This is a genomic window from Streptomyces sp. NPDC025806, assembly GCF_055558275.1.
This window is the reverse complement of sequence record NZ_JBVHMU010000009.1, coordinates 113,714-226,610: the sequence shown is the minus strand read 5'-3', so window position 1 is coordinate 226,610 and position 112,897 is coordinate 113,714. Positions and strand designations below refer to the sequence as shown.

Below are 112,897 nucleotides of genomic sequence, written 5' to 3'. Positions count from 1 at the left end.
CAGGTCGATGGCCCAGGACTCCAACTCGCCTGTGGATACCGGTGGTTTGCCCGCGTGGTCGAGGACGAAGGTGAGCTCGGGGTGCCGGGCGGCGGCCCGGACGCAGGCGGGCAGTTGGTGCGGGAGCACGACGAGGTCGTACACGAGGCCGGCCGCGGTGAGCGCCTTCAGCCCCCCGGCCACATCGTCCCGGAGCAGCCATTCCGGATCCGGTTCACCCTGGACCTGGTGGCGAATGCCGGCGAGGTGGCGTCCGCCGGGGAGCTCGCGCAGGCGGTCCAGCGTGTCGGCCACGTCCGGGCGGGTCAGGTCCGTCCAGCCGACGACGGCGGCGACGAGCGGATCGCTCTCGGCGAGCGCGAGGAACTCGGGGGTCTCCTCGGCGACGGTCACGGTCTGCACGAGGACCGTGGCCCCGACACCGGCCGCGCGCGCCTCCGGCACCAGGTCCGCCATGGTGAAGTCCCGGCGGATCGGGGCGAGTTCGGGACCGGTGATCCAGTCCTGGTCGCGGACGCCGAGATCCCAGACGTGGTGGTGGGCGTCGATGATCCCGAGGTCCTCCCCCGCGCTCACGGCAGCTCCCAGACGACGGGGAGTCCGGCGTCGGCTCCGTCGGCGGAGTAGTCGTGGACGACGTCGAGGAGTTCGGCCATGCGGGCCTGCCAGGTGATGTTCACGGGGAGCCGGTCCAGCTCGGCGAGCAGCCGCGTGTAGTCCTCGCACTCCAGGACGTGGAACAGGTCGGTGCCGCTGCGCCAGATCGTCCACCGGGTGGCACCGGCCGCGCGGATGGCGGTGGTGAGTTCGGCGGGGACCTCGCGGTGGGCCTGCTCGTACTCCTCCACGCGGTCGGCGCGGACCTTGGTGTGCAGGGCGACTCTCACGCGGGCTGCTCCTGTTCTGGGCTCGCTGCGGGGACGGGGATGTCCGCGCCGATCAGTCTCGCCTCCCGGGCGTCCTGCCAGAAGGCGTCCGGCACCGGAGTCGCGAACTTCCGCGCAGTGTCCGTGACTTCAGCTGCTGAACGCGTGCCGACGAGGACGCCGGCGACGGCCGGGTGGCCGAACGGGAAGGCGAGGGCGGCGGCGCGCAGGGTGGTGCCGTGCCGCTCGGCGAGCTCCTTGAGGCGCAGGGCGCGGTCCAGGGTGTCGGGCGGGGCGAGCGCGTAGTCGAAGGTGGCGCCGGGCTTCGGGTCGGCGAGCAGGCCCGAGTTGAAGACGCCGCCGACGACGACGGAGACGCCGCGTTCGGCGGCGGCGGGCAGGAGGCCGGTGAGGGCGCGCTGGTCGAGGAGGCTGTAGCGGCCGGCGCACAGGACGACGTCGAGGTCGGTGTCGCGGACGAAGCGGGCGAGCATCTCCGCCTGGTTCATTCCGGCGCCGATGGCCCCGACGACCCCTTCGGCGCGCAGCCGCTCCAGCTCCGGGTACGCCTCGGTGAAGGCCTGTTCGGCGTGGTCGTCGGGATCGTGCAGGTACACGACGTCGACGCGGTCGAGGCCGAGCCGTTCGAGGCTGTCCTCCAGGGAGCGGCGGACCCCGGCGGCGCTGAAGTCCCAGACGCGGCGGTGGGTGGCGGGGACGGCGAAGCCGTGGTCGAGGTCGTCACCGCCGCCTTCGTACGGGGTGAGGAGGCGGCCGACCTTGGTGGACAGGGTGTACGAGGCGCGGGGCCGGGTCCGCAGGGCGGCGCCGAGGCGGCGTTCGGACAGGCCGATGCCGTAGTGCGGGGCGGTGTCGTAGGCGCGGACGCCCGCGTCCCAGGCGGCGTCGACGGCGGCGCGGGCGGTGTCGTCGCCGACCGGGGTGTAGAGGTTGCCGATGCCGGCGGCGCCGAAGCCGAGGGCGGTGACGGGGACGCGGGAGCGGCCGAGGGTGCGGGTGCGCATCGCGGTCTCCGTCACTGCCCGGCGGGGCGCAGCCGCAGGCCCTGCATGCCGCCGTCGACGGCGAGGGAGGTGCCGGTGGTGGCGCCGGAGAGCGGGCTGGCGAGGTAGGCGACGGCGCCGGCGACCTCGTCGGCGGAGACGAGCCGGCCGGTGGGCTGGCGGGCTTCGAGGGCGGCGCGTTCGGCGGCCGGGTCGTCGGCCTTGTCGAGGAGCCGGCCGATCCAGGGGGTGTCGGCGGTGCCGGGGTTGACGCAGTTGACGCGGATGCCCTCGCGGACGTGGTCGGCGGCCATGGCGAGGGTGAGGGACTGGACGGCGCCCTTGGACGCGGAGTAGAGGGCGCGCTGCGGGAGTCCGGCGGTGGCGGCGATCGAGCAGGTGTTGACGATCGCGGCGTGGCGGGAGGCGCGCAGGGCGGGGAGGACGGCGCGGGTGACGCGGACCATGCCGACGACGTTGACGTCGAGGACGCGGTGCCATTCGGCGTCGTCGTTGTCGGCGACGGTGCCCTGGGCGCCGATGCCCGCGTTGTTGACGAGGACGTCGAGTCCGCCGAGGGCGTCGACGGCGGCGGTCACGGCGGCCCGTACGGAGGCGTCGTCGGTGACGTCGGCGGTGTGGGCGCGCAACGGCTTGTCGACGGTGGAGGTGTCGAGGTCGAGTACGGCGACGTCGGCGCCGCGCGCGGCGAGGAGTTCGGCGGTGGCGCGGCCGAGTCCGGAGGCGCCACCGGTGACGAGGGCCTTGAGTCCGGCGAAGTCCTGGACGCTGTTGTCGCTCATGCTGCGGCTCCGTTCGGCTGGTGGGTGGCGGGCTGTCCGGCGCGGTCCTTCACCCAGAACTCCCCGTCGGGGTAGGTGAATGCGGCGATGGACGCGGGGCGCATGGCGGCGGAGAAACCGGGTGCGGTGGGGGCGGCGTAGTGGCCGTGGCGCATGACGACCGGGTCGAGGAAGTGGTCGTGGAGGTGGTCGACGTACTCGATGACGCGGTCCTCGGTCGTTCCCGACAGGGCGACGTAGTCGAACATCGAGAGGTGCTGGACGAGTTCGCACAGGCCTACGCCGCCGGCGTGCGGGCAGACGGGGACGCCGAACTTGGCGGCGAGCAGCAGGATCGCGAGGTTCTCGTTGACCCCGCCGACGCGGGCGGCGTCGATCTGGAGAATGTCGATCGCGCCGGCCTGGAGGAGCTGCTTGAACACGATGCGGTTCTGCACGTGTTCGCCGGTGGCGACCTTGACGGGGCCGACGGCGCGGCGGATCGCGGCGTGCCCGAGGACGTCGTCGGGGCTGGTGGGCTCCTCGACCCAGTACGGGTCGAACTCGGCGAGGGCTCGGGTCCATTCGACGGCCTCGTCGACGTTCCAGCGCTGGTTGGCGTCGACGGCCATGCGGATGTCGGGGCCGATGACGGCACGGGCGGTGCGGCAGCGGCGGATGTCGTCGGCGAGGTCGGCGCCGACCTTCAGTTTGATCTGGGTGAAGCCGTCGGCGACGGCCTGCCGGGCGAGCCGGGTGAGCTTCTCGTCGGAGTAGCCGAGCCAGCCGGGCGAGGTGGTGTAGCCGGGGTAGCCGCGTTCGAGGAGCGTCGCGGTGCGCGCGGCGGAGCCTTCCCGTCCGGCCCGCAGCAGGTCGAGGGCCTCCTGCGGGGTGAGGGCGTCGGCGATGTAGCGGAAGTCGACCTGGGAGACGAGCCATTCGGGTTCGGCGTCGGCGAGCAGCCGCCACAGGGGTTTGGCGGCGCGCTTGGCGGCGAGGTCCCAGACGGCGTTGACGACGGCGCCGACCGCCATGTGCATCACGCCCTTCTCGGGGCCGAGCCAGCGCAGTTGGCTGTCACCGATCAGGTCGCGGTTGAGGGTGCCGGGGTCGGCGCACAGCTCGTCGAGCGGGCGGCCGATCACGTGGTGGCGCAGGGCGCGGATCGCGGCGACCTGGACGTCGTTGCCGCGGCCGATGGTGAAGGTGAAGCCGTGTCCCTCGTGGCCGTCGGCGGCGTCGGTGCGGAGCACGACGTAGGCGGCGGAGTAGTCGGGGTCGGGGTTCATCGCGTCGGATCCGTCCAGTTCCCGTGAGGTGGGGAACCGGATGTCGTACGTGTCGACCGCGGTGACGCGCGGGGTGGTCGGGGTCACGGGCTGCCTTTCGGGCGGGGGCGGTGATCAGTCCTGGGCGCGGCCGGTGGTGACCCGGGCGATCATGAGGGCGAGCAGGATGATTCCGCCGTAGATGGCCTGGATCCAGAAGGACGGGACCTGGGCGAGGGTGAGCAGGTTCTGGACGACGCCGAGCAGGAGGACGCCGGTGAGCGCGCCGAACATGGTGCCCTTGCCGCCGTCGAGGCTGATGCCGCCGATGACGGCCGCGGCGAACACCGTGAAGATCATGTTGTTGCCCTGGTTGGCGCTGATGGCGCCGACGTAGCCGGTCTGCATGATGCCGCCGACGGAGGCGAGGACGCCGGCCACGACGAACACGCCGAGCATGACGCGTTCGACGCGGATGCCGGCGGCGCGGGCGGCGTCGGCGTTGCCGCCGATGGCGTACAGGGCGCGGCCCACGCGGTGGTACTTGAGGATCAGGCCGGCCACGCCGAAGGCGATCGCGGCGAGCCACACGGACATGGGGATGCGCAGGAACGTGGTCGTGGCGAGGGAGAAGAACGCGTCCGGCATGCCGAACAGCGTCTTGCCCTTGGTGGCGCCGACCAGCAGGCCGCGCAGGATGATCAGCATCGCGAGCGTCACGATGAACGCGTTGAGCTTCAGCTTGACGACGAGGATGCCGTTGAACGCGCCGATGACCGCGCCCACGACGAGGATCGAGAGCAGGGCGAGCGCGGCGGGGAACTCCGTTCCGAAGCCGGACTGGGCCACGGGGAGCACGAGGAGTGCGCCCACCGCCGGGGCGATGCCGACGACCGATTCGAGGGAGAGGTCGAACTTGCCGGTGATCAGGACGAGGGACTCGGCGAGGACAACCATCGCGAGGGCGGCGGAGGCGCCCAGGATCGAGATCAGGTTGCGTTCGGTGAGGAAGGAGTCGTTGAGGATCGCGCCCAGGACGAGGAGGAGGAGCAGGGCGGGTACGAGGGCGAGTTCGCGTGCGCGGCGGAGCGCGATGTTCTTGGGGCTGGTTCGAGGGTGGGCCTGGGACTTGGTGGGGGTTTGCTGGGTCGAGGCCGACGGGGCCTGTGTGTCAGCCATGGTGGGCTCCTGGGCGCGGATTCGCCGTAGGGGTGTGGGTTTGGTTGGCGGGTGCGGGTGCGTTGGGGCTGGTCGCGCAGTTCCCCGCGCCCCTGAGAGGCGCACTTCGTGCGCCGTCAGGGGCGTTGGTCGCGCGCCGCGACGGAGTCGCTGATCGATACAGCCCCGCGCCCCTGAAGGGCACACTTCGTGCGCCCTCAGGGATCGGGCTACTCATCGTCGACGCCCTCGATCGAGGCGATCAGGGACTGGTCGGTCCAGCCGGCTCGGTGTTCTGCTGTGACCTTGCCGTGGAAGAGGACCAGGACGCGGTCGCAGCGGCGGAGGTCGTCGAGCTCGTCGGAGACGACCAGGACGGCGGTGCCGTCGTCGCGGGCGTGGTCGACGCGGCGCAGCAGTGACTCCTTGGACTTCACGTCGACGCCGGCCGTGGGGTTGATGAGGACGAGCAGGTGCGGGTCGGAGGCGAGGGCGCGGGCCATGACGACCTTCTGGGCGTTGCCGCCGGAGAGGTCGGAGACGGGCTGTTCGGGGCCCTCGGCGTGGATGTCGAGGCGTTCGATGAGGTCACGGGCGACGGAGCGCTTTCGGTCCGTGCCCACGAACCCGTACCGGCCGAGCCGCCCGAGGACGGACATCGTGGCGTTGTCGCCGATGGACATCCCGGTGACGAGGCCCTGGTCGTGGCGGTCGCGGGGTACGCAGCCGACGCCGGCGGCGAGGGCCGCGGAGACGTCGCCGAAGGGCAGCGGCGCGCCGTCGATCCGGGCGGTGCCGGAGGCCGGGGTGTGCAGGCCGGCCAGCGACTCGGCGAGGGCGATCTTGCCGCTGCCGCTGGATCCGGCGAGTCCGACGACCTCGCCGCGCCGCACGGTGAGGTCGACGTCCCGGTACGTGTCCGAGGTCAGGCCGCGCACGTCGAGGACGACCGTCGCGTCCACGCCGTCCTGCTCGACGACCGCCTCCGCCGCGGCGGCCGCCTGCTCGGCGATCGCCTCCCCCGCCATCGCCTCGACCAGTGCGGGGCGCGGCAGTTCGGCGACGGGCGCGGTGGTGATCCAGCGGGCGTCGCGCAGCACGGTGACGGTCTGGCAGACCTCGTAGACCTCCTGGAGGTGGTGCGAGATGAAGAGGAAGGTGACGCCGGAGTCCTGCAGGGCCCGCATGCGGGCGAAGAGACGCTCGATCTCGCGGTTGTCGAGCTGGGCGGTCGGCTCGTCGAGGACGATGAAGCGGGCGCCGCCGCTGAGGGCCCGGGCGATCTCGACCATCTGGCGGTCCTCGACCTTGAGGTCGGCGGTGCGGGCGCCGGGGTCGACATGGATGTCCCAGGTGTCGAGCAGCCGGGCGGCCTCGGTGTGCAGCTTCTTCCAGCTGAAGAAGCCGCGGCGGGCCTCGGGCTGCCGGTTGATGAACAGGTTCTCGGCGACGGTGAGTTCGGGGACGACGGTGGGCTTCTGGTAGACGCAGGCCACCTTGGCGCGCCAGGCCTCGCGGTCGCCGAGGGGCGGCGCGGGTTCCCCGTCGAACAACAGGGTTCCCGCGTCCGGCTCCTGAAGGCCCGTCAGGACGGTGACGAGGGTGGACTTGCCCGCGCCGTTGCGGCCGACGAGCGCGTGGGACTCGCCCGCGCGCACGGTGAGGCGGCCGTCGGCGAGGGCGACCGTGGGCCCGTACCGCTTGGCGATGCCCCGCGCCTCGACCAGCGGGGTGCTCACGTCGGCGCTCACTTGACCGTGTTTCCCCACAGCTTCGGGTCGTCGACGTTGTCCTTCGTGACGAGCGGCGCGGGCAGCTGGTCCTCGAGGATGCCGCTCGGCAGCTTGACGATCTCCGAGTCGTGGTCGGTCGGGCCGGGCTTGAACGTCTTCCCCTGCATCGCCGCCTTGATGTAGTACATGCCGTACTTGGCGTAGGCGTCGGCGGGCTGGGAGACGGTCGCGTCGATCTGGCCCTTGCGGATCGCGTCGAACTCCTGCGGGATGCCGTCGTTCGAGACGATCGCGATGTGGCCCTTCTCGCCGGCCTTCTTGAGCATGCCCTTGGACTTGAGGGTCTGGAGGGTGGGGGCGAGGTAGACGCCGCCCGCCTGCATGTAGATGCCCTTGATGTCGGGGTTGGCGTTGAGGAGGGTGTCGAGCTTCGAGGCCGCCGCGTCCGACTCCCACTTGGCGGGGATCTCCAGGACCTTCAGCTTCGGGAATTTCTGCTTCACGCACGTGCGGAACGCCTCGGAGCGCTCGCGTCCGTTGACCGAGGCCAGGTCGCCCATGATCTGCACGACCTTGCCCGACTTGACCTGGCCGCCGAGGTACTCGCAGGCCTTCTCGCCGTACGCGACGTTGTTGGCGCGCACGACCATGGCGACCTTGCCCTTCTCGGGCGCGACGTCCACGGCGACGACGGGGACGCCCTTGCGTTCGGCCTGGTCGAGGCCGGCGGCGATGGCGGCGCTGTCGAGCGGGGCGACGACGAGGCCCTTGACGCCCTGGTTGAGTTGGTTGTTGATGTCGGTGATCTGCTGCGAGGGGTCGCTGTTGGAGTTGACGGTCTTGAGCGCGTCGACGCCTTCGGACTTCGCCATTTTCGGCACGTAGTCGTTGTACGACTGCCAGAACGGCGAGGTCAGCAGGGGCAGGATGACGCCGACCTTGCCCTTGCCGTCGCCCCCGCCGCCACCCCCGGCGCCGGCCGCGTCGTCCTTGGTGCTGCCGCAGGCGCTCAGAGCGAGGGCGGCGGCACCGAGGAGGGCCGCCGCGCGCAGGGTCCGCCGCCGTGCGGCCGCCCCGCCCTTCGAACCGTACGTGCGCTTCGTGGTGCCAGTCATCGGACCGCTCCTCGGCTCCGGAAGTCATGGGGTGCGACCTCGCCCTGCCCGTCCCGACGGTGGCCGCGCCGGAATATTTATCAGACCACTTGGTCCGACCAACACCCTGCGGAGCCAAGTTTTCTCGGGTTTTACGCCTCCGAGACCTCGGATAGGTCCGACCATCCCCGTAGTGGTCGGACCACCTTGCTGGTTAGACTGCGCCGCATCCAGCAGCGGGAGGACGTCATCGTGGAGCAGACCGCGCCCCGGAGGGGCACCGTCACGGAGCGCGCGATCGAGCAGCTCAAGGCGATGATCGGCAGCGGCAGCCTGGAGCCGGGGCAACGGCTGCCCACGGAACGGGATCTGGCCGCCCAGCTCGGCATCTCCCGCTCCTCGATGCGGGAGGCGATCCGGGCGCTGACCGTGCTCGGGGTCCTGGAGGCCCGGCACGGATCCGGCATCTACGTCACGCAGTTGGAGGCCGGCGACCTGCTGGAGACCTTCGGGGTCGTGGCCGATCTGTCGCGCGGGCCGCAGCTCGTGGAGCTCCTCGAAGTGCGCCGCATCCTGGAGTCGACGGCTACGGCGCTCGCGGCCGCGCGGATCAGCCGGGCCCAACTCGCCGAGGTGGAGGAGCACTTGGCGGCGATGGACGCCACGGACGACCCGGAGGAGATCCTCTCCCACGACCTCGCCTTCCACCGGGCGATCGTGGCCGCCGCGGGGAACGAGACGATGGCGGCGATCCTGGAGGGGTTGTCGTCGCGGACGTTCCGGGCGCGGGTGTGGCGGGGGTATCAGGAGGAGGGCGCGTTCGAGCGGACCCGGCGCGAGCACGCCCGTATCCACGCGGCGCTGGCCGCGCACGATCCGGAATCGGCGCGGGCCGCGGCGGCGGCGCATGTGGGCGAGGTCGAGGCGTGGCTGCGCGCGCAGCTGCCGCGGGACTGATCGCCGTAGGCCCACCGGCCGCGTGTCGACCACCGGCCGGTGGGGGCTGGTCGCGCAGTTCCCCGCGCCCCTGGAAGGCATGCGGCTTCGCCGCGCCTTCCCCCGACGACAGGCGCCCCGCACCTTGATCGGGGAAATGCGCCCGAAGGGCATGCATTTCAGGGGCGCGGGGAACTGCGCGACCAGCCCCCACCGGGCGGCACCCGGCGACGAGACCCGACCGCCCGCTACGGCGCGGCAGCGCCCAGCGCGCCGATCAGCAGATCCAGCGCCCCCTCGAACGAGCTCCCCGCCATCTGCGACAGATGCGGCCGAACCGCCGCGATGTGCGGATGCTCCCCCTCGGGCAGCTCCGCGTAGACCGCCCCCCAGGCAAGATCGTCCGCCCCCCGCCGCTCGTCCGGCAGCGCCACGTACGCCGCGTCGAGCGCCGCGTGCCCCAGCACGGTGTCGACGAACACGGAGTACCACCGCACGGCGTCCGCGGGCGCGAACCCCGCCCGCAGCAGCAGCCCGATCCCCGTGTCGACGGCCCGGAACTCGTGCGCCCGCCGGGTCACGCGGAACGCGGCGAGCGCCGCGACCCGCGGGTGCGCCCGGTATCCGCGATGGATCCGCATCCCCATCTCGTACAGCCCCGCGCGCCAGTCCATCGCGTCCGGTTCGAAGCCCTCCATCGCGCCGCCGATGATCCGGTCGGCGACGGCGAGCAGCAGATCGTCCGTGTTGTGGAAGTAGCGGTACAGGGCGCTGGGGTCGCAGCCGAGGGCCGCGCCGAGCCGGCGGACGCTGAGCGCGTCGGGGCCGTGCTGCCCGACCAGGCGCAGCGCGCAGTCCACGATCACGTCCTCCGACAGCAGCAGGCCCGTCTTCGTGGGCCTGCGCCGCTTCCGCTCCTCCGGAACCCGTCCGTCCGCCATCCGTCACGCCCTCTCCGTCACCGCCCGGTCACCTCGCGCTCCCCTTATGTCAACACCATTGACGCAATGCTGACAAGGCCTGTTTGATCGCAGCCTCCCCCACAGCTCACACCCCCCTGGCCTCTTCAGGAGTGCGTCCATGAGAAGTGAACCACCAGGTCTGCGCCGTTCCCTCGGTGTGGTCGACGGCATCGCCGTCGCCGCCTCCAGCACCGCCGCGACCACCAGTATCGGCATCGGCATGGGCTCGCTCGCGATGACGGTGGGGCTCCAGGCCCCGGCGATCCTGCTCGTCGCGTTCGTCCCGATCCTCGGCATCGCGATGGCGTACGCCCGGCTGAACCGGCACGAGCAGAACATGGGCAGCGGCTACGTCTGGGTCGGCCGCTCGCTCGGCCCCTGGCTGGGCTTCCTGACCGGCTGGGTGACCCTGCTGGGCACGCTGATCTTCATGGCGTACACGACCGCGGTGACCGGCTCGGTGTTCCTCCAGTTCGCGAACAAGGCCGGTCTGCACTCGCTGCTCGGCCTCGGTCTAGACCCGAACTCGACCGCTCTGGCGACCGTCGTCGGCCTGTTGATCCTGGTCGCCGTCACGGTCACCGCGATCACCGGCGTCCGCAAGGCGACCCGCCTGCAGACCTGGCTGCTCGTCTTCGAGTACGCGGTCCTCCTCGGCTTCTGCGGCTGGTCCCTGGTGACCGGCTCGCACGACTTCTCCTGGTCGTGGCTGAACCCGTTCGCGATCCACAGCGGCACCGGGTTCGCGCAGGGCCTGGTGCTCGCCGTGTTCTTCTTCTGGGGCTGGGACGCCGCGTTCAGCGTCACCGAGGAGACCAAGGACGTGCGCGACGCGGGCCGCGGCGGCTTCATCGCGCTGTTCACGATGCTCGCCCTGTTCCTGTACGGGTCCGTGGCCTTCCAGCGCGAGATGTCTCTCCAGGAGCTGGTCGAGCAGGGCCCGCAGGCGCTCACGTATCTCGGGGCGAAGCTGGCCGACGAGCCGCTGGCGAGCCTGCCGCTCATGGCGCTGCTGTTCTCCGCGGTGGCCTCGCTCCAGTCCAGCGTGATCCCGACGGCGCGCGGCATGCTCGCGATGGGCCGGGACCGCACGATGGGACAGGTCTGGACGAAGATCAGCCCGAAGTACGGCTCCCCCGCGCTCGGCACCGTCCTCGTCACGTCGATCGCGGCGGCCATCGCGCTGCTCGCCCTCGCGATCCCCAAGCTCAACGAGATGATCCTCGCGGCCGTGAACTCGATCGGCCTCGTGGTCGCCCTCTACTACGGCCTCACCGCGCTGGCCTGCGCCGTCCGCTTCCGCGGCCTGCTGCGCACCGACCGGGGCGAGGCGCTGCGTGCCGTGGTCGCGCCCGGTCTGAGCGGCATCGCGCTGCTGGTCATCGGGATCTACCTGGGCCGGGACTACGCGACGATGAGCGACCACTTCGAACTCTCCCCGGACAACGGCTGGTTCATGCTGTCGGTCCCCGGAGCGATCATCGTCTCGGGCCTCGTGATGGCGGCCTTCGCCAAGTACCGGCGCCGCTCGCCCTACTTCGTCACCGGGCGCGGCACCGACGCCGACGCGGTCGAACTGACCACACCTGAGGACACGCCCGAGAACACCTCCGAGAACGTCGTCCGCTGAACATCCCACCCCGTACAAGGAGTTGCCCCATGACCGGCACCGCACCCGCCGACCTCGTCTTCACCGGCGGTCCCGTCCACACCGGTTCCCCCGCCCGCTCGCGGGCCCGCAGTGTGGCCGTGCGCGGCGAGCGGATCGTCGCCGTAGGACATGACGAGGTGCGGGAGCTGATCGGCCCGCGCACCGAGGTCGTCGACCTGGGCGGGAAGCTGCTGATCCCCGGGTTCCAGGACGCGCACATCCATCCGGTCGGCGGCGGCATCGAGATGGGCCAGTGCGATCTGAGCCACGCGGAGACCCTGCCGCAGTACCAGGAGCTGATCGCGGCGTACGCCGCCGCGCACCCGGACGAGAAGTGGATCACCGGCGGCGGCTGGTCCATGGAGGCCTTCCCCGGTGGACTGCCGACGGCCGCCGAGCTGGACGCCCTGGTGCCCGACCGGCCCGCGTACCTCGTCAACCGCGACCACCACGGCGCCTGGGTCAACTCGGCCGCGCTGCGCCTGGCCGGCATCGACCGGCACACGCCCGACCCGGCCGACGGGCGGATCGAGCGGGACGCGGACGGCGAGCCGACCGGCATGCTCCAGGAGGGCGCGGCGAACCTGGTCGGCCGGCTGCTTCCGGAGGTCACCCGCGAGGAGCGGATCGCCGGGCTGCTGCGCGCGCAGGAGCTGCTGCACTCGCTCGGCGTCACGGCCTGGCAGGACGCGCTGCTCGGCTCGCACGCCAATCTGAACGACCCGACGGACGCGTATCTGGCCTGCGCGGACGACGGCCGCCTCACCGCCCGCGTGGTCGGCGCCCTGTGGTGGGACCGAGCGCGGGGCACCGAGCAGATCGAGGAGCTGATCGCCCGCCGCGCGGCGGGCACCCGGGGCCGGCTGCGCTCCACGAGCGTGAAGATCATGCAGGACGGGGTCGCGGAGAACGGCACGGCCGCACTGCTCGGCCCGTACCTGGACAGCTGCGGCTGCCAGAGCGACAACAGCGGCATCAGCTTCGTGCCGCCGGAGGACCTCAAGAAGTACGTGACCGCACTGGACGCGCACGGGTTCCAGGTCCACTTCCACGCGCTCGGCGACCGGGCCGTCCGCGAGGCGCTCGACGCGGTGGAGGCCGCCCGCGAGGCCAACGGCTGGACGGACCACCGGCCGCACCTGGCCCATCTCCAGGTGGTGCACCCGGACGACATCGGCCGTTTCCGCGCGCTCGGCGCGACCGCGAACATGCAGCCGCTGTGGGCGGCGCACGAGCCGCAGATGGACGAGCTGACCATCCCGTTCCTGGGCGCGGAGCGGGCCGGGTGGCAGTACCCGTTCGGCGAACTGCTGCGGGCGGGCGCGACGCTCGCCGCGGGCAGCGACTGGCCGGTGAGCAGCCCGGACCCGCTGGAGGGCATCCACGTGGCGGTGAACCGGCTCGTGCCGGAGGCGCCCGAGGGCACCCCGGTGTTCCTTCCGGAACAGCGCCTGTCGCTGCAGGACGCGCTCACCGCGTACACGGCGGGCAGCGCGTACGTGAACGGGCTCGATGCCGAGACCGGCACGATCACGCCCGGGTACCTGGCCGATCTGGTGGTCCTGGACCGGGACCCGTTCGCGGGCCCGGCCGAGGAGATCGCGGCGACACGGGTCGAGCAGACGTACGTCGGGGGCCGGCGCGTGTTCGGCTAGGTCCTGCCGAAGCCGGAAGCCGGGGCGCGGGCCGGCCCCCGTACGGTCACACCTGCGACTTGTGCAGTTCGAACCGTGCGATGTGCACGTCGGCCCGCGCCTGGGTGATCCGCAGTCGGAAGCGGCGGGCCGTGACCGGTGCGGTGAGCGCGAGGATGCGGGCGGCGCCGACGGTGCCCGCGCCGGTGACGGCGGTCCAGCCGCCGTCACCCTCGGCCTCGACGACGAAGCTCTCGACCTGCTGGCCGTGCCGGATGTCCTCCGCGAGCCGGATCCGGTCCACGGCCACCGGGCGGCCGAGATCGACGGTGCGGGTGCCCGCGTCGTCGACGGTGACTTTCGCGTCCCGCGCGAGATCGCCCGGCAGCTCGCGGTCGGTGCGCTCGCGGAACTCCTTCAGCCGGGTGACGTCGGCGGCCGGGAGCAGGCCGTTCGTGTCCGGCGGCACGTTGAGCAGGAGCACGGCGCCGCGGCCCACCGAGCGGAACCAGATGTCGGTGAGCTGCGCGACCGACTTGGGCTGCTGGTCCGCGTGGTAGAACCAGCCGGGCCGGATCGACACGTCGCACTCGGCCGGCCACCACTGGAGGTACGCGGCCTTGGTGCGGGCCTCCAGGAGCGCGTCGCGGCTGCCGTCGTCGGGCGCGTCGTAGCGCAGCGCGTAGTCGTACTTGCCGTTGCCGGTGTCCTTGACCGGGATGACGCTCCACTCGTTCTCGCGGGCCAGTCCGCCCTCGTTGCCGACCCAGCGGACGTCGGGCCCGGACACGGCGATCGAGGCGTCCGGGGCGAGTGCGCGGATCAGCGCGTACCAGCTGTCCCAGTCGTACTTCTCGACCTTGTCCGGCGGGATCCGGCCCTGGGAGCCGTCGAACCAGACCTCGTCGACGGGCCCGTACTCGGTGAGCACCTCGTAGAGCTGGTTGAGCATGTGCGCGCCGTAGTCGGTGGCGTCGAGCTCGTACGTGGGCAGGTCGCGTCCGGCGCGGTCGTCGCCGTCGACCAGGGCGGGGATCGTGCGGGGGGAGCGGGCGCTGCCGTTGGCGTAGACGCCGTCGAGGTACTGGTTCTCGTCGGCGGGCGAGACGTAGACGCCGACCTTGATGCCGTGGCGGCGCATGGACGCGGCGAAGTCGCGCAGGACGTCGCCCTTGCCGCCGCGCCAGCTGCTGGAGCGGACGCTGTGGCCGGTGTACCGGGACGGGTAGAGGACGAAGCCGTCGTGGTGCTTGACGGTGAGGATGGCGAGCTTGAAGCCGCCGTCGGCGAGGGCGCGGGCCCACTGGTCGGTGTCGAGTCCGGTGGGCTGGAAGATCTCCGGGTCCTCGTCGCCGATGCCCCATTCGAGACCGGTGAACGTGTTGACGCCGAAGTGCAGGAACGCGGTCTTCTCCAGGCCCTGCCAGGCGATCTGGCGGGGTGTGGGCCGGACCTGGGACGCCTTGGCGACGAGTTCGTCGAGGGTGTCGTCGGGGCTCACGGGGATCCGGTAGTGGGGTTCGGCGGCGCCGCGCGGGGTCGCCGCGGAGGCGACGGACGCGGGCACGCCGGTCGTGGCGACGGCGGCGGTGGCCGTCGCGGCGAGCAGGAGGTGCCGTCTGCTGAGTGCCATGCGGGGTGGGTCCCTTTCGTTTCGGCCTGGATCCGCTCAGCGCTGGGTGAGGGTCCAGGTCGTGGGGGTCTCCTGGTCCGGCGGGTACTGCACGAGCCCGCCGTCGGGGCCGGCGTCGAGCGTCATGCGGGTGATGGCGTTGGTGAGCGTGAGGCCGCCCGGTGCGCGGGAGAGCTGCCACCGCTGGAGGGTGTTCTTCGGGTCGCAGGTCTCCCAGGTGGCGGCGGAGCCCGGCTGCAGCGGCACGTTGAGCGTGAGCTTGCCGCTGCGGGTCTCCAGGCAGGTGCCGGACGCGGTGTCGGTGAGCGTGGCGTAGCCGTCGGCGGTGCGGCTGACGCGGACCGTGCGGGCGGGGGTGTGTCCGGCGCGGTCGGCGAGGGTGTACGTGCCGTCGGCGACGGGGACGCGGGTCAGGTCCCGGACGCCGGGCGCGGTGCCGACCGCCGCGGCGCGGGCGGTGAAGGCGGCGTAGTCGGGGTCGGGGTGGGCGGCGCCCCAGGTGACCTGGCCGATGTGGGCAAGGGCGGGGGCGGTGGCCTGCGCGACCTCGTTCTCGGTCTCGCCGCGGCCGTTGTCGGGCCAGAGGCTGATCTTGGCGCCGGTGATCCCCTTGCCGGAGGTCAGCTTCTCGCCCTCGAAGCTGCGCGGGTCCCACTGCTCGTCATAGAGCCGGCGGGTGTTGGTGTGGAAGCCGCCGCGCACGAGGTAGAGCGAGTAGGCGGCGTTCATCACCGGGTGGCCCTGGGCGATGAGCGTGCTGGGCTTGACCTTGACGTTCAGCCAGTGCTCGACGGTGGTACCGGGCGCGACGGGCACGGTGTTGGCGCCGGTCAGGCCGTCGTTCCAGATGCGCAGCGCCTTGCCCTTGCTGCGCGCGTAGGCCTCGACGCGGTTGACGAAGTCGATGAACGCGTCCTGGGGTGTGGCGCCCGGGCCGTACTTCTCGCGCGCGTACTCCAGGACGTGCGGGTACTTGGCGAAGTCGGAGCCGAGCATGTACTCGTCGGCGCCCATGTGCCACCAGCGGGCGGGGAAGACGTCCGCGTACTCGTCGACGAGGCTCTTGTAGTAGGCGAACGCCTCGGGCTTGGTGACGTCCAGGCGAGAGGGCTGGGCCTTGCCGTCGGTGTCGACGAGCTGGAGGTCGGGGCGGTTCTCGATCCACGGGTCCATGTGCCCGGGTGAGTTGATCTCGGGGACGATCGTGACGTGGTATTTCTCGCCGAGCGCGACGAGCCGGCGGATCTCGCCCTTGGTGTAGTAGCCCCAGGTGTTGGCCTCGGGGTGTTTGTCGCTCTTGACCTTGATCTCGAGGAGCAGCTGGTTGAGCTTGCGGTAGGCCATGTCGCGGACGAGGTTCTCCAGCCAGTCGGTGGAGATGTGCACGTAGCAGGCGCAGACGCCGACGCCGCGCTCAGCGTAGGCCGGCCGGTCGACGGTCCGCCCGGCCGGGATCGTGTCGCCCCGGGCCAGGAGCTGGAGGAGGGTGCGGGTGCCGTAGAAGGCGCCGGTCTCGGCGGCGCCGGTGATCTCCAGGCGCTGCCCGGCCCGCAGCTCGTAGCCCTCGGCGCCGAGCCGTTCTTGGCCGGGGGCGAGGTCGACGACGATGTCGCCGGCCCTCGCGGGGCCGTCCGTGACGGGCACGGTGCCGTGGCCGGCCGCGCGCAGGTCGCCGGCGAGGGTGCGGGCGACGCGTCGGGACGCGGCGTCGTCGGCGACGAGTCTCGTCCGGTCGCCGAAGGTGTAGGTGCCCGGCTCGGCGGTCCAGTCGGAGAGGGCCGGGAGGGTCTGCGGGGCGGCGGCCTCGGCCCGCGGTGCGGCGTGAGCGGCGGTGGCGGGCAGCGCCGCGACGAGGAGGGCCAGGGCGACGCCGACGATGCGCGGTCTGCGACGCCGGGTGGGCGGTTTCGTACGCGACTCGGTCAACATGAGATCCGAGGATTCCCGCACCCCGGATCATCGGTCCATGGACATCCCCGGTGAATACTTGGACATCCGGTCGGGGCCGCCGGGGACACATCGGATGTTCCGCGCGTCTCGGAGCGCCTGTCGCGAAGCCCCGGACACACGTCGGCCCGCGCCTCCGGTCAGGGGGGCGCGGGCGGGCGATCCACTTCTGTCGAGCCGTGGCGTCGCGTCGGACTCAGTCGACGCTCGGCAGGATGTGCGGCTCGGCGAGATCCTCCTCGTAGCCCGCGAGTCGGATCGGGGCCGAACGGGCCCAGACCTCGAGGCTGCCGAGGCGCTCCGGCCGTCGGCCGGCCCGGTCCGCTCGATCCTTCGGGCGTTGCTCTCGCGTCGTCTTCTCTGGTGTCACCGCGCACTCCTTGTGTGTCGGGGTAACCCTTACCGGCATGACCGGCCCAGCTTCACGCGGGGCACTGGACACCCGATCGGGCTTGAGTGGAAGGCCAGTTCGGGCGCGGTGGCGCCGGTGTCGCTGGTGGAATCGGCCTGTGGTGATCGGCCTTTCCCTGAACGGTCCCCTGGGTCGGGTGGGACCCACGTGCGGTGACCGTTCGGCTACAGCCTAACCATATGAGCGCGGGTCCGCTCACCGGGGCTGAAGATTTTACGTACCTGAGAGGTTTACGTGAGTTCATTCAGCCATGACCGACCGTTCGGGCGCGACTGCTTTTTCCTGTTCTTTCCGCCACAGCCCGACTTGGGCGTTTCAGGAGGTCGGGGCGGGGCGGTCGGTGTCGATGACACGCCCCGGCTCGTCCGTGGGCTGGGTCGAGGGCCGCGAGGTCGCCTCCGGGGAACCGGTGGGTCCGGCGGCCGGAGCCGGGCCTTCCGGGGCCCTGCCGTCCGGCGGGGGCGGGCCCGTCGGGCTGGCCGTCGCGGTGCCCGCCGCCTCGTTCGCGAGGGCGTCGAAGTCCACGTCACCGGTGTTCTCCAGCATGGTGATGTGGTCGAGCACGGTCTGGTTGGCGTCCGTGGCGAGCTCGCGTACGAGCGTGTTGCGGGTCGTGTGGCGGACCTGGGCGATCAGGGCGAACACCTTGCCGTGGGAGTCGCGCAGCAGATTGGCGAACTTCCGCTCATAGTCCTTGCCGCTCGCCGCGCTCAGCTGAGCCAGCCAGCCCTGTTGCTGCGCGTTCGGCTGGCTCGGCAGCTCCACGCCGAGCCGTGCCGCGACCGACCGCACCCGCTGGTCGAGATCGGTGTGCCCGACGACGAGGTGGTCCCCCGCCTCGCGCACGGCCCGCGTCGGCGCCCGCTCCATGGCCTGCTGTCCCGCGGGGATCTCCCAGAGCCCGGCGAGCCGGACCTTCACGATGAAGTCCCGGTCCGTCGCGGACAGCGGGCCCCACCGGGTGGCCACGGTGCCGGCGTCCAGGTTCGCCTGGCCCGTCCCCGACCGGTCGGCGTACGACCAGATCGGGAACGCCAGGGCGCCGACGGTGGCGAGCAGGGCGGCGATGATCAGAGCGGTGCCGTTGACGCGACGCAAGCGGGCCTCCCGGTGACCGGCGTCGGCTCGCCCGTGCGGCGAGCTACGTGGTGGTACGGGAAGATACGGCCGCCGGGTCCGCCGTGTTCACGTCCTCGCGAGGTTCGTCCCCCTCGCTCACGGTGGGTGTACGGCCGCGCCAGGCCCGGACCACGAGCACCACGCCCACCACGGCGACGGCCGCGACGAGCAGTGCCGCGTCCGGGACGTGCCCGCCGACCGCCCGGGCCCATTGCTCGACGGCGAACGAGTCGTCCACGTCCAGCAGTCCGGGCAGCGCCGTCGTCCCGTCGAAGACCAGGAACAGGGTGCCGAGGGCGAGGAAGAAGAGGCCCGAGACGAGGGAGGTCGAGTGGGTCTCGAAGCGACCGATCCGTACGGCCCGGCCGCGCAGGAACCGGCGCTTGCCGAGATCGAACCGCTCCCACAGCAGCGCGAGCAGGAACAGCGGCACGGCCATGCCGAGGGCGTAGACCGCGAGCAGGATCCCGCCGTACACCGGGTGCCCGCCGAGCGCGGCGACCGTCAGGACGCTGCCGAGGATCGGTCCCGCGCAGAAACCGGCGAGCCCGTAGACCGCGCCGAGCGCGTACACGGACAGGGCGGTGGTGGGGCGGATGCGGCCGGTGAGCTCGGTGAGCCGCCGGGAGGTGAAGCCGCGCCCCGCGATCTGGAGCACCCCGAGCGCGATGACGGTCCAGCCCCCGATCGTGACGAGCAGGTCCCGGTGGCCGTAGAAGAACCGTCCGGCGTACGAGCCGGCGGCGCCGAGCGGGACCAGGGTCGTGGCGAGGCCGAGGTAGAAGACGCCGGTGCGGGCGACGAGCCGGGTGGGGCTGTCGATCGAGTAGGCGAAGAACGCGGGGAGCAGCAGTGCGCTGCACGGGCTGAGCAGGGCGAGCAGGCCGCCGAGGAAGGCCGCGAGATAGCCGATGTCGCTCACTTGGCGTCCCGCGCCTTCTTCTCTTCCCGCGCCTTCCGGCTCTCCTGCGCCTTCGCGGTCTCGATGGCCTGCTCGAAGACCGCGTCGGACTGGGCGCCCGCGATGGGCTGACCGTTGATCAGGAAGGAGGGCGTCGAGGTGGCGCCCAGGCTGTAGGCCTCGTCCTGGTCCTTCTTGACGGCGGCGTGGGCCTGTTCGCCGGCGAGGTCGCGGCGGAACCGGTCGAGGTCCTTCACCCCGGCCTCCCGGGCGAGGGCGTCGAGGCGGCCCGCGCCGAAGCCCTTCTCCTTCGCGCCCTCGGCGTAGGCGGCGGCGTGGAACGGCCAGAAGCGGCCCTGCTGCCCGGCGGCCCAGGCGGCGCGCGCCGCGGTCTCGGACTCGGCGCCGAAGATCGGGAAGTTGCGCCACTCGATGCGCAGGGTGCCGTCCTCGACGTACTTCTTGACGAGGCCGGGCTCGGTGTCGCGGGCGAACTTGCCGCAGTAGCCGCACCGGAAGTCGGCGTACTCGATGAGGACTACCGGCGCGTCGGCGCGGCCCTGCGCCAGCGGGTCCTTCGTCTCGCGGCGGGCGAGCTTCACGAGCGCCTGCGTGGTCTCGTCGGCGGGCCCCTGCTCGACGGTCGCGGCGCTGCCGGTGCTCCCGGCGTCGCGCGACTCGGGCTTGGTGGCGGTGTACGAGACGAGGCCGAGCAGGGCGGCGGCCACGGCGACGCCGGCGCCGATCGCGAGGGGACGGGCGGTCTTCTTCTTCTCGGGCATGCCGAAAGGTCCTTGCGTGATGAGGAGGTGACGGTGCGACGGGTTCCGGGCACGCGGAGGCGGCCCGGGGCGTCGGCTACACGCGCAGGACGGACAGTTCGACGGGTGACGGCGCGTCGGCCGGGGGCGGGGCGCGGCCGGACGGGGTGCGGGGCGCGAGCGCGTCGAGCGGCGCGGCGGCGCCCCGGCCGTGCTCGTGCGCGAGCGGCGCGAGGAGTTCGTGCGCGGCGGTGCCGCGGTGCGGCAGGCCCTGCCGGTCGTCCGGGGCGTTCTGCCGCTGCGGGTCGCAGCCCGGGACCGCGGGCGTCACCTGGTGGCTCGCGCGGACCTCGGTGGCGCCGGGCGCGGCCGAGGCGAAGGACCGGGCGCAGTGCTGAGCACCGAGGACGGACAGGAGCAGCCCGATGAGCACGACGCCCCACAGCACGCGGGTGCGGGGGACGGTGCGGGGCATGCGGGCCATTGTGCCCCACGCGGAGGACGGACCGTTAACGTCCCGTTGACCGGTCCGTCAGGTGTCCATGGTCGGCTGGGGGACGACCACCGGAAGACCTTCGGGAGGAGTCACCCATGCCGTCCCCGCACCGCTTCGAACCGCGCACCGTCGAGGAGTTGATGGCGGCGCTGCGCGACCGCGGCCCCGAGCACGCGCTGCGGACGGCGGCGCTGCTGCGCCGCGCGCACCCCAGCGACAAGGAGCTCCAGCTCGCGGGGCTCGTGCAGGGCCTGGTCGGCGACCCGGGCCGGGCCGCCCCTGCCGAGGCGGTGCGCGGGCTGCTCGGTGAACGGGTGGCCCGTCTGGTGCGGCTGTGCGGAGCGGCCCGGCGCTATCTGGCGGCGGTCGAGCCCGGCGCCGCCCCGGCCGGGTCCGGGACGCGGGGCGGGCCGATGAGTCCGGGCGAGGCGGCCGCGTTCGAGGCCGATCCGCTGGCGCGGGACGCGGTGGCGCTGTGCCGGGCGACGGACGACGCGCACCGCGCGGCGGGTCCGGACGCGGGGGTCGTGGAGGACTGGCGCGAGCTGCTGGAGCGGGCCGCGCAGGGCGCCCTCCGGACGCCCGTCCACAGCCGCTGACCCGCCCCGCTCCCCCGGGGCCCGCACCGTCGCGTCACCGATTTCCCACGTATCCGGCACGGCTGACGCATCGTCAGAACGGGTGCGGTCGTGAGACCGTACGCGCATGACTTCAGGCCCTGTCGAGTCGCCCGGCTCCCTGGCGGGCCGGGCGGCGGTCGTGACCGGGGGCACGCGGGGCATCGGCCTCGCGGTCGCCCGGGAACTGGCCCGCTGCGGCGCCCGGTTGTGCGTGACGGCGCGGGACGCGGCCGGGGTCCGCGAGGCGGTCGCACAACTGCGCGCGGAGGGCGCGGAGTTGATCGGCGTGGCCGGTTCGGTCGCCGATCCGGCGCATCTGTGGGAGGTCACCGAGGCGACCATGGCCGCGTACGGGCGGCTCGACGTCGTGGTGAACAACGCGGCGACGAACCAGCCGTACGGTCCGCTGATGGACGCCGATCCGGACGCCTGGCGCACGGCGTTCACGGTGAACGTGGAGGCGCCGCTGCGGCTCGTGCAGTGTGCGTGGCGGGCCTGGATGAGCGAGCACGGCGGCGCCGTCGTCAACGTGTGCACGGAGGGCGCCGCCCATGTGGGCCCGAACGTCGGCGCGTACGGGACGAGCAAGGCGGCGCTGCTGCATCTGACGGCCCAGCTGGCGGGCGAGCTGGGGCCGGGAGTGCGGGTGAACTCGGTGTCGCCGGGGCTGGTGCGCACCGAGATGGCGCGGTTCGTGTGGGAGCGCGCGGAGGAGAGCGTCGCGGCCGGGCTGCCGAGCGGGCGGATCGGCGAGCCCGGCGACGTGGCGCGGGCGGTGCGCTGGCTGGTGTCCGACGAGGCTGCGTGGATCACCGGGGCGGATCTGCTGGTGGACGGCGGCACGCGGGTGCGTGCCGCCTGACCGGGCGGTGATCCGGGTGCGGTGCAGCGGGAGCTGCGTCACCACTTGCCGGGCTCGTAGTCCTTCAGGAAGACGCCGTACAGGTCCTCGCCGGCCTCGCCGCGCACGACCGGGTCGTAGACGCGGGCCGCGCCGTCGACCAGGTCGAGCGGGGCGTGGAAGCCTTCCTCGGCGAGCCGCAGCTTGTCGTAGTGCGGGCGCTCGTCGGTGATCCAGCCGGTGTCGACGGACGTCATGAGGATGCCGTCGGACTGGAACATCTCCTGGGCGCTGGTGCGCGTCACCATGTTCATCGCGGCCTTGGCCGCGTTCGTGTTCGGGTGGCCCGCGCCCTTGTAGCCGCGGCCGAACACGCCCTCCATCGCCGACACGTTGACGACGTACGCGCGTCCGCTGGCGGCCTTCTTGGCGGCCTCGGCCATGGCCGGGCGGAGCTTGCTGATGAGGATGAACGGCGCCGTGTAGTTGCACAGCTGGGTCTCGAGGAGCTCCACCGGGGAGATCTGCTCGATGGTCTGCACCCAGGTGTTGGAGTCGACGACGTCCGGCACGAGGCCGCCCGCGTCGATGGCGGTGCCGGCGAGGTGCCGCTCCACGCTCGCGTTGCCCGCGACGAGCGCGAGGTCGGCGACCTGCTGGGCGTCGATGCCGCTGGTGCCGAGCGGCAGCGCGGCGATGCCGTCGACGGCTCCCGAGTTGAACGCGCCGATGACGTGGTGCGGGGGCAGGACGCCCGCGGGCAGCGGGGCGCTCTCGCCGTCGACGAGGGCCGCGTAGGCGGAGGGCAGGCGGCGCACGGTCTGCGTCGCGTTGTTGATCAGGATGTCGAGCGGGCCCGCGTCGGCGACCTGGTCGGCGAGGGCCACGGCCTGCGCGGGGTCGCGCAGGTCGATGCCGACGACCTCCAGGCGGTCGATCCAGTCCGCGGAGTCCTCCATCGCCTTGAAGCGGCGGATGGCGTCCTTGGGGAAGCGGGTCGTGATCGTGGTGTGGGCGCCGTCGCGCAGCAGTCGCAGGGCGATGTACATGCCGATCTTGGCCCGGCCGCCGGTGAGCAGGGCGCGCTTGCCGGTCAGGTCGGCGCGGACGTCACGCTTGGCGCGGTTCACGCGCGCGCAGTCCGGACAGAGCTGGTGGTAGAAGTAGTCGACCTCGACGTACCGGGTCTTGCAGGTGTAGCAGGAGCGCGGGCGCTGCAGTATCCCCGCGATCCGGCCCTCCTCGGTCTGCGAGCTCGGCAGCAGGCCCTCGGTCTCGTCGTCGATGCGCTCGGCGGAGCCGGTCGCGGTCGCCTCGGTGACGGCCTTGTCGTGGGCGGTCTTGGCGGCACGCCGCTCCTGGCGGCGGCGCTGCTTCACGGTGCGGTAGATGCCCGCGGTGGCGCGCCGGACGGCGATCGCGTCGGGGTGGTCGACGTCGAGCTCGTCCAGCTCGTCCAGCACGCTCAGGCAGACGGCGAGCCGCTCGGGGTCGATGCCCGGGCCGTACGCGGTGTCCGTGGCCTCGGCCGCCGTCGGGGCCTGGTTGTCCTCTGTCACGGTCATCGCCGCTGCTGTTCCTCGTGTCGCTCGTGCCGCTGCGATGCCCAGGGGTCGCGCGGCTGCCAAAAGGCGGCACCTTACAGGTCGCTCAGCTGATCCCGCCAGCTCCGGAGGATACTGGGGCGACCGGGGTGGGCCAAATGACGGACGTCACGCCCGGGAGGCGCCACCGGGGCTCGCGGCGCGCTCGCACTCCTCGGTCAGCACCCTCAGCTCGGTGCGCAGCGCCGCCGCGAGCACGTCGAGGTCGGGCACGGCGACGCCGTCGGCCACGAGTCCGTAGTGCACCCGCCCCCGGTACGTGGAGACGGCGACGGCGAGCGACTGGCCCTGGGCGAGCGGGGCCAGCGGGAACACCTCGGTGAGCGGGCAGCCGCCGAGCTTCAGGCCGAGGCTGGGCAGCGGGACGCTGGTGACGAGCAGGTCGAACAGGAGCCGGGCGTTCTGCCCGACGAAGGAGCCGCCGAGGCGGTGGCCGAGCGGCGGGACGTGGTCGGCGAGCAGGGCGACCGCGCCGGCGCCGCGGCTCGGGCCGTGGTCCTTGCGGCGGTCCATGGTGGCCCGTACGACGCGCAGCCGCTCCAGGGGGTCGCGCTCGCCGACGGGGAGCCGGACCAGGTAGCCGGACAAGCGGTTGCCCTGGGGGGTCGCGGTGCGGGGGCGGCGGCGGGAGACGGGGACCAGGGCGCGGGGCTCGACGCCCTCGCTGCCGTCGCCGCGCTCGTCGAGCCAGCGCCGGACGGCTCCGGCGACCAGGGCGATGAGCACGTCGTTGACGGTGCCGCCGACGGTCTTGCGGATGCGGTGCACGTCGTCGAGGTCGAGCACGACGCCGGCGGTGCGCCGGGTGCCGCTGCCGGGCGAGGTGAGGGCGGGCGAGGTGCGCACGCCCAGGGTGGCGCGGGCGACGGAGGCGCCGATGGACAGGGCCTGCGCGGTGCTGCCGACGACGGAGCGGACGTGGTCGGGGTAGCGGCGCGGGTCGAGGTCGGCGAGGGTGAGCTCGCGCATTCCGGAGAAGGGCAGGCGCAGGCCGCGCCCGCGCTGCGGCTCGGGTTTCGGGGCGCGGGAGAGTGGCAGGTCCGTCGGGTCCATGACGGCGGCGGCGAGGGTGAGGGCGCGCAGGCCGTCGGCGAGGGCGTGGTGGAACTTGAACAGGACGGCGAAGCCGGAGCCGTCCGCCGCGGGCAGCACATGGGCCTCCCACGGGGGCCTGCGGCGGTCGAGGGGCCGCTCCATGAGGGCGCCGGCGGCGGCGTGGAAGTTCTCGACGGGGACGCCGAGCCGGACGTGCTCGCGCGGGTCGAAGTCGCGGACGGGCACCCGGGCGGCGCCGCCGACGGGGAACAGGACCCCGGCCAGGCGCATGCGCAGCCCGGGGACGGCGGCGGCGCGGGAGGCGAGCAGCTCGTACGCGTGCCGGGCGGCGCTCTTCCCGTCCCCGGCTCCGTCGAAGACGCCGAGGGCGCCCAGGTGCATGGGGTGCTCGGCGGTCTCGATGTTCCAGAACGCCAGGTCGAGGGGGGCGAGCAGGTCCGAACTCTGCACAGTCATGGAGTGCTCTCGCGTCGAGGACAGGGGAGTCGCAGTCAACCCCGATCGATCGATTACGGTCAAGTACGATCCGCGCACACACAGTTAACAGTTGATTAAGACGCGTCCGAATGGTGCGCGGGGTGACGCGTGGGGCAGAAGTGCTCTGCCGGATCAGGCGGCGAGCACCGCAGGCCGCCTCGCCACGAGCAGCTGGACCCCGACGGCGAGGGCGCAGGCCGCCCCTCCCCCGGCCCAGATCGCGAGATAGGCGGCCCGCGACGGAGTGTCCGTCGGGCCGATCACCAGGCCCGCGAGGACGGTGCCGAACGCGGCCCCGCCGATGCTGCCGCCGAGGGTCTTGAGGTTGTTGTAGACGGCGGTGACGCTCGCCGTGCGGTCGGCCGGACCGGCCTCGACGACGACGGTGGGCAGTCCGCCGAGCGCGAGACCGCAGCCGATCCCGGTGAGCGCGTTGGCGGCGCTGAACGGCGCGAGCGCGGTGTTCGCCCCGATCAGGCCCAGGTATCCGGCCGCCAGGAGGGTGAACGCCAGAAGGAGGAGGCGCCGGTAGCCCAAGCGGGCGGCGAGCGGGGCGCAGAGCACGGAACCGGCGAACGCGGTGAGGTGCGGGACGACGCCGTAGACGCTGATCTGCCAGGCAGCGAGTCCGAAGCCGTATCCCTCGTCGCCGGGTGAGGCGGCCATGAAGCTGACCCCGACGGCCTGCCCGCCGAGCATCACGGCGCCGAGCACGAACGCGGACGCGAAGTAGGGCGCGCTGCGCCGGCCGACCAGGGCGCGGACGTCCACGAGCGGGTGCGGGTGGGCCAGTTCGAGCCGCGTCCACACCGCCAGGAGCACGACGGCCAGGAGCAGTCCGCCGAGGGTGAGCGGGGAGCCCCAGCCCCAGGCCGCCGCGCGGGAGACCGCGCCGAGCAGGACGACGAGGGCGAGCGCGAGCAGGACGGCGCCCGCGCGGTCCATGCGCCCCTCGGCCCGGGTGCCGGACTCGGGGATCGCGGTGAAGGACACGGCGACGCAGGCCGCGGCGAGCGCGGTGAGGACGAACAGGGTGAGGCGCAGATCGCCGGTCAGCGAGAGCAGGGGCCCGGCGAGCGCGTGCCCGAGGACCGAGCCGAGGGTCAGCGCGCCGACGAGGAGGCCGACGGCCCGACGCCCGCCGCCGACGCTGAGCCGGTCCCGGACGAGGCCGATCTCCAGCGGAAGCAGCGCCGCGAGGGGACCCATCAGGGCGCGGCCCACGAGGAGCACCGCAAGGTTGGGGGCGCAGGCGACGAGCAGGGTGCCGACCGCGATCGTGGCGAGTGCGACCCGGATCAGCCGGCGGTGTCCGTACAGGTCGCCGAGCCGCCCGAAGGCCGGGACGCTGATCGCGGCGGCCAGGAACTGGACGGTGGTGAACCACTGGGCCTGGCCCGTGGTGATGCCCTGCCAGTCCTGGACGGAGGGGACGAGGGGGACGGCAGCGCCCTGGAGGAAGCCGCTGACCAGCTCGAAGGCGACGAGTAGTCCGACGACCGTACGGACTCTGCCGTCGGCCGGGGCCGTCATGCCGCGCCGCCGCGGGCGAGGCGCCGCTCGGCGAGCTCGGTGAGCAGGGCGGCCTGCCGGCCGAGCACCCGGTCGTCGAAGACGGCGTGCGGCGAGTGGTTCATGGGGGCGGTCGACGCGTCGACGCCCTCGGGGGCGGCGCCCACGAGAAGCATCGTGCCGGGGGTGCGTCGCAGGACGAACGCGAAGTCCTCGGAGCCGTTGGCCGGGTGCGGGGCTTCCAGGACCTGGGTCGGGCCGAGCAGTTCGCGGGCGGCCTCCAGGGCGAAGGCGGTCTCGCCCGGGTCGTTGACGGTGACCGGGTACTGGACCCGGTAGTCGGTCTCGGCGTCGACGCCGTGGGCCTCGGCGATGCCGCGCACCAGCCGCGGCAGGCCCTCGATGAGCTGCGCGTGGGCGGCCTCCGAGTAGCTGCGCACGGTGGCCTCGAAGGTAGCGGTCTCCGGGATGACGTTCGCCTGGGTGCCGGCGTGGAAGCTGCCGACGGTGACGACGACGGGGTCGAAGATGTCGAAGCGGCGGGTGACCCAGTTCTGCAGGGCGGTGACGATCTCGCAGGCGACCGGGACGGGGTCCTTCGCGCTGTGCGGGGTGGAGCCGTGGCCGCCCGCGCCGCGCACGGTGACCGTCAGGACGTCGGAGGCGGAGGTGACGGTGCCGGGGCGGGTGGCGACGAGGCCGCCGGGCAGCCGGTTCGCCGCGACGTGCAGGGCGAACGCGGCGTCGAGCGGCTTGCCCGCGGCGTCGAGGACGCCCTCCTCGATCATCCGCCCGGCGCCGTTGTGCCCCTCCTCGCCGGGCTGGAACATGAACACGACGTCGCCGCGGAGGTGTTCGCGGCGCTCGGCGAGCAGCGTCGCGGCGCCGACGAGCCCGGCGGTGTGCAGGTCGTGGCCGCAGGCGTGCATCGCACCGGGCACCTCGGAGGCGTAGTCGAGGCCGGTCTTCTCGCTGACGGGCAGAGCGTCCATGTCGCCGCGCAGCAGGACGGCACCGCCGGGCCGGCCGCCGCGCAGGACGGCGGTCACGGATCCGATGGCCCGGCCGGGGGTGATCTCCAGGGGCAGTCCGTCGAGCGCGGCGAGGACCTTCTCCTGGGTGCGGGGCAGCGCCAGGCCGAGCTCGGGCTCGCGGTGCAGGGCGCGGCGCAGCCGGACCAGGTCGGGCTGGAGTTCACGGGCTCGTTCGGTGATCGACATCGGGGAGGAACCTCCTGGTACGGTCCGGCAGGGTGGAGCGGGTGCGCTCAGGGTGCTGTGCCACCGCAGGAACGCCGCCCGGATCGCAGGGAAAACGCAGAGAGGTGGCAGCGCGTGCAGGAATTCGGCGGGGCGCTGGACGATCTCGACCAGGCGCTCGTGCACGCCCTCCAGATCGCGCCGCGGGCCGGGTGGGCGCGGATCGGCGCGGCGCTCGGCGTGGACCCGGTGACGGTGGCGCGCCGCTGGGGCCGGCTGACCGAGGCGGGCGCCGCGTGGGTGAGCTGTCATCCCGGGCCCGTCCTGGCGGAGAGCGGCCAGGGCTGTCTCGCGTTCGTCGAGGTGGACTGCGCGAACGGCCGGGTGCCGGAGGTGGCCCGGGCGCTCGCCGCCGAGCCGCACGTCATCGCCGTCGAGCACGTCAGCGGTGAGCGCGACCTGCTGATCACCCTGATCGCGCCCCGGCTGGCGGCGGTCACGCGCTGGGTGACGCACCGGCTCGGCGCCCTGCCCGGCGTCGTCACGGCCCGCACCCATCTGGCGAGCACCGTCTACACCGAGGGCAGCCGGTGGCGACTGCGGGCGCTCGACGCGGGGCAGATCGCCCGGCTCACCGAGTCGGCGCCGCCGCGCGGGGACACGTCGGTGTTCGAGCTGACCGACCTCGACCACGCCCTGTTCGCGGAGCTGTCGGTGGACGGCAGGATCGGCCATCGCGCGCTCGCCGAACGCTGCGGTGCGGGCCCGGACACGGTGCGCCGCCGGGTCAACCGGCTGCTGGCCTCGGGCATGGCCCAGCCGCGCTGCGAGGTGGCGCGCCCGCTGTCGGAGTGGCCGGTGTCCCTGGTCCTGTGGGGGCGCAGCGCGCCCGACGGGCTGCGGGCGGTGGCGCAGCAGGTCACGGGCGCGCGCGAGGTGCGGCTGTGCGCGGGGGTGATCGGCCGGCACAACCTGAAGGTGATCGCCTGGGTGCGCTCCCTGGACGACGCGCAGCGTTTCGAGGTGCGGCTCGCGGAGCGGGTGCCCGCCCTGACGGTCGTCGACCGGGCGGTGGCCCTGTGGCCGGTGAAGCTGAACGGGCACCTGCTCGACGAGAACGGCTACCGCACGGGCGCGGTCCCGATCGACGCCCGGGACGCGGGCCGGGTCCGAGCACCCGGCCCGGCCCGGCTCAGCGCACCGCCTGTCCCTTCCCGAGCGCGATCACTCCGGTCTTCGACACCGTGTAGAGCTCGGCGTCGCGCCCCGGATTGACGCCGATCGTGGCACCGGCCGGGACCTCGACGTTCTTGTCCAGGACGGCGCCGCGCACCACCGCTCCCCTGCCGACCCGCACGTTGTCGTGCAGGACCGAGCCCTGGACGACGGCGCCGTCGCCGATCTCCACGCCCGGTGACAGCACGGAGCGGGTGACCTGGCCGCGGATGACGCAGCCGGGGCTGACGATCGACCCGCTCGCGATGCCGCCCGCGCAGAACCGGGCGGGCGGCAGCTGCCCGGGGTGGGTGTAGATGGGCCAGCGCCGGTTGTCGAGGTTGAAGACGGGCTGGTCCGAGATGAGGTCCATGTGGGCCTCGTAGTAGGCGTCGAGGGTGCCGACGTCGCGCCAGTAGCCGTGGTCGCGCTCGGTCTCGCCGGGCACGTGGTTGCCGTCGAAGTCGTAGACCTGGGCGACGCCGCGCTCGGTGAGCAGGGGCAGGATCGAACCGCCCATGTCGTGCGCCGAGGTGCCGTCCTCGGCGTCCTGCTGGAGGGCGTCGACGAGGGTCTTGGTGGTGAACAGGTAGTTGCCCATCGAGGCGAACACCTGGCCCGTGCTGCCGGGCAGCGGCGGCGGGTCGGCCGGCTTCTCCAGGAAGGACTCGACGCGGGTGCCGTCGCGCGCGGGCGTGATCACGCCGAACTGGGAGGCCTCGGTGCGCGGCACCCGGATGCCGGCGACGGTGACGCCCGCCCCGTTCTCGATGTGCTGGGCGAGCATCTGGCGCGGGTCCATGCGGTACACGTGGTCGGCGCCGAACACGGCGATGTAGTCGGGCTGTTCGTCGTGGACGAGGTTGAGGGACTGCAGGATCGCGTCGGCGCTGCCGGAGAACCAGCGCGGGCCGAGCCGCTGCTGGGCGGGCACCGGGGTGACGTAGTTGCCGAGCAGGCTCGACATGCGCCAGGTGGTCGTCACGTGCCGGTCGAGGGAGTGGGACTTGTACTGGGTGAGCACGCAGATCCGCAGAATGTCGCCGTTCACCAGGTTCGACAGGACGAAGTCGACGAGCCGGTAGGTGCCGCCGAAGGTGACCGCGGGTTTCGCCCGGTCCGCGGTGAGCGGTAACAGCCGCTTGCCCTCTCCTCCCGCCAGTACGATCCCGAGCACCGAAGGTCCACCGCGCATGCCAACCTCCCGCCGTTCAGGCGCCGTTGAGGATCTCCTCGTACACCTCGGCCGTGCGCCGGGCGATCGCGTCCCAGCCGAACTCGGCCGCGGCCCGCTCCCGTCCGGCCTCGCCCATGCGGCGGGCCGCGTCCGGATCGCCGACCGTCTCGTCGATCGCCCGCGCGAGACCCGCCTCGAAGGCCTCCGGGTCCTGCTCCGCGTACGGGACGAGCAGGCCGCTCTCCCCGTGCGCGACGACCTCCGGGATACCGCCGACCCGGGAGGCGACGACGGGCGTGCCGCAGGCCATCGCCTCCAGGTTGACGATGCCGAGCGGTTCGTAGACGGACGGGCACACGAACACCGAGGCGTGCGTGAGGAGTTGGACGACCTCGGTGCGCGGCAGCATGGACGGGATCCAGCACACACCGTCCCGGGTCCGCTTCAGCTCCTCGACCAGCTCGCGGAACTCACGGCCGATCTCCGGCGTGTCCGGCGCGCCCGCGCACAGCACGACCTGGACGCCCTCGGCGATCCGCCGGGCGGCGCGCAGCAGGTGCGGGACGCCCTTCTGCCGGGTGATGCGGCCGACGAACAGGACGTACGGGCGCGCCGGGTCGACGCCGAAGCGGCGCAGGACGTCGGTGCCGGGGTCGGCGCGGTAGAGGGAGACGTCGATGCCGTTGTGCACGACCCGGACCTTCTTGGGCTCCAGGGCGGGATAGCAGGAGAGGATGTCGTCGCGCATGGCGCGGGAGACGGCGATGACCCCGTCCGCGGCCTCGATCGCGGTGCGCTCGGCCCAGGCGGACAGGGCGTAGCCGCCGCCGAGCTGCTCCGCCTTCCAGGGGCGCAGCGGCTCCAGGGAGTGCGCGGTCATGACGTGCGGGACACCGAGGTGCAGGGCGGCGAGATGGCCCGCGAGCGCCGTGTACCAGGTGTGGGAGTGGACGAGCTCGCGGCCTTCGAGGGCGGCGGCCATCGCGAGGTCGACGGAGAGGGTGCGCAGCGCGTCGTTGGCGCCGTCGAGGGCGGGCCAGGCGCGGTGCCGGCGGACCCCGGCCGAGGAGCCCTCGCCCCAGGTGTGCACCTCCAGATCGACGAGCGGGCGCAGCTCGCGCGCCAGGAACTCGACGTGGACGCCGGCGCCGCCGTAGACGTCCGGCGGGTACTCCCTGGTGAGCAGTCCCACTCGCACGCGCGCCCCCGTGTCGGTCGTCCACCACTCGCTCGGATCGTCGTGCCCGGATCGCCCCCTCATGGTCACCCATGGGGGGCGCGGGCGGAAGACCGCCGACAGGACGAGGCCACGCCTACACCGTGCGACACCCGTCCTGGGGATGACCCGGAGTGCGGCGTACTCCATCGGCAGTACGACCCGATGCCGTCTGTGGTCGGACGACAGATCGGCTCGGAGGAGAGATCGTGGAGGGTATGAGAACCGATCGCGCTCCACGCCGCACCACCAGGGACGCCATATGAGTGCCCTGGCGCTGTCCGTGCTGCTGTCGCTCGTCTCCGCCGTCGCGTACGCGGGCGGGGCGATCGTGCAGGAGCGCGTCGCGGAGACCTCTCCGGAAGCGGTGTACGCGCCGCTGCGCAGGCCGGCCTGGTGGGGCGCGGGCTGTCTGAACGGAATGGGAGCGCTCCTGCACGTCATCGCGCTCGCGTACGGGCCGCTGAGCGTCGTGCAGCCGCTCGGCGCGCTCACCATCGTGCTCGCCCTGCCGATGTCGGCCCTGCTCGTGGGGCGCCGGGCCGGGGCGACCGCCTGGCGCGGGGCGATCATGGCGACGGCGGGCCTCGCGGGGCTCCTCGCGCTGACCGGCACCCCGTCCGAGCAGTCCCTGGACGGTACGGAGCGTCTCGTGGTCGGTCTGATCACGGCCGGGGCCGTCCTGGTCCTGATGACGTCGGCGCGGGCCGCGCACCGGCACCCGGTGGTGCGGTCGGTGCTGCTGGCCATAGGGGCGGGCGGCGCGTTCGGCATGGCGTCGGTGTTCACGAAGTCGGTCGCCGAGAACTGGACGGGCAGCGTCCCGGAGCAGCTCACGACGCTGCTGGCGATCGCGGCGCTCGCGACGACGGGCATGCTGCTCTCGCAGGCGTCCTACCGGGGCGCGGGGCTGGCCGCACCGCTGGCGACGGCGACGGTCGTGAACCCGGTGGTGGCGTCCGCCGTCGGCCTCACCCTGTTCGGCGAGTCCTTCCGGCACGGCACGGCGGGCACCGTCCTGGCGCTGGGCTGCGGTGTCGTGGCGGCGGGCGGCCTGATCCTCCTCACGACGGAGCGGATCGGCCGGGACCGGCGCGCCGCCGAGGCGCGGGACGGCGTGTCAGCGAGCGCGTCGGCCGCCGCTGCGGCGCCGGACGCCTCCGCGACGGACGGCCCGGCCGCACCGGACAGCCCGGTCGTGCCGGACAGCCCCGCCGCGCTGGACGACATCCCGAAGCATCCGCACCGCCCCGGCCGCCCGAGCCGCCCGCGGCGGCCCCGGGACGACCGGAGGATCCAGGACGTCAGATCCTGACGCCGTGGGCCCGCAGATAGCCGAGCGGGTCGATGTCGCTGCCGAAGCCGGGCCCGGTCCGCACCTCGAAGTGCAGATGCGGGCCCGTGCTGTTGCCCGTGGACCCTGACCGGGCGATGCGCTGTCCGGCGACGACCCGCTGCCCGCTCTTCACGCTGAGCGCGGACAGGTGCCCGTACTGGCTGTAGCGGCCGTCGGCGTGCTTGATCACGACCTCGTAGCCGTACGAGCCGCCCCAGCCCGCGGACACGACCTGACCTGCGGCGACGGCCTTGACGGAGGTGCCGGTGGGCACCGCGAAGTCGACGCCCGTGTGGTAGCCCTTCGACCAGGAGGAGCCGGCCGCGTGGTACGGGGTGCCGATGGAGGCGCTGACCGGGGCGACGACACCGCTCGTGCGGTGCGTCGCGGGCTTCTCGGCCTGGGGCTTCTTCTTCGGCGCGGTTCTGTGCGGCGCAGCCTTCTCGTGCTCGGCCTTCTTCGGCTCGGTCCGCTTCGGGACGGCCTGCTTGTGCTCGGGCCGCTTCGGCGCCGCCTTGTGCGACGGGCGCTGCGTCGACTCCGCCGGGCGCGCCGCCGGCTTCTTCGCACGGTCCGGGCCGACGGGCGCCGCTTTCCCGCCGGGCAGCGCGAGGCGCTGGCCGGGCAGGATGAGGTTGGGGTCGGCGCCGATGGTCGAGCGGTTCGCCTCGTAGAGCCGGGACCAGCCGCCGGGCACCTCGCGGGTCTGCGCGATGCCGGAGAGGGTGTCGCCGCCGAGCACCGTGTACATCTCGGTGCGGCCGGCTCGGGACTGCGGCGTGACCTCGGGTTTCACGTCCTTGACGGTGCGGACCGGGGGCCGCTCGGGGGCGCGGGGCGGGGCGGCTTCGGGGGTGCGGGACAGGCCCGCCCGCTGCGAGCAGACCGGCCAGGCGCCGGGCCCCTGCCCGTCGAGGACCTTCTCGGCCACGGCGATCTGCTGGTCGCGGGTGGCGAGGTCGGCGCGCGGCGCGTAGGCGGTGCCGCCGTACGCGGCCCAGGTGGAGCCGGTGAACTGGAGGCCGCCGTAGTAGCCGTTCCCCGTGTTGATGCTCCAGTTGCCCGAGGACTCGCAGGCGGCGACCTTGTTCCAGGTCGCGGCGTCGGCGGCCTCGGCGGTGCCCGCGCCTATCAGGGGGATCGCGATGCCCGCGCCGCCCACCGTCACGGTGAGCGACGCCCGGTTGACCCGGCTCGGCTGATACCGGCGGTGCCGGCCGCGTAACGCCATGAAAGCCCCCTCTGGTACCACTCGCGGGCACACGTAGGAGCGGCAAATTAGCCGCTCCCGCACAGTCGTGACAAGAGACTCCCAAGCCACTATGGCGACTTTTGACCCCTGAGCAGACCCTGGGCAGACCCTGAGCACCGGGCCTGAGTCCGCCGGGACAGCGGGAACCTCCGCCTCCGCACGGGATGCCCGCGCCGGTCCGCGTACGTACCGTCGAAGGGGTCGGCCGCGGCGTCCGGCGAGCCGGCCACCTTCCGATCCGGCCACCTTCCCGATCCGGCCACCTTCCCGATCCAGGAGCGACAGGCATGAGCAGCAGCACAGCGCAGATCGGTGTCACGGGGCTCGCCGTCATGGGCCGCAACCTCGCGCGGAACTTCGCCCGCAACGGCTACACCGTGGCCCTGCACAACCGCACCGCCGCGCGCACCCACGATCTCGTCGCGGAGTTCGGCGAGGAGGGGATCTTCGTGCCGACCGAGACGGCCGAGGAGTTCGTGGCGGCGCTGGAGCGGCCCCGGCGCCTGGTGATCATGGTGAAGGCGGGTGCGGCGACGGACGCGGTGATCGGCGAGTTCGCCCCGCTGCTGGAACCCGGCGACATGATCGTCGACGGCGGCAACGCGCACTTCGCGGACACCCGGCGGCGTGAGAAGGAGCTGCGCGAGCAGGGCATCCACTTCGTCGGCACGGGCGTCTCCGGCGGCGAGGAGGGCGCCCTGCACGGGCCGAGCATCATGCCGGGCGGCAGCGTCGAGTCGTACGCCGCGCTCGGGCCGATGCTGGAGAGGATCTCCGCGAAGGCGAAGGACGGCGCCCCGTGCGTGACGCACGTCGGCCCGGACGGCGCGGGCCACTTCGTGAAGATGGTGCACAACGGCATCGAGTACGCGGACATGCAGCTGATCGGCGAGGCGTACCAGCTGCTGCGCGACGTGGGCGGCTACACCCCGGCGCAGATCGCGGACGTCTTCCGCACGTGGAACACGGGCCGGCTGGACTCGTATCTGATCGAGATCACGGCCGAGGTGCTGTCCCATGTGGACGCGGCGACCGGCCGGCCGTTCGTCGACATCGTGCAGGACCGGGCCGAGCAGAAGGGCACCGGCCGCTGGACCGTGCAGATCGCGCTGGACCTCGGGGTGCCGGTGTCGGGCATCGCGGAGGCGGTGTTCGCCCGCTCCCTGTCGGGCCACGCCGATCTGCGGGCCGCGTCCGGCGAACTGGCGGGCCCGCGCCCCGAGCCGATCGCGGACACGGAGCGCGCCGACTTCGCCGACCATGTCGAGCAGGCGCTGTACGCCTCGAAGATCGTGTCGTACACGCAGGGCTTCCACGAGATCGCGGCGGGCAGCGGGGAGTACGACTGGGGCATCGACCTGGGGGCGGTGGCCCGGATCTGGCGCGGCGGCTGCATCATCCGGGCGGCGTTCCTGGACCGCATCACGGCGGCCTACGAGGCCGATCCCGGCCTGGTGTCGCTGCTGTCCGACAAGGGTTTCGCCGAGGAGATCGCGGCGGCGCAGCACGACTGGCGGTCCGTCGTGAGCACCGCGGCCACCCAGGGCGTGCCGACCCCGGGCTTCGCCGCGGCGCTCGCCTACTACGACGCGCTGCGCGCGGAGCGGCTGCCGGCCGCGCTGACCCAGGGCCAGCGCGACTTCTTCGGCGCGCACACCTACCGGCGGGTCGACCGCGAGGGCTCGTTCCACACCCTCTGGGGCGGCGACCGCACCGAGGTCGAGGCCTGACCCCGCCTACGCGGGCGAGGGCTCGGGCTCCGGCGGTTTCGGGTCGGGGTCCGGGTCCGGGGGCACCGGGGACGGCGACGGCTCGGGGACCGGACGCGGCACCGGTGTCGGGAACGGGTCCGGCAGCGGGCCCGGATCCGGCCGGTCGGGGCCGGGGCCCGGACGGGGTCCCGGACCGGGACCCGGGGTGGGTCCGGGCGGGACGGGTTCGGGGAACGGGTGGGTCATGGTCGTTCCTCCAGAGATCTACGGGGGTCCTTCCACTGTCACCCCCGTCGCGTGCCCACGCCCGCCGGATCCACGCGTCGGGGTGACACCCTGTGGTGGTCCTGAAGCCGTTCGTGCCGGTCGGAGGCCGGATCGGACGACGCGTCCCTCTACTGCGCGGGTGCCGCCGCTCGTGCGGCGGCGGCGAGTCCGGGGAGCGGGCTGGACAGCACGGGCACGGTCGTACGGGTCCCGTCGGCGGCGTCGGCGGTGGACGCCTGGGCGAGCACGACGACGTCGGAGTCCGCGGGCCCGATCGCGTCGAGGGCGTCCGTGACCAGGCCGAGGTACCCCTCCCGATCGCCCGCGAGGAACAGCTCCCACGCCCCGTCCACCAGTACGGTCCGTACGTCGACGGGGCGGCCGGCGCGGGCCGCCTCCTCCTCGACGAGGGCGACGGTGGGGCCCAGGGTGCTGTGGGTGGTGGCGACGACGGTCACGCGGGGGCCGAGGGCTACGGCGCGGGCCGCCATGGGCCGGTCGAGCCGCAGCACGGGCACCCCGGCGTCCGCGGCGAGCCCCTCGGCGACGCCGCCGATCGAGGAGCAGGTGCACAGCACGGCGCCGGCCCCGTCGGCCGCGGCGGAGGCCAGGAGTTCCCCGAGGTCCTCGGTGACGGACGCGGGCCCGGCGGCGCGGGCCCGCTCCAGGAGTTCCTCGCGCACGACGTGCCGCAGGGCGAGCCCTGGATGGTGCGCGTCGCGCAGTGCCTCGAAGACGGGCACGTGCACGGGCGAGGTGTGCAGAAGGACGAGCACGGTCACCACTTTCCCGGGTCGGCGGCGAGCGCCTGCTCGGCGGCCCGGCGCAGCCGGTCGGACACGGTGGGCGCCTCACCGGGGTGCCGCGCGGCCCACCGCGCGGCGAACGAGCACAGCGGCACGACGTGCACGGCCTCGCGGGCGGCGATCGCGTACAGCTCGCGGGTGAGCGACCCGGCGATGCCCCGGCCCTCGTACTCCCGATCCACGATCGTGTGCACCGCGACCAGGGCCCGCTCCGGCTCCTCCAGCACGAAGTACTGGATATGTCCGACGACTTGCCCGCCGGGACCTCCGGACCGGGCGCTCAGCAGGCCCCGCTCCCGGTCGTCCCGGATGTCGATCTCGCCCGATGTGCTCGTGGGGCTCATGCGGCTCTCCTCGGGTTGAGGCTCTCCCGCGCCGAGCCGTCACTCAGCCCGCGGGCACCGCCTGAGGGCTGCGCCGGTCGGCGCCGCCGGGGACGGGCTCGGAGGGGTCCGCACCCAGCGCGACGATCTTGTTCTCCCGGTCCACGTGCACGACCTGGGGCCGCAGCGCACGCGCCTCGGCGTCGTCGACCTGAGCGTAACTGATGATGATCACGAGGTCGCCCGGGTGCACGAGGTGGGCGGCCGCCCCGTTGATCCCGATGACACCGGACCCGCGCTCCCCCTCGATGACGTACGTCTCGAGCCGGGCCCCGTTGTCGATGTCGACGATGTGCACGAGCTCGCCGGGCAGCAGATCGGCGGCGTCGAGCAGATCGGCATCGATGGTCACGGAGCCGACGTAGTGCAGGTCGGCCTGGGTGACGGTGGCGCGGTGGATCTTGGACTTGAACATGGTACGCAGCATCGAGCTACTCCTGGACCTAGGCTCCCTGCCTGCGTTTTTGCAGGTCAAGGGCTGTTTCCATAGCTTACAACGCGTCGCGGGTCCGGGTGGGCCCGCGATGACGTCTGCAGCGTACTCAGCTTCGCCCGGGCAGGGGCCGTGATCGCCGTCACGCCGTCGGGCGCACTACAGCGGCACCGCACACCCCTCCGATGTCTGCACCTTTCGTCCCCCCGGAAGTCGCCCGCGAGGGCTTCCGGTGCGGGCGAGGAGCGGGCACGATGCTGGGTGCACGGGTTCATGGATCGGAACAACTGTCACGTATCTGACCGGAGTTCGTATGCCCCGACTTACCCGCAGACACTTCATCGCCGCTACCACGACCACGGCCGCCGTCACCGTCGCGACCTGGAACGTGGCGGCCACCACCGCCTGGGCGTCCACCCCTGACCAGCCGGGCTCGGATCCGTACGAGCGGGTCGCGCGCGCCGCTGCCATGAACTGGCGGCGTCCGCCCGCCGGTTGGCAGGACGCCCCGTTCCTCGCCAACGGCCGCCTCGGCGCCCAGCTCTACCAGGGCAGTACGGCCAACACCCTCAAATTGATGCTCAGCCACTCCGAGGTCCAGGACCAGCGCGGCCAATGGCGCGGCGGGATCGGCTTCTCGCGCCTCCCCATCGGCTACTTCACCCTCACCCTCGCCGGCGACGTCACGGCCGTCGACTGGACCCTCGACCCGTACGACGCCGAACTGCGCGGCACCGTCACCACCACCCGCGGCAGCCTCGCCCTCACGGCGCTGGTGCACAACGACACGTCGACGCTGCTCGTCTCGACGCGGCCCAGCCCGGGCGAGGAGGCCGCGGCCTGGACGTTCCAGTGGCTCCGCGCGGCGACGACCCGCACCTCCGGCAAGCCCGCGGACTACACGCCGAACCCGGACCCCGCGATCACCGACTCCCATGTCCAGCAACCGCTGATCGCGGGCGGAGGCTGGACCACGGCCTGGCGCGAGCGCCGCACCGGGACGGGCCGGCTGCTCGCCGCCCATGTGGCGTACCAGGCGTCGGGCGACGTGTCGGACACCACCCGGGCCGCACAGGACGAGGTCGACCGCGCCCTGACCCGCGACCCGGACGAGCAGGTCGGGCGCCACCGCCGGTGGTGGCACCACTACTACCACCGCAGCCTCCTGTCGGTCCCCGACAAGCGCCTCCAGGCCTTCTACGTTCTGCAGCTCTACAAACTCGCCGCCGCCACCCGCGCGGGCGGCCCGACGATCTCCGAGTGGGGCCCGTGGTTCCCCGAGGTCGGCAACAACTGGACGGCCGTGTGGTGGAACCTGAACGTCCAGATCGGCATGGCGCCGATCCACGGCTCCAACCACCTCGAACTCGACTCGGTCACCAGCACGTTCGCCGCGTACGAGAAGAACCTGCCCACGTCGGTCCCGGCCGCGTACCGGGACGGCGAGAGCTACGCGCTCGGCCACCCCTCGGACTGCCAGCTGAGGGCGGGCGACACCTATGACGTCGGCGCCCCGGGCAGCGACCACGTCTCCGACAACTTCGGCAATCTCACCTGGGCGATGCACAACGTCTGGCAGACCTACGCCCACACGCAGGACACGTCGGTCCTGCGGGACACGCTCTTCCCGATCCTGACGAACGCCGTCAACTTCTACGCCCATTTCCTCCACGACGGGCCGGACGGAAAGCTCCACCTCCTGGAGACCCGCTCCCCCGAGTACGCCAACGCCGAGGACTGCACCTACGACCTGTCCCTGATCCGCTGGGGCGCCCGCACGCTCCTGGAGACGGCCCGCATCCTGCGCACGGACCACCCCAAGGCGCCGCTCTGGCGGGACATCGCCGGCCGGCTGACCCCGTACGCGGAGGACCCGGCGGCCGGCGTGATGATCGGCAAGGACGTCCCCCTGGCCGACTCCCACCGCCACCACTCGCACCTGCTGTGGCTCTACCCGCTCCGCGAACGCAGCTGGGACAGCCCGGCCGACCGCGACGTGATGGCCCGCAGCATGGCCCACTGGGTCTCGATGCAGCAGCTCTGGCACGGCTACAGCTATGCGACGGCGTCCTCGATGTACTCGGTGATGGGCGAGCCCGAGAAGGCCCTCGACTTCCTGACCTTCTTCACCGACCTCGGCGTCGTCGCGGACTGCGCGATGACCCCGAACACCATGTACCGCGAGGGCAAGAACTTCGCCCTGGAGAGCCCGCTGTCGGCCGCCCAGTCGATGCTCGACATGGCCGTGCAGAGCCACCGGGGCGTCCTGAAGGTGTTCCCGTCGGTCTCGGACCGGTGGCCGGACGCGTCGTTCGCGTCCCTGCGCACTCAGGGGGCGTTCCTGGTGGACGCCGACCGGCAGGCGGGCCGCACCCGCTCCGTCCGGGTCCACAGCGAGGCGGGCGCCCCGCTGACGCTGGAGCACGGCATCCCCGGGGACATCCGCGTACGCGACGAGGACGGCGGCGAGCTGCGCTGGCGGGAAGCGGCACCCGGCCGCATCACGATCCAACTCCCCCGTGGATCAACAGCGTTGATCACCCCCAAGGGCGGCACCGTCACGCCACCCCGCGACGTCCCGCCGTCGGGAGACCGGACCGGGTGGGGCCTGCCCTAGGGGCCATCCGCACACCTGCGCCAACACCACGGAGGGGAAAGGACATATGGACATGAGAGGCACACCATTGACCTCGCGCGCACGCGTCGGCGCGCTCGTTGCCGCGATCGCCGCCCTGGTCGGTGCGGCCACGGCGCCGGTGGCCGCACAGGACGCACCGCCGTCGGCCCCACGCACCGCCGTCCTGGACGGACCCCGGCTGCAGCAGACGAGGATCCGGATCGATCGCGGCGATCAGGAACTCCTGCGCAGTTTCGAGGCGTTGCGAAGCCGCGCCGACCACTGGCTGGACCAGGGCCCGTGGACCGTCGTGGACAAACCGAAGCCCGCGCCGGGCGGCGACGTGCACGACTATCTGAGCCAGGCCCCGTACTGGTGGCCCTCCACGACACCCACCGCCGCCAATCCATGGGGCTGCCCGTACGTTCAGAGGGACGGGCAGCGCAACCCCGAGGTCGACACCGGCACCGACCGGCAGGACGTCGAGAAGGTCTTCGATTCGACGTACGACCTCGCCCTTGCCTGGTACTACACGGGCAAGCGGGAGTACGCGGTCAAGGCCGGGCAGATCCTTCGCACCTGGTTCCTCGACCCGGACACGAAGATGAACCCGAACCTGAACCACGCCCAGTTCATCCCGTGCAAGTACGACGGCCGCGCCATCGGCATCATCGACTTCTCGCAGTCGTACACCAGCGTCGTCGACGCTGTGGCCCTGCTCGCCGTCGGCGCCCCCGGCTGGTCGCAGTCCGATCGCGCGGGCATGGACACATGGAACAAGGACTTCCTCCACTGGCTGGTCACCAGCGACTTCGGAAAGCAGGAGGGTGCCGCCGGCAACAATCACGGCACCTTCTACGACCTGCAGGTCGCCGCGCTCGCCTATGCCACCGGCGACCGGGATCTCGCCCGCCGCACCGTCCTCGACGCGCGCACCAGGCGCATCGCCCCGCAGATCGCCGCCGACGGCAGCCAGCCCCAGGAGCTGGGCCGGACGCGGAGCTGGCACTACTCGACGTTCGACCTGGTCGCCTACACGCGCCTGGCCGACATCGGCCGGCACGTCGGCGTCGATCTGTGGGACTACCAGGGCCCTCAGGGCCAGAGCCTGTTCAAGGCCGTGGACTATCTGCTGCCCGCGGCGACCGGTGCGGTGCCTTGGCCGCACCCTGAGCTGGAGTTCAAGCGGTTCGCGGCGAGCGACGTCGTGCACGCGGCGGCCGACGCGGGCGACGAGGCGGCGCGGGCGGCCGTACCGAAACTGGAGACACCGCCGGGCGGTGACCTGTGGGCCCTGCGCCCGGCAGCCGAACAGCTGGACTCCATCGCGGGATGAGCGGTGCGGCCGTGGCGGTCCTGGCCGACGGCAACGGCTCGGGTACAGGTCGCTGACGCGTCCCGTACCCGAGCCGTGCTTCCGGTGCCCACGCGCGACGGTCCGCTACGTGATACTCACGCGGAAGATCTTGTCGCTGCCGGCGGCCGCACCTCCGTTGTTGTCGCAGTTGGTCGTCGACAGCCACAGCTGGTCGGAGCCGGGCACCTTGGTGACGGTGCGCAGACGCCCGTACGTGCCGACGTAGTACGAGGTCGCCGTGCCGACGCTCTCGGTGTCGCCGCTGATCGGGATGCGCCACAGCCGCTCGCCACGCAGCGCCGCCATGTAGATGACGTTGCGGACGATGGCGATGCCGCTCGGCGAGGCCTGGTCGACGGTCCAGGTCTTCTTCGGGTTGGTCATTCCGGACACGGAGCAGGTGCCCTCACACGTGGGCCAGCCGTAGTTGCCGCCGGCCTTGATCAGGTTGAGTTCGTCGTAGGAGCTGTTGCCGAACTCGGCTTCCCACAGGCGGCCGTTGCGGTCGAAGGCGAGACCCTGCGGGTTGCGGTGGCCGAGGGAGTAGACGTAGTTGCCGAAGGGGTTGCCGGGGGCCGGCTGCCCCGACGTGGTCAGGCGCAGGATCTTGCCGTTGAGGGAGTTCTTGTCCTGCGCGAGGGACGACGTCTGGGCGTCTCCGGTGGAGGCGTACAGATAGCCGTCGGGTCCGAAGACGAGCCGTCCACCGTTGTGGTAGCGGTTCTTGGCGATGCCCTGGAGGAGGATCGTGTAGCCGCCGAGGCTGGTGCCGTTGTACGTCATGCGCACGATGCGGTTGCCCTCGGAGGCGGTGTGCATGAAGTACACGTAGTGGATCGTGGCCCAGTTCGGGTCGACGGCGACCCCGAGCAGCCCGCCTTCGCCGTCGGTGGTGACGGCGTTCGGGACGGTGCCGACCTGCGTCTTGACGGCACCGTCCTTGCTGAGCCTGAACACCTTGAAGCTGTCGCGTTCGGTGATGAGCGCGCTGGTGCCGTCGGGCATCCAGTACGTGCCCCAGGGGATCGTCCACCCGGTGGAGAGCGTGGTGACGGAGGACGGGACACCGCCGTCGGTGGCGCAGGTCTGTGTGGTGAAGGTGACCGTGTTGCTCTGCCCGGACACATGGCCCGCGGCGTCACGTGCCACGACGTTCAGGGTGTACGGACTGTTGCAGGCGAGTCCGGTGAGTGTGGTCGAGGTGGCGGGAGGGGCACCGGTGACGCTCTTGTAGACGGTGGTGCCACTGCGGATGTCGTACGCCACGACACCCTTGTCGTCGGTCGAGGCGCCCCAGTCGAGCGCGACGCTGTTGGCCGTCACGGTGGAGGAGGTGAGGGTGCCGGGCGTGGTCGGTGCGGTCGTGTCGGAGCTGGGCGGCGTGGTGCAGTCCACGGCGGGACTGGCGAGGGAGGCGTTGCCGGCCGCGTCGCGGGCGATGACGGTGAGGTTGTAGGTGGTGTCGGCGCTGAGCCCGGTGAGGTCCTTGGACGTGGCGGTGCCGGGCGCCTCCCCGATCTTGTTGCCGTGTTCGTAGACGTCGTACGCGACGACGCCGACATTGTCCGTGGACGCGGCCCACGACAGGGTCAGGCTGATTTCCGTGACGGCGGAGCAGGAGCCCTGGCCCGGCCGGCTCGGGGCCTCGGTGTCGAGGGCGGCGGCCACGGTCAGCTTGTCCAGGTTGGGCCCGCCGTTGTCGGTCGTGGCGGTGGCCCGGACGGTGTTGTCGCCCGCCTTGAGGTCCGCGTCGAGCGTCTTGGTGACCCAGCTGTCCCAGTCGGCGGTCGCCGGGAAGGACACGTTCGAGGCGACCGCCGTGCCGTTGACGGAGATGTCCATGGGACGGTCGGTGGTGGTGCCGTTGGCGTACCGGAAGGCGAGCGAGGCGGTCCCGGCGGCGGCCGAGTTCACCGTGAACTCCACGGAGGACCCGGTGATGTTGGTGTAGTCGACGAATCCGGTGCCCGTGTAGCCCAGGTGGTTCGTCGCGGCCGTGCCCTGCGAGATCGTGGCGTCCTCGGCCTGGTACGCGGTGGTGGCCGAGGTCAGTTCGAAGTCGAGGTAGTCGGTGTTGGCGAGGCCGCCCGCGCTGGTCGCGGTGAGCCGGATCTTGTTGCTGCCCGCACTCACGGGGACCGTGAGCGTCGTGGTCGTCCAGGCGTCCCAGGTCGCCGTGGGCGGGAAGGACACCCCCGACGTGACGACACTGCCGTTCACGGAGACGTCCGCCGGTCGGTCCGCGGCGCCTGCGTTGGCGTACCGGACGCCGAGGGTGGCGGTGCCCGCGCCGGACGCGTTCACCGTGAACTCGACGTAACTGCCCATTGCGTTCGGCGTGTTGAGGAATCCGGTGCCGGAGTATCCGGCGTAGTTGGAGTCGACGGTCGAGCCGGTGGTGTAGGCGGCGTTCTCCGCCTCGTAACGGGTGGCCGCCGCGGACGCGGACTGCGGCACGGCCTGTACGAGGGCCGCGCAGAGCAGCATGATCGCGCCGGCGGCGCATCTTCTCAGCCGGATGAACCGGTTCGTGCCACGTATCTGAACCTCCGTCAGCACTGGGGGTGCGGGTCAGGTTGCGGGGACTTCCCCTGTCAACTCACCGTGATGCGGTCGATGTTGGGCCCGCCGTTCGCGGAGGTGGCGGTCACACGCACGGCGTTGGCGCCGGCCCCGAGCGGGATGCCGAGGGTCCTGGTGGCCCACGTGTCCCAGTCCGCGGTGGGCGGGAAGGAGACGTTCGAGGCGACCACGGTCCCGTTGACCGCGATGTCCATGGGGCGGTCGACGGTGGTGCCGTTCGCGTACCGGACGGCGACGCTCGCGCTCGCCGCCGCCGAGGACTGCACGGTCCACTCGACGTAACTTCCCGTCACGTTGTCGTAGTTCACGAACCCCGTGCCGGTGTAGCCGAGATGGTCGGACTCCACGACGCCCTGCGAGATGAACGCCTCCTCCGCCTGGTACGTGGCCGAGGCCCCCGACACCAGCTGGTAGCCGCGCATGGCCGTGGTGAGGAGGTAGCAGTCCTCCAGGGAGCCCGACGTGTCGCCCAGTGAGCGGTAGATGCCCCACTTGGGGCGGACCCGGTCGCCGATGAAGGTGTCGACGCCCGTCTTGGTGACGTCGATGAGGGTGGCTCCGGCCGCGTCGCGCAGGATCCACCGCACCGAACCCGACGTACCGTCCCCGATCTTGATCTGGAAGTCGACGTCGGTCCACGCGTCGTGCAGCGGGGCGAGGTCGGTGCGGCCGACGATGACGCCCGCGATGGCGAGGTTCAGCTCGATCATCTGCACGCCGTTCACCCGGCGCAGCGACTGCACGACGATCGGCGAGGAGTCGGTGCCTGGCATCTTCATCTGCATGATGTGCGTGAAGGTCGTGGTCGCCTTCAGGGAGCTGGGGATGTACATCTTGTACGTGGTCCGCCAGGTCTGTCCGGGCAGCCACTGCAGGTAGGAGCCGCCTGCGGGGCTGCGCATCCCGGTGACCTCCTGCCGCTGCCGGTCGGTGGAGGTGTCCCGGTCCACCATGTGCATGTTCCAGCGGTAGTTGTCGCCCTCCGGGTAGATGTGCGGCTGGCCGGCGGTGTGCGAGTCGGCGCGGTCGTCCTCGATGGTCTCGAACGCGGGCAGTCCGTCGACGGACGCCTCGGGAGACCAGCGCAGCTGCCAGCTGTCGACGGTGAGCGACGTCGACCGCGTCGCGGCGCCCGCGGACGAGAGGGGCAGTGCGACGGCCGCGGCGGCACCGAGTGCCGTGCCCAGAACCGCTCTTCGGGTGGGTTCGATGTGCGTCATGGGGCGATCTGTCCTCTCAGTTGCTCGTTCATGATCAGGAAGGCTCCGAGGCCGTGGAGGTCGTTGGTGGCGCGCGTGCGGGCGACGTAGTAGGCGTAGTCACCGACGTTCGTGCCCACGGAGATGTCGGTGAGGTCGGTGCGCCCGTCCGGGCCGAGCGAGATCTTCTGCAGGACGCCCTGGTAGCCGCGCTGCGCGACGGTCGCGTAGTGCGCGTCGAGGTAGCCCTGCTGGGCACCGCGGGAGAGGGCGAAGGTGAACATGCTGGAGCAGGACGTCTCGGTCCAGTTGTCGCCGCGGTCACCCTTGTCGATCACCTGGAACCAGCGTCCGGTGGCCGGATCCTGGTAGCGCTCCAGGCCGGCGGCGAGCTTCTGCAGGATGTCGAGGAGCGGCTCCTTCGCGGTACGCGTAGTGGGCGGGGGGGGACGGAGTCGGTGACGCGCAGCGGGTCGAGATCGGGAAGTTCCTCAGCACCGGGGCCGTGTCGGCGCACGACAGCGCTGTTCACATGGGCGCTGTTCACATGGGTGAACGACGTTCACCCATGTGTTTCAGCGTTGCGGCATTACGGTGGGCTGTCAATGGTTCAGACCAGAAACCCGACGCGGATCCGGCCCGTGCCGATCCGGGTCACTCCCCCGGGCTGTGGCCCACCGGCTGGTGCCGGCCGACGGAGATCTCGTCGATCTTCAGCTGGTTGTGGAACTTGGTGACGGTCGGGGCCGCCCAGATGCTGTCCACCTCGATGCGGATGTACCGCGTGGTGGTGTCCAGGTCGATGTAGCGGGTACCGCGGGCGCTCTCCATGACGTCCGTCCGCACCGGCTCGCCCCAGTGTTCGCCGTCGTCGCTGACGTAGACCTTGTAGTCCTTGATGCGGGCCGAGTCCTCCTTGCGGCCGAACGATTCACGGTTGTAGATGGGTGACCATTCGGTCTGGTCGATGCCCACGTAGCTCGCCTTCTTGACGGCGCCGAGGTCGAGCGTGATCGACACCGGCACCTGGGCGGCGGAGTCCCAGACCGTCGTCCGGTCGCCGTCGGTCAGTTGCGACGCCGGGTAGCCGTCCCGCGAGGACGTGGCGGTGGCCTTCACCGAACCGGGCGCGTACAGGCCTTGCTTGTGGCTCAGGGTCTCCACCCGGAAGACCGTGTCGTACGGATCCCAGTCCTCGATGCCTCGCAGGGTGACGCTGCCGCCCCGCTGGTCGAAGGCGATGCGCCGGCCGGTACGCAGGTCGGTGATCCGCTCGACCTTGTGCCCGTTGTCGCGGAGCCGGACGTCGTTGCTGCCGGTGGGCCGGGTCGTGACGTGGATGTACTGGCGCGTCGGGTCGGTCTTGCTCACGGTGGTGTAGCCGTACGCACCGTCGTTCCACGCTCCCGGTCGCAGGCCGCCGTAGAGGTAGCCGCCGCCCTCGACGCCCTTCACCGACTCCTGGATCGGGTCGAGGTACTGGTCGAACATGTCGACGAAGGCTTCCTGCTTCGGCGGGAATCTGCCGTTCACCTGTGCCTGGAAGTCCATCAGGGACTTGTAGGAGGTGCCGGCGTTGGCGACGTAGCGGCGGATGTTGAGCGCGGTGTCGACCGGACGGTCCTGGCCGTCGTACCACCAGGCGCCGCTGGAGGGCACCTTGTAGCAGGACTCCGTCAGGCGCGGCATCGGCGTCCAGTACGCGGCCGGCATGTCGTAGTCCGGGGTCATGCCGGTCTTCTGCTCGTTGGACACGGTGTCCATGATCGCCGTGTCCTCGTTGTTGTTGCTCAGCAGCAGGTCGGGGCGCTGCTCGCGGATCTGCTCGTAGAGGTGGTGGCTCTCCCAGTACTCGTTGTCGTTGTCGATCCAGAAGCCGGCGAGGTCCTTGTAGCGGTGCATGACCTCGAAGAAGTTGTCGTAGCTGAACTCGCCGAACCCGGGGCGGGTCGTCAGGTCCACGTCCTTGCCCTTGTACGCGGAGTACGCGGCGGAGTCGAGGGACTCCGGGCCCAGGACGTCGTGCCACTGCGGGTCGTCCGTCATGTAGAGGATGACCTTGATGCCCTGCGCCTTCGCCGCGTCGATGAGCTCTCCGAGGATGTCGCGGCGCGTGGAGCAGCTGCCGGGGATCGTCGAGGGCCAAGGACGGGCGTAGCCGAGCCGGCTGTGGAAGGTGGCGAGGACGATGTAGGAGCCGTGCAGCTTCTTGGTCTCGTCGACCCAGTAGTCGGGGTTCCAGCCGCTGTCGTCGACGGCCTGCTGCCAGGACGCGCAATCGTAGTGCTCGGGCTTGGTGTACATGCCCCAGTGCAGGAACAGGCCGCCGGACGCGGCCCGCAGCCAGTCCTGACGCGGGTGGTACATCCCCGGTACGGACGCGTCGCCGACGGTGCCGGGCGCCGTGGCGGCCGGGGCCGATGACGGGGTGAACAGAAGTGGGCCGAGCAGCGCCAGCAGGGCTGCCCACAACACGACGGCCAGACGTGGGCGGTGGAGGGTTCTGCGTCTCATGGCGAGCGGTTCCTTCCGTGACGATGGACGGATGGACGGTCGGTTCGCTGAGCTCGTGCTCGTGCTCGGCCTCAGCGCACAGCGGAGGGGTGCTCAGTGGTGCGCGGCAAGCAGGGACAGCAGGCCTGAGCGGGGCACCTTCAGTGCCACCGGCCCGTCGAGGCTGCGGACCCATGAACCGGTGACCCTGCCGCGTGCGTCGTAGGCGGTGATCCCGGCCTCCACCGGGCCGTCCCGCACGACGCAGACGAGCCCGTCGGTGCCGGTGGCGTTGACGAGGTCGGCCTGAGGGTGGCGCCGCAGATCCAGGGTGACGGGGCGGTCCGCGTGGACGACGGCCACCTGGTGGCGGCCCGCGTGCGCGCGCACGACGGGGTACAGCTCGTCCGGGCGTCCCGGCTCCCACTCCCCGTCGAGCAGCACCGGTGCGAGTCGCTTCCACTGACGCAGCCAGAAGGCGACCGTTTCTCGTTGACCGGCCGTCAGGCTCTCCAGAAGACAAGAGAGTTGGGGCACGGCGTGCAGGACCGAGAGGATCTGCCGGGCGGCCCACTCCGGTTCCCCTTCGGGGTCCCACATCAGCATGTCGGAGTGGACCGCACCGCCGGTCGCGGTGAGGGCCGCGTCGATGGTGCGGACCCGGTTCGCCGTCGCGTCGGCGGGGCAGTCGGTGGCGCGCAGCAGGTTCCCGTACGCGCTCATCGCGGGGCCCAGGTACGGCTGGCGCAGCTCGATGAGGGGGCCGGTGGGGCACAACTCGACGAGGGCGTCGCGGATGTCGCCGAGCAGGGTGGCCATGGCCGTCGTCACGCCGGGGCCGCCGTCGCCCGCGTACACGCCGGCGTCGTCGAGGAAGTCCAGTTTGAGTCCGTCCAGCCCGTGATCGGCCACGAGGCGGGTGCACACGTCGACCACGTGCGCCCGCACCTCGGGGTGGCGCGGGTCGAGGACATGGGCTCCGGGGGCGGTGGGGCTCGGGACGGGGGCGTACCGGGACAGCCGGTCCCACTCGGGCGACGCGGGTCCGAGCAGCAGCGGCCCGAGCCAGGCGATGTACGCCATGCCGAGATCGCGCACGGTCCGCACGTGTCCCGCGAGGTCGGGGAACTTCTCCGTGTCGACCGTCCAGTCCCCCGCCCAGGCGTATCCGCGTTCCTTGCCGCCGCGCTGCCAGCCGTCGTCGAGGATCACCAGGCCGCAGCCCAGGTCCTTGGCGAGCCGGGCTTCCCGTTCGACGCCCTGCGCCGTCACCTGCTGGCCGAACGAGTACCAGGTGGAGTAGGCCGGGGTGCGGCCCGCCGCGGGCAGCGGGAGCGGGGCCGTCGGCGCTGTCGCCACCAAGTGGCGCCGCACCGCGCGCAGCGCCGCCGCGGGTGAGGCGCTGCGTGGAGCGAGGACCAGGGTGAACGGCTCGCCGCTCGCTGTCAGTTCGAGGTGGGCGACGAACCGCTTGTGCTGCTCGGAGACGCCGAACACCGTGCGGATCTCGGCGCTCTGGTCCTCGGCGGCGAAGGTCAGGAGCGTCGCGCCCGATGTCTCGTAGAGGCAGCCGATGGCCGCGCCCCGCACCAGGGAGGTGTGCAGCGCGCCGGCCCAGTCGGGTGGCAATGCGCGCTGCCACCCGCAGTCCGGGTACCAGTAGCCGACGGCGTCGCGCAGCGGTGTGGAGAGCCGGATCTCCACGGCGGCGCCCTCGGGCGCGGTCACGTCCAGGGCGCGCAGGCCGCCGGGCAGTGCGCGCACGGCGGGCGCGCGGGACACGCCGTCGATCAGGACGGCGGCCCTGACCTGGTCGAGGAGTCGGTAGGAGCGGGCCGGCGGTCGCTCCGCCGTGGTGACCGCGGTGGACGTCACGTCACAACCTTTCGAGAACAGCGCGAGGAACAGAAGCGGGGTCAGCCCTTGGTGGCGCCACCGGTGAGGCCCTTCACGAACTGCTTCTGCAGCGCGAGGTACAGGACGAGGATCGGCAGCGTGGCCAGCAGCATCAGCCCGAAGACGGTGCCGAAGTCGGCCTGGTACTGGCCGATGGCGCGGTAGATGCCGGTCGTCACGGTGGTGCCGGAGCTGGGGCCGAGGATGATCAGGGGGTTGAGGAAGTCGTTCCAGATCCATACGCCGAAGAAGATGACGGAGCTGGCGGTGGCCGGCCGCAGCAGCGGGAAGACGATCTGCCAGAACGTGCGGAACCAGCCCGCCCCGTCGATCGCCGCGGCCTGTTCCAGTTCCAAGGGGACGCCCTTGACGAATCCGGCGAAGACGAAGACCCCGAAGGGCACGTAGTAGCCGACGTTGAACAGGACGAGCCCCTGCACGGTCGCCATCAGGTCGAAGGTGCGCAGCACCTGGGTGAGGGGCAGCAGGATGACCTGCGGCGGGATCATCAGGCCACACAGCAGGACCAGCGTGGCGACCGTTCCCCAGCGCGACGAGGTGCGGGCCAGGTAGTGGCCGAGCATGGCGGACAGGACCGTCAGGACGATCACCGAGAAGGTGGTGACGACCAGGCTGTTGGTGAGGCTGACCCAGAAGAGATGGTCGGGCCGCGAGGTGACCTTGACGAGGTTGTCGAGGGTCGGTGGCAGCGGCAGGTTCGCGGGGTGGGGGGCGATGTCGGGGCCGTGCTTGAAGGCGTTGGCGAGGACCACGTACAGCGGCACCGCGAAGACGCAGCCGAGCACGGTGACGGTCAGGGGGCGCAGCCAGGGCGTTCTGGTCACAGTTCCACCTCCCGGCGTCGCAGGACCCGCAGCACGAGCGTGGACGCCGTCGCGACGATCACGAGCATGACGACGGCCATCGCGCAGGCGTAGCCCTGCCGGTTCGCGGTGAATCCGGTCTGCAGGATCACCAGGGAGAGCGTCGCGGTGGTGCCCGATCCCGGGCCGCCTCCGGTGATCACCTGGATGTGGTCGTACGCCTTGAAGGCGGTGATGAGCAGGACGACCGTGTTCACGGTCAGGGCAGGCGCGAGCAGCGGCCAGGTGACGTGCCGGAACCGGGCGACGGGCCCCGCCCCGTCGATGGCCGCCGCCTCCAGGAGTTCACCCGGTACGGACTGCAGGCCGGCCAGGTACACCACGACGCAGAAGCCGAGCATCTGCCAGGCCATGATCACGCCGAGCGAGTAGAGCGCGAGGGACGGGTCGGAGAGCCAGCCGACGGGGTCGATGCCCAACCAGCCGAGGGCCTGGTTGACGACGCCGTCGTCGGCGAGGAGCCGGGTCCACACGACGGACACGACGACCGAGCTGAGGACGACGGGGACGAAGAACACGGCGCGCCAGGCGTTGTAGAACCAGCCTTTGCGGTCGAGCAGTACGGCGATGCCGAGGCCCGCGACGTTCGGCAGGACGACGAGCATCACCGTCAGCTGCACGGTGACCTTGAGTGCCTGGAGAAACTCCTCGTCCTGGAACAGGAGGCGGTAGTTGCGCAGGCCGGTGAACTCGCTCGGCGGGCTGAACGGGTTGTAGTTCGTGAGGCTGTAGCCCACGCTCAGCAGGACGGGGGCCAGGACGAAGCACGCGTAGACCAGCATCCCGGGGGCGCCGAAGACGGCGAACCGGCCGAGCGCGGAGCGGAGCCTTCGGCGGCGCCCCGGGCGAGCGGCGCCGGCGGGTGCCGACACCTTCGCCCGTGGGCGCAGTTGTGTGTGGGTCGCCATGGATCAGGAGGCCTTTTCCCATTCGGCGTCCAGGAACCGGGCGGCTTCCTGTGGGCTCTTGCGGCCGAGGATCACGTCCTGGACGGCCGCGTGCACCTTGGCGTCGAGGCCGGGCAGCAGCGCGTCGCCGCCGGTCTCCCAGGCGAACGCCTTCACCGTCGCCTTCCGGCGCACCGATTCCTGCCACAGGTCGTAGGACTCCTTGAAGACCGGGCCGGTGTCGGTGGGCGGCGTGTAGCCCTTGACGGCGGGGAACAGGGAGTCGGACTTAACCGAGTTGTCGAGGTTCGACTTGTCGAGCTGGAAGGCGAGCGCGAACTTCTTCGCCGCGTCGAGGTGTTTGGAGTGCGCGTTCACCGACAGGCCGCCGCCGGTGTAGCCGGAGGAGAGCACGGAGCCGTCGTCCGTGGGCCAGTTGAAGACGCCGATGTCGTCCTTGAGGTCGCTCTTGTCGGCGGCCGCGGCGAACCAGCAGCCCATGGGGTACATCGCGCCCTTGCCCTTGAGGAAGGCCTGCTCGGTCGCGGCGTAGTCGAGGGACACCATCTTCTTGTCGATGTAGCCGCTGCGGGCGAGATTCTGGATCTTCGTCAGGGCGCCGACGAACGCCGGATCGGTGAACTTCACCTTGCCCTCGCGGCGGTGGACCATCCAGTCGGGGTCCTTCTTGTAGACGTCGGTGGCGACGGCTCCGGTCAGCGGCAGCACGGTGGGGAAGGCGTCCTTGCCGCCGCCGACGACGAACGGCTGCTGCCCCTTCGCCTTCAACTTGCCGGAGTCCGCGACGAGTTCGTCGTACGTCTTCGGCGGTGCGGAGATGCCGGCCTTCTCGAACATGGACTTGCGGTAGTAGACGACCGGTATCGACTGGGTGTTGGCGGGCAGTTGGTACACCTTGCCGCCGATGGCGCCGCCGTCGGGGACCGCGAAGTCCTTGAGCTCCGTGTCCTGCCAGGCGTACAGGTTGCCCGCGTCGCCGAGGCCGGTCGGCGCGACGGCGATCATGACGTCGGGGAACTGCCCAGAGGCGAGCAGCTGTTTGGCGTAGGCGGTGCGGTCGGCGGTCGGCGCGACCAGCTTCTTCACCGTGATGTCCGGGTACGTGCGGGTGACCCGCTTGATCGCCGCGTCCCAGTAGGCGGGCGTCAGGTTCGGGGTCTCGAAGGTCAGGAACGTGATCTGCTGCTTCCCCTTGCCCTCCTGGCCCGACGTGCTGGCGCCCTCGTCGACGGTGCAGCCGGCCAGCGCGGCGGTGAGGAGGGCCACGGTCAGTGCGGCCGAGGCGGTTCGGGTGGGTGACGTGATACGCAACGCGGTCCTCCGTCGGATCGGGACACCAGGGGCGCCGGACGCACGGGAACCCGGGCCGTGAACGGTCCCGTGAGCGTTCCCGGGAGCGCTCACGGAGTACCTTGGAGGCAGCCGGACCTCACGTCAATACAGGTGCGCGCAAAAGCTCGGATCCACCGACCGGCAGCGCAACACCACTGATCGGCAAGGACGTTGACACTCCGAAAACGCCTGCCCATGATGGCCGTGAGCGCTCACGTGAACCATCCGGCCCCGAGGCGGCGGGCCACACTTGGGCAGCCAGAAAGGAGGGCTCTGGATGCCCACCCCCCGCACCGACCGAGACGGCGCCCGCCGCAGCATCACCATCGACGACGTGGCACGCTCCGCCGGAGTCAGCAGGCAGACCGTCTCGCGCGCGATCAACGACAAGCCGGAGATCGACCCGGCCACCCGCGAGCGCGTCCTGCAGATCGCCCAGGCACTCGGCTACCGGCCCAATCGGCACGCCCGCGGCATGGCGGGCCCCGGCCTGACGACACTGGGCCTGGTCGTCGCCGACGTGCTCAACCCGTTCTTCCCCGAGGTCGCCGCCGGCGTGCTGGACGCCGCCGACGAGCGCGGCTGGCAGATCGCGGTCTACAGCACCGGGTCCGCTCTGGAGCGCGAGCAGACCGTGGCGGCCACCATCGCCGACCATGTCGACGCCTGTATCGCGTACTTCGACGACGACACGGCCGCCCAGCGCGTCCGCGACAGCGGCATCCCCCTGGTGCTGCTCGATCACAACACCCGCCTGCCGGGCGTCGGCGGAGTCCGCATCGACTTCGAGGCAGGCATGCGCCAGGCGCTGGAGCATCTCACCGACGCCGGGCACCGCCGTATCGTCATGCTCGACGACCAGGGGCGCGACGACGCGGCGGCACCGCGCACCCGCCACCACCTCTTCCGCTCCCTGGTCACCGAGTACGGCCTGGACCCGGCCGAGACCTGGGTCGTGCCCGTCGCCAACTCGGCGGAGGGCGGCGCCCGCGGCATGGACCGGATCCTGGCCGAACACCCCGACGCCACGGCCGTGCTCGGCTACAACGACCTCATCACCGTCGGAGCGCAGCGCCGCGCACTGCGGCGCGGACTCGCGGTGCCGGACGACTGCGCGTTCGTCGGGTGCGACGGTCTGATGCTCGGCGAGCTGGTGGACCCCCCGCTCACCACACTGCACGTGGACAAGCGACAGGTCGGCCGTGCCGCGGTGGAGCAGGTCGCGGCGCTGATCCAGGGCGGAGACCCGCAGCCGGAGACCGTCATCACGCCGCGTCTCGTGGTCCGCCGGTCGACCTGACCGTACGGGCGCGATTTCGCACACTCGCTCCATCACACCTCCGATCTGTATCTCGCTGACCCCGTCGACCCGCTCCCGCACATTCGAGATTCCGAACAGATGCCGACCAGCCGATCCCCCAACTCGCCTAAATTCCCTGGAAACAGGGATATCGGTGGTCGGCTTCACCCGGGTACAGTTCCGGCGTTCGCTCGCGAGACCTCGGATGTCTCTGGCTGAGAACTGCTCAGCCGCGCGAGCCACGAACCGTCGACGGCCGGGCGCAGCGCGCAGAGCCGACCAGTGAGACCGCGCCCGTCCGGTGCTCCCCTCCTCGCCTGTTTCCGTCCACGCGAGGCACTCACGAGAGGGCGACCCAGACCCATGACACCTGAGTCCCACCGAAAACCACATCACTGGCGCACGCTGTGCGCCGCACTGATCCTGGCCCTTGCCGCCACCTTCCTCGGCGGCGCCCCCGCCGCCCGGGCCGAGGTGCAGCATCCGCGCCAGGAGTGGCTGCGCGACTCCACCGCCGGCCTGTTCCTGCACTGGGGCATGTACACCACTCCGATGCACACCGACTGCCGGGAGTGGGAGCGCGCCGTCACCGACGGCGGCTGGAACGCCGACTACTGGGTCGACCAGGCCCGCGACCTCGGCGCCTCGTACATCGTCCTGGCCACCTTCCACAGCGCGCTCGGCTACGCCCGCCCCTGGCCGTCGAAGATTCCCGGCAGCTGCGCCACCGAACGCGACCTGCTCGGCGAACTGACAGCGGCGGGCAAGGCCAAGGGCGTCCACGTCATCCTCTACATGACCGACGACCCGCAGTGGCACAACCGCTTCGACCACGAGGCCCTCGACTCCGCCGCGTACTCCGCCTACAAGGGCAAGGACGTCGACCTGACCACCCGTCAGGGATTCGGTGAGTACAGCTACGACCTCTTCCACGAGGTCATGGACCGCTACGACGACCTGTCGGGATTCTGGATCGACAACGACAACGAGTACTGGGAGGAGCACCACCTCTACGAGCAGGTCCACCAGCGGCACCCGTCCTGGCTGCTGAGCAACAACAACGAGGACACGCCGGAGATGGACACCGTCAGCAACGAGCAGAAGACCGGCATGGTCCCGTCCTACGACTATCCGGCGGCCGTCACCGTCCCGATGCCGCGTCTGACCGAGGCCGACTACAAGCTGCCCTCGACGGGCGACTGGTGGTACTCCGGCCAGGACTCCCCCGTCGACGTACGCCTGAGCACCGGCCGCTACATCACCAATGCCGGCTCCTCCATCAAGTCCCTGATGGGCGAGACCCCGATGGTGAACGGCAAATTCCCCGCGCAGCAGGAGGCGTACAACGCGTTCATGGGCAAGTGGGTCGACCCGATCCGCGAGTCCGTGCACGGCGTCGACGGCGGCGGCTACATGTACGGCGGCATGCAGCCCGGCCTGTGGAACGACGGCGCGCACGGCGTCGTCACCGTCTCCCGCGCCGACGGACCGAAGACCCAGTACGTGCACGTGGTCACGCGCCCGCGCGGCGACATGGTCCGGCTGCGCGACAACGGCTACACGGCGCAGAAGGTGACCGACCTGCGCACCGGGAAGCCGCTGGCGTTCAGCCAGTCCGGCGGCCACCTGTCGATCCTCGGCGTCACGGACTGGGACCGGTACGACACCGTCTTCAAGGTGACCACCGACGGCACGCAGGACTACTACCCCGCCGGCACCGTCAAGGCCACCGCTTCCTCCTCCGCCGACGGGCACGGCGCCAACGCGCTGACCGACGGCGACTTCACGACGTACTGGGACAACGACGGTAAGGGAGCGGCCACCGTCACCCTCGATCTGGGCAAGCGGCGCAAGGCCGTGTCGCTGGCGGTGCATCAGCGGGAGTGGTCGCCCACCGGGGCCCGCGCCACGTTCGGTCGCCTGGAGGACTCGGCGCGCATCAAGGACTACCGCGTCCTCGCGAGCAACGACGGCGACGACTGGAAGGTCGTGCGCTCCGGGGCGCTGCGCAGTGCGCGCGGCGTCCAGTTCATCGACATCGGGGACCGGCAGGCGCGCTACCTCAAGCTCGACGTACGCAGCCTGTGGGGCGGAGCGCAGGCCCAGGCGTTCGCCGACCAGCTGAAGATCGACGAGATCAAGGTGGCGTACGACCGTCCCGCCGCCACCGCGACTCCTGTGCCCCTGGAGGCGGAGGACGCCGATCTGGGCCGTGGCGCCCTCACCTCCGCGTGTGCGGCCTGCTCCGCAGGTGCGCGCGTCACCGGTCTCGGGCACGGAACCGGCGTGACCTTCACCGGTGTGCGGGCCGACACGGCGGGCGACTTCCGGCTGCAGCTCGACCACACCTCGGGCCGGAGCGGCAGCCTCAAGGTCAGCGTCAACGGTGCCGACCCGGTGCGGGTGCCGACCTTCGCCGGAGCCCCGGACGTCCCCGAGTCCTCGGCGATCCCCGTGACGCTGCGGGCGGGAGACAACACCGTCCGGGTCTTCGGCGGCAGTGACGACACTCCGGGACTCGACCGCATCGCGGTGGCTCCGATGCCCCCGTCCTCGTACACCCCCTCGACCAAGCTCACCGTGCGGCCCCACGGTCTGCAGTGGGTCGGCCGGGGCCGGCAGAGCGTCGAAGTCGACGCCACGCTGCGCATGGAGGACGACGAGCAGGTGGACGGGGTCACCCTCGCTCCTCAGGTCCCTGAGGGCTGGACCGTCGAAGGCGGTGCGGTGACGGCCGAGGCGCTGCGCCTGGGCCGGCAGCTGCACGGCACCTGGACGGTGACCTCTCCCCCGGGCCAGGACGTCGGCTCGACAGACGTGCCGGTCCGTGCGAGCTTCCGCTACCTGGGCCAGGACGAGCAGGTGTCCAGCCCCGTACGCATCCGGCCGCTGCCCGCGGACCGGGTGTGGGCCAGGGAGGCCGAGGACTCCGCGAACGTGCTGGGGCCGAACGTCGGCCCCGCCTCCTGCGCCCCCTGCTCCGGGGCGGAGAAGGTCCGCAACATCGGCGGCACACCGGAGGACTCGCTCACCTTCCCCGACGTCGAGGTGGCTCAGGGCGGCACCTACTCCCTGCACCTCGACTACACGGTGAACGGAACGCGCTCGTACGACATCAGCGTCAATGGTGGTGCTCCCGTCCGTGTCACGGTCACCGACACCGGCAACACGACACCGCGGACCACATCGGTCCCGGTGACGCTCGACGCCGGAGCCAACTCCATCAAGGTCTTCAATCCGGAGAGCGGAGGTCCCGACCTGGATCGGCTGTCCCTGTCGCCCGTCCCGTCCCCGTAGCCCGTGAGGCGGACGGCGCGGCGGCCACTGAACGAGGTGGCCGCCGCGCCGACCGCAGGGGGATCCGGGTCAGGGGACCCAGTAGTTGCCGGACGCGACAATCATCGACTGGAGCTGCACGCTGCCTCCGTAGTAGAGCGCCGGGTCGATCGCGGTACCGGCGAGCTTGGTCCACAGGGCGTCGAGCCAGACCTGCGAGCCCGGGTCGGTGAGCGCGGTGACGGCGAACGGCGCGGTGAACGCCATGTCGTGACCGCTGTCGTACGCCGATCCGTTGAGGTGATAGCCGGTGACGACGGCCGCCGGGCTGCCGCCCGTCGTCGTCTTGATCCACGCGTTCAGCTTCCTCGCCGAGGCGAGCGAGGCCGGGTCGCCGCTGGTGACGGCGTCGGTCCCGATGCGCCACGGGTCACGACAGGCGTTCCAGCTGTAGTCGCCGTCGTTGGGGCTCTCCAGGACCTGTCCGGCCGCCGGCTTCGGCGTCCCGTTCGTGCCGACGACGAAGTCCGCGAGCAGGCCGGTGCCGGACGCGTACGTGGCCTGCTGGGAAGTGATCAGGTTCTGGTGGGCGGCCCGGATCGTGTCCCAGGCGGCATCGCCCGTGGCCCGCCGGAACGCCCTGAAGTGGTCGATCATCCAGTCCGAGGACCGCGTGACGTAGTAGTACTGATCGCCGGAGGACGACCAGTCTCCGAGCTTCGTCAGGTGGGTGCTCGGGTTCACCTCGTCGGCCTTGATCGCGTTGATGTGCTTCACCGCGAGGCTCTTGTAGTCGTACGTGCCCGCGCTGCCCCACTGCTTGTCGGCGAGCAGCAGCCCGTAGGCCACGTCCAGGTCCCCGTCGGTCGCCGAGTCCGAGCCGTCGACACTCTTGCAGGAGGAGTCCTGCTCGGCGGCGAGCAGCGAGGAGTTGTGCACGGAGGGGTGCGCCAGCATGTACTTCACCAGGCCGTCGAAGATCTTCTTCGCGTCGGGGTCGGCGCCCGCCATCAGGGCCGTGACGACCATGCCGTAGCCCTGCGCCTCGGCGACGTAGGGGTGGTCGGCGTCCGGCGAGATGATCTCGTACCAGCCGTTGCCGCAGTTCTGTCGTACGAACGCGGACTTCCAGGCGGTGTACTTGGACAGGACGGCCTGGTCGAGGCCGGCCTGAGTCCCTGTCGGCTTCAGGGTCCCTGCCACGTACGGGAACTGATGGCTGCCGAAGGGCACCGCGGGCCCGGTGGACGCCGGCGCCCCGACGGTGACCTTGTCGAGGTTGGGTCCCCCGTTCGCGGTGGTCGCCGTCGCACGGATCGTGCCGGCGCCGGCCTGGAGGGGCAGGTTCACGGTCTTCGTCGCCCAGGTGTCCCAGTCGGCGGTGACGGGGAAGGACACGTTCGTGGCGACGACGGTCCCGTTCACGGAGATGTCCATCGGGCGGTCGGCACTCGTGCCGTTGGCGTAGCGGAAGGCGACCGGGACGGTCGCCGCCGACGCCTCGCTCACGCCGAACTCCACGTACGAGCCGGTGATGTTGGTGTAGTCGACGAACCCGGTACCGGTGTATCCGGTGTGGTTCGTGGCGACCGTGCCCTGCGAGATCGTCGCGTCCTCGGCCTGGAAGTCGGTGGCCGCGTCGGCGCTTCCCGCGCCGAGTGCGAGCATCGGGAGCGCGAGTGCGAACGGCACGACCGCGGCAAGGGCGCGTCTGCGTCTGTTCAGCTTCATGGCGGTGGTTCCCCCTTCTCAACCGGTGTACTGGACGAGGACCTTGAGGTAGTCGTACGGCTGCTGTGTCACGCCGCTGCACGAGTCGCCGTCGGAGCCGGAGCCGCACGACCGGTCGCGGTTGACGGACCAGTAGGTGAGGCGGCCGATGTGGTGCTGCTGCGCGTAGGTGAGCATCGTCTGGAAGTCGCTGATCCGGACGAGCTCACCGGCGTCGTCGGTCGTGCCGTTCATCGACGAGAGGCCGATGTGCGCGTAGGTGACCGAGTCGCTGTACCCGTAGGCGGACTTGACCTGCGCCTTGAGGCCTTCCATGGCCTGGACGGTCAGGGTGCCCATGTTGCCCGTGCCGCCGCCGAAGTCGAACGGCATGACGCACCAGACGTCGTTCGCCAGGCCGGAGGCGGCGCCCCGCTTGATCATGTCGATGCCGGTCGCGTCGGGCCCGCTGCTCGTCGTGCCGAACGTGATGACGGTCTTGATGCCCGCGTTGTTCGCCTTCACGATCTTCAGGGCGTCGATGACGCGCTGGCGCACGGTGGCACTCGCCCACTCCGTGTTCTCGATGTCGATGTCGAGGGCCTTGAGGCCGTAGGCGTTGATGACCTTCTGGTAGGCGCCCGCGAGCGCCGAGGCGCTGGTGCACTTCTCGCCGAGTTTGGCGCCGCTCCAGCCACCGACGGAGACGATCACGTCACCTCCGGCCGCGCGGATCGCGTTGATCTTCGACTGGTCGCTGCCGCCGGTCAGCGGGCGTGAGCCGTCCCAGGCCGGGTTGCAGGTGCCGTCGGAGAGGATGAAGGCGAGGGTGAACCACTTGACGCCGGTCGCGGCCATCACCTGGGTCGGGTCCTGCGGGCTGCCCCAGCCGAGGTACTCGTACGGGGCGACGGCCATGCCCGGTGTGGCGGCCGGTACCGAACCCGCGGTCAGCTTGTCGAGGTTGGGGCCTCCGTTCGCGGTGACGGCGGTGGCGCGGACGGTGTTGCTGCCCGCGTTCAGGGAGACGTTCACGGTCTTGGTGGCCCAGGTGTCCCAGTCGGCCGTGGCGGGGAACGAGACGTTCGAGGCGACGACGGTGCCGTTGACGGAGATGTTCATCGGGCGGTCGGTCGTCGTGCCGTTGGCGAAGCGGAAGGCGAGCGAGGTGCTGCCCGCGCTTGCCGCGTCGACGGTGAACTGCACGTACGAGCCGGTGACGTTGGTGTAGTCGACGAACCCGGTGCCGGTGTATCCGGTGTGGTTCGTGGCGACCGTGCCCTGCGAGATCGTCGCGTCCTCGGCCTGGTAGTCGGTCGCGGTCGCCGCGGCGCGGGAGGCCGGCGAGGCGGCGAACTGCAGGGAGAAGAGACACAGAAGCAGGGCACAGAGCGCAGCGAGCGCGGTGCCGCCGCGGGAGCGGTCCTGAAGGAAGGAGACGTGCACGGTATCGACCTCCGGAGAAGGGGAGTTGGGGGGTTCGAGGTGCGTGCGCGGACGAGCGGGGCGACGGCGCCGATGACTGACAGGAAAGGTTCCTGACAGTCGCGGGACACACGTCGCCCCGGGTTCGCCCGACCCGGGAGGGGTCCGGTTCAGACGAGCTGGTAGCCGAGGAAGTCCTTGAAGCGGATGTATGTGTCCTGGAGCGAGCCAGAAGTGTCGCCGAGCGACCGGTAGATGCCCCACTTGGGCCGGACCCGGTCGGCGATGAGGGTGTCGACGCCGCTCAGCGACTTGTCGATGATGGTGTTCGTGCCGTCGCTGAGGATCCAGCGGACCGTGCCGGACGTGCCGTCACCGACCTTGATCCGGAAGTCCACCTTGGTCCAGGTGTCGTGGAGCGGGTCGAGCGACGTACGGCCCACGAGGGTCCCGGAGAGGGGCAGCGCCAGCTCGATCGTCTGGGCGCCGCTCACCCGGCGCAGCGACTGCACCACGATCGGGGAGGTGCCGGTGCCCGGCTCCTTCATCTGCATGATGTGCGTGAAGGACGTCGTGGCCTTGAGCGAGCTCGGGATGTACATCCAGTACGTGACCCGCCAGGTCTGCCCGGGCAGCCACTGGAGATAGCTGCTGGAGGACGTGCGGTTGCCGGTGACCTCCTGGCGCTGGCGGTCGGTGGACGTGTCCCGGTCCACCATGTGCATGTTGAAGCGGTAGGTGTTGTCCTCGACGTAGATGTGCGGCTGCCCCTCGGGGTGCGAGTCGGCGCGGTCGTCCTCGACCGTCTCGAACGCGCCGAGCCCGTCGTCGTAGGGAGACGGGTTCCACTTCAGCGCCCAGGAGGAGGCCGAGGCGGGAGCGGCCGGCAGGCCGACGGCGGCTGCGGCGGCTCCGCCGAGTGCGGCGCCTAGCAGTGTTCTGCGGGACGTGCCCATCGGTCAGTCCTTTCACAGTGGCGACGGTGACGTCGTTCATATACATGACCGACGTTCATCAACATGCAACAGAGTCCCGGCGTGACGTGCCCCGGTCAATGGTCTGGACCGAAAAGATCGGACCATGATGCGCCAAGGGCACGGTCCGTGCGCGCGGGACGGCGCGCCTCGGCGCCCAAGAGGGGCTCGGGCTCCGGCTCATAGACTGTCCGCGTGCCCAACAACCAGCGACGTATCACCTTGCGCGACATCGCGAAGGACACCGGCCTCTCCCCCGCTGCCGTGTCCTACGCCCTGCGCGGCCTGCAGGTGCCGCCGGAGACCCAGCGGCGGGTGCGCGAGGCGGCGGACCGGCTCGGCTATCAGGTCGACCCGATCGCGAGGGCGTTGGCCTCCGGTCGCACCGACACCGTCGGGGTGCTGTGCCAGTCGCTGACCGACGTGTGGCAGCAGGGGCTCGCGGCGGCCCTCGGCCGCAGGCTGCTGGCGACCGGTCGGCACGCCCTGCTCGTCGACGCCTGCAACGACCCGCAGCTGGAGGCCCGGTTGGCCTCGCACCTCGCGGCCCAGCGGGTGGACGCGCTGATCGTGCTGCCCGTCGATCCCGCCGCCGCGCACTGGAAGCAGGTCGCCGGGCAGACCGCCCTGATCTCGATCGGCGACGGCCTCCCCGGGGTGACCACGGCGGCCGAGGTGGTCTTCGACAACGAGCTGGGCGTCACCGACGCGCTCGGCCGGCTCGCCTCCGCGGGCCACCGCGCCATCGGGGTCGTGACGCCGGGCCTGGCGAGCACCCCCGACCGGCCGGCCGAGAGCATGGTCCACCGGGTGGCGGACGAACTGGGCCTGGCGGTGACCGTGTTCACCTCGCCGTACGACCTGGAGGGCGCAACCGAGGTGGCGCGCACGGCACTTGACCGGCCGGACCGCCCCACCGCGTTCCTGTGCCTGGGCGATTCGATGGCGTACGGGGTCTACGCCGCCGCCCGGGACCTCGGCCTGGCCGTGCCGCACGACGTGTCCGTGCTGGGCTACGACGACCAGCCCCTGTCCCGGCTCCTGACCCCGCCGCTGTCCAGCTACCGCTGGCCCGTCGAGGAGTTGCTCGATCTCATCGTCGAGCGCACGGTGAAGGCCGTCGAGGAGGGCAGGCGCAGTCGACGCAAGGTACTGGCGCCGAGCGTGCAGTGGCGCGGCTCGGTCGCGGGTCCACCGCGCGACGGGTCCCGCCCCGTCTGAAGCGTGGCCCGGCCCCGGCTTCGGCCCGGTGACGCCCGAGCCGGGGCCGAGGCCGGTTCAGCGAGTCCGGACGGGCACGGAGCCGGCCCCGATCGGCAGGTCCAGGTCCGCCGAGCGCAGCAGCGCCGCCGCGGCGTGGACGTCCGCGGTCGGTTTGTGGTCGGCGAGATCGGGGTCGAGGACGGCCGCGGCCGCCTCGTGGAAGCGGGACAGCTCGCCGTCTCCGGGCGGGGTGCGGCCCAGCATGCGCAGGGCGCGCACCGCCCCGACGAGTTCGCAGGCCAGGACGAGGCCGAAGTGGTCCACCGCTTCGGTCAGGCGGCGCGCGGCGGTGGCGGCGAAACTGGCGTGTTCCTCGACCCCCCGGGAGACCACGGCATGACCGAGTGTCACCGGCTGTGCCACGCCGCGCAGTTCGGCGAGCGCGCTGTGCGCGGCGATCTCGGTGATCATCAGGCCGCTGCTCCCGTTCTCCGCCTGGGCCAGGAACGGGGGCAGGCCGGTGAAGGCGGGTTCGTTGAGCGCGCCCTGCCGGGCGGTGGTGAGCTGTGCGGTGCCCAGGAGGGCGAGGCGCATGTGGTCCAGGGCCAGGGCGAGCGGCGCCTGGTGGAAACCTCCGTGGTGGTAGTAGTCCTCGCCGTCGAGGAGCGGGTTCTCGGCGCTGGCGTTGAGCTCCACCGTGAGGACGCTGTCGAGCGCGGTCCAGGCGTCCATGGCGGCGCCGTGGACCTGGGGCAGGCAGCGGAATCCGAACGGGTCCTGGACCAGCGACGGGCTCCAGTCGGCGCGGTCGAGCAGTGCGGTCATGCGGGCGGCGACCTGCTGGGCGCCGGGGTGCGGCCGACGGGCGTGGACGGCGGGGGCGTACGGCTCCAGGGAGCCGTGCACGGCGGTGAGCGACAGGGCCGCGACCAGCGGCAGGCGGTCCAGCAGGGTACGCAGATCGGTGGCGGCGAGCGCCGCCTGGCCGATGGTCAGCGCACTGCTGGAGAGCAGCGGCAGCGCGTCCCAGGAGCTCAGGGTGAGCGGTCGGGGCGGGGCGCCGAGGCCGGTGCCCGGCTTCCAGGGCTGCTCGCCGACGAGCGTGAGGCCGAGTTCGGCCAGCGCGGTCAGGTCGGCGGTGCCGAGCGAGCCGAGCGCGTGGATCTCGGGGACGTGGCCATGGGTGAGGGCCTGTGCGAGCGCGTCGACGACGGCTACGTCGATGGCGGATCCGGCGCCCAGGAGTTGGTTGAGGCGCACCGCGAGCATGGCCCGGGCCTGCTCGACGGGGACGAGGGGGCCGATGCCGCCGGCGTGGCTGCGCAGCAGGCGCAGGCCGAAAGCGCGGGTGGCGTCCTCGTCGAGCGCGGTGGTGCGGTTGGCGCCGACGCCGGTGGAATGGCCGTAGACCGGGCGCCTGGCGGAGGCTTTGACGGCCGCGGGGCGCGCCGCGCTCACGCGTGCTCTGGCCCGCGGGTCCAGGTGGACGGGGCGCTGGGTGCGGGCCAGGGCGGTCACCTGGCCCGCGGTCAGGGAGGCGCCGTCGAAGCGCACGGCGTCGGGGTGTGCGGCGGTCATCAGTGGTGCAGGCCTTCCGTGGTCACCAGGTTCCGGGTCTCGGGCGCCCAGGCGATGCTGGCCAGGGTGCCGAGGAGCAGGACGCCCGCCAGCCAGGCCATCGACCAGCCGACGCCGAGCCGGTCGAGGCTGATCGGCAGGATGAACGTGCCGACGGCGGAGGCGACCCGGCTCGCGCCGTTGAGGAAGCCGACACCGGCGCCGCGCAGCGCGGTCGGGAACAGCTCGGGCGGGTAGACCTGCGTGACGTTGGAGGCGGCCGCCATCACGAACGTGTAGATCACGAACGGCACCATCAGGACGAGGCCGGAGTGGTCGTTCAGCGCGGCCATCGCCGCGAGACACACGGTCAGGACGACGAAGGTCCAGATGGTGAAGGGCCGGCGGCCCATGCGCTGCACCGGCCACAGTCCCACCACGCCACCGAGCAGAAGGAACAGGTTGAGGACCGTGTTCTGCGTGTCCGCGTCCGCGACGTGGAGCGAGGCGAGGATCGTCGACATGAAGGTGTAGATCGCGAAGTACGGCAGGACCTGCGCGCTGTAGAAGATGGCGCCGAACCAGGTGTTGCGACGCTGTCCGGGGGCGAACAGTTCGCTGTAGCTCGGGGTGACCTCGGGCGGGGGCGCCTGGTCCTGGGCGGTGCGGGGTTCGGGTTCCTCCCCGAGGTAGCGGCGGCGGATCTCGTCGGCTTCGGCGAACCGGCCCCGGCTCGCGAGCCAGCTCGGCGACTCGGGGGTGCCGATCCGCAGGAACAGGACGAGCGCGGCCGGGAGGGCGCCCGCGGCCAGCAGCAGATGGGCGGAGCTGTCGCTGAGGGAGATGTAGGTGCCGAGGATGTTGGCGAGCACGTAGCCGACGGTCCACAGGACGGTGAGCGAGCCGAGCAGCAGACCGCGCAGGCGCCGGGGGGAGAACTCGGAGAGGAGGGTCGGGCCCACGGCGTAGTCGGCGCCGAGCCCGAAGCCGATCAGCAGGCGCAGGGCGAACAGGCTCCACGGATCGTGCGCCCACAGCTGTGCGGCGGAGGCGACCGTGATCAGGACGAAGTTGTACAGGTAGAGCTTCTGGCGTCCGATGGCGTCGGCCACACGGCCGAGGATCACGCTGCCGAAGAAGAGACCGATCAGCGCGGAGGAGCCGAGCAGGCCCTGCCAGACGCCGTTCAGGTGCATCGACGTGGACAGGGTCGGCAGGACGGCGCCGATGACTCCCAGCGCGAAGCCGTCGGAGAAGTTCGCACCGAACGTGGTGGCGGTCACGCGCAGGTGGAACCTGGTCAGCCGTTCCTTGGGACCACCGGCTGCCGCTCTCCTCTGGACGGTTGCTTCGGTCGTCATGAAGGCGCCTCCCGGCACAGGATGGGTGGGCGCACGGCTGCCACACGGATCGGGCCGGTGGGGGGCCGGCCGCGCTGAACGAGTGGCACCACGATGCGCGATGGTTCGGGTCAGAAAGTGCGGGGACGAAGAGCGTGGTCCACGCCGCGCACGACCACCGCCCGGGGGGCTGTCCGCGCGGTGGGGCACTTACTGATGCGGTTCAGTGAAGCGCTTAAACGGAAGGTGGTCAAGAGTGGGAGCGCGCGTGAACCGGTCCGCCCCGAGATGCCCGCCCCTGACGGCTTCACCCGCCACCGACCCGCCGCAGCCCAGGTCGAGGAGCTCGCAGCCGGCATGCGGCCGGTGACACTCGGCGTCACGAGGGTGGAACCGTGAACGCAGGCCGCCGGGCGGGGGCCGGCCGCGGCGGGTGCTGACCCGTCGCGCGGCGCGGCCCCCGCCCGGCGGCGAGCGGACGCGGATCTCCCTTCTGCGGGTTTGCTTGTGCGGGGATGGGAAGGGAGGGGTGGAACAGGCCCGACGCGCGCTGCTCAGCGCTCGACGGGAACGCGGCGGCCCGTGCGGGCCGCGGCGACAGCGGCCTCGACCATGGCCAGGCTGCGGAGGTTGTCATGGCATTCGCCGGCCGGGGCCGCACCGGTGCGCAGAGCGGTGACGAAACCGTCCAGGACCTCGGCCAGACCGGGGAACGGCGAGTCCTGCACCGCGACCGGCACGGCGGTCGCGGCGGGCTCGGGCTCGCCCTCGGCCCGCGCAGGCGTCACCAGGGGCGCGTGCGTGCCGTCCCAGCGCGCGGAGCCGTTCGCGCCCTCGATGTACCAGGTGCCGTTCCAGGACGTGAAGGAGGAGCGGGCCGTCCAGCAGCCGGTGAACGCGAAGGTCACTCCGCCCTCCATGGCGAACAGCGCGTCCGCGGAGCAGTGGCCCGGGTACCACGACCACGCGGTCCGGGAGGTCTCGCAGAAGACGGAGAGCGCGTCGGCGCCGGTGACCGAGCGTGCGGCGTCGAAGAAGTGGATGGCCATCTCGCGCAGCAGCGGCTCGTCCCGGTCCGCGAGGGGCCCCGCCCGGTGGGGCAGCCGGAAGTCGATCTCCAGCCGGTTCAGCGGGGCAAGGCGTTGGGCGGCCTCCCGCAGTGCCACGACTCCGGCGAGCCGGCGCCGGTCCTGGGTGACCGCGAGCAGCCTGCCGGTGCGCTCCGACGCGGCCACCAGGGTCCGGGCCTGCGCGAGGTCCGGCGCCATGGGCTTCTCGGTGAGCACGGCGCAGCCGAACTCCAGGGCGGCGATGGTGGTTTCGGCATGCGCGGCCGGGGTCGTGCAGTTGAGGACGAGGTCCGGCCGCACCGCCTCCAGCGTCTCCGCGAGCCCGGCCCCCGTACGGATGGCTTCCTGTTCCGGGCCGGGATCCGGTAGCTGCCCGAGGGCATCGGCGAGCCGGCCGGCGTCCTGGTCCACCCAGCCGACCAGACGGGTGTCCGCGTGGGCGCCGAGCTCGCGGGCCCAGTGCCGGCCCATGAACCCGGCGCCGACGAGCACGGCCCGCAGCGGTCCGCTCGTGTCGACGGTGGCGAACGCAGGGCGGAGCGCGGCATCGGTCCGTGGGGTCACCCGGCCCACCACCCCTCGGGGGCGGAGGTGCCCCGGAAGGGGCTGACGACCGGTCCCGCGGGCGCGGCCCAGCGGACGGCGTTGGCGATCACCTGCTGCACACCGGACTGGTGATAGACGGGGCACTCCTGGTCCCCGGGGCTGAAGTAGAAAACGCGGCCGGCCCCGCGGGTGTAGCAGGCGCCGCTGCGCAGTACCTCGCCGCCGCTGAACCAGCTGATGAAGACCAGTTCGTCCGGCTCGGGCAGGTCGAAGGGTTCGCCGTACATCTCGTCGTGCTCGATGACCAGGGGCTGCGGAACCCCTGCCGCGATCGGGTGGCCGGGTTTCACTGTCCACACCAGTTGCCGGTCGTCACCGTGCCGCCAGCGGCGGTCGCAGCTGCTTCCCATCAGCGAGGTGAAGAGTTTCGATCCGGCCCCCGAGTGCAGCACCACAAGGCCCATGCCGGCCAGCACGCGCTGCCGAACCCGTCGCACCGTGCCGTCGTCCATCTCGGCATGCAGCAGGTGGCTCCACCAGACCAGGACGTCGGTGCGCTCCAACCGGTCCGGCCCCAGGCCGTGTTCGGGCTGGTCCTGGGTGGCCACATCGATGTCGCCCTCCGGGCCGAGCCGCTCGCCCAGGGCCGCGGCGAGGGTGCCGTGGATGCCGAGGGGGTAGCGCTCCCTGATCTCCGGCCTTGTCCGTTCGTGGTGATGCTCGTTGAACACCAGTATCCGCAAGGGGTCCCCATTCGTCGGCTCTGGTCGTGAGCGCTCCCGGGAACCTTCACGGGAGCGCTCACGGCGGCAATCTAGACGTGCCCCGACGGGTCGTCAATGATGGTGCAGGCGGCTCGAGTCGGCGGCACATGAGCGCACACGTGTCCCTCGACAGAGCCGCTCGCGTGAGTTCGTTCCGGGCTCTTGACGCGTCCCCGCACCCGTATTTCTATGGTCCCCGCCCGGTTAGGAAACTTTCCTGACCATCAGGCAGCTTCCCGCTGTCCGGAGTCCAGGTCGGCGGCGCCGCCCCTCCCCCACGCCCACGGAAGCGGCGCACACTCCCCTGACCGATCCCCACGCCCACCGCCGGGGAAGACCGCTCAGGGCCCGCATCCGCACTGCACCCGCACCCGCACCCGCACTGCACGAAAGGCATCCCCATGGGCTTGACCAGACGGACCCTCCTCGGCAGCACCCTCGGCGCCGTAGCCGGCACCACCGTCGCACTCGGCGCCGCACCCGCCGCTTCGGCTGCCTCGGCCGCCTCGGCGGCGGCTCGAACTCCCGGACTCTGGGAGGAATTTCTCGACACGCCGTACACCCATCCGCAGATCCCCTACGTGGCGCGCGCGGGCTTCCGCTCCGGCCGTACGGACTTCCCCAGCCCGCCCGTCCGCGCCAACGTGCTGCACTACGGCGCCCGGCCCGACGACTCCGAGGACGCCGCCCCGGCCATCAACCGCGCCATCCGCGAGGTCGGTGAGCGGGGCGGCGGCACCGTGCTGCTGCCCGCCGGGACCTACCGCTGCGACGACATCATCCAGATCGGCTGGGACAACGTCGTACTGCGAGGCGAGGGCAGCGATGCCACCACGCTCCACTTCACCCGCCCCCTGCAGGAGATCATCGGCTGGAACGGCAGCCGTTACGGGGGCACGAAGTCGGCCTGGTCGTGGTCCGGCGGTCTGGTGTGGATCGCCCCACGTGCCCGCTGGGAATCCCTGGTGGGCGCGATCAAGGCGGGCGCCTGGCCGTTCGAGGGGTGGACCGGCAACAGGCGGGACGAATGGCGGGAGTTGACGCCCCTCGGCGCACCGGGCCGGCAGGGCGACCGGACCGTCCGCGTCGCCGACCCGTCAGCCGTGAGCGCCGGGGACCGCGTGCTGCTCCAGCTGTCCGACCCGGCCGACCACAGCCTGCTGAACCACATGTGCGGCGACGTCCCCGGCACGGGCTCCTACGACTGGTCGGACAAGGTCAAGGTCACCTCGTACGTTCCCTACGAGTATCCGGTCCGGATCGTGTCCGTGGAGGGCGACCTCGTACGCCTGGACCGGCCGTTGCCGCTGGACGCGCGGCCCGAGTTTCGGCCGCGCCTCACCACCTCGGTCGCTCCGGTCGTGTCCTGCGGCGTCGCGGGAGTCACCCTGCGGATGACCGAGACCCCGCAGCAGCCACACCTCCTGGACAAGGGGTACAACGGCGTCGCGCTGCAGTGCGCCTGGGACTGCTTCGTGGACGACGTGACCACGGTGCACGCCGACAACGCCTTCGTCCTGGTCGCGGCCAAGGCGTGCACACTGCACCGCACGACCGCCGCCGGGCGCGGCCATCACCACCCGTACGCCACGCGCGAGGGAAGCCACGACAACCTGTTCACGGACTTCCTCATCGACGCGCCGTGCACGCACGGCATCAACGTCGAGGGCCTGTCCAGCTACAACGTCTGGTCGCACGGCCGGTTGAACCACGGCACCTTCGACACCCATCGCGGCCTGCCCTTCGCCAACGTCCGCACCGAGATCGTCGTGAACAACGACGGCGCGCACGGCGGCGACGCCTCGGCCGGCCCGCTGTACGGCGCCCGCTTCGCGCACTGGAACGTCACCGTCACCAACCAGCGAGCCGGTTGCGTCCGGATCGACGACGTCGCCCCCCGCAGTGCGACGGTGGCGATATCGGAGGTCAGCCCCTTCGGACAGATCGACGTTCCGGACTTCGCGGGCGACCTCCAGTCCCGCATCGAGCTCTACGGCACCACCCGTGTCACCCCGCGCAATCTCTACGAGGCGCAGCGGTCCCTCAGAATCTGATCCGCGCCCCGGGGGGATTGCCCCGGCCTCAGGCGGGCGCGTCCGGCAGCCGCTCCGGCCGGGGCGCGAACTCGGCCGCACGGTCCGCGGCCCAGGTCGCGAAGGTGCGGGCCGGGTGGCCGGTCAGGCGCTGGACGTGATCGGTGACGATGCGAGATGCGGGCCGTCGCAGGGAGGCGGTGATCAGAGCCTCCACGAGGGGCTCGGGGCGGCCGTCGGCGAGCATCCGTGACCGCGCGAGGTCGGCGGGAAGGGCCTGGAAGCGCAGATCGCGTCGGAGGGCGGCGCCGAGGTGGGCGATCTGGTCGGCGCGGCTGAGGACTTCGGGTCCCGTCAGCACGTGCGGCCCGTGGTCGGTTCGGCCGCGCGGCGCGAGCAGCACGGCTGTGGCCGCGTCGGCGACGTCGCGTTCGTCGACGACGGCTGTGCGCGCCGCAGCGGGGCCCGCGACGACGTCGCCCGCCCTCAACTGCCTTGCCCAGCCACGGGCGTTGGAGGCCAGCGTGTCACTGCGGAGCACCACGGGGCGGAGCCCGGCGGCATGGAGCAGGGTTTCCATGTCCGCGTGCACCTGAACGATCGGGTCACTCTGCCGGGCGGCCGCGTCGTCCACGGCGCTGGAGGACAGGTGGACGACGCGCGGCGCCGCCGCGGTGAGTTCGGACAGCAGGCCGTGCGCGGCGGAGGTGTCGAGCAGGGGCCAGATGAGGAAGACCGCGTCGACGCCCGCCAGCGCCTCACGCACGGCGACGGGATCCGTGAGGTCGCCGACCACCCGGTCGACTCCGCGCCCCGGGACGGCCGGACCGCGCGCCAGGCCTCGTACGCGGGCGCCGCGGGCCGAGAGGCGGTCGACGATCTCTCGGCCGAGGTTTCCGGTCGCGCCGGTGACAAGGATCGACGGGCGGTCCGGGGAACTCGTGGGGGTGCTGGTGTCAGGCATGATCGTGACGCTAGGGGTTCAGGTCGACATGAAGGCAAGGCACTGGTGGGGATGACGATCGGGCAGGCGGCCGCGGAGATCGGCGTCGAGGCTCACGTGCTGCGGCACTGGGAGGACGTCGGTGCCCTCGCGGTGCACCGGGACGGCAACGGCTATCGCGTCTACGACGACCAGGCGCTGGAACGGGCCCGTACGGTGCTGAGACTGCGGCGCGTCGGGCTCTCCTTGTCCGAGGTCACCGCTGCCATGGCGCCGTCGAAGTCGGCGGCGCAGGAGGTGGTGCGGGCGAAGATCGCGGCGCTCGAGGCCGAGGTCGTCCACCGGCAGCGGGCCATCACCTTCCTGCGGCACACCGTCGAGTGCCGCCACCGGTACCTCGACGACTGTCCCGACTGTGTGACCTTCGTCCGCGGGACGTGAGCGGGGCCGCGTGAGGGCGCCCGCGCCGCGCGGGTCACCCCAGGACCAGCAGCACCGCCAGCGCGACGAGGAGGGAGTCGATCCGGTCGAGGATGCCGCCGGAGCCGGGCAGCCACCGGCCGGCGTCCTTCGCACGGGCGCCCCGCTTGACCATCGACTCCAGCAGGTCCCCGAGCGGACCGCCGACCGCCACGGCCACCGCCGTCTGCCACGTCAGGGAGGACAGGACGGCCAGGGTGAGGAGACCTGCCGCGGCCCCGGCCAGCGTGCCGCTCCACCGCTTGGCGGGCGACAGCGGGGACAGGTGCGGGCCACCGAGACGGCGGCCCGCCGCGTACGCGACGATGTCGGCGATCGACACGGCCACGAACAGGACGAGGCCGAGGGCGCCGGACGAGACGAGACCGGCCAGGACGCCCAGCCACACGAGCCCGAGCAGGCCGGCCCCCAGGCGTCGCAGGCCGTGCTCGGCGTCGCCCGAGAGCAGGGGCACCCCGGCGATCGCCAGTGCCCCGGCCGCCGCCACCCGGAGCATCTCCCCGGGGGCCAGCCAGGCGGTGACGACGAGGGCGACGACCGCCGCACCCAGCACCGCCCGGTCCGTCGCACCGAGCCGGAGCAGCCCGCCGTACTCCGCCACCGCGACCACGCCCACCAGGGACACGAGCACCGCGATCCCCGGCGGGCCGAGCCAGAACGCGGCGGTGACGAGGGGCACTCCGAGCGCCCACACGCACCAGCGGACCATCAGTTCACGGCGCCGGGTCGCCGCGACCGCGACGCCTCCGGCCGCCAGTGCCCCGCCGAGGTACGGCACGAGGCCGGCGACTGTCGTCACAGGGAGACCCGTCCAGGTGCGCCCGACATCACCGCGGCCGGTGTGCGCAGCGCGTCCAGTGCGCTCCGGCACGCCGCCACGATCCGGGCGTTCTCCGCCGTGTCGCGGACGGCGATCCGGACGGTCCGTCCCTCGTAGGCCGGGGACATGGGTGACAGGTCGCGCAGGAACACGTCGTGCTCTCGGCACGCGCGCACCAGGCGTGCCGCGCTCGGTCCGTCCGGCGGCAGCGTCACCGTGAGGAAGTTCGCCACCCCCTCGTCGACCGAGGAGAACCCGTCCAACTCCGTGAGTGCGCCGGCCAGTTCTCGGCGCAGTACGTGGGTGCGGGCCCACTGTTCCGCGTAGTACGCGGGGTCGCGCAGCGCCGTCACGGCAGCCAGCTGGGCGGGCAGGCTCACGGGCCACGGGGGCGTCCAGCGCCGCAGTTCCCCGGCCGTCCGCGGATCGGCCACCAGGTAGGCGGCCCGCATGCCCGACAGCGCGTACATCTTCGACAGCGAGGTGCAGACCACGACCCGGGGGTCGACCGAGGCGAGCCCGGCGAGCGAGTCCGCCGGATCGACGTAGCCCAGGTACGCCTCGTCGATCCACCACCGGGTCCGGTCGGGCGAGGCCTCGATCACGGCGCGCAGCGCGTCGGCCGGGGCGTGGCGGCCGGTCGGGTTGTTCGGGTTGACCACGACCACGAGGTCGTACCGTCCGTCGCCGGTCGCGGCGGCGAGCCGGGCCGGATCCACGAACCAGCCGTCCTCCCGGGAGAGTTGGAGCCGGTCGACCTGGCAGCCGATCACCCGCTCGGTGACATGGGCGTACTCGCCGTAGCCCGGATCGAGCAGGAGCACCCGGCTTCCCGGCGTCAGCCACCGGCCGAACGCGCGGAAGATCAGGTCGGACGAGCCCGCCCCGACGGCCAGCGACTCCACCGGCAGCCCGCGGACCCGGGCGATCTCCGCGAGCAGTCCGTCCGCGCCGGTGGGCGGCGAGGTCCGGGCCGCCCACCCCGGGTCCTCCGACAAGGCCGCGCGGACCGCGGGGGACGGCGGGAACCAGGCGTCCAACACATCGGCCGCGACGACCTCGTGACGGCGGGTCAGGGTCCGGAAGTCCGTGCCGATCGCGGAGAAGAACGCCCCGCCGTGCTCGCAGCCGTCCGCACGCGGCGCGAAGGGCACGTCGAGCCGCCAGTCGAGGTCCGCCCGCAGCCGCTCCAGGACCCGGCCGTGATGGTGTGCGACCGTTCTCGTCAGCTCGGCCACGGACCCGCTGAGGACCTCGAACGAGACCGCGCCCGAGTGGACGGTGCGCCCCATCGGCCGCAACCCGGCGGCGAGATACATGTCGAGCAGCTCCGTGCGCCCCATCGCCACCACCCGGCGGCCTCCCCGGGCCGCGACCCAGCGCAGCGCCGCGTACATGAGCAGGGGCGCCGCCGCGGTGGACCGCCACTGCTGCTCGACGGTCAGGACGCGGATCTCGAACGGTGCGTCCTCGGACAGGACGGGCAGTTCCTCGCGCGTCAGGTACTTGTCGAGGGAGTAGCGGCCGACCCACGGCGGGGTGAGGCTGACGAAGCCGATCCGCGTGTCGCCGCGGGCTGCCACGAGATACACGTTGTCGCCGTCGAGCCCGTCGCTCAGTCTTCCTGACGGATCCACCGGATGCTGGCCGAGCTCCTCCGCGTACACGCGGTGGCGCAGTTCGTGGATCCAGTCCTGATCCCGAGGCGTGGCCGCGCGCAACTGCAGGGCGTGCTCCATATGTTGTCCCCCCTGAGACGTTCTTGCTTTCGCGCCTCAGCATGGAGGAGTCCCGCGGACGGCACCTGAGTACGCGTACTCAGGTGACCGGCACGGGAGCGGGGAGCGCTCCAGGTCAGGGCAGCACTTCCCGGGCCGGCGGACCTGTGTGCCGGACGGGAAGGGCGTCCCCCGCCGACCAGGCGGTCCCCCATGGACGCCCGCTCACGGCGAGTGGCATGATCGCGTCGCGCTCGGCACCGTCCGGGCGCGCGGGGAGGGGTTCCATGCATCTGTTCATCGCCGCCGTCGGCATGCTCGTGGCCGTGCTCATGGCGGCATCCGGTGTGGCCGGCGTCGCACGCGGGTGGGTCCTGCCCATGAACCGGGGACGGGTGCTGCGCACGCGCCTCCACGGTTGCGGTCAGCTGGTCATCGCCGTCGCCCTGTCCTGGCAGATGGCCGTCCTGACGGGCCTCGTCCCTCGGCCTGACAGCGCGGTGACACTGGCGGGAAGTGCGCTGCTCCTGGTCGGCCTGATCGTCCTCATGCTCAGTCAGCGCGGTGGAGCAAGGCGCTGACCGGGAATCCGGATCCGACTCTCGACCTCGGCTGACATGCGCCCGGCCGCGCCACCGATACGGCGGGAAGGGCCTGATCCTCCTAGGGGGATCAGGCCCTCCCTGTCAGCCCTTGCCGGGAGCCGGGCGGCGCCATGAGGCCGACGGCCCCCCGGGTCACAGGCCGCAGGAGCCGCGGTCCAGGTGGAAGTAGCGGGCGTTGGCCCAGCGGCACAGGCGGATGCCGACGACGACGCCGACGATCGTGACCAGTGCGGGCAGGTAGCCGCCGGCGACCTGGATGATCGGGATCGCCGGGCACCCTCCCGAGATGGCCCAGCCGGTGCCGAACAGCACGGCGCCGGGGACCACGCCCGCGTGGATCCGGCCCGGAGTGCGACGGATCCGCAGCAGCGCGAACGCGCACACGATGATGCCGACGGCGCCCGCGAAGGTGAAGAACATCCGCAGGTCCTGGAAGGTGAACATGCGGTTCAGCTCGGCGTAGTCGCCGAAGCCGATGCGGGAGACCGTGTAGCCGAGCGCCAGCCCCGTGATGATGTTCGCGAGCAGGATCGCCCCGCGGGTACGCATCAGATCACCTTCCACAGGAGGAACGAGACCGCGACGGCGGTGCCGAAGAACACGGCGGTCGCGACCAGGCTGACCGGGCGCAGTCGGCCGCAGCCGTTGAGCCCGTGACCGGAACTGCAGCCGCCGGCGAGCCGGGTTCCGAAGCCGACCAGCACGCCTCCGACGAACAGCAGGACGGTCATGGTGACCGGATTCGCGGTGACCACGTCCCGGAACCCCGGACCCATGTCGAAGCGGAGACGGAACTGCCCGGAGGTGACCGCCGCGACCACGCCGCCGAGGAAGATCGACACCAACAGGGCGGCCTGGGTGACCAGCGGGGCCGGCGTCGGGGCCGCCGCGCCCTCACGCACCGTCGGCTCGGTTTCCGCTCGGTCCGGCTGCGAAGTCCCGTACGGGGCCGAGGACATGGACGGATCCGTCCCGAAGTGCTCGGCCGTCGCCGCCGCGAGAGCCTCGGCGAGCGCCCGCTGGTCGGTGAACTCCTCGTCCATGCGCTCGAGGCGGCGCTCTCTGCGCCAGTGCAGCACGCGGCCCCACGCCGACGAGACCCCGAACGAACGGTCCGTGGTCAGGGCGTAGTTGACGGTGATCAGAGCGAGCCCGGCAGCGCCGGCCCACCAGGGCCAGTAGCCGCTCATGCGGGGCCTCCCATCCATGCGGCGAGTCGAGCCCACAGGCCGCGCTTCGGGCTGGAGCCCTGACCGGCACGGTCGACGGACGACGACGGCCTGTGGGCCGACGCCGAGATCGTCGGGGACGCCGGCCCGAACCGAGGCGACATCTCCGGTTCCGCGGTCACGGGTTCGGCCGGCCACACCGGCGCCGGCCGGGACCAGGGCCGGGTCTCCGTGGATCCGGGACGGTGCGGGGGCGGACCGCCCTGCCGGGGCACCCGTACCGGACCGGTCGCGGCCTCCCCGTCCGCTCCCTCGACCATGTCCTCCAGGTGCCGTGCGCGGGCCCCGTTGGGCAGGAGGCTGATCGGCACGCGCTCACCGGTGAGTGACACCCGGTAGCGCGCACAGCCCTGCCATTGATCCTCGCTGTCGCAGTAGTAGTCGCGCCATCCCTGCAGACTCGCCCTGAGTAAGGGGAAAAGTGGGCATCCTGCGGCGTGCGAGCAACTCACGCTGCTCCCTTCTGACCGGCGCACACCACCCGCTCGATGGGGGCGGTTGCCGTTCTCGGTCTCTTGCCCTGCCACACCCAAGTCGGCGTGGCCGAGAGGGTGTTGGTGGCCTGTCACGGTGCGGTGCAGTGCGTTCCTGCCTCGACCGGGCGTGATGGAACCACTGTTTCGGTATCGCAAGCAACTTCGGGACACGCCCGTAAATGCTTGACTTCACCGAGCGCGAGATGTCACGCAATATCGGGTGCGACTCCCGCATATCGTCGCCCTTTCCGGATGCGGAAGTGATTCCGTCGCGGAGGCAGTGCGCAAAGTGGGTGTGATTGCGGGGGAACGGTGAATTGGTCTGTGACCAAACTGTTGATATTACTGGTCGTTAACGAGAGTGCGATGCGAGGAGAGGCCCGTGTGCCGACGAGCTGTCTGCCCGTCCTGCCGGAAGGTGACCTACGAGGGCTGCGGAGGGCACGTGGAACAGGTACTGGCCGGTGTGCCGCGAGCGCAGCGGTGCACGTGCGAGCGGGCGAAGCCGCCGACCGCTCCGGGGCCGCGGCCGGACGGAGCGCAGCGGGGCCGGTGGGCCCGGCTCGTGGCGTGGATGAAGAGCGCCGCCTAGGGCGTGCCGGGCGCACTCCGGCGCGTGGCCGCTCGCGGCCCCTGTCAGACGCGGCGTTCCGTGTCACCGCCGGGAGCTGCCCAGGAGGGGCGGGACGCAGAAGCCGCCTGCCGTGACGGCCGCGAGGTGCCGGGCCCGCGGACCGGGCGGAAGGCGGCGGCGATGGCGGCCCGCGGCCGGCCGGAGGCGGGCACGCGCCCGAGGTGGCCGGAGCCGTCGGGGGACGACGGTCGGGACGGCGCGAAGTCGGCCACGTCGTCCGGAGGGATCCCGAGCAGTCGACCGGCATCCCCCCGACTCACCTGGAGTCGGTCCAGGAGTTCGTGGACGGCCGTGGCCACCGCCCGGCTCTCGGCTTCGGCCGCTGCCGCCCTGCGGCGTCGCGCTTCGGCCACCGAGCCCAGCAGCGAGGCGAGTTCGGGCACCAGGACGTCCAGCTCGATCACGTCCGGAGGAACTCCGACGGCTTCGGCGACGAGGCCGCACGCCAGTTCCTCCACCCGTTCCAGGGTGCGGCACTGGGTGTGCAGGCCGAGGCGGGGGATGTCGACGGCCCACAGTCGGCCCCTCCGGTGCAGCAGGACTTCGTATGCGTGGTGCGGACTCATGACTCCGGTGTCCTCTTCCGGCTCTCGGGTGACGTCAGCCGACGCACAGCCCGAGCAGGCAGATTCCCGCGGGCGAGGTCGACGTCCGCGACGGGCTGGTGGGCTGGGCGGTGTCGGACGGGGCGCCGTCGTCCGTCGCGGGCGCCTGCCGCTCTTCCTGCTGTTGCCCGGTCGTGCCGGAGCTGTCGGGTGCGGTGTCACCGGCGGCCGGCGCGGTGCTCGGCGCCTGAGAGGTCGCCGTCCCCGCCGGGGAGCGGGCGGGCTCCGTGGCCTCGGACGGGGCGGCCGGGGACGTCGTACCGGACCGCGTCGGAAGGGACCGCTCGCCGGGCCCGTCGGGTATCGGCGGACGGGCCGAGGAAACGGCGGGTGCCGGCTGGTGGGGACGGCGAGAGGCCGGCGGTGCGGACTCCGGGTTCTCCTCGTGCTCCGTATGCTCCTGCTTCTGCTCGGCACCCCCCTGCGGATTCACCGGCCCCGTGGCCGCTTGGACCCGGTCGGTGGAGTGCCCGTCCATCGCGGCGATGGTCAGCCCGCCCCCGACGAGCGCGACGGCGCCGGCGACCGCCGCCCTCCGCTTGCTCTTCCGCCACCGGGCGAGTTGGCGACGGCGCGCCGCACGCCCCTGCCGCGCGGGCGGCACGTACTCGACGTCACAGGCGGCGTCCGACGCGGCTTCCGAGGGGGCGCCCGGGGTGGCATCCGGGGCGGTGCCCACGGCGGCGCCGTACTCCGGCTTGCCGTGCAGCAGGTCCCGGGCCGCCAGGTCCGGGCCGATGCGGCTGCCGACGGCGGGCGGGGCGATGTCAGGGGCGTAGGCGCCACATCCGGGGCACACCAGGGCACCGTTGAGGTGACGCCGGCATGAGGAGCAGTAATCCATCTCTGCTTTGCGACCTTCCTGGTTCGAGGCGTTGCTGGTCCGCCTGGTCGACGCGAATGCGAAAGAACAGGATCAGTGTTTTCACAGCGCCCGCTTCTCCCTCCTTCTGCGTTCGATATGCGCTGCGGCGTTACACCGAAACACGAAAAGCCGTGCATCACGCCGCCCCGGCCACGGAATGCGAATAGGTCGTGTTCAGGTAATGGAGAAAGCGAGGTGATGTCTTCACGGAGTGGGGGTTGCCTGCTCCGGGGTGTGACGGGGTGTGACATCCAGGAGCCGAACAACGCAGTACAAGGGGGCCGAAGGGGCCAGGGGGCGTGACGACCACGAGTGAGCAGCGCGATGATCGGGATGGGTGTGCAGGGCCTGTTGGCGGACCGCTATGAGCTGCGGGAGTTGCTGGGGCGGGGCACGATGGGCGAGGTGTGGCGGGCCCACGACCACCTCCTCCAACGCCCGGTGGCCGTCAAGCTGTTGCAGGCCCAGGACGCGGAGGCCGCCGCACGGTTCCGCCTGGAGGCCCGGATCACGGCCCGCCTCAGTCACCCCAACGTCGTGGCCATGTACGACTTCGGCTCGCACCAAGGCCGGCCCCATCTCGTCATGGAGCTCGTCAACGGCTGGAACCTGGCCCAGGAACGGTCCCTGCGCCGCGTCCTGCCGCCGGCCGAGGCCGCTGCCCTCTCGGCTCAGGTGGCCGCGGGCCTCTCCGCCGCGCACGAGCAGGGCGTGGTGCACCGGGACATCAAGCCCGCCAACGTGATGCTGACCGACGAACGCACGGCGAAGATCACCGATTTCGGCATCGCGCGCTTCGCCGAGGAGGCCGCCGGCGACCTGACCGCCACCGGAAAGATCATCGGCACGGCCGACTACCTGGCTCCGGAGCGGGCGATGGGCCGTCCCGCAGTGCCCGCGTCCGACGTGTACTCCCTCGGCTGCGTCCTGTATCAACTGCTCACCGGGCGGGCGCCGTTCAGGGGTGCGACGTCTCTGGAGGTGGTCCAGCAGCACGTCAGCGCCACCCCGGCACCGCCCGCGCTCCTGCGCCCGGACATCCCGCAGTCGCTCTCCGACGGCGTGCTGCACCTGCTCGCGAAGGACCCGGCCGACCGGCCCACCGCCGAACAGGCGGCCACCTGGCTCGCGGCACAGAGCGGAGCGCCGCGACCGTCCGAGGCCGACCGCACCGCCCCGCGGCACACTCCGGCGCCCTCCGCTCCTCCGGCGCCTTCCGCGCCCCCGGTACCCCGGTCCGGCGCCCACTCCCGCCCGGGCGTCCGCCGCAGACTGACGTCCAGAGCCGTACTCGCGGGCGCCGGCCTCGCCCTGTTCGCCGGGGCGACGGCGGTCGGCGCCTCGATGAACTCCGGCACCGGCACCCCACCTCCGCCGAGCTCCCCCTCACCCACCCACACCGCCACCACGCCCGACGACGCGGCTCCGGAGACGACACCCTCGCCCACGCCTCCCGCCACCAACACGTCGCCCGCACCGGGCCACGGCGGCGACAGGGTCGGCGACGAGTCGGGGAAGCACAAGGAGAAGAAGGCAGGGAAGGAGAAGCAGCGGCACCACGGCGGCTGAGCCGCTGACGGACGCCACGCACACGGCCGCCGGGCAACGCCTCCGGAAACCGGCCCGGGTCGCGGTCAAAGGGGACCGCGCACATGAGCCTGCGGGCTCCAGGGTTGGGGGCGATACGGCTGGGGCTCCGCTTCACCCCCGTTTCACCTTCACCGAGCCGCCGTCTTCGTCTACGCGATCGCCGCCGTCGCCGTCCCCGTCGCCGATTCCGTCACCGCGTCGAGCCGCTTGATCAGCCGGCGTACGTGGAGCAGCGGCAGGATGCCGAAGAGGCCGAAGGACATGTCGATGACCGACCACCAGAAGGGGATGCCCCGGACCGGCCCGCAGATGAGGGCGAGGGGGACGATGCCGACGCAGGCGATCATGCCGAACTCGACGACCCAGATGTTGCGGACGGGGTCGCGGTAGACGCCGTAGAAGGCGACGGCGATGACGAGGTGGGCGAAGGCCAACCAGTCGGTGCCGTAGAGCAGGTACGGGGCCTGCGCGTCTGCGGTCTCGAGGCCGCCCCGCACGCGGTCGATCCACTCGGCGAGCCCGGGCAGAGCCTGGGCCAAGGGGGACGCCCATCCGTCGAGCGAGGAGTCGAGCAGCCTGAGTTCGGTGACGAGCGGGAAGGCGGTGAGCCCGCTGAGCACGAGACAGACGACGAAGACGATCAGCCAGACACGGATGCGTGCGAGGAGGGCTCTCGGCCCGTTCGAGTCGCTCATGGGGGCAGCGTACGCCCTTCTTGAACGCGTTCAAAAGCGCGATGGCGGCGCACTAGACTGACGCCGTGACGGACGAGCGGGAGCCGGTGCGGCCGGCGGGAGTGTGGGCCACCGCGGTGGGCGTGGCCCGAGTACGGGCGCTGGAGACCGGGCGGGAGGACCCGCTGTTCCGCGATCCGCTGGCCCGGGCCTTCGCCGCGGCCGGGGGCCTGTGGCCCTCCTCGTCGCCACTGCCCGACGACGAGGTCGCGCGACGGCGCCGGCAGGCCGTCTCGCTCTCGATCGTCGTCAGGACGAAGTTCCTTGACGACCTATTGCGGGAGGCGTCCAGTGCCGGTGTCCGGCAGGTCGTGCTGCTGGGCGCGGGCATGGACAGCCGGGCCTTCCGGATGGACTGGCCCGAGGGCACCCGGCTGTTCGAGGTCGACACCGCCGCCCCGCTGGAGTTCAAGGCCGCGGTGCTGCGCCAGGAGGGGGCCCTCGCACGCTGCGAGCGGATCACGGTCGCGGCGGATCTGCGGGAGGACTGGCCGGGCGCGCTGGCCGCCGCTGGACACGATCCGTCCGTGCCGACCGTGTGGATCGCCGAGGGGCTGCTGATCTATCTGCCCGAGGACGCGGTGGAGTTGCTGCTGGCCCGGATCGGCGCGCGGTCGGCGCCCGGCAGTCGGATGGGGCTGACGTTGGGCTCGCGCGGGGCGATCGCGCGCTTCGGCGCGGACGCCGCGCCGGGATCGGCGGCGTCGATGTGGGTCTCGGAGATGCCCGACGACCCGGTGACCTGGCTGGCCGGCCACGGCTGGGAGGCGGCCTGCCACACCCTGCGCGAACGCGCCGCCGCCTACGGCCGCCCGGTCGGCACCCCGCCGCAGTCCGCCGAGGGCCCCGGAGGACTGATCTCGGCGGTCCGTCTGCCCGGTGATCCGCATGCCGGGGAACACCGGTGGGACCGCCCCTGATCCGCCCTGCACACGTCGCTCTATAGTCGCCCCGGGGATCACACGCACCGGGGGGTTCGGAACAGATGCGACGTGCAAGATCACTCGTCACGGCGGCCGTGCTGAGCGCGGTCGGCATGCTGCTGCTCGGCGCCTGCGGGACCGTGCGGGCCGGTTCCGGCGGCACGGCGACCGCGACGGAACCGGCGCACCTTCAGACGTTCGCGCCGATCCGGGTGACCGCGGCCCGGCTCGCCGACGACCGGCGCACGCTCGGCGTCGACGCGGAGGTGCCCGGCCCCGGGAAGTCATGCGCCCACGACCTGAAGGCGGTCGTCACCGACACCTCGGACCGCACCGTGTGGGTGCAGGTGACGTTCTCCGCCCTGACCGGCGGCGCCCCGCGCGACGACTGCCGCGCGACCGCGACGGCCACGGCGACGGTGCGCCTGCCGTCGCCGCTCGGGCACCGCGAACTCGCCATGGACACCCACACCGTGTTCACCGCGGACGGCGCCCACCTGCCCGACCTGCGCCTGTGCGGCGAGCGTGGCTGCCACCCCGCGCCCACCGGCTGCACCCCCGCCTCGTACGACCAGGCGGTGGCGGCCCTCGACGTGCCGAACCACACCTCACGCGGCGACGAGCACTGCGACGGGACATGGCTGGTGTTCGACGTCTCCTCACGCATGGGCCCGGCCTGCGCCGAGGGCGAGGGACCCGGCTGCGGGGCGAGCCTCGGCGACCGCTGGTTCTTCCGGGCCGAGAAGTCGGGCTGGCAGCCGATCGCCCGGAGCACGAAGGGCGGATGCGCCGACGTCCACCGCGTCGAACCAGAGTTCCCCTCCACCCTGTGCGCCGATCTCCCACCGCTCGAACGGTCGAACTAGCGGCCACCCAAGGGCGCCGCGGCACCTGGCCAGCCGCACCGCATCCGTGACCACTCGCCCTCGCGAGCTCTACTTGCGCACGGGTCGGCGGGCGGATCGCGGCCGGTACTCGACGACCGTGAGGGCCAGCGCGACGTACCGCTCCACCAGCTCGTCCGGCGAGACCTCGCCGTCGACGCGGTACCACTGCGCGATCGCGTTGCACATGGCGATGACGGTGCGGCGGGCGTCGTCCGGATACGGCGTCAGGAACAGCCCGTCGGCCACCCCCCGCTCGATCACCTCACGGAACTGCTGGGTGCCGCGCTCCTCGTTCTTCCGGTAGCGGGCCAGGTGCTCGGGCTCCAGACTGCGCCCCTCGGTGAGGACGATGCTGCTCTTGACGGGGTGCTCGATGCGGAAGCGCACGGTCGCCGTGACCAGCGCCTCCAACTGTTCGGCGGGATCGTCGCCCGCCTCCGTGAGCGCGGCCTCGCAGGCGCCGAAGTAGGCGTCCAGCCCGTCGTCGAGGATCGCGACGAGCAGTTCCTGCTTGCCCTTGTAGTAGTAGTACAGCGCGGACAGGCTGACGCCGGCGCGCTTGGCGATGTCCCGGATCGACGTCGCCCCGTAGCCCTGCTCGGAGAACTCCTCGCGGGCAGCCTCGATGATGGCCTTGTGACCTGCGGGTCGAGTGGACACGACGCTCCGATCCGGATTCCTGCGAGCTCCCTGCGAGACGCCCTCACGCGACTGAACATTCGTACAGCCGCCGAGGCTCAGGCCATGCTACCGCCGGATCGGCCACCCCACGCCCCTACGCGAGGGCACATACACCCTGACCAGGGACGATACACAGAACGATCGATCAGATCACCGCCAGACTGCAGGGCAACTTGCGCCTCCCCCTCCCCCGACGGGTACCACTTTCCGCCCCCGACGGAACACGGTGGACGGGGCCCGCATCTGCTAATTTAACGAACGTTAAACATATCTGTTCACCGCTTGCCGAGGGCGCGCCGCGCCCCCTCAGGCCAGGAGGGCGACCCCCGTGAGCACACAGGACAGCACCGCCACGACGGCGTACGAGCAGATCTCGTACGCCGTCGCCGACGACGTCGCCACCCTCACCCTCGACCGCCCCGAGGCCCGCAACGGCTACACCCGGCAGATGGCCGGCGAGCTGGCCCACGCGCTGCGCTGCGCCGACGCCGACCACGTCGTACGGGTCGTCGTCCTGACGGGCGCGGGCCGGGACTTCTGCGTCGGCGCCGACCTCTCCGCGGGCCGCGACCAGGGCGAGGGTTTCTCCCAGGATGTCGACAAGGAGACGCTGCGCGAGATCGAGGAGGGCACGTATCAGGAGCCCGCCGGTCTCGTGACCCGGGAGCTGTACACCCTGAACAAGCCGGTGATCGCCGCCATACGGGGCGCCGCCGTGGGCGTCGGTTCGACGATGCTGCTGCCGGCGGACTACCGACTGGCCGCGCACGGCACGAAGTTCGGCTTCCCGTTCACGCGTCGGGGCATCGTGCCCGAGGGCGCCTCGGCCTGGTTCCTGCCCCGCCTCGTGGGCCTGGCGCGGGCCATGGACTGGCTGGTGTCGGGCCGGATCGTGCCCGCCGAGGAGGCCCTCACCGCCGGTCTGGTGCACAGCCTGCACGCTCCGGACGAGGTCCTCGACGCGGCGTACGCGCTGGCCCGCGAACTGGCCACGCACACCGCGCCGGTGTCCGTCGCGATCACCCGGCAGCTGGTGTACCGCATGGCCTGGGCCGAGAGCCCGGAGGAGGTCCACCGGCTCGACTCCCGCCTCGTGTTCGACACGGTGCGCGGAGCGGACGCGCGGGAGGGGGTGCGGTCGTTCTTCGAGCACCGGGCACCGCGGTTCCCGGGTCAGGTGCCGGAGGATCTGCCGCCGTATCTGCCGTGGTCGGACGCTCGGCGCAGCGACTCCGGGTCCTAGCCGCCGGGGCGCCCGCACAGCACGAGGGGGCGCCGCACCCGCCAACTCTCTTAAGGATTCGCAGGATTGCCGAAGGCGGGCGTGGTCATCGGCGGCCTCCGTCGTCCACACGATGGCGGGCGATGTGCTGCTTGGCGATGACATTGCGCTGGATCTCGTTCGTGCCCTCGCCGACGATCATCAGCGGGGCGTCACGGAAGTAGCGTTCGACGTCGAACTCGGTCGAGTAGCCGTAACCGCCGTGCACCCGCACGGCGTTGAGGGCGATCTCCATGCACACCTCGGACGCGAACAGCTTGGCCATGCCGGCCTCCAGGTCGGCCCGCTCCCCCGCGTCGACGCGCGCGGCGGCGTCGAGGGTGAGCAGGCGGGCGGCCCGCAGCTTGGTGGCACCGTCGGCGAGATAGTTGCCGATGGACTGGTGCTGCCAGATGGGCTGCCCGAAGGTGTGCCGCTCCTGCGCGTAGCGGGTGGCGTCGTTCAGCGCGGCCTGGGCGACGCCGAGGGCGCGGGAGGCGACCTGGATGCGGCCGATCTCCAGTCCGCGCATCATCTGCGCGAACCCGGCCCCGGACACGCCGCCGAGGACGGCGGCCTCGGGCACTCTCGCGTCGTCGAAGACGAGTTCGCAGCTCTCGACTCCCTTGTAGCCGAGTTTGGGCAGGTCCTTGGACACGACGTACCCGGCGCCCTTCTCCACCAGCAGGATGGAGAACCCCTTGCCCCGCTTCGGCTCGGTGCGGCAGAGCAGGGCGACGAGGCCGGCGCGGCGCGAGTTGGTGATCCATGTCTTCGAGCCGTTGACGGTCCAGGTGCCGTCCGCGAGCACGGCCCTGGTGTCCATGGCCTGGAGGTCGGAGCCGCCGCCGGGTTCGGTCAGGGCCATGGTCGCGCGCAGCTCGCCGGTCGCCAGGCGCGGCAGGTACGTGGCCTGCTGCTCGGGCGTGCCGAAGGTGCGGACGAGGTACGTGACGACGGAGTGGCCGCCCATCGCCCCGGACAGGGACATCCATCCGCGCGCCAGCTCCTGGGCCACGAGGGCGAAGCAGGCGGTCGACACGTCGACGCCGCCGTGCTCGGCCGGGGCGAGGAGACCGAACACGCCGAGCTTCTTCATCTGCTCGATCAGCTTCTCCGGGTAGGTGTTGCTGTGCTCCAACTCCCGTACTACAGGCAGGACTTCCTTGTCGACGAAGTCCGCGACGACCTCGACTACGGTGCGCTCGTCGTCGGAGAGCCGCGCGATGAGGGGGATCTCGGTCATGGCCATGGCTCACTCGGCTCCCTTGAGCAGGGCACGCCCGATGATCAGCTTCTGGATCTCGCTGGTGCCTTCGTAGATGCGGAAGAGGCGGGCGTCGCGGTAGCAGCGTTCGACGACGGTGCCGCGCATGTAGCCCATGCCGCCGTGGATCTGCACGCCCAGGTCGGCGGCCTGGGAGACCATCTCGGAGCAGTACAGCTTGGTGGCGGAGGGCCGGATCCTGCGGTCCTCGCCCGAGTCGTACTTCTCGGCCGCGTCGAGGACCATGGCGCGCCCGGCGAGGACTCCGGTCTGGATCTCGGCGAGCATGCCCTGCACGAGCTGGAACTCGCCGATGGGCCGCCCGCCCTGCCGGCTGGTGGCGGCGTGGGCGACGGACTCGGCGAGGATCCGCTCGGCCATGCCCACGCACAGGGCCGCGATGTGGACGCGGCCCCGGATCAGGGAGGTCATGGCGGCCCCGAATCCGGCGCCCTCCGCGCCGCCGACCAGCGCCGCCTCGGGCACCCGTACGCCGTCGAAGCACACCTCGGCGGTCCAGGCGCCGGCCTGCCCGGTCTTGTGGTCGCGGGGGCCGACGGTGACCCCGGGCCGGTCCGCCTCGACCAGGAAGACGGAGATGCCCTTCGTGCCGTAGGTCTCCGGGCCGGTGCGGGCGAAGACGACGAACAGGTCGGCCAGCGGCGCGTTCGTGATGAACCGCTTGGTGCCGTCGATGACGTACCCGTCGCCCTGCCGCACGGCGCGCGTGGTGAGCCCGGACGGATCGGAGCCCGCCTCGGCCTCGGTCAGCGCGAACGAGGCGACGGCGCCCTCGGCGAGGCGCGGCAGCCAGTGCGCCCGCTGCTCCCCGGTGCCCGCGTCGACGAGGACCTTGCCGGCGATCCCGTTGTTGGTGCCGAACATGGAGCGGAACGCGGGCGTGGTCCAGCCGAACTCGAAGGCCAGCCGCACGTCCTCGGACAGTGAGGCGCCGAGTCCGCCGTACGCGGCGGGCAGGGTGTACCCGAAGAGGCCCATGCCGACCGCCTTGCGCCGGATGCTCTCCGGGATCGCGTCGATCTCCTCGATCTCGTCCTCGCGCGGTACGACGTCGTCGCGCACGAGACGCCGCACCGCGTCCCGTACGGCTTTGAACTCGGCGGCATCCATGGTGGTGTCGGTGGTCCCTTCAGTACGACTCGGCACGTCTCGGCACGCCTCAACCGGCAGGGGGCTCAGAGCAGTTCGAGGATCGTGGCGTTGGCCATGCCGCCGCCCTCGCACATGGACTGCAGCCCGTAGCGGATGCCGTGGTCCCTCATGTGGTGCACGAGCGTCGTCATCAGGCGGGCGCCGGAGCCGCCGAGCGGGTGGCCGAGGGCCATGGCGCCGCCGTTGGGGTTCATCCGTTCGTAGTCGGCGCCGGTCTGCCGCTGCCAGCCCAGCGAGACGGAGGCGAAGGCCTCGTTGATCTCGTACGCGCCGATCTCGTCCAGGGCGAGTCCCGAGCGTTCAAGTGCCTTGGCGGTGGCGGGGATCGGGCCCTTGAGCATGGTGATCGGGTCGACGCCGGTGACGACGCCGGTGTGGAAGCGGGCGATCGGCGTCCAGCCGTGGCGCAGGGCGATCTCGGTCGTGGTGATGAGGAGCGCGGCGGCGCCGTCGGAGATCTGCGAGGCGTTGCCCGCGGAGATGACGCCGTTCTCCTTGAACGGGGTCTTGAGCGCGGCGAGTTTCTCGGTGGTCGTGCCGCGGCGCACGCCCTCGTCGGTGTCGAAGACGGTTCCGTCGGGGAGGGTGACCGGGGTGATCTGCCCTTTGAAGCGGCCCTCGTCGATGGCGCGGGCGGCCCGCTCGTGCGAGTCGGCGGCGTGCCGGTCGAGGTCGGCGCGGGTGAGGCCGAACTCCTCGGCGATCATCTCGGCGCCGACGCCCTGGTCGAACCGGTAGTGGTCGTAGCGCTCGCCGACGAGCGGCCCGTACGGGGCGCCGACCTGCCCGCCCGCGCGGGAGGACCCCATCGGGACCCGGGACATGGACTCGACGCCGCCCGCCACGGCGATGTCGTACTGCCCGGCGATGACACCGGCAGCGGCCTGATGCACGGCCTGCTGGGAGGACCCGCACTGCCGGTCCACGGTGAGACCGGGCACGGACTCGGGCCAGCCCGCAGCGAGCACCGCGTACCGGCCGACGCCGCCCGCCTGCTCGCCGACCTGGGACACGCAGCCCCAGACGACGTCGTCGACGGTGACGGGGTCGAGGCCGTTGCGCTCGGCGAGGGCCTGGAGGACGTGGGCGGAGAGGTCGACGGGGTGGACGCCGGACAGGGCGCCGCCGGGCTTGCCCTTGCCGACGGGAGTGCGGACGGCGTCCACGATCACTGCGTCACGCATGCTGAACTCCCCTGGAAGGGAAGGCGGTTTAGCGGGGAGCCATGCGGATGGCGCCGTCGAGGCGGATCGTCTCGCCGTTCAGCATCGGGTTCACGATGATCGACTCGGCGAGCTGCGCGTACTCGGCGGGCAGTCCGAGCCGGGCCGGGTGCGGCACCTGGGCGCCGAGCGAGTCCTTGGCCTCCTGCGGCAGCCGCCCGAGCAGCGGCGTCTCGAACAGGCCGGGCGCGATGGTCATCACCCGGATGTTCGTGCGGGCCAGGTCACGGGCGATGGGCAGAGTCATGCCGACGATGCCGCCCTTGGACGCGGAGTACGCGCACTGACCGATCTGCCCGTCGAACGCGGCGACGGAAGCGGTGTTGACGATGACGCCGCGGTCGCCGTCGACCGGCGCGCTGCCGCCCATCGCCTGTGCGGCCAGCCGGATGACGCTGAAGGTGCCGATCAGATTGACCTCGACCACCTTGCGGAACTTGGCGAGGTCGTAGGGCCCTTCCTTGCCGACGGTGCGTCCGGCGCCGCCGATACCCGCGCAGTTCACGGTGATCCGCAGCGGGGCGAGGGCGGTGGCCGCGCCGACGGCTGCGGTGACGTCGGCCTCGCTGGTGACGTCACCGGGCACGAAGGTCGCGCCGATCTCCTTGGCGACGGCCGCACCGTCGGAGGTGGGCAGGTCGAAGACGACGACGTGCGCGCCGGCGGCTGCGAGGCGTTCGGCGGTGGCGCGGCCGAGGCCGGAGGCGCCGCCGGTGACCAGGGCGGAGGAGCGGGCGTCGATCTGCATGTCGGATCCTTCCGTGGGAGCGGGTTTCAGAGGCCGAGCGACTTGGCGATGATGGTCTTCATGACCTCGCTGGTGCCGCCGTAGATCCGGGAGACGCGGGTGTCGGCGTACAGGCGGGCGATCGGGTACTCGGTGACGTAGCCGTAACCGCCGTGCAGCTGCAGGCACTTGTCGATGACGCGGCCTGCGACCTCGGTGCAGAACAGCTTGGCCTTGGCGGCGTCGGCGACCGACAGCTCGCCCTCGTCGTGCAGTTCGAGGGCGCGGTCGGCCATCAGCTGGGCGGCCTCGACCTCGGTGGCGCACTCGGCGAGCACGAACTTGGTGTTCTGGAAGTGGGCGACGGGCTGTCCGAAGACGGTGCGCTCGCGCACGTAGTCGGTGGCGAAGCGCAGGGCGGCGGCGGCCGTGGCGGCGCCGCCGATGGCGATGGTCAGCCGCTCCTGGGCGAGGTTGTGGGACAGGTACGAGAAACCCTTGCCCTCCTGCCCGAGCAGGTTGCCCACCGGCACCTTCACGTCGACGAAGGCCAACTCGGCGGTGTCGGACGCCTTCAGGCCGATCTTCTGGAGCTTGCGGCCCACGGAGAAGCCCTCGCTCGCCGACTCCACGACGAGGATCGACAGGCCCGCGCGGCGGTCGGCCGGGTCGAAGGGGGCGGTGCGGGCGACGACCAGGACGAGGTCGGCGAGGGCGCCGCCGGTGATGAAGGTCTTGGCGCCGTTGAGCACGTAGTGGCTGCCGTCGGCGGACAGTTCGGCCCGCGTCTGGATGTTGGCCAGGTCGGAGCCGGTGCCGGGTTCGGTCATCGCGATGGCCGTCATCAGGTCCCCGGTGGCGAACCCCGGCAGCCAGCGCTCCTTCTGCTCCTGCGTGGCGTACGTCAGCAGGTACGGCAGGATCAGGTTCGCGTGCACCGAGTAGTTGCCGAAGGTGACGCCGGCCCGGGTCGTCTCCTCGGCGGCGACGGCCGCGAAGCGAAAGCTGGTCTCGCCCGCCCCGCCGAACTCCTCCGGCACCTGGATGCCGAGCACGCCCAGCGCACCGAGCCGGCGGTAGAAGTCGCGCGGCGGGTGCCCCTGCTCCTCCCAGTCGGCGTGGACCGGGACGACCTCCTTCGCGATGAAGTCCCGCAGCGTCTGACGGAACGCCTCGTGGTCCTCGTTGAACACCGTACGGCGCACGGCAACCTCTTCTCGTCCTGAGTGCGAGTGGAGTGGAGTGGAGTGGCCTGCGAGCGCGAGCGAACGGGGCGCCCGGATGTGGCCTGCATCGCGGATTCCGTGTCGAACGATCGTTAAGTTATGCCCGTACCGCAACCCTGTCCAGGGTGCCGGGGACGGGGTGACCCGCTTCACGCCCGCTTCACGCCCGCTCCACCTCCCCGGGGGGCCAGGTCGTGGCCGCGGGTCAGCGCACGTGGAGGAGCGCCTCCTGCGCCACGGACGCGACCAGGCCGCCGTCCCGGTCCCAGAACTCGCCGTGCGCGAGCGTGCGGCCGTCGCCCGCGACCCGGCTGCGGCACACGTAGAGCAGCCACCGGTCGGCGCGGACCGGCTGGTGGAACCACATGGCGTGGTCGAGGGAGGCGAGGGCGACACCGGCCGGGCGGGGTTCGCCGAGCGGTACGAGGGCGGTCGGGGCGAGCGGCGCGTCGGAGAGGTAGGCGAGGAAGCAGGCGTGCAGGGCGGGGTCGTCCGGGAGGGCGCCGACGGTCCGTATCCAGGCGTGGCGGACGATCTCGCCCGTGCCGGGGTGCGGCGGGCGGGGCACTTCGCGGTACTCCAGGGAGGTGCGCAGCGGATGGTCCGTGGGGCGGAACGCCCAGGCGTCGCCGAGCCCTTCGGGTCCCGGCACCTCCCCCGGTACCTCGGGCATGTCGGGCTGGCGGAGGCCCGAGGCCGGCTGGGGCAGCTTGAACGAGACGCTCATCGTGAGCGACTCCTTGCCGTCCTGGACGCCGGTGACCTGGCGCATGGAGTAGCTGCGGCCGTCGCGGACCGCCTCGGGCTCGTACCGGACGGGCCGCTCGGGCGAGAGGGCCCGCAGGAAGTAGGCGTGCAGGGAGTGCACGGCCCGGCCCTCGTCGACCGTCCGGTACGCGGCGGCCAGGGCCTGGCCGAGGGCGGCGCCGCCGTAGCTGCGGGTGCGGGCGCGGCCGGAGTGGCAGTACCCGAGGAAGGCGCCGTCGCCGTTCGCCTCGACGGCGATGTGCTCGCCCTTGCCGAGCGGGCCGGGTGCGGCGCCGGTCCCTGGTGCGTCCCGCCCGTCCGCCGTCGCCGGTTCGCCGATCACGATGCCGCTCACCCTTCCCTCACTCCCCGTGCGCGCAGGACCCGCTGGCAGCCGGGCCGGTCCACCATCATTCCGGTCACGGTCACGCCCCCCGCGGCGGCCCCCTCGAACGCCGCGCGCGCCCAGGCGGGCTCGAACGTGCCGCCGACTCCGGGGCCGGTCACGCGTGGCGCCACCGCAGCTCCGTCTTGAGGACCTTGCCCGCGGCGGAGACGGGCAGGGCCTCGATGAAGTGGATCTCGCGCACCCGCTGGTACGGCGCGACGCGCTCGGCCACGAACTCCATGAGCTCGGTGGCGAGTTCGGGTCCAGCGGGATGTCCGGGGCGGGGGACGACATACGCGACGGGCAGCTCGGCGACCTCGGGGTGCGGGGCCCCGATGACGCCGACGCGATGACGGCGTCCGCGCCGGCGATCACCTTGCGTACGGCGGCGGCGCCCTCGGGGTGCTTGAGGTCGACGGTGACGGAGGTGCGGCCTCGGTGGATCACCGGGTGCCGCGTGGCCTGCCCTGCTTCGGCCGGCCGGTCGACCCGGATCACCTCGGCGCCGAGGTCGGCGAGGTCGGTGAGGTCGGTGAGGTCGGTGAGCAGCATGCCGCAGAAGGGGCCGGGGCCGAGGCCCCCGAGCTCGACGACGCGGATCCCGGCGAGCGGTCCGGTGCTCACCGTCCGGTCCAGCGCGGGGCGCGCTTCTCGGCGAAGGCGCGCGGGCCTTCCTTCGCGTCCTCGGAGGCGAAGACGGGGGCGGTGATCTCGCGCATCCGCTCCCCTTCCTCATCGGCGGTCCAAGTACGGGCCTCGGTGAGGATCCGCTTGGTGGCGCGGACCGCGAGGGGGCCGTTGGCGGCGATGGCGCGCGCTCCAGCGCGCCGTCGAGGGCGGATCCGGGCGCGGTGAGCCGGTTGACGAGGCCGTAGGCGTGAGCACGCGGGGCGTCCAGGAAGTCGCCGGTCAGGGCGATCTCCATGGCGATCTGCGGCGGGATGCGGCGCGGCAGGCGCAGCAGTCCGCCCGCGGCGGCGACGAGGCCCCGCTTGACCTCGGGGATCCCGAAGCGGGCGTCGTCCGCGGCGACGACCATGTCGCAGGCCAGCGCGATCTCGCAGCCGCCGGCCAGCGCGTAGCCCTCGACGGCGGCGATCATCGGCTTGCGGGGCGGCGCCTCGGTGATCCCGGCGAGGCCTCGCCCCTCCACCACGGGCCGCTCCCCGGCGAGGAACGCCTTGAGGTCCATGCCCGAGCAGAACGTGCCGCCGGCGCCGGTGACGACGCCGACGGACTGGTCGTCCCTGCGGTCGAGTTCGTCGAGCGCTGCGGCCACGCCCTCGGCGACGGCCCGGTTCACGGCGTTGCGGGCCTCGGGGCGGTTGAGGGTGATGACGGTGATGCCGTCGTCGCGGAATGCGGTGAGTACTGCGTCGGCCATGCGGGCTCCCAGCTCTGGATCTGCCTCACTGCGCTCCGTCGAACGCTCGTTAAGCTACGAGGGCCCACGCACGCTTGTCCACCCCGCACACCCGGTGATCCCGCCCCGCACCCGCGCGGCCCCCGGTCAGAGGCCGGGCGGCGGTGTCAGGTCGAAGCGCGCGATGACGTCGGGCAGCCAGTCGGGCCGGCCGAGTTCGAGGCCGTACTTGGCGGCGAGTTCAGGCAGCGCCTCGGCGGCCGGCGGCTGCTCGTCCTCGAACATCTCGACCACCTCGCGGAAGAAGTGCTCGAACCCCGCGGGGCTGATGATCTCGATCATCCGGGCCGGGACGGCTCCGGCGTTCCACATCGTGTGCAGTTCCCCGCGCGGTTTGGTGATGTAGCCGCCGGCCCCCAGGACGACCTCGCGGTCCCCGGACCGGAAGCCGATCTCGCCCTCGGTGACGATCGAGTACTCGTCCTCCCGGGTGTGCAGATGCGGCGGGACCAGGGCGCCGACCGGGAACGGGTGCTCGACGACGGAGACCGCTCCGTCCGTGTCCGCGCCCCAGAGCTTGAAGGCGACTCCGATGGAGCCGAGGAAGCCCTGGGGTCCCTCGCCGGGGCGGACGACGGTGAGCGGCGGTGCCGGCGATTCAGTCATGGTGATCACCTCGGTGCACTTTTTGGCGATACACTGGCGTTCTCCTAAAAGTCTCCGCCGCGGTCCCAGAGGTGTCAAGCTTTGAGTGAACACCAGCGTTCGTCGAAATCGCGTGGCTACGAGATGCGCAAGCGCGCCGAGGACGTGGACCGGACCCGGCGGCGCATCGTCGAGGCCGCCGTGCATCTGCACGGCACCGCGGGCCCGGGCGCGACGAGCATCGCCGCGATCGCCGAGCGCGCCGGGGTGACGCGGATGACCGTCTACCGGCACTTCCCGGACGAGACAGCCCTGTTCGAGGCCTGCTCGGGGCACTGGATGTCGCGCCAGGAGCCGCCCCGCCCGGACCGGTGGCGCACGATCGAGGACCCCGTCGAGCGGCTCACGGCCGGGCTCGCCGACCTCTACCGCTTCTACCGCGCCGGCGAGCAGATGCTGACCCTGGTCATCCGCGACCAGCACGCCGTTCCCGAGTCGATCCGCCGGGCCCGTGAGGCGATGACCCGGCAGTACGTCGAGGTGCTGGCCGAGCCGTGGCCAGGCGGCGCCGCACCGGTGCGGCGGGCGGCGATCGGCCACGCCGCGGCGTTCTCGACCTGGCGCTCACTGTGCCGGGAGCAAGGACTCTCGGACCGCGAGGCCGTCGAGGTCATGGTCACGCTGGTGGGCGCCGTCGGCCCCACCTCCTGAGCCGGGCTGCCCGCCGTTCGCCCAACTCCCCGGCAGGCCATGCCGATCACCGGCACGCGAAACGGAGCGCGCGTCTATCGTTTCGCGGCGTGAACCTACATCCGATACACAAGAAGCTCGTTCCTCTCGGCGCCGCCCTGGCTCTGACCGGGGTGGTGATCGCGGCGGGCGCCCTGTGGCCGGACCCGCAGGCGACGACGGCCGGCTCCCGACAGCGGGCGGTGGCCTCGGAGTTGTCGCACTGGCCGGCGCCCGTGGCGGAGAAGCTCGCGCAGGTCATCACCGCGCACGAGCACGAGGGCGCGTACGCCGTCTTCGACGCCGACAACACCTCGTACCGCAACGACCTCGAGGAATCGCTGCTCCCGTTCCTGGAGATGAAGGGCGTCCTCACGCGCGCCACCATGGACCCGGCCCTGAAGGTCATCCCCTTCAAGGACACGGCCACGCACAAGGAGACGCTGACCGAGTACTACGCGCGGCTGTGCGACATCGACGACCAGGTGTCCTACCCGTGGGCCGCGCAGATCTTCTCCGGCTTCACGCTGAAGCAACTCAAGGGCTACGTGGACGAGTTGCTGGCCTACGACGGGCCGCTGCCCGACGGGGTGAAGCCGCCGCAGCTCTCCGCGGGCATGCAGGAGCTCTACCGCTCGCTGAGCCGGCACGGCATCCGGGTCTACGTGGTCAGCGCCGCGAGCGAGGACCTCGTCCGGATGGTGCTGGCCGACCCCAAGTACGGTTACGGCGTACGCCCCGAGAACGTGCTCGGGGTCTCCGCCCTCCTCAAGGACCGCAGGACGGGCGACGTCACCAGCTCCCGCAAGGAGATCGCCGCGGGCACCTTCGACCCCGCGAAGCTCGCCGACCGCGAACTGACGTCGACACTCTGGGCCCCCGCCACCTGGTACGAGGGCAAGCCCGCCGCGATCTCCACGTACGTCGACCCCTGGCAGAAGCCGATCCTGGCCGCCGGTGACACCCCGAAGAGCGACGGGCCCATGCTCTTCCGCTCGACGGACGTCGAGCACGGCGGCGTCCGCGTCTGGGTCAACCGCAAGGACAAGTACATGAAGGAGATCGACGGGATGAAGGCCGCGGGCGCGCAGCGGCAGAAGGAGCTGGGACAGAAGGTGACGGCGGACAGGCGGTGGCTGACGGTGACACCGGATCAGATCCGCTGAGTTTCCAGGGCAGTTCGCCCGCTGCCGGGTGTGCGAGGAGGACCGGGCCCGGCGGCGGGGTCACGTCACCGGGTTCTCCAGCAGCGTGACCCGGTTCCCGTCGGGGTCGTCCAGGGCGGCGAACCGGGTGCGCACCCCGCCCTCCTGGACGGGTCCCGGTGTCAGGCCCCGGTCGGCGAGTCCGGCCAGGGCCTTGTCCAGGTCGGGCACCTCGAGGTTGAGCAGCGCCGAGCCGGCGTGCCCGGGGTCCTGGAAGACCTGGAGCCATCCGGTCGGGGTGAGGTGCCAGTCGGCCAGTGACCGCATCGGCCGGGTGTCCGCCGGGCGCCCCAGCAGCCGCTCGTACCAGGCGACGGCGGCATCGATGTCCCGTACGGGTGCGACCATCAGGACGCGCGCGATGTTCATGGAGTCCACCAGCTTCCCGGAAGTGGTCGTGCCGCGGCGGCGGGTACCCCGGGGCCGCGGATCGAACCGCGGCCCCACGCCGGGCCGTCAGGGGACGAGGACGATCCGGCCGCGGACGCCGCCCTCGGCCATCGCCCGGTACGCGGCAGCCGCCTCGGCCAGCGGGGTGACGGCGTGGACGCGCGCGGGCAGTTCTCCCTTCGCCACCCGGTCGAGCAGTCCGGCGAGCAGCGCGCCGTCGGGGCGGGCGAACACGACGTCGACGGTGACGCCGCGCATCTCGGGGAGCCGCGCGGCCGGCTGCACGCCGATGAAGCGGCCCCCGTCCCGCACCGCCCGCAGGGCGTCCTCCTGGAGGGCTCCGGCGTCGGCCACGGCGTCCCAGCCCTCCCCCGGCTCGGTGGTGAAGTCGGCGCCGAGGCCCCGGACGAACGGTTCGTCGGCCGCACGGGCCATTCCGGTCACCTGCCAGCCGCGGTCCTGCGCGAGGACGGCGACGTACGCGCCCACCGCGCCGGCCGCGCCGGTCACCAGCAGGCGCCGTGCCGCGCCCGGCGCCTCGCCGAGGAGGTCGACGAGCTGGGCCGCCGCGGTGGCGTTGAGCGGCACGGTCGCCGCCTCGACCAGGTCCGTGGCGTCCGGAACGACGGCGACGTTCGCGGCGGGGACCAGGAGGTGCTCGGCGTGGGATCCGTGGTCGCGGTCGAAGCCGTCCAGGAACCCGGCGACCCGGGTGCCGACCTCCAGTCCGGCGTCGGCTCCGGCGGCCTCGACCGTGCCGGCGAAGTCCCAGCCGAGGCCGGTGTGGTCCGGCTGGTGGACCATGCCGAGCCGGTGGAATACGCCGCCGGCCACTCCCAGGTCGACGGGGTTGACCGCCGCGGCGGCGATCTTGACGCGGATCTCCGCAGGACCCGGTTCGGCCACCGGGACCTCGACGGTCTCGATGGATCCCGGCCCGGACGGAACGCGTACCACGGCTCGCTTCGACATCGTCTGATGCATCGTCAACTGCTCCTTCGTGAAGGCCTCATGGGGTGGGCTTGCGAGGTCTTGCCATTCCCCGGGTGCACCACCACCATGAAGGCACCCGCTCTCCAGCGGGAAGTAGGCACCTTGAAGTGCCTAAGTCACCGAGCGGAGGAGACGAGCCATGACGACCAGCACCGCGTCCCAGAGGCGGGCGGTGGCCAAAGCGGAGTACGACGCGTTCCTGGCGGCGTGTCCGAGCCGTCAGCTCCTGGAGCGGATCTCCGACAAGTGGGTCGCTCTCGTGCTCGCCGCGCTCGGCGGGGACGGCCCGCTGCCGGGCGCCGCCTCCGACGACCCGCCCCGGCCCCTGCGGTTCTCCGAGCTGTCCCGCCGGATCTCGGGCGTGAGTCAGAAGATGCTGACGCAGACGCTGCGCTCGCTGGAGCGCGACGGGATGGTGACCCGGACCGTGACGCCCACGGTGCCCGTCACCGTCACCTATGAGCTGACCGGTCTCGGCCGCTCGCTCCAGGGAGTCATGCGGGGCATCAAGGCGTGGGCGGAGGGGAACATGGAGGAGGTCCTCCAGCACCGCGACGGCTACGACCGGGAGAAACGGGACTCCGCCGGCTGAGGGTACGGCCCCGGCCTCCCGGGAGCGCCCCGTCAGCCCGTGTGGGCCGCGAGGGCGTCGACGAGGCGGGGCCAGAGTTCCCGGGGGCGGTCGTGGCCCATGTCCGGGATCAGGAGGAGTTCGGCGCCGGGGACGAGTTCCGCGGTGCGCCGGCCGCCGCTGGGGTCGATCAGCGTGTCGTCCAGTCCGTGGATCACCAGGGTGGGCGTGCGCAGGCCGCGCAGCGCGTCCGCGCGGGAACCGCTGAGGATCATGGCGCCGAACTGGCGTCCGATCCCCTCGGGGTAGTAGGCGCGGTCGTAGCTGGCGGAGGCCAGCTCGCGCAGCCCGGCCGCGTCGGCGTAGCGCCGGGAGGCCCACACCAGCTCACGCTCGGCCGCCGCGACGTACGCCTCGCGCTCGGCGGGCTTCGGGGTGAAGAGCACCGCCTGAGCCTCGGGGCTGGGCCGGCCGTACTCGCTCTCGCCGGTCGAGGACATCATCGACGTGAGGGTCAGTACCCGCTCGGGGTCGGCGAGGGCCATCGTCTGGGCGATCATTCCGCCCATCGAGGCGCCGACCACGTGGGCGCGTTCGACACCGAGCGCGGTGAGCAGGCCCAGGCCGTCGGCGGCCATGTCGGACAGCCGGTAGGGGATCATCGCGAGGGCCGCGGGGAAGTCTCCGGAGCTCACGGCGGCGATGAACGCGCCCAGGTCGACGGGGTGGTCGGCGAACTTGGTGGACAGGCCGCAGTCGCGGTTGTCGTACCGGATCACGTAGCGGCCTCGTGCGGCCAGTTCCCGGCAGAAGTCCTCGTGCCAGGCGAGCAGCTGCGCCCCGAAGCCCATCACGAGCAGGACGGGTGGGTCCCCTGGGTCGCCGAAGGTCTCGTAGGCGAGGGACACCTCGGGGGACACGTCGACGATCGGCATGCGCGAACCTTTTCACGGCCGCCCCCGCGGCGCACCGCGATTTCGGGCACGCCACAGTGTCTGACCTGCGCCTGCGTGTCCCGTCCCGTCAGCCCGCCGTGCGGCGCCACCGCGCGTCGGCCTGCGCCCATTCCGCGTCCCAGCCGGCCAGGCGCCGGCGCTCCACGAGCAGGCGCACGCCCTTCGTGCCGGCGCCCACGACCACGGCCGTGCCGCCCGCGGCCAGGATCCCGGCCATGGCTCCGCCGAACAGGGACTCAGCCGGGTTCACCGGCGGCGACAGGCGGTCGCCCTGCCGGTCCGTCCACACGGTGACGTGCGTGCCCGCGGCGGTCCCGGCCGCGACCTTCGCGGTGCCGGTGTGCGTGATGCCGTCGGGGGCGGTCCAGCGCACGGTGGCGCGGGTGGCGCCGCTGCCCGGTTGCATCAGCTGCGGACGAGGGGCCTCCTTCACCACGACGGCGGAGAGCTGCAGGCGCTCGGCCCGCTCCCTGCTCAGCGAGGCCTCTGTCGCCGTGCCCGCCACGACCCCGGCCAGGACGCCGCCCAGGACGGCGACGATCCAGGCCACGAGCACGACCCAGCCCTCGAACACATCGCAGTCCCGCGTGAGGGGACCGCGCCCCCACCACCTCAGCCGTCGGCGTACGTCACCCATGGGCCGCCACCTCTTCACCCGGATCGAGGCCCTGTCCTCATTGTCGCGTGCGTCGCGCCCCGGCTCCAGGTGTCACCCGGGAACGGCCGACTTTCGCACCCTCGTCAGGAGAACCCGGCGGGCGCCGGTGCGCACCTCGTGCGGCGCGACTGGGTAGCGTGGCAGCCGTGAATCGTCGGCGCGGGTGCATCAGGCGGGGGGTCCCCCGCGTGCTCGCGCTGTGTGCCGTACTGGCCGGCCTGTTCCTGATGCACGGTTTCCCGGCGAACGCGGCCGGGGGCTGCCACGGCGAGTCCGTGCCGATGGCCGCATCGGCCTCGGCGTCGATGTCGATGTCGGGGCCCGCGGCGGCGCCGGAAACGGCAGCGGCGCACGCGGCCCGGCATGCCCCCGTGGTTGCGGGCACCCCGCGCGACGAGCGGTCCGCGCAGGCCGGCCCCGCCGTGTCGCGGACGGGCGGGGAGACCTGCGTGTTCACGCCGGCCCGGGACCGCCTGCCGCTGCCGTCGGCGGACGCGGTCCTCGTGTTCGGCCTGGCGGCCCTGTTCATGACCTGGCTGATCGGATGCCGGCCCGGCGCGGCCGGCCGGGCCTATCGCGGGCCGCCGCGGGGCGGCCGAGGGCTCCTGATCCAGGTGTGTGTCGCGCGGACGTGACGGGCGCCCGCCGCTCCCGCTCCCCGCCCTGTCGCAGGGGTTCCCGGGCGGGACGGCGACCGCGTCATGCCCGTTCCGCGCGCCCGCACCCGGGTGCGCCCACCCGAAAGACACCCACCATGTCCGTGAAGAAGCCCTTCACTCTCCTCACTCCCCCCACTCCCGTCACCCGCACCACCCCCGTCACTCCCGTACGCCGCCGGGCCCTCGCGACCGCCGCGGCCACCGCCGTGCTCGCGCTCGCCCTCGCGGCATGCGGCTCGTCGGAGGACTCCGGGGCCGGCCACACGTCGATGCCCGGGATGGACCACAGCGCCTCGGCCGAGCCGGGCGGCGCCGCCTTCAACGACGCGGACGTGACGTTCGCGCAGCAGATGATCCCGCACCACCGGCAGGCCCTGGAGATGGCGAAGCTCGCCGACGGCCGCGCCGCCGACCCCGAGGTGAAGAGCCTCGCCGACGCCGTCGAGAAGGCCCAGGATCCCGAGATCAGCACGATGAACGGCTGGCTCGACGCCTGGGGCGAGCCCCGTCCGACGGCCGGCTCCTCGGAGCACGAGGGCGGTGACATGCCCGGCATGGACCACTCGGGTGGCTCGGGCATGGCCGGGATGATGTCCGACCAGGACATGGACGATCTCAAGGCCGCCCGGGGCAAGGACTTCGACAAGAAGTTCGCCCGGCTGATGATCGCCCACCACGAGGGCGCGGTCGCCATGGCCGAGGACGAGCGGAAGCACGGCAAGAACGCCGACGCGAAGAAGCTCGCCGCTGACGTGATCAAGGGGCAGAGCGCCGAGATCACCCGGATGAAGAAGATCCTCGACCGGCTCTGATTCGTCGGCCGACGTACGACGGCGGCCGGTTCCGGCACCCCGGGACCGGCCGCCTCACCCGCCCGTACACCACCCCCACCCCCCGGCCCGTTGTCGTCCGCCCCGAGGAGACACGCCCATGGACGCCGTACTGCACGCCGTACTGCACGCCCTGGAGATCGCAGGCGCGATGACCTGGGAGGTCACCTGGGCCCTGATCCTCGGCTTCGCGCTCTCCGCCGTCGTGCAGGCCGTCGTGCGCCGCTCGACCGTCGTGACGCTGCTCGGCGACGACCGCCCCCGGACCCTCGCGCTGGCCACCGGGCTCGGCGCCGCGTCGTCGTCCTGCTCGTACGCCGCGGTCGCACTCGCCCGCTCGCTGTTCCGCAAGGGCGCGAACTTCACCGCGGCGATGGCCTTCGAGATCGCCTCCACCAATCTGGTCGTCGAACTGGGGGTGATCCTGGCCCTGCTGATGGGCTGGCAGTTCACCGCCGCCGAGTTCGTGGGCGGCCCGATCATGATCGTGCTGCTCGCGGTCCTGTTCCGGCTGCTGCTGCGCGACCGGCTCCTGCGCGAGGCCCGTACGCAGGCGGAGCGCGGCCTGGCCGGATCGATGGAGGGGCACGCGGCGATGGACATGTCCGTCCGCAAGGAGGGCGGGTTCGCGGCCCGCCTGTTCTCGCGGGAGGGCTTCACCGCCACCTCGCACGTGTTCGTCATGGAGTGGGCGGCCGTCCTGCGCGACCTGGTGGCCGGGCTGCTGATCGCGGGGGCCGTCGCCGCGTGGGTGCCCGAATCGTTCTGGCGCGCCTTCTTCTTCGAGGGCCACCCGCTGGCGGCGAAGCTCTGGGGCCCGCTGATCGGGCCGCTCGTCGCCGTCGCGTCCTTCGTCTGCTCGATCGGCAACGTGCCGCTCGCCGTCGTGCTGTGGCAGGGCGGCATCAGCTTCGGCGGCGTGATCGCGTTCCTCTACGCCGACCTGCTGATCCTGCCGATCCTCTCCATCTACCGGAAGTACTACGGCGCGCGGACGGCCGCCTTCCTGTTCGGCACGTTCTACGCGGCGATGGCCGCCGCCGGATACGTCGTCGAGTTCCTCTTCGGCGGCCTCGGTCTCGTGCCCGACCAGCGGGACGCCACCGTGCCCATGGAGGGCGTGAGCTGGAACTACACGACGTATCTCAACATCGCCTTCCTCGCCCTCGCGGCCGTGCTCGTCGCGCGCTTCGTCGGCACCGGCGGCCTGGGGATGCTGCGCATGATGGGCGGAGCGCCGGACGACGCGCCTACGCCCCCGGCCGGGCGTCGATCGGACCCATGACCCGGTGGTGGGGGTGGCCGGGCGCGAGGCCGCGGCGCTCGTGCGCGACGACCGGGTGCCGCTCCCGCGCCGCCGGCTCCGCCGACGCGGGCCACAGCCGTACCGCCGCCAGGCCCGCGCCCGACGCGAGGGCGCCGAGCGCGGCGACGGCCCAGCCGAGTCCGGCCGTGGCGCCGAGCCAGCCCGCCAGCGGATAGGTGAGCAGCCAGCAGGCGTGGGACAGCGAGAACTGGGCCGCGAACGCCGCCGTCCGTTCCGCCGGAGGTGCCGAGCGCCGGATCAGGCGGCCGGTCGGCGTCAGCACCATCGAGCAGGCCGCGCCGAACACCGCCCACACCGCCAGGAGCGCCGGCCACCGCCAGCTCCCGCCCCGCCCGGCCGTGACGGCACCGGTCCCCACGAAGGCGACCGTCAGCAGCAGGGCACCGCCGAGCATCACCCGGCGGTCCGGCACCCGCTCCAGCACACGCGGCAGGACCAGCGCGACGGCCATCGACCCGGCTCCGTAGCAGCCCAGGGCGAGGGAGAGCGATCCGGCGGACAGGCCGAAGACACCCTTGACGTACACGACGGAGTTCACCGTGACCAGGGCGCTCGCGCAGGCCACGGCCAGGTTGAGCGCGAGCAGTGAGCGCAGTCGCGGGAGGCGGAGGAAGAGGCGGGTGCCCGCGGCTGCCTTCGTGCGGGCGGGGCCGCCGGACGGCGCGGCGGCCGGCTTCGGCAGGGCGACGGACACGACCAGGGCGGCCGAGGCCAGGAAGCCCAGCGTGGTGCCGGTGAACAGCCAGTCGTACGTGACCAGGGTCAGCAGCAGCCCGGCGAGCGCCGGGCTGAACAGGCTCTCCAGATCGTAGGCGAGCCGGGACAGCGACAGGGCCCGGGTGTAGTCGCGCTCCTCGGGCAGCACGTCCGGGATCGCCGCCTGGAAGACCGGGGTGAACGCGGCCGAAGCCGACTGGAGCAGAAAGATCAGGACGTAGACCTGCCAGACCTGGTCGACCAGGGGCAGGCACAGGGCGACCGCCGCCCGCGTCAGGTCGGCGCCCACCAGCAGGGTCCGGCGCGGCAGCCGGCCGGCGAAGGCGCCGAGGGCCGGGGCGACGAACACGTAGGCCACCATCTTGATCGCGAGCGCGGTGCCGAGGACCTCGCCCGCTCCGCCGCCCGCGATGTCGTACGCGAGCAGGCTCAGCGCCACCGTGGCGAGGCCGGTGCCGGTGAGGGCGACGACCTGGGCGGCGAACAGACGGCGGTAGGTGCGATCACGCAGGACGGACAGCATGCGGCGGCTCCCCGGGCGTCGGCGGCCTTCAGCATAACCATCATGTGCGCATCTGCGCACATGATGGTTATGGGCGTACAGCGGTCCCGGGCCCTAGGGTTGCGGCATGTCCGAACGCGAAGCAGTCCCAGCTGCGGCAGGTGCGCATCTGCGTGAGCCCGACGCCGCCCGGCTCACCGAGGCGACGCGCGTGTTCGCGCTGCTGTCGGACGTGACACGGCTGCACCTGCTGTGGCTCCTCGCCCTGGAGGAGTCGGACGTGAGCACGCTGACCGAGCGGTGCGCCGTGTCGCGCACGGCCGTCAGTCAGCATCTGGCCAAGCTGCGGCTCGCGGGCCTCGTCGAGACGCGCCGCGAGGGCCGGTACGTCCACTACCGGCTGACCGACGGGCACTTGAGGCGGCTGGTCATGGAGGCGCTCAGCCACGCCGACCACCGCGTCAGCGGCCAGGCGCCGCACGACTGACCGACCGTCAGGCCGCCGGCCTCGCCGCGCTCCAGATGCTCGGCGTACACGCCGACCCTCCAGGCGATCACGGAGCGGCCCTCCTCCAGGGCCCGGATCTCAGCGGCATGCCGGACTCGCGGAGCCTGACGCAGTCGCGCAGCCAGTCGACGTCCGCGGACGCGTAGCGCCGCCGATCACCCGCTGAAACGCCGGGAACGGCCGGGAACCGTCGAACGCCCGGAACGGTCCGGCCCCGCACACTAGAGTCCCGGCATGCCCGACCTCTCCCATCTCGCCGCCGTCCAGGAGTCGTACGACCGGGTCGCGTCCGCCTACGTCGAGCGGGTCAAGACTCCGGCGGAGCTGGATCCGCTGTCGCGGGGGATGCTCGACGCGTTCGCCGAGACGACGCGCACGGCGGGGCTCGGGCCCGTCGGGGACCTGGGGTGCGGGCCCGGCAGGGTCACGGCCTATCTGGCGGAGCGGAACGTGCCGGTGTTCGGCATCGACCTCTCCCCCGCCATGGCCGGGCTGGCCCGCGCCGCCCGTCCGGACCTGTGGTTCGGCGTCGGCTCGATGACCTCGCTGCCGATCCGGGACGACGCGCTCGGCGGCATCCTCGCGTACTACTCCACGCACCACACGCCACCGGAGTCGCTGCCGCTGCTGTTCGGCGAGTTCCACCGGACGCTCGCGCCCGGCGGCTGCCTGATGCTGGCCGGCCACGTCGGGGACGACCGGCACCTGCGCCCCACCGAGGCGTACGGCGGCCATCCGGTCTCCTACGCCTCCTACCTCCTGCCCCCGGACCGCATCGCCGCACTCCTGACCCGGGCAGGCCTCGCCCTCACCGCGCGCCTGGTCGAGGAACCCGCCGAGGGCGCCGACCGGACCTACGCCACCTTCCTCGCCCGCAAGCCCGTGCTGCTGCGCGGCTGAGCCCGCTGTACGAACCTGGAAGGAGTGAAACGGCCGGCTTTGTGGAGGTAGTCATGACTGCCCAGGTCACGGTGGGGCTGGACGGCTCCCCCGAGAGTGTCGCCGCCGCCCGCTGGGCGGCCCGCGAGGCCGTGCTGCGCGAGGTGCCGCTGCGGCTGGCCCACGTGGTGGAGCGCAAGGACGAGCCGCCGACCGAGGACGACCGGGCCCACGCCGAGCGGATCGACGCGCTCCTGCGGGACGAGGCCGACCGCGCACGGCGGGAGCACCCCGACCTGGAGGTGCTCACCGAGCGACTGCACGGCCGGCCGGCGGCCGAGCTCACGGCGGCGGCGGACGAGGCGGACCTGCTGGTGCTCGGCTCGCGCGGGCTCGGGACCGTGCACGGTTTCGTCTCCGGCTCGGTCGCGCTCTCGGTCCTCGGCAGCGCCCGGCATCCGGTCGTCCTGGTCCGGGCGCGGGAGGCCGAGCGGGCCGCCGCCTCCGCCGGGATCGTGGTGGGCGTCGACATCGAGCACTCCTGTGACCCCCTGCTGGCCTTCGCCTTCACGGAGGCGGCCCGCCGCAACGCCCCGATCCGGTTCCTGTACAGCCGACCGCTGCCCACCTTCTACGGGTACGGCGGCGTCATGGATCCGAAAATGGGCGAGAAGGAGCGGATCGGAGCGCTCGGCAGCCTCGACGAGCGACTGATGCCCTGGCTTGAACGGTTCCCGGACGTGGAGGCCACCGCCGGGGCGGTCGAGGGCCCCGCAGGCGACCGCCTGGAGGACTCGTCCCAGGACGCGGAGCTGGTGATCGTGGGCCACCGCCCCCGCAAACTCCCCGTCGGCCCGCGCCTGGGCCACGTCATCCACACGGTCGTCCACCACAGCACCGCCCCGGTCGCGGTCGTCCCGATGCACTGACCGGGGCGCAGCTCGGCGAGGGCGTCGACGCCCTGATCCGCGTGGATGCCGAGCGACTGCGGGCCGGCCGGCCGCCGTGGACCTTCGCGGCCGGTGGCGGCCCCTTGCCGCACGGCCTGCGGGCCGACGGTGCCACGGCCGCGGAATGTCTCGGCCGGGCGCTGGTCGTGCTGCGCGACGCGGGTCTGACCGTGCCCTTCTGAGCGGGGTGGCCTGGATCAGTACGTGACGGTGATGCGCCGGGCCGGGCCGTCCACGCGGACCAGGCCTCCGTAGGGGATGACCAGTTGGGGGTCCGTGTGGCCCAGGTCCACGTCGAAGACCGCCATCGTGTGCGGGGCGTACGTGGCCAGGGCGCGGAGGACCGCCTCGCGCTGCTCGTCGGCGTAGCGCCGTCGGGCCTGGAGGTCGTTCGGGCGCTCGAAGGACCAGGCCTTGGCGCGGCCCATGAGGAGGGCGGGGAAGCGGGCCAGCAGGCCGCGCTCGCCCATGTTGCGCAGGATCCGGTGGACCTCCTCCGCGCGCGGCAGCTCCTCGGACGTCTCCAGGAACAGCACGTCGCCCTCGTAGGCGGACACGTCCCGTTCGATTTCGCGGTCGGCCATCAGAAGCCAGGAGAGGATCTCCAGATTGCCGCCCCAGGCGCGGCCCTCGACCGTGCGCTCGGGGCGGTGCCAGATCCAGCCCCCGGCCGGCTCCGAGTCCGGCTCCGCCTCGAAGGTGGCGGGGTCCGCCCAATCGCGGTCGGTGTCGCGGTAGCGCTCGGCGGGCCGGAGTTCGTAGGGGCCGCGGGTGAACAGGGCGGCGCGCAGGGAGTCGGCGGTCAGTGGGTGGATGCGGTGCGGGCGGCCGAACTCGGTCATCAGGCAGCCCCCGTGGTAGCCGACGATGCCCAGGTTCCGCAGGAACAGCAGCAAGTTGGTGTTGTCGCTGACGCCGAAGAACGGCTTCGGGTGGTCGCGGATCAGCTCGCGGTCCAGGAACGGGAGCACGGTCAGCTGGTCGTCGCCGCCGATGGTGGCCACCACCGCCTTGACGGTCGGGTCGGCGAACGCGGCGTGGAGGTCGTCGGCGCGCTCCTGGGGTGTGGAGTTCATCTTCCGGGTCGCCGGATACTCGACGGGCTCCAGGCCGAACTCCTCGCGCAGCCGTTCGAGACCGAGCTCGTACGGGAGCGGGAGCACACCTGGGAGCCCGGAGGACGGGGAGACGACCGCGACGCGGTCGCCGGGCACGGGCTTGGGCGGACGCTCGGGCGGCTTCATCCGCCGAGGATAGGAACCCGGCGCGCGGCACGCACCAGCGTTTTCCTGCCGGGTGCGGGCGGCCTCAGCTCGCCCCCGGCTCGACGGGCCGTCCGATCGCGATCATGGCGGCGTCGTCGTCGAGGTGACCGCCCACGTGTCGCAGCAGATCGCCGCGCAGGCGGTGCAGGAACCGGTCGGGGTCCTGCTCGGTCCAGCCGGTGACGCGCTCGGTGAGCGGGTAGAAGGGGCCGCCGGGCTCGCGGGCCTCGGTCACGCCGTCCGTGTAGAGCAGGAGCAGTTCGCCCGGCTCGAAGGGGAAGCGGTCGACGCGGTAGCGCACGGGCGTCAGTTCGCCGAGGCCCAGCGGCGGCGCGGGACGGGTGGCGTCCATGGTCGTGGGCAGGCCGTCGCGCAGGACGATCGGCGGCGGGTGCCCGCAGGAGATCATCTGGACGGCGCCCCCGTCGTCGGGGATGTCGAGGAAGACGGCGGTGATGAAGGTTTCGCCGGGGCGGAGCGTCTCGCCGGGCTCCATCAGGTCCCAGCACACGCTCCGGTCCAGATAGGCCACCAACTCCCCGAGGCCCGCCTGGCGATGGGCCGCGCCGCGGAACGCCCCGAGCAGCAGCGCGGCGTCGCTCACCGCGGTGAGCCCCTTGCCGCGCACGTCGCCGACCATCAGCCGGGTGCCGGAGGTGGTCCGTGCCGCCGCGTACAGGTCCCCGCCGATCTGCGCCTCGGCCTCCGCGGCGAGATAGCGCGAGGCGACGCGCAGCGGCCCGATGCGGCTGGGCAGCGGCGGCAGCACTCCGCGCTGGGCGGCCTCGGACACGGACCGCACCCGCCTCAGCTCCTCCGCCCGGCGGTCCCGCACGACGCAGAAGACCACGAGGCAGATCCCGACCAGGGCCAGGGCGATGATCTGTGCCTGGTGGTTGGCCGAGAACAGGGTGTCGGGGTCGCGCAGCACCCCGATGAGCGCCTGGGCGAGCACCGCCAGCGCGGCCACGGCTCCCACGGTCCGGGGGCCGCCGAACGACGGGGTGATCGCCGGCGCGGCGACCAGCAGCGGCCCGAGGTGGACGTCGGGGGGTACCAGGACGTCGGTCACGACGACCGCGACGATCCACACGACCGGCACGACGACCAGCGAACGGCTCGCCCGCGCCGGCCAACGGAGCCCCTCGGATCGCTGTGGCATGACTCCTGCCTACACCGCGCCGGTCCGGCTCGCACCAGCTGGCATGCACCCGATCACGGCTCACCTGGGCGGACGTCCGCCCGGGCCGCGGTCGAGGGGCGGGTGCCGGTCGCCGGTGGCAGGCTGGGCCCCGTACGGCATCTGCGAAAGGAAGGCCCATGATCACCACCGATTTCGCCCCCGGCACGCCCTGCTGGCTCGACCTCGGTGCGCCCGACGTGCCGGCCGCGGCGGCCTTCTACCGCTCCACGCTCGGCTGGGACTACGAGCCCATGAGCGGCGGCGGGGAGGACATGGAAGGCGGGATGTTCCGCAAGGACGGCAAGATCGTCGCCGGCCTGGGCAAGCTCACCGAGCAGGGCGCCCGTCCCGCCTGGATGATCTACTACACGGTCGCCGACGCGGACGCGACGACCGAGGCCGTGGAGCGCGCCGGAGGCACGGTGCGCGTCGCGCCGAGGGACCTCGGCGAGTGGGGTCGCATGGCCCAGTACACCGACCCGCTGGGTGGGCAGTTCGCCGCCTGGCAGCCCGGTTCGGACACGGGTGTCGAGCTGGTGGACGCCCCGGGCGCGCTGTCCTGGACGGAGCTCTACACGACCGATGCCAAGGGCGCCCAGGAGTTCTACGGCACGGTCTTCGGCTGGCAGTTCTCCGACACGGAGCTGCCGGGCGGCGGCGGTACGTACACCCTCATCACGCCCGCGGGCCTGCCCCCGGAGCGTATGCAGGGCGGTCTCATGGAGCTCCCCGCGGAGCATCTCGCGCTCGCGGACGGACGCCCGTACTGGCACCCGGTGTTCGACGTCGTCGACTGCGACGCCGCGGTCGCGCAGGTGACCGGGCACGGCGGCAGTGTGCAGATGGGCCCGGACGACGCTCCGGGCGTGGGACGGCTGGCCGTGTGTCTCGACCCGTCGCGTGCGGACTTCGTCGTGCTGACCCCGGAGGCGTCGGCCTCGAAGTGACGTCGTGACACGGTGAGGGGACGGACGGGGCCTGCGTCAGCGGGCCTCGCCCGTCCTCGCCGTCAGGGGCCCCCACGTGTAGCGGACGCGGACGCCGTGCTCGCGGAGCCAGTCCGTCTCCCGGTGCCGGAGTTCGTGCGCGGACTCCGGCGCGATGGCGCTGGGCCAGCGGACGAGGACCGCGGTGACGTCGCCCGTCTGCACCAGCTGCTTCACCCGGCGCCAGCCGATGCGCCGGGCCGGATCGGGCTCGCCGTACGTGTCGGTGACGACCTCCGCGATCGTCATGCCGCGCTCCCGGGCGAACGCGTGGCCTTCGGTCCGCGCGCACTGCGTGGCCGGTCCCGGCAGGCCGGGGGTCCGGTCGGCGCACACGTACAGCACGACAGGTGAGGAAGCGGTGTCGCTGTGGGGGGTCATGGGCGCCTTCTGCCGATCGGTCGGAGGGAGGGGGCGCCCCGCCGCGCGAAGGGAACGCGGCAGGGCCGTGCGGTGACGCCGGCCGGCGCCGGCCGCGCTGTCAGGGGTGGGCCGTCAACTCCGCCCAGACGACCTTGCCCTCGGCCCGCGTCGAGCGCGCCGAGCCCCAGCGGTCGGCGAGTTGCTGGACGAGGAACAGTCCCCGCCCGTTCTCCTCGCCGGGTCCCGCGCGGTGCGCGGTCGGGCGGACCGGTACGGGGCCCTCGTCGTGCAGTTCGATGCGCAGGCGCCGCTCGTCGCCGGTCAGGGTGAGGCCGCACAGGACCCGGCCGCCGTCGGTGTGCAGCACCGCGTTCGTCGTCAGTTCGGAGACCAGGAGCACCGCGTCGCAGCACGTGTCGCCGGGCACCTCCCAGGCACGGAGCCGGTCGCGCACGGTGTCGCGGGCCGATCGCGCGCTGGTGCGCAGGGCGGGCAGGCCGAACCAGTACTCCCGGGGCTGTCTGGTCGTCGCTAAGGCGGGGGCCGGGGCCGAGGGTGTGGGGAGATGCACGGATGTCGCCTTCCAGTGCCGTCCGAGGGGCGGGCGCGGTGTGGGGACGCGGGCCGCGGCACGCGCGGTGCACGGTGAGTGCCGGGCCGGGCCCCCTGCGCCGGGGCGCCGACGACGGCATGGGCATCGGGCGGCCCCTCGGGGCCGGATGCCGCGTCGAAGCTGTGACTCGACCGCTCACATGGCCACTATGCGCGTGATCACGTTCAGGCTGCAACCGACTCCCTGATAATTTCAGCAGCGCGAGTATCACCCTGGCGTCGTCTTCAAGTCACTGCCAGAATGGCGATGTTGATGATCCTTCAGGAGGTTGGGCGTGAGTGAAGCCCGGTCCGCCACCAGCGCGCCGACGGTTCTGCGCATGATCCTCGGCCGCAGGCTGCAGGACATGCGGCTGGCCGCCGGCGCCTCGCTGGACGACGCGGCCAGGGCTCTGCGCGTGAAGTCCCTGACGATCCGTCGGTTGGAGAAGGCCGAGGTCGCGCTCAAGCCTCTCTACGTGGAGAAGCTCCTGGAGACGTACGGCGCGGGCCGCCAGGAGATCGATGAGTTCGTCGACCTGGCCGAGCAGGCCAACGAGCCGGGCTGGTGGCACTCCTACCGCGACGCCGTCCCCAGCTGGTTCACCGCCTACGTCAGCCTGGAGACCGGCGCCAAGACCCTGCGCACCTACGAACCCCAGTACGTCACCGGCCTGTTGCAGACCGCCGACTACGCGCGCGCGGTGCTGCGCGGCGGGCTGCCGAACGGCAGCGAGGAGGACCTCGACCGGCGCGTGGAGCTGCGGCTGCGCCGCCAGAGTCTGCTGGAGAAGCCCGACGCGCCCACGCTGTGGGTCGTCATGGAGGAAGCGGTCCTGCACCGGGTGGTGGGCGGACCGGAAGTGATGCGCGAGCAGATCGACTGGCTCCTGGAGGCGTCCGAGCTCGCGCACATCAGCCTCGACATCGTGCCCTTCGCCGCGGGCGCCCATGTCGGGGCGTGTGCCCCGTTCACGTATTTCCGGTTCGAGGAACCCGAGCTGCCCGACATCGTCTACAGCGAGCTGCTGTCCGCGTCCGTGTACCTGGACCAGCGCGTCGACGTCGTCGCCCATCTCGAGGCGCACTCCCGCATGGCGCTGATGACGTCGTCGGAGGACAGCAAGGCGCTCCTGAACCGCATGCGCAAGGAGTACTCATGACGATCACCGACGAGGGCGTCTACAACGGGATGCCGGCCCGTGACCTCGGGGAGCAGGGCTGGGAGCGCCCCTGGAGCGGGCCGAACGGCGGTCAGTGCGTCGAGACGAAGCTGCTCGCCGACGGCCGGGTGGCCGTACGGCAGTCGACCGACCCCGCCGGGCCCGCGCTGATCTACGCGCCGGAGGAGATCGCCGCGTTCGTGCGCGGGGTGAAGGAGGGTCTGGCCGATCACCTGACCGCCGGGTGAACCGGCGGGTTCGCGGGGCGTCGGCACGGGTCACGCCCCCTGGCCCACGGGCCGACAGACAGCCGGCGGACATGCCGACAAAGAAACGCGTGAAGGGGAGCACATGAGCACCAGGCAGGCCGGCCGGGATCTCGACACCAGCAAGGCGCACTCGGCCCGGATGTACGACTACTTCCTCGGTGGCAAGGACCACTTCGAGATCGACAAGGAGGCGGCCCTCGTCGCCGCGCAGGCTCATCCGGGTCTGTACGTGACGGCACGGGAGAACCGGGCGTTCATGCACCGGGCCACGAAGGTCCTGGCCCAGGAGCACGGCATCCGGCAGTGGCTGGACGTCGGCACCGGCATCCCCACGGAGCCCAACCTGCACCAGGTGGCCCAGTCCGTCGTGCCCGAGGCCCGTGTCGTGTACGCGGACAACGACCCGCTGGTCCTCAAGTACGCCGAGCGCCTCATGCGCAGCACGACGCAGGGGCGTACGGCGTACGTCGAGGCCGATGTCCGGGACCCGGACGCGCTGCTGAACGCCGTGCAGGACGCGGAGGTGCTGGACTTCGACCAGCCCATCGCCCTGTCGCTCAACGCGCTGATGCACTTCATCACCGACCCGCACGACCCGTACGCCATCGTGCGCCGGCTGCTCGACCCGCTCCCGGCGGGCAGCGCGCTGGCCATGAACCACTGCACGCCCGACTTCGACCCCGAGACGTGGAACAAGGTGGCGGAGGTCTACACGAAGTCGGGGTCGCCCGTGCAGTTCCGCAAGCACGACGACGTGCTGCGCTTCTTCGACGGGCTCGACCTCGTCGAGCCGGGCATCGTCTGCTGCCACCGCTGGCGTCCCGCCGCGCCCGCCGACGGCACGGAGCCCACGGACGCCCAGATCAGCCTGTGGGCGGGCGTCGGCATCAAGCGCTGAGCCCCGGCCTTTCATCGCTCGGTGTCGCCGGGGCACCGCCGGGTACCCGGGGCCCGTCGACGCCGAGCGAAGGAGAGGGGGACGATGCGTATCGCGTTTCTGACAGCGCCCGAGGGCGTGGAGCAGGTCGAACTCACCGAGCCGTGGAAGGCTGTCTCCGACAGTGGCGGCACTCCGGTCCTGGTCTCCACGAAGCCCGGGCGGATCCAGGCCTTCGACCACCTCGACAAGGCGGACACCTTCCCCGTGGACGAGGTCGTCGCCGACACGAGCGCCGCCTCGTTCGACGGCCTGGTCCTGCCGGGCGGCGTGGCCAACCCCGACGCCCTGCGCATGGACGCCGGCGCGGTCTCCTTCGTACGGGACTTCTTCGGCCTGGGCCTTCCGGTCGCCGCCATCTGTCACGCTCCGTGGACGCTCGTCGAGGCGGACGTCGTCTCCGGCCGGGTGCTCACGTCGTGGCCGAGCCTGCGGACGGACATCCGTAACGCGGGTGGCACCTGGGTCGACGAGGAGGTCCGTCTCTGCGACCACGGCCCCAACCTGCTGATCACCAGCCGCAAACCGGACGACCTCCCGGCCTTCGACGAGGCCTTGGTGAACGCCTTCAGCCGCGAGCCCGTCTGACGGCCCGCCCCCGCCTGGCGGGCCCCGCCGCGTTAGCGTCGGGGGATGGACACCCCGGACACCCCCGATCCCTGTGCCCGGCTGCGGGCCGAGCTCGCCGGCCGGCAGCGGCCGGGGCCCGTACGCGTGGTCGAGGTCGTCGGGTTCGACGGCGGGGACGTGATCGTACGGGTGGGCGAGGACGGGGTGCCGGGGCGGATTCCCGCGGGTGAGGTCTCGATGCGGCCGGGCGGGAGCGCGCGGGAGATCTTCGAGGCCGGTCAGCGGGTCGAGGCCGAGGAGTTCGGGGTTCGGGAGCGGGACGGGGTGCTTCTGCTGTCGGCCCGGGCCTGTGAGATTCCGGCCCTGCGGGCCTTCCTGGCCGGGCTGGAGCCCGGACAGAGAGTCACGGGGACGGTGGCGAGCGTGCGGCCCTTCGGGGCGTTCGTCCAGGTCGACGGTGAGCCCGAAGGCCGGTGCACGGGCTTGATCCGGATACCGGAGCTGTCCTGGTCGCCGGTCTCCCACCCCTCCGAGGTCGTCGAAGCCGGTCTGCGGA

Annotated in this window: 102 protein-coding genes and 5 pseudogenes (2 of these 107 cut by a window edge); 36 read left to right on the top strand and 71 right to left on the bottom strand. The window is 72.1% G+C overall.

The features are described from left to right. The 8 genes from ACZ4E1_RS22275 to ACZ4E1_RS22240 all read right to left on the bottom strand — a co-directional run. On the bottom strand, positions 1-576 hold the 5' portion of the coding sequence (locus ACZ4E1_RS22275; RefSeq protein WP_467541709.1) for an amidohydrolase family protein. 300 nt of this gene lie to the left of the window's left edge; 576 of the gene's 876 nt are visible here — the first part of the coding sequence; its start codon is at positions 574-576; its stop codon lies beyond the left edge, outside the window. Further along, positions 573-887 (bottom strand): L-rhamnose mutarotase, encoded by a 315-nt coding sequence (locus tag ACZ4E1_RS22270; protein WP_467541707.1) that lies wholly within the window; start codon positions 885-887, stop codon positions 573-575. Before ACZ4E1_RS22270 ends, ACZ4E1_RS22275 begins: the two co-directional genes overlap by 4 nt. Next, complete coding sequence (locus ACZ4E1_RS22265) at positions 884-1,891, bottom strand: aldo/keto reductase (protein ID WP_467541705.1); 1,008 nt, start codon at positions 1,889-1,891, stop codon at positions 884-886. Before ACZ4E1_RS22265 ends, ACZ4E1_RS22270 begins: the two co-directional genes overlap by 4 nt. A gap of 11 nt (positions 1,892-1,902) precedes the next feature. Further along, positions 1,903-2,673, bottom strand: coding sequence for an SDR family NAD(P)-dependent oxidoreductase (locus ACZ4E1_RS22260; RefSeq protein ID WP_467541703.1), 771 nt, complete (start codon positions 2,671-2,673; stop codon positions 1,903-1,905). Then, positions 2,670-4,028 carry an L-fuconate dehydratase gene (locus ACZ4E1_RS22255; protein WP_467541701.1) on the bottom strand — a complete coding sequence of 453 codons (1,359 nt, stop codon included), beginning with the start codon at positions 4,026-4,028 and terminating at the stop codon, positions 2,670-2,672. The genes ACZ4E1_RS22260 and ACZ4E1_RS22255 overlap by 4 nt, the downstream gene beginning before the upstream one ends. Positions 4,029-4,055: 27 nt before the next feature. Further along, complete coding sequence (locus ACZ4E1_RS22250; protein ID WP_467541699.1) at positions 4,056-5,099, bottom strand: ABC transporter permease; 1,044 nt, start codon at positions 5,097-5,099, stop codon at positions 4,056-4,058. Between the two features lie 209 nt (positions 5,100-5,308). Continuing rightward, entirely contained in the window at positions 5,309-6,817 is a 1,509-nt protein-coding gene (locus ACZ4E1_RS22245; RefSeq protein ID WP_467541697.1) for a sugar ABC transporter ATP-binding protein, read from the bottom strand. 8 nt (positions 6,818-6,825) lie between these two features. After that, complete coding sequence (locus tag ACZ4E1_RS22240) at positions 6,826-7,926, bottom strand: sugar ABC transporter substrate-binding protein (RefSeq protein WP_467541695.1); 1,101 nt, start codon at positions 7,924-7,926, stop codon at positions 6,826-6,828. A 231-nt stretch (positions 7,927-8,157) separates the two neighbouring features. On the opposite strand from ACZ4E1_RS22240, the gene ACZ4E1_RS22235 reads away from it, so the two are divergent. Continuing rightward, positions 8,158-8,862 carry a FadR/GntR family transcriptional regulator gene (locus ACZ4E1_RS22235; RefSeq protein WP_467541954.1) on the top strand — a complete coding sequence of 235 codons (705 nt, stop codon included), beginning with the start codon at positions 8,158-8,160 and terminating at the stop codon, positions 8,860-8,862. 227 nt (positions 8,863-9,089) lie between these two features. Here the strand turns inward: ACZ4E1_RS22235 and ACZ4E1_RS22230 are convergent, their stop codons facing one another. Next, a complete protein-coding gene (locus tag ACZ4E1_RS22230) occupies positions 9,090-9,782 on the bottom strand; it encodes a TetR/AcrR family transcriptional regulator (protein WP_467541693.1) in 693 nt (230 codons plus the stop codon). A gap of 139 nt (positions 9,783-9,921) precedes the next feature. On the opposite strand from ACZ4E1_RS22230, the gene ACZ4E1_RS22225 reads away from it, so the two are divergent. Together ACZ4E1_RS22225 and ACZ4E1_RS22220 are read left to right on the top strand one after the other, a co-directional pair. Beyond that, a complete protein-coding gene (locus tag ACZ4E1_RS22225) occupies positions 9,922-11,433 on the top strand; it encodes an APC family permease (protein ID WP_467541691.1) in 1,512 nt (503 codons plus the stop codon). Positions 11,434-11,462: 29 nt separating this feature from the next. Next, positions 11,463-13,109 carry an amidohydrolase gene (locus ACZ4E1_RS22220; RefSeq protein ID WP_467541689.1) on the top strand — a complete coding sequence of 549 codons (1,647 nt, stop codon included), beginning with the start codon at positions 11,463-11,465 and terminating at the stop codon, positions 13,107-13,109. Between the two features lie 46 nt (positions 13,110-13,155). Here ACZ4E1_RS22220 and ACZ4E1_RS22215 read toward each other — a convergent pair whose 3' ends face one another. The 7 genes from ACZ4E1_RS22215 to ACZ4E1_RS22185 all read right to left on the bottom strand — a co-directional run bounded on the left by ACZ4E1_RS22215 (position 13,156) and on the right by ACZ4E1_RS22185 (position 20,336). Continuing rightward, complete coding sequence (locus tag ACZ4E1_RS22215) at positions 13,156-14,721, bottom strand: alpha-L-fucosidase (RefSeq protein ID WP_467541687.1); 1,566 nt, start codon at positions 14,719-14,721, stop codon at positions 13,156-13,158. Between the two features lie 36 nt (positions 14,722-14,757). Beyond that, entirely contained in the window at positions 14,758-16,650 is a 1,893-nt protein-coding gene (locus tag ACZ4E1_RS22210) for a family 20 glycosylhydrolase (protein WP_467541685.1), read from the bottom strand. A gap of 214 nt (positions 16,651-16,864) precedes the next feature. Then, entirely contained in the window at positions 16,865-17,038 is a 174-nt protein-coding gene (locus tag ACZ4E1_RS22205) for a hypothetical protein (RefSeq protein ID WP_188335693.1), read from the bottom strand. Between the two features lie 357 nt (positions 17,039-17,395). Continuing rightward, positions 17,396-18,178: a DUF4142 domain-containing protein gene (locus ACZ4E1_RS22200; protein ID WP_467541683.1), complete on the bottom strand. Its 783-nt coding sequence runs from the start codon at positions 18,176-18,178 to the stop codon at positions 17,396-17,398. Between the two features lie 43 nt (positions 18,179-18,221). Continuing rightward, positions 18,222-19,121 carry a cytochrome c biogenesis CcdA family protein gene (locus ACZ4E1_RS22195; protein ID WP_467541681.1) on the bottom strand — a complete coding sequence of 300 codons (900 nt, stop codon included), beginning with the start codon at positions 19,119-19,121 and terminating at the stop codon, positions 18,222-18,224. After that, positions 19,118-19,882 (bottom strand): DsbA family protein, encoded by a 765-nt coding sequence (locus ACZ4E1_RS22190; protein ID WP_467541679.1) that lies wholly within the window; start codon positions 19,880-19,882, stop codon positions 19,118-19,120. Before ACZ4E1_RS22190 ends, ACZ4E1_RS22195 begins: the two co-directional genes overlap by 4 nt. A gap of 76 nt (positions 19,883-19,958) precedes the next feature. Further along, positions 19,959-20,336 carry a hypothetical protein gene (locus ACZ4E1_RS22185; protein WP_467541677.1) on the bottom strand — a complete coding sequence of 126 codons (378 nt, stop codon included), beginning with the start codon at positions 20,334-20,336 and terminating at the stop codon, positions 19,959-19,961. Positions 20,337-20,452: 116 nt separating this feature from the next. Here ACZ4E1_RS22185 and ACZ4E1_RS22180 point away from each other — a divergent pair, with 116 nt between their 5' ends. Together ACZ4E1_RS22180 and ACZ4E1_RS22175 are read left to right on the top strand one after the other, a co-directional pair. Further along, positions 20,453-20,956, top strand: a complete 504-nt coding sequence (locus ACZ4E1_RS22180; RefSeq protein ID WP_467541675.1) for an HD domain-containing protein — start codon at positions 20,453-20,455, stop codon at positions 20,954-20,956. 106 nt (positions 20,957-21,062) lie between these two features. After that, entirely contained in the window at positions 21,063-21,839 is a 777-nt protein-coding gene (locus ACZ4E1_RS22175) for an SDR family oxidoreductase (RefSeq protein ID WP_467541673.1), read from the top strand. 38 nt (positions 21,840-21,877) lie between these two features. Here the strand turns inward: ACZ4E1_RS22175 and ACZ4E1_RS22170 are convergent, their stop codons facing one another. The 4 genes from ACZ4E1_RS22170 to ACZ4E1_RS22155 form a co-directional block, all read right to left on the bottom strand. After that, on the bottom strand, positions 21,878-23,383 hold the full coding sequence (locus ACZ4E1_RS22170; protein ID WP_467541671.1) for an SDR family NAD(P)-dependent oxidoreductase: 1,506 nt from the start codon (positions 23,381-23,383) through the stop codon (positions 21,878-21,880). Between the two features lie 147 nt (positions 23,384-23,530). Then, positions 23,531-24,934 (bottom strand): wax ester/triacylglycerol synthase family O-acyltransferase, encoded by a 1,404-nt coding sequence (locus ACZ4E1_RS22165; RefSeq protein WP_467541669.1) that lies wholly within the window; start codon positions 24,932-24,934, stop codon positions 23,531-23,533. A gap of 153 nt (positions 24,935-25,087) precedes the next feature. Further along, positions 25,088-26,488 carry an MFS transporter gene (locus tag ACZ4E1_RS22160; protein WP_467541667.1) on the bottom strand — a complete coding sequence of 467 codons (1,401 nt, stop codon included), beginning with the start codon at positions 26,486-26,488 and terminating at the stop codon, positions 25,088-25,090. After that, positions 26,485-27,687 (bottom strand): M20 metallopeptidase family protein, encoded by a 1,203-nt coding sequence (locus ACZ4E1_RS22155; protein WP_467541664.1) that lies wholly within the window; start codon positions 27,685-27,687, stop codon positions 26,485-26,487. The genes ACZ4E1_RS22160 and ACZ4E1_RS22155 overlap by 4 nt, the downstream gene beginning before the upstream one ends. 114 nt (positions 27,688-27,801) lie before the next feature. On the opposite strand from ACZ4E1_RS22155, the gene ACZ4E1_RS22150 reads away from it, so the two are divergent. Further along, positions 27,802-28,941 (top strand): Lrp/AsnC family transcriptional regulator, encoded by a 1,140-nt coding sequence (locus tag ACZ4E1_RS22150; RefSeq protein ID WP_467541662.1) that lies wholly within the window; start codon positions 27,802-27,804, stop codon positions 28,939-28,941. On the opposite strand, the gene glgC is transcribed toward ACZ4E1_RS22150, so the two are convergent. Next, positions 28,859-30,076 (bottom strand): glucose-1-phosphate adenylyltransferase, encoded by a 1,218-nt coding sequence (gene glgC / locus ACZ4E1_RS22145; RefSeq protein ID WP_467541660.1) that lies wholly within the window; start codon positions 30,074-30,076, stop codon positions 28,859-28,861. The genes ACZ4E1_RS22150 and glgC overlap by 83 nt on opposite strands. Positions 30,077-30,092: 16 nt before the next feature. Then, entirely contained in the window at positions 30,093-31,256 is a 1,164-nt protein-coding gene (gene glgA / locus ACZ4E1_RS22140; protein WP_467541952.1) for a glycogen synthase, read from the bottom strand. A gap of 280 nt (positions 31,257-31,536) precedes the next feature. Here glgA and ACZ4E1_RS22135 point away from each other — a divergent pair, with 280 nt between their 5' ends. Further along, positions 31,537-32,589 carry a DMT family transporter gene (locus tag ACZ4E1_RS22135; protein ID WP_467541658.1) on the top strand — a complete coding sequence of 351 codons (1,053 nt, stop codon included), beginning with the start codon at positions 31,537-31,539 and terminating at the stop codon, positions 32,587-32,589. Here the strand turns inward: ACZ4E1_RS22135 and ACZ4E1_RS22130 are convergent. Beyond that, entirely contained in the window at positions 32,579-33,841 is a 1,263-nt protein-coding gene (locus ACZ4E1_RS22130) for a transglycosylase family protein (protein WP_467541656.1), read from the bottom strand. The two genes, ACZ4E1_RS22135 and ACZ4E1_RS22130, sit on opposite strands and share 11 nt — an antisense overlap. A gap of 308 nt (positions 33,842-34,149) precedes the next feature. On the opposite strand from ACZ4E1_RS22130, the gene gndA reads away from it, so the two are divergent. Then, a complete protein-coding gene (gndA, locus tag ACZ4E1_RS22125) occupies positions 34,150-35,592 on the top strand; it encodes an NADP-dependent phosphogluconate dehydrogenase (protein ID WP_467541654.1) in 1,443 nt (480 codons plus the stop codon). A 377-nt stretch (positions 35,593-35,969) separates the two neighbouring features. Here gndA and ACZ4E1_RS22120 read toward each other — a convergent pair whose 3' ends face one another. The 3 genes from ACZ4E1_RS22120 to panD are packed head-to-tail and all read right to left on the bottom strand — an operon-like array spanning position 35,970 to position 37,457. Continuing rightward, positions 35,970-36,617 (bottom strand): aspartate/glutamate racemase family protein, encoded by a 648-nt coding sequence (locus tag ACZ4E1_RS22120; protein WP_467541652.1) that lies wholly within the window; start codon positions 36,615-36,617, stop codon positions 35,970-35,972. Between the two features lie 2 nt (positions 36,618-36,619). Then, complete coding sequence (locus ACZ4E1_RS22115) at positions 36,620-36,991, bottom strand: GNAT family N-acetyltransferase (RefSeq protein ID WP_467541650.1); 372 nt, start codon at positions 36,989-36,991, stop codon at positions 36,620-36,622. Positions 36,992-37,034: 43 nt separating this feature from the next. Beyond that, positions 37,035-37,457 carry an aspartate 1-decarboxylase gene (panD, locus tag ACZ4E1_RS22110; protein ID WP_188335713.1) on the bottom strand — a complete coding sequence of 141 codons (423 nt, stop codon included), beginning with the start codon at positions 37,455-37,457 and terminating at the stop codon, positions 37,035-37,037. Positions 37,458-37,776: 319 nt separating this feature from the next. Between panD and ACZ4E1_RS22105 the strand changes: the two genes are divergently transcribed. Continuing rightward, complete coding sequence (locus ACZ4E1_RS22105; RefSeq protein WP_467541647.1) at positions 37,777-40,080, top strand: glycosyl hydrolase family 95 catalytic domain-containing protein; 2,304 nt, start codon at positions 37,777-37,779, stop codon at positions 40,078-40,080. A gap of 52 nt (positions 40,081-40,132) precedes the next feature. Then, complete coding sequence (locus tag ACZ4E1_RS22100; RefSeq protein WP_467541645.1) at positions 40,133-41,416, top strand: alginate lyase family protein; 1,284 nt, start codon at positions 40,133-40,135, stop codon at positions 41,414-41,416. A 105-nt stretch (positions 41,417-41,521) separates the two neighbouring features. Here ACZ4E1_RS22100 and ACZ4E1_RS22095 read toward each other — a convergent pair whose 3' ends face one another. The 9 genes and pseudogenes from ACZ4E1_RS22095 to ACZ4E1_RS22055 all read right to left on the bottom strand — a co-directional run bounded on the left by ACZ4E1_RS22095 (position 41,522) and on the right by ACZ4E1_RS22055 (position 52,711). Further along, the gene (locus ACZ4E1_RS22095; protein ID WP_467541643.1) at positions 41,522-43,996 is read right to left on the bottom strand and encodes a PQQ-dependent sugar dehydrogenase; all 2,475 of its coding nucleotides are present in this window, start codon (positions 43,994-43,996) and stop codon (positions 41,522-41,524) included. A 35-nt stretch (positions 43,997-44,031) separates the two neighbouring features. Then, complete coding sequence (locus ACZ4E1_RS22090; RefSeq protein ID WP_467541950.1) at positions 44,032-44,442, bottom strand: carbohydrate-binding protein; 411 nt, start codon at positions 44,440-44,442, stop codon at positions 44,032-44,034. After that, a pseudogene (locus ACZ4E1_RS22085) lies at positions 44,422-45,231 on the bottom strand (Tat pathway signal sequence domain protein); the annotation flags it as partial. The gene ACZ4E1_RS22090 and the pseudogene ACZ4E1_RS22085, both read right to left, overlap by 21 nt. 5 nt (positions 45,232-45,236) lie before the next feature. Beyond that, a pseudogene (locus ACZ4E1_RS22080) lies at positions 45,237-45,647 on the bottom strand (glycoside hydrolase family 88 protein); the annotation flags it as partial. A 226-nt stretch (positions 45,648-45,873) separates the two neighbouring features. Beyond that, positions 45,874-47,733, bottom strand: coding sequence for an alpha-L-fucosidase (locus tag ACZ4E1_RS22075; RefSeq protein WP_467541641.1), 1,860 nt, complete (start codon positions 47,731-47,733; stop codon positions 45,874-45,876). Positions 47,734-47,826: 93 nt separating this feature from the next. After that, positions 47,827-49,587, bottom strand: a complete 1,761-nt coding sequence (locus ACZ4E1_RS22070; protein WP_467541639.1) for a glycoside hydrolase family 36 protein — start codon at positions 49,585-49,587, stop codon at positions 47,827-47,829. 41 nt (positions 49,588-49,628) lie between these two features. Further along, a complete protein-coding gene (locus tag ACZ4E1_RS22065; protein WP_467541637.1) occupies positions 49,629-50,453 on the bottom strand; it encodes a carbohydrate ABC transporter permease in 825 nt (274 codons plus the stop codon). Further along, positions 50,450-51,400 carry a carbohydrate ABC transporter permease gene (locus tag ACZ4E1_RS22060; protein ID WP_467541635.1) on the bottom strand — a complete coding sequence of 317 codons (951 nt, stop codon included), beginning with the start codon at positions 51,398-51,400 and terminating at the stop codon, positions 50,450-50,452. Before ACZ4E1_RS22060 ends, ACZ4E1_RS22065 begins: the two co-directional genes overlap by 4 nt. 3 nt (positions 51,401-51,403) lie before the next feature. Beyond that, positions 51,404-52,711 (bottom strand): ABC transporter substrate-binding protein, encoded by a 1,308-nt coding sequence (locus tag ACZ4E1_RS22055; RefSeq protein WP_467541633.1) that lies wholly within the window; start codon positions 52,709-52,711, stop codon positions 51,404-51,406. Positions 52,712-53,009: 298 nt separating this feature from the next. Here ACZ4E1_RS22055 and ACZ4E1_RS22050 point away from each other — a divergent pair, with 298 nt between their 5' ends. Both ACZ4E1_RS22050 and ACZ4E1_RS22045 read left to right on the top strand, forming a co-directional pair. Further along, the gene (locus tag ACZ4E1_RS22050) at positions 53,010-54,032 is read left to right on the top strand and encodes a LacI family DNA-binding transcriptional regulator (RefSeq protein WP_467541631.1); all 1,023 of its coding nucleotides are present in this window, start codon (positions 53,010-53,012) and stop codon (positions 54,030-54,032) included. 363 nt (positions 54,033-54,395) lie between these two features. After that, the gene (locus ACZ4E1_RS22045) at positions 54,396-57,329 is read left to right on the top strand and encodes an alpha-L-fucosidase (protein WP_467541629.1); all 2,934 of its coding nucleotides are present in this window, start codon (positions 54,396-54,398) and stop codon (positions 57,327-57,329) included. A 69-nt stretch (positions 57,330-57,398) separates the two neighbouring features. On the opposite strand, the gene ACZ4E1_RS22040 is transcribed toward ACZ4E1_RS22045, so the two are convergent. From ACZ4E1_RS22040 to ACZ4E1_RS22030, 3 genes are all read right to left on the bottom strand, one after another. After that, positions 57,399-59,039 (bottom strand): glycosyl hydrolase family 8, encoded by a 1,641-nt coding sequence (locus ACZ4E1_RS22040; protein ID WP_467541627.1) that lies wholly within the window; start codon positions 59,037-59,039, stop codon positions 57,399-57,401. Positions 59,040-59,057: 18 nt separating this feature from the next. Next, entirely contained in the window at positions 59,058-60,464 is a 1,407-nt protein-coding gene (locus ACZ4E1_RS22035) for a carbohydrate-binding protein (protein ID WP_467541625.1), read from the bottom strand. A gap of 149 nt (positions 60,465-60,613) precedes the next feature. Further along, the gene (locus tag ACZ4E1_RS22030) at positions 60,614-61,399 is read right to left on the bottom strand and encodes a Tat pathway signal sequence domain protein (protein ID WP_467541623.1); all 786 of its coding nucleotides are present in this window, start codon (positions 61,397-61,399) and stop codon (positions 60,614-60,616) included. 213 nt (positions 61,400-61,612) lie between these two features. Between ACZ4E1_RS22030 and ACZ4E1_RS22025 the strand changes: the two genes are divergently transcribed. Beyond that, on the top strand, positions 61,613-62,638 hold the full coding sequence (locus tag ACZ4E1_RS22025) for a LacI family DNA-binding transcriptional regulator (RefSeq protein WP_467541621.1): 1,026 nt from the start codon (positions 61,613-61,615) through the stop codon (positions 62,636-62,638). Positions 62,639-62,695: 57 nt separating this feature from the next. Here ACZ4E1_RS22025 and ACZ4E1_RS22020 read toward each other — a convergent pair whose 3' ends face one another. The 4 genes from ACZ4E1_RS22020 to ACZ4E1_RS22005 form a co-directional block, all read right to left on the bottom strand. Beyond that, positions 62,696-64,198, bottom strand: coding sequence for an aromatic amino acid ammonia-lyase (locus tag ACZ4E1_RS22020; RefSeq protein ID WP_467541619.1), 1,503 nt, complete (start codon positions 64,196-64,198; stop codon positions 62,696-62,698). After that, the gene (locus ACZ4E1_RS22015; RefSeq protein WP_467541616.1) at positions 64,198-65,538 is read right to left on the bottom strand and encodes an MFS transporter; all 1,341 of its coding nucleotides are present in this window, start codon (positions 65,536-65,538) and stop codon (positions 64,198-64,200) included. The genes ACZ4E1_RS22020 and ACZ4E1_RS22015 overlap by 1 nt, the downstream gene beginning before the upstream one ends. A gap of 533 nt (positions 65,539-66,071) precedes the next feature. Then, positions 66,072-67,151 (bottom strand): Gfo/Idh/MocA family protein, encoded by a 1,080-nt coding sequence (locus ACZ4E1_RS22010; RefSeq protein ID WP_467541613.1) that lies wholly within the window; start codon positions 67,149-67,151, stop codon positions 66,072-66,074. Beyond that, positions 67,148-67,876 carry a ThuA domain-containing protein gene (locus ACZ4E1_RS22005; protein ID WP_467541611.1) on the bottom strand — a complete coding sequence of 243 codons (729 nt, stop codon included), beginning with the start codon at positions 67,874-67,876 and terminating at the stop codon, positions 67,148-67,150. The genes ACZ4E1_RS22010 and ACZ4E1_RS22005 overlap by 4 nt, the downstream gene beginning before the upstream one ends. 422 nt (positions 67,877-68,298) lie before the next feature. On the opposite strand from ACZ4E1_RS22005, the gene ACZ4E1_RS22000 reads away from it, so the two are divergent. Further along, positions 68,299-69,951, top strand: coding sequence for a glycosyl hydrolase family 28-related protein (locus tag ACZ4E1_RS22000; RefSeq protein ID WP_467541608.1), 1,653 nt, complete (start codon positions 68,299-68,301; stop codon positions 69,949-69,951). 28 nt (positions 69,952-69,979) lie between these two features. On the opposite strand, the gene ACZ4E1_RS21995 is transcribed toward ACZ4E1_RS22000, so the two are convergent. Continuing rightward, positions 69,980-70,894 (bottom strand): NAD(P)H-binding protein, encoded by a 915-nt coding sequence (locus ACZ4E1_RS21995; RefSeq protein ID WP_467541606.1) that lies wholly within the window; start codon positions 70,892-70,894, stop codon positions 69,980-69,982. Positions 70,895-70,945: 51 nt separating this feature from the next. On the opposite strand from ACZ4E1_RS21995, the gene ACZ4E1_RS21990 reads away from it, so the two are divergent. After that, positions 70,946-71,314, top strand: coding sequence for a MerR family transcriptional regulator (locus tag ACZ4E1_RS21990; protein ID WP_467541604.1), 369 nt, complete (start codon positions 70,946-70,948; stop codon positions 71,312-71,314). 34 nt (positions 71,315-71,348) lie between these two features. On the opposite strand, the gene ACZ4E1_RS21985 is transcribed toward ACZ4E1_RS21990, so the two are convergent. Both ACZ4E1_RS21985 and ACZ4E1_RS21980 read right to left on the bottom strand, forming a co-directional pair. After that, positions 71,349-72,152 carry a phosphatidate cytidylyltransferase gene (locus ACZ4E1_RS21985; protein ID WP_467541602.1) on the bottom strand — a complete coding sequence of 268 codons (804 nt, stop codon included), beginning with the start codon at positions 72,150-72,152 and terminating at the stop codon, positions 71,349-71,351. Beyond that, on the bottom strand, positions 72,149-73,912 hold the full coding sequence (locus ACZ4E1_RS21980; protein WP_467541600.1) for an aminotransferase class I/II-fold pyridoxal phosphate-dependent enzyme: 1,764 nt from the start codon (positions 73,910-73,912) through the stop codon (positions 72,149-72,151). The genes ACZ4E1_RS21985 and ACZ4E1_RS21980 overlap by 4 nt, the downstream gene beginning before the upstream one ends. 266 nt (positions 73,913-74,178) lie before the next feature. Here ACZ4E1_RS21980 and ACZ4E1_RS21975 point away from each other — a divergent pair, with 266 nt between their 5' ends. After that, complete coding sequence (locus ACZ4E1_RS21975) at positions 74,179-74,472, top strand: hypothetical protein (RefSeq protein WP_467541599.1); 294 nt, start codon at positions 74,179-74,181, stop codon at positions 74,470-74,472. 156 nt (positions 74,473-74,628) lie between these two features. Here the strand turns inward: ACZ4E1_RS21975 and ACZ4E1_RS21970 are convergent, their stop codons facing one another. From ACZ4E1_RS21970 to ACZ4E1_RS21955, 4 genes are all read right to left on the bottom strand, one after another. Beyond that, complete coding sequence (locus ACZ4E1_RS21970; RefSeq protein ID WP_467541597.1) at positions 74,629-75,045, bottom strand: YeeE/YedE thiosulfate transporter family protein; 417 nt, start codon at positions 75,043-75,045, stop codon at positions 74,629-74,631. Continuing rightward, positions 75,045-75,686, bottom strand: a complete 642-nt coding sequence (locus ACZ4E1_RS21965; protein WP_467541595.1) for a YeeE/YedE family protein — start codon at positions 75,684-75,686, stop codon at positions 75,045-75,047. Before ACZ4E1_RS21965 ends, ACZ4E1_RS21970 begins: the two co-directional genes overlap by 1 nt. 1,151 nt (positions 75,687-76,837) lie before the next feature. Then, a complete protein-coding gene (locus ACZ4E1_RS21960) occupies positions 76,838-77,401 on the bottom strand; it encodes a hypothetical protein (protein WP_467541593.1) in 564 nt (187 codons plus the stop codon). Between the two features lie 34 nt (positions 77,402-77,435). Further along, a complete protein-coding gene (locus ACZ4E1_RS21955; RefSeq protein WP_467541591.1) occupies positions 77,436-78,239 on the bottom strand; it encodes an SCO2400 family protein in 804 nt (267 codons plus the stop codon). A gap of 390 nt (positions 78,240-78,629) precedes the next feature. Between ACZ4E1_RS21955 and ACZ4E1_RS21950 the strand changes: the two genes are divergently transcribed. Next, positions 78,630-79,874, top strand: a complete 1,245-nt coding sequence (locus ACZ4E1_RS21950) for a serine/threonine-protein kinase (protein ID WP_467541589.1) — start codon at positions 78,630-78,632, stop codon at positions 79,872-79,874. 170 nt (positions 79,875-80,044) lie between these two features. Here the strand turns inward: ACZ4E1_RS21950 and ACZ4E1_RS21945 are convergent, their stop codons facing one another. Further along, complete coding sequence (locus ACZ4E1_RS21945; protein ID WP_467541587.1) at positions 80,045-80,590, bottom strand: hypothetical protein; 546 nt, start codon at positions 80,588-80,590, stop codon at positions 80,045-80,047. A gap of 101 nt (positions 80,591-80,691) precedes the next feature. Here ACZ4E1_RS21945 and ACZ4E1_RS21940 point away from each other — a divergent pair, with 101 nt between their 5' ends. Both ACZ4E1_RS21940 and ACZ4E1_RS21935 read left to right on the top strand, forming a co-directional pair. Continuing rightward, a complete protein-coding gene (locus tag ACZ4E1_RS21940; RefSeq protein WP_467541948.1) occupies positions 80,692-81,549 on the top strand; it encodes a class I SAM-dependent methyltransferase in 858 nt (285 codons plus the stop codon). A gap of 65 nt (positions 81,550-81,614) precedes the next feature. Next, positions 81,615-82,418, top strand: coding sequence for a hypothetical protein (locus ACZ4E1_RS21935; RefSeq protein WP_467541585.1), 804 nt, complete (start codon positions 81,615-81,617; stop codon positions 82,416-82,418). Between the two features lie 69 nt (positions 82,419-82,487). Here ACZ4E1_RS21935 and ACZ4E1_RS21930 read toward each other — a convergent pair whose 3' ends face one another. Beyond that, a complete protein-coding gene (locus tag ACZ4E1_RS21930) occupies positions 82,488-83,099 on the bottom strand; it encodes a TetR/AcrR family transcriptional regulator (RefSeq protein ID WP_467541583.1) in 612 nt (203 codons plus the stop codon). Between the two features lie 349 nt (positions 83,100-83,448). Between ACZ4E1_RS21930 and ACZ4E1_RS21925 the strand changes: the two genes are divergently transcribed. Then, entirely contained in the window at positions 83,449-84,363 is a 915-nt protein-coding gene (locus tag ACZ4E1_RS21925) for an enoyl-CoA hydratase-related protein (protein WP_467541581.1), read from the top strand. 85 nt (positions 84,364-84,448) lie between these two features. On the opposite strand, the gene ACZ4E1_RS21920 is transcribed toward ACZ4E1_RS21925, so the two are convergent. The 10 genes and pseudogenes from ACZ4E1_RS21920 to ACZ4E1_RS21875 form a co-directional block, all read right to left on the bottom strand. Then, positions 84,449-85,627 (bottom strand): acyl-CoA dehydrogenase family protein, encoded by a 1,179-nt coding sequence (locus ACZ4E1_RS21920; RefSeq protein ID WP_467541579.1) that lies wholly within the window; start codon positions 85,625-85,627, stop codon positions 84,449-84,451. Positions 85,628-85,636: 9 nt separating this feature from the next. Further along, a complete protein-coding gene (locus tag ACZ4E1_RS21915) occupies positions 85,637-86,815 on the bottom strand; it encodes an acyl-CoA dehydrogenase family protein (protein ID WP_467541577.1) in 1,179 nt (392 codons plus the stop codon). A gap of 29 nt (positions 86,816-86,844) precedes the next feature. Beyond that, a complete protein-coding gene (locus tag ACZ4E1_RS21910; protein ID WP_467541575.1) occupies positions 86,845-88,005 on the bottom strand; it encodes a thiolase family protein in 1,161 nt (386 codons plus the stop codon). Between the two features lie 28 nt (positions 88,006-88,033). Further along, positions 88,034-88,792 (bottom strand): SDR family NAD(P)-dependent oxidoreductase, encoded by a 759-nt coding sequence (locus ACZ4E1_RS21905; protein ID WP_467541573.1) that lies wholly within the window; start codon positions 88,790-88,792, stop codon positions 88,034-88,036. A 26-nt stretch (positions 88,793-88,818) separates the two neighbouring features. Further along, a complete protein-coding gene (locus ACZ4E1_RS21900; RefSeq protein WP_467541570.1) occupies positions 88,819-89,976 on the bottom strand; it encodes an acyl-CoA dehydrogenase family protein in 1,158 nt (385 codons plus the stop codon). A gap of 226 nt (positions 89,977-90,202) precedes the next feature. Next, complete coding sequence (locus ACZ4E1_RS21895) at positions 90,203-91,099, bottom strand: acyl-CoA thioesterase (protein ID WP_467541946.1); 897 nt, start codon at positions 91,097-91,099, stop codon at positions 90,203-90,205. Between the two features lie 148 nt (positions 91,100-91,247). Next, entirely contained in the window at positions 91,248-91,469 is a 222-nt protein-coding gene (locus ACZ4E1_RS21890; RefSeq protein WP_467541944.1) for an AMP-binding enzyme, read from the bottom strand. 53 nt (positions 91,470-91,522) lie between these two features. Then, positions 91,523-91,684, bottom strand: a pseudogene (locus ACZ4E1_RS21885) (CoA transferase); the annotation flags it as partial. A 68-nt stretch (positions 91,685-91,752) separates the two neighbouring features. Then, positions 91,753-92,516 (bottom strand): annotated as a pseudogene (locus ACZ4E1_RS21880) (crotonase/enoyl-CoA hydratase family protein). A gap of 126 nt (positions 92,517-92,642) precedes the next feature. Then, the gene (locus ACZ4E1_RS21875; RefSeq protein WP_467541568.1) at positions 92,643-93,161 is read right to left on the bottom strand and encodes a cupin domain-containing protein; all 519 of its coding nucleotides are present in this window, start codon (positions 93,159-93,161) and stop codon (positions 92,643-92,645) included. Positions 93,162-93,242: 81 nt separating this feature from the next. On the opposite strand from ACZ4E1_RS21875, the gene ACZ4E1_RS21870 reads away from it, so the two are divergent. Beyond that, positions 93,243-93,851, top strand: a complete 609-nt coding sequence (locus ACZ4E1_RS21870; protein WP_467541566.1) for a TetR/AcrR family transcriptional regulator — start codon at positions 93,243-93,245, stop codon at positions 93,849-93,851. An 89-nt stretch (positions 93,852-93,940) separates the two neighbouring features. Further along, on the top strand, positions 93,941-95,035 hold the full coding sequence (locus ACZ4E1_RS21865) for an HAD family hydrolase (RefSeq protein ID WP_467541563.1): 1,095 nt from the start codon (positions 93,941-93,943) through the stop codon (positions 95,033-95,035). A 60-nt stretch (positions 95,036-95,095) separates the two neighbouring features. Here the strand turns inward: ACZ4E1_RS21865 and ACZ4E1_RS21860 are convergent, their stop codons facing one another. Together ACZ4E1_RS21860 and ACZ4E1_RS21855 are read right to left on the bottom strand one after the other, a co-directional pair. Further along, positions 95,096-95,443, bottom strand: a complete 348-nt coding sequence (locus ACZ4E1_RS21860) for a VOC family protein (RefSeq protein WP_467541561.1) — start codon at positions 95,441-95,443, stop codon at positions 95,096-95,098. Between the two features lie 87 nt (positions 95,444-95,530). After that, a complete protein-coding gene (locus ACZ4E1_RS21855; protein WP_467541559.1) occupies positions 95,531-96,448 on the bottom strand; it encodes a zinc-binding dehydrogenase in 918 nt (305 codons plus the stop codon). A 148-nt stretch (positions 96,449-96,596) separates the two neighbouring features. Here ACZ4E1_RS21855 and ACZ4E1_RS21850 point away from each other — a divergent pair, with 148 nt between their 5' ends. Next, positions 96,597-97,049, top strand: a complete 453-nt coding sequence (locus ACZ4E1_RS21850) for a winged helix-turn-helix transcriptional regulator (protein WP_467541557.1) — start codon at positions 96,597-96,599, stop codon at positions 97,047-97,049. A gap of 32 nt (positions 97,050-97,081) precedes the next feature. Here the strand turns inward: ACZ4E1_RS21850 and ACZ4E1_RS21845 are convergent, their stop codons facing one another. Continuing rightward, entirely contained in the window at positions 97,082-97,963 is an 882-nt protein-coding gene (locus tag ACZ4E1_RS21845; RefSeq protein WP_467541556.1) for an alpha/beta fold hydrolase, read from the bottom strand. Positions 97,964-98,051: 88 nt separating this feature from the next. Further along, positions 98,052-98,621 carry an Rv1733c family protein gene (locus tag ACZ4E1_RS21840; protein WP_467541553.1) on the bottom strand — a complete coding sequence of 190 codons (570 nt, stop codon included), beginning with the start codon at positions 98,619-98,621 and terminating at the stop codon, positions 98,052-98,054. 209 nt (positions 98,622-98,830) lie between these two features. Between ACZ4E1_RS21840 and ACZ4E1_RS21835 the strand changes: the two genes are divergently transcribed. The 3 genes from ACZ4E1_RS21835 to ACZ4E1_RS21825 all read left to right on the top strand — a co-directional run bounded on the left by ACZ4E1_RS21835 (position 98,831) and on the right by ACZ4E1_RS21825 (position 101,416). Further along, the gene (locus tag ACZ4E1_RS21835) at positions 98,831-99,277 is read left to right on the top strand and encodes a hypothetical protein (protein WP_467541551.1); all 447 of its coding nucleotides are present in this window, start codon (positions 98,831-98,833) and stop codon (positions 99,275-99,277) included. Positions 99,278-99,396: 119 nt separating this feature from the next. Further along, positions 99,397-100,113: a DUF305 domain-containing protein gene (locus ACZ4E1_RS21830; RefSeq protein WP_467541549.1), complete on the top strand. Its 717-nt coding sequence runs from the start codon at positions 99,397-99,399 to the stop codon at positions 100,111-100,113. Positions 100,114-100,243: 130 nt separating this feature from the next. Beyond that, positions 100,244-101,416: a permease gene (locus ACZ4E1_RS21825; RefSeq protein WP_467541942.1), complete on the top strand. Its 1,173-nt coding sequence runs from the start codon at positions 100,244-100,246 to the stop codon at positions 101,414-101,416. Here the strand turns inward: ACZ4E1_RS21825 and ACZ4E1_RS21820 are convergent. Then, entirely contained in the window at positions 101,382-102,698 is a 1,317-nt protein-coding gene (locus tag ACZ4E1_RS21820) for an MFS transporter (RefSeq protein WP_467541548.1), read from the bottom strand. The two genes, ACZ4E1_RS21825 and ACZ4E1_RS21820, sit on opposite strands and share 35 nt — an antisense overlap. A gap of 106 nt (positions 102,699-102,804) precedes the next feature. Between ACZ4E1_RS21820 and ACZ4E1_RS21815 the strand changes: the two genes are divergently transcribed. After that, positions 102,805-103,164, top strand: a complete 360-nt coding sequence (locus ACZ4E1_RS21815; RefSeq protein WP_467541546.1) for an ArsR/SmtB family transcription factor — start codon at positions 102,805-102,807, stop codon at positions 103,162-103,164. On the opposite strand, the pseudogene ACZ4E1_RS21810 reads toward ACZ4E1_RS21815, so the two are convergent. Next, positions 103,071-103,351: pseudogene (locus ACZ4E1_RS21810) on the bottom strand (MerR family transcriptional regulator); the annotation flags it as partial. The gene ACZ4E1_RS21815 and the pseudogene ACZ4E1_RS21810 sit on opposite strands and share 94 nt — an antisense overlap. A gap of 68 nt (positions 103,352-103,419) precedes the next feature. Here ACZ4E1_RS21810 and ACZ4E1_RS21805 point away from each other — a divergent pair. The 3 genes from ACZ4E1_RS21805 to ACZ4E1_RS21795 are packed head-to-tail and all read left to right on the top strand — an operon-like array spanning position 103,420 to position 105,196. Continuing rightward, on the top strand, positions 103,420-104,085 hold the full coding sequence (locus ACZ4E1_RS21805; protein WP_467541543.1) for a class I SAM-dependent methyltransferase: 666 nt from the start codon (positions 103,420-103,422) through the stop codon (positions 104,083-104,085). Between the two features lie 53 nt (positions 104,086-104,138). Next, on the top strand, positions 104,139-104,993 hold the full coding sequence (locus ACZ4E1_RS21800; protein ID WP_467541541.1) for a universal stress protein: 855 nt from the start codon (positions 104,139-104,141) through the stop codon (positions 104,991-104,993). 41 nt (positions 104,994-105,034) lie between these two features. Beyond that, on the top strand, positions 105,035-105,196 hold the full coding sequence (locus tag ACZ4E1_RS21795; protein WP_467541539.1) for a hypothetical protein: 162 nt from the start codon (positions 105,035-105,037) through the stop codon (positions 105,194-105,196). A gap of 15 nt (positions 105,197-105,211) precedes the next feature. On the opposite strand, the gene ACZ4E1_RS21790 is transcribed toward ACZ4E1_RS21795, so the two are convergent. Both ACZ4E1_RS21790 and ACZ4E1_RS21785 read right to left on the bottom strand, forming a co-directional pair. After that, on the bottom strand, positions 105,212-106,258 hold the full coding sequence (locus ACZ4E1_RS21790; protein WP_467541537.1) for a S66 family peptidase: 1,047 nt from the start codon (positions 106,256-106,258) through the stop codon (positions 105,212-105,214). Positions 106,259-106,322: 64 nt separating this feature from the next. Further along, positions 106,323-107,441: a PP2C family protein-serine/threonine phosphatase gene (locus tag ACZ4E1_RS21785; RefSeq protein WP_467541536.1), complete on the bottom strand. Its 1,119-nt coding sequence runs from the start codon at positions 107,439-107,441 to the stop codon at positions 106,323-106,325. 158 nt (positions 107,442-107,599) lie between these two features. On the opposite strand from ACZ4E1_RS21785, the gene ACZ4E1_RS21780 reads away from it, so the two are divergent. Further along, positions 107,600-108,409 (top strand): VOC family protein, encoded by an 810-nt coding sequence (locus tag ACZ4E1_RS21780; protein ID WP_467541534.1) that lies wholly within the window; start codon positions 107,600-107,602, stop codon positions 108,407-108,409. Positions 108,410-108,445: 36 nt separating this feature from the next. Here ACZ4E1_RS21780 and ACZ4E1_RS21775 read toward each other — a convergent pair whose 3' ends face one another. Continuing rightward, on the bottom strand, positions 108,446-108,829 hold the full coding sequence (locus ACZ4E1_RS21775) for a recombinase family protein (protein ID WP_467541532.1): 384 nt from the start codon (positions 108,827-108,829) through the stop codon (positions 108,446-108,448). Between the two features lie 100 nt (positions 108,830-108,929). Next, the gene (locus tag ACZ4E1_RS21770) at positions 108,930-109,382 is read right to left on the bottom strand and encodes an ATP-binding protein (RefSeq protein ID WP_467541529.1); all 453 of its coding nucleotides are present in this window, start codon (positions 109,380-109,382) and stop codon (positions 108,930-108,932) included. A gap of 316 nt (positions 109,383-109,698) precedes the next feature. Between ACZ4E1_RS21770 and ACZ4E1_RS21765 the strand changes: the two genes are divergently transcribed. From ACZ4E1_RS21765 to ACZ4E1_RS21745, 5 genes are all read left to right on the top strand, one after another. Further along, positions 109,699-110,565 carry a helix-turn-helix domain-containing protein gene (locus ACZ4E1_RS21765; protein ID WP_467541527.1) on the top strand — a complete coding sequence of 289 codons (867 nt, stop codon included), beginning with the start codon at positions 109,699-109,701 and terminating at the stop codon, positions 110,563-110,565. Further along, positions 110,562-110,813, top strand: coding sequence for a DUF397 domain-containing protein (locus ACZ4E1_RS21760; protein ID WP_188335745.1), 252 nt, complete (start codon positions 110,562-110,564; stop codon positions 110,811-110,813). Before ACZ4E1_RS21765 ends, ACZ4E1_RS21760 begins: the two co-directional genes overlap by 4 nt. A 103-nt stretch (positions 110,814-110,916) precedes the next feature. Then, entirely contained in the window at positions 110,917-111,732 is an 816-nt protein-coding gene (locus tag ACZ4E1_RS21755) for an SAM-dependent methyltransferase (protein WP_467541524.1), read from the top strand. Positions 111,733-111,816: 84 nt separating this feature from the next. Next, positions 111,817-112,359 carry a type 1 glutamine amidotransferase domain-containing protein gene (locus tag ACZ4E1_RS21750; protein ID WP_467541522.1) on the top strand — a complete coding sequence of 181 codons (543 nt, stop codon included), beginning with the start codon at positions 111,817-111,819 and terminating at the stop codon, positions 112,357-112,359. A gap of 45 nt (positions 112,360-112,404) precedes the next feature. Continuing rightward, positions 112,405-112,897, top strand: partial view of a S1 RNA-binding domain-containing protein gene (locus tag ACZ4E1_RS21745; RefSeq protein ID WP_467541520.1) — the 5' portion only. 92 nt of this gene lie beyond the right edge of the window; the window shows 493 of its 585 coding nt (coding positions 1-493); the start codon lies at positions 112,405-112,407; its stop codon lies off the right edge, out of view.

Bases quoted from the DNA above. Each gene is read 5' to 3' on its own strand.
- ACZ4E1_RS21780 (WP_467541534.1), top strand. From the start codon at position 107,600: ATGATCACCACCGATTTCGCCCCCGGCACGCCCTGCTGGCTCGACCTC.
- ACZ4E1_RS21830 (WP_467541549.1), top strand. From the start codon at position 99,397: ATGTCCGTGAAGAAGCCCTTCACTCTCCTCACTCCCCCCACTCCCGTC.
- ACZ4E1_RS22250 (WP_467541699.1), bottom strand. From the start codon at position 5,099: ATGGCTGACACACAGGCCCCGTCGGCCTCGACCCAGCAAACCCCCACC.
- ACZ4E1_RS22090 (WP_467541950.1), bottom strand. From the start codon at position 44,442: ATGCGCGGCTACCAGCTGGTGTCGGGGGCCTCGGCCACGTACCAGGCG.
- ACZ4E1_RS21980 (WP_467541600.1), bottom strand. From the start codon at position 73,912: ATGGAGCACGCCCTGCAGTTGCGCGCGGCCACGCCTCGGGATCAGGAC.
- ACZ4E1_RS21945 (WP_467541587.1), bottom strand. From the start codon at position 80,590: ATGAGCGACTCGAACGGGCCGAGAGCCCTCCTCGCACGCATCCGTGTC.
- ACZ4E1_RS21775 (WP_467541532.1), bottom strand. From the start codon at position 108,829: ATGACCCCCCACAGCGACACCGCTTCCTCACCTGTCGTGCTGTACGTG.
- ACZ4E1_RS21860 (WP_467541561.1), bottom strand. From the start codon at position 95,443: ATGAACATCGCGCGCGTCCTGATGGTCGCACCCGTACGGGACATCGAT.
- ACZ4E1_RS22215 (WP_467541687.1), bottom strand. From the start codon at position 14,721: ATGGCACTCAGCAGACGGCACCTCCTGCTCGCCGCGACGGCCACCGCC.
- ACZ4E1_RS21905 (WP_467541573.1), bottom strand. From the start codon at position 88,792: ATGCAGATCGACGCCCGCTCCTCCGCCCTGGTCACCGGCGGCGCCTCC.
- ACZ4E1_RS21820 (WP_467541548.1), bottom strand. From the start codon at position 102,698: ATGCTGTCCGTCCTGCGTGATCGCACCTACCGCCGTCTGTTCGCCGCC.
- ACZ4E1_RS21805 (WP_467541543.1), top strand. From the start codon at position 103,420: ATGCCCGACCTCTCCCATCTCGCCGCCGTCCAGGAGTCGTACGACCGG.
- ACZ4E1_RS22045 (WP_467541629.1), top strand. From the start codon at position 54,396: ATGACACCTGAGTCCCACCGAAAACCACATCACTGGCGCACGCTGTGC.
- ACZ4E1_RS22225 (WP_467541691.1), top strand. From the start codon at position 9,922: ATGAGAAGTGAACCACCAGGTCTGCGCCGTTCCCTCGGTGTGGTCGAC.
- ACZ4E1_RS21935 (WP_467541585.1), top strand. From the start codon at position 81,615: ATGCGACGTGCAAGATCACTCGTCACGGCGGCCGTGCTGAGCGCGGTC.
- ACZ4E1_RS22155 (WP_467541664.1), bottom strand. From the start codon at position 27,687: ATGTCGATCACCGAACGAGCCCGTGAACTCCAGCCCGACCTGGTCCGG.
- ACZ4E1_RS21950 (WP_467541589.1), top strand. From the start codon at position 78,630: ATGATCGGGATGGGTGTGCAGGGCCTGTTGGCGGACCGCTATGAGCTG.
- ACZ4E1_RS22175 (WP_467541673.1), top strand. From the start codon at position 21,063: ATGACTTCAGGCCCTGTCGAGTCGCCCGGCTCCCTGGCGGGCCGGGCG.
- ACZ4E1_RS21995 (WP_467541606.1), bottom strand. From the start codon at position 70,894: ATGCCTGACACCAGCACCCCCACGAGTTCCCCGGACCGCCCGTCGATC.
- ACZ4E1_RS22185 (WP_467541677.1), bottom strand. From the start codon at position 20,336: ATGCCCCGCACCGTCCCCCGCACCCGCGTGCTGTGGGGCGTCGTGCTC.
- ACZ4E1_RS21965 (WP_467541595.1), bottom strand. From the start codon at position 75,686: ATGAGCGGCTACTGGCCCTGGTGGGCCGGCGCTGCCGGGCTCGCTCTG.
- ACZ4E1_RS22105 (WP_467541647.1), top strand. From the start codon at position 37,777: ATGCCCCGACTTACCCGCAGACACTTCATCGCCGCTACCACGACCACG.
- ACZ4E1_RS21800 (WP_467541541.1), top strand. From the start codon at position 104,139: ATGACTGCCCAGGTCACGGTGGGGCTGGACGGCTCCCCCGAGAGTGTC.
- ACZ4E1_RS21910 (WP_467541575.1), bottom strand. From the start codon at position 88,005: ATGCGTGACGCAGTGATCGTGGACGCCGTCCGCACTCCCGTCGGCAAG.
- ACZ4E1_RS21990 (WP_467541604.1), top strand. From the start codon at position 70,946: ATGACGATCGGGCAGGCGGCCGCGGAGATCGGCGTCGAGGCTCACGTG.
- ACZ4E1_RS22265 (WP_467541705.1), bottom strand. From the start codon at position 1,891: ATGCGCACCCGCACCCTCGGCCGCTCCCGCGTCCCCGTCACCGCCCTC.
- panD (WP_188335713.1), bottom strand. From the start codon at position 37,457: ATGCTGCGTACCATGTTCAAGTCCAAGATCCACCGCGCCACCGTCACC.
- ACZ4E1_RS21855 (WP_467541559.1), bottom strand. From the start codon at position 96,448: ATGCATCAGACGATGTCGAAGCGAGCCGTGGTACGCGTTCCGTCCGGG.
- ACZ4E1_RS21790 (WP_467541537.1), bottom strand. From the start codon at position 106,258: ATGAAGCCGCCCGAGCGTCCGCCCAAGCCCGTGCCCGGCGACCGCGTC.
- ACZ4E1_RS22170 (WP_467541671.1), bottom strand. From the start codon at position 23,383: ATGACCGTGACAGAGGACAACCAGGCCCCGACGGCGGCCGAGGCCACG.
- ACZ4E1_RS21975 (WP_467541599.1), top strand. From the start codon at position 74,179: ATGCATCTGTTCATCGCCGCCGTCGGCATGCTCGTGGCCGTGCTCATG.
- ACZ4E1_RS22000 (WP_467541608.1), top strand. From the start codon at position 68,299: ATGGGCTTGACCAGACGGACCCTCCTCGGCAGCACCCTCGGCGCCGTA.
- ACZ4E1_RS21845 (WP_467541556.1), bottom strand. From the start codon at position 97,963: ATGCCGATCGTCGACGTGTCCCCCGAGGTGTCCCTCGCCTACGAGACC.
- ACZ4E1_RS22230 (WP_467541693.1), bottom strand. From the start codon at position 9,782: ATGGCGGACGGACGGGTTCCGGAGGAGCGGAAGCGGCGCAGGCCCACG.
- ACZ4E1_RS22135 (WP_467541658.1), top strand. From the start codon at position 31,537: ATGAGTGCCCTGGCGCTGTCCGTGCTGCTGTCGCTCGTCTCCGCCGTC.
- ACZ4E1_RS21875 (WP_467541568.1), bottom strand. From the start codon at position 93,161: ATGACTGAATCGCCGGCACCGCCGCTCACCGTCGTCCGCCCCGGCGAG.
- ACZ4E1_RS22160 (WP_467541667.1), bottom strand. From the start codon at position 26,488: ATGACGGCCCCGGCCGACGGCAGAGTCCGTACGGTCGTCGGACTACTC.
- ACZ4E1_RS21920 (WP_467541579.1), bottom strand. From the start codon at position 85,627: ATGACCGAGATCCCCCTCATCGCGCGGCTCTCCGACGACGAGCGCACC.
- ACZ4E1_RS22030 (WP_467541623.1), bottom strand. From the start codon at position 61,399: ATGGGCACGTCCCGCAGAACACTGCTAGGCGCCGCACTCGGCGGAGCC.
- ACZ4E1_RS22040 (WP_467541627.1), bottom strand. From the start codon at position 59,039: ATGAAGCTGAACAGACGCAGACGCGCCCTTGCCGCGGTCGTGCCGTTC.
- ACZ4E1_RS21750 (WP_467541522.1), top strand. From the start codon at position 111,817: ATGCGTATCGCGTTTCTGACAGCGCCCGAGGGCGTGGAGCAGGTCGAA.
- ACZ4E1_RS22260 (WP_467541703.1), bottom strand. From the start codon at position 2,673: ATGAGCGACAACAGCGTCCAGGACTTCGCCGGACTCAAGGCCCTCGTC.
- ACZ4E1_RS21755 (WP_467541524.1), top strand. From the start codon at position 110,917: ATGAGCACCAGGCAGGCCGGCCGGGATCTCGACACCAGCAAGGCGCAC.
- ACZ4E1_RS21960 (WP_467541593.1), bottom strand. From the start codon at position 77,401: ATGAGTCCGCACCACGCATACGAAGTCCTGCTGCACCGGAGGGGCCGA.
- glgC (WP_467541660.1), bottom strand. From the start codon at position 30,076: ATGCGCGGTGGACCTTCGGTGCTCGGGATCGTACTGGCGGGAGGAGAG.
- ACZ4E1_RS21785 (WP_467541536.1), bottom strand. From the start codon at position 107,441: ATGCCACAGCGATCCGAGGGGCTCCGTTGGCCGGCGCGGGCGAGCCGT.
- ACZ4E1_RS22165 (WP_467541669.1), bottom strand. From the start codon at position 24,934: ATGACTGTGCAGAGTTCGGACCTGCTCGCCCCCCTCGACCTGGCGTTC.
- ACZ4E1_RS22060 (WP_467541635.1), bottom strand. From the start codon at position 51,400: ATGGCGACCCACACACAACTGCGCCCACGGGCGAAGGTGTCGGCACCC.
- ACZ4E1_RS21760 (WP_188335745.1), top strand. From the start codon at position 110,562: ATGACGATCACCGACGAGGGCGTCTACAACGGGATGCCGGCCCGTGAC.
- ACZ4E1_RS21840 (WP_467541553.1), bottom strand. From the start codon at position 98,621: ATGGGTGACGTACGCCGACGGCTGAGGTGGTGGGGGCGCGGTCCCCTC.
- ACZ4E1_RS22100 (WP_467541645.1), top strand. From the start codon at position 40,133: ATGAGAGGCACACCATTGACCTCGCGCGCACGCGTCGGCGCGCTCGTT.
- ACZ4E1_RS22180 (WP_467541675.1), top strand. From the start codon at position 20,453: ATGCCGTCCCCGCACCGCTTCGAACCGCGCACCGTCGAGGAGTTGATG.
- ACZ4E1_RS22190 (WP_467541679.1), bottom strand. From the start codon at position 19,882: ATGCCCGAGAAGAAGAAGACCGCCCGTCCCCTCGCGATCGGCGCCGGC.
- ACZ4E1_RS22015 (WP_467541616.1), bottom strand. From the start codon at position 65,538: ATGACGACCGAAGCAACCGTCCAGAGGAGAGCGGCAGCCGGTGGTCCC.
- ACZ4E1_RS22210 (WP_467541685.1), bottom strand. From the start codon at position 16,650: ATGTTGACCGAGTCGCGTACGAAACCGCCCACCCGGCGTCGCAGACCG.
- ACZ4E1_RS22050 (WP_467541631.1), top strand. From the start codon at position 53,010: ATGCCCACCCCCCGCACCGACCGAGACGGCGCCCGCCGCAGCATCACC.
- ACZ4E1_RS22130 (WP_467541656.1), bottom strand. From the start codon at position 33,841: ATGGCGTTACGCGGCCGGCACCGCCGGTATCAGCCGAGCCGGGTCAAC.
- ACZ4E1_RS22115 (WP_467541650.1), bottom strand. From the start codon at position 36,991: ATGAGCCCCACGAGCACATCGGGCGAGATCGACATCCGGGACGACCGG.
- ACZ4E1_RS22240 (WP_467541695.1), bottom strand. From the start codon at position 7,926: ATGACTGGCACCACGAAGCGCACGTACGGTTCGAAGGGCGGGGCGGCC.
- ACZ4E1_RS22075 (WP_467541641.1), bottom strand. From the start codon at position 47,733: ATGAGACGCAGAACCCTCCACCGCCCACGTCTGGCCGTCGTGTTGTGG.
- ACZ4E1_RS22020 (WP_467541619.1), bottom strand. From the start codon at position 64,198: ATGACCGCCGCACACCCCGACGCCGTGCGCTTCGACGGCGCCTCCCTG.
- ACZ4E1_RS21970 (WP_467541597.1), bottom strand. From the start codon at position 75,045: ATGCGTACCCGCGGGGCGATCCTGCTCGCGAACATCATCACGGGGCTG.
- gndA (WP_467541654.1), top strand. From the start codon at position 34,150: ATGAGCAGCAGCACAGCGCAGATCGGTGTCACGGGGCTCGCCGTCATG.
- ACZ4E1_RS21850 (WP_467541557.1), top strand. From the start codon at position 96,597: ATGACGACCAGCACCGCGTCCCAGAGGCGGGCGGTGGCCAAAGCGGAG.
- ACZ4E1_RS21815 (WP_467541546.1), top strand. From the start codon at position 102,805: ATGTCCGAACGCGAAGCAGTCCCAGCTGCGGCAGGTGCGCATCTGCGT.
- ACZ4E1_RS22220 (WP_467541689.1), top strand. From the start codon at position 11,463: ATGACCGGCACCGCACCCGCCGACCTCGTCTTCACCGGCGGTCCCGTC.